The sequence below is a fragment of the Pseudomonas sp. RA_35y_Pfl2_P32 genome, assembly GCF_963970735.1.
In the GTDB taxonomy this organism is placed as follows: Bacteria; Pseudomonadota; Gammaproteobacteria; order Pseudomonadales; family Pseudomonadaceae; genus Aquipseudomonas.
This window is the reverse complement of the sequence record NZ_CAXAQF010000018.1, coordinates 1-111114: the sequence shown is the minus strand read 5'-3', so window position 1 is coordinate 111114 and position 111114 is coordinate 1. Positions and strand designations below refer to the sequence as shown.

General features: G+C 60.1%; 105 protein-coding genes, 6 tRNA genes, 3 pseudogenes and 1 riboswitch. Of the genes and pseudogenes, 69 read left to right on the top strand and 45 right to left on the bottom strand.

Going from position 1 to position 111114, the window contains the following annotated elements; genetic code table 11:
- Positions 1-30: 30 nt before the first annotated feature.
- Positions 31-2877 carry an RNA polymerase-associated protein RapA gene (rapA, locus tag AACY45_RS19110; protein ID WP_339546892.1) on the bottom strand — a complete coding sequence of 949 codons (2847 nt, stop codon included), beginning with the start codon at positions 2875-2877 and terminating at the stop codon, positions 31-33.
- A 206-nt stretch (positions 2878-3083) separates the two neighbouring features.
- Between rapA and AACY45_RS19105 the strand changes: the two genes are divergently transcribed.
- The 3 genes from AACY45_RS19105 to ccoM all read left to right on the top strand — a co-directional run bounded on the left by AACY45_RS19105 (position 3084) and on the right by ccoM (position 3989).
- On the top strand, positions 3084-3425 hold the full coding sequence (locus tag AACY45_RS19105) for an aspartate-semialdehyde dehydrogenase (protein ID WP_339546891.1): 342 nt from the start codon (positions 3084-3086) through the stop codon (positions 3423-3425).
- A 141-nt stretch (positions 3426-3566) separates the two neighbouring features.
- On the top strand, positions 3567-3728 hold the full coding sequence (locus AACY45_RS19100; RefSeq protein WP_007906621.1) for a hypothetical protein: 162 nt from the start codon (positions 3567-3569) through the stop codon (positions 3726-3728).
- 144 nt (positions 3729-3872) lie between these two features.
- Positions 3873-3989, top strand: a complete 117-nt coding sequence (gene ccoM, locus AACY45_RS19095) for a cytochrome c oxidase subunit CcoM (protein ID WP_305886485.1) — start codon at positions 3873-3875, stop codon at positions 3987-3989.
- 310 nt (positions 3990-4299) lie between these two features.
- Here ccoM and AACY45_RS19090 read toward each other — a convergent pair whose 3' ends face one another.
- Both AACY45_RS19090 and AACY45_RS19085 read right to left on the bottom strand, forming a co-directional pair.
- A complete protein-coding gene (locus tag AACY45_RS19090) occupies positions 4300-5775 on the bottom strand; it encodes an inorganic phosphate transporter (protein WP_339546889.1) in 1476 nt (491 codons plus the stop codon).
- Between the two features lie 368 nt (positions 5776-6143).
- Positions 6144-6344 (bottom strand): hypothetical protein, encoded by a 201-nt coding sequence (locus AACY45_RS19085; protein WP_095167007.1) that lies wholly within the window; start codon positions 6342-6344, stop codon positions 6144-6146.
- A gap of 703 nt (positions 6345-7047) precedes the next feature.
- Here AACY45_RS19085 and pcaR point away from each other — a divergent pair.
- The 5 genes from pcaR (at position 7048) to pcaD (ending at position 11809) form a co-directional block, all read left to right on the top strand.
- Entirely contained in the window at positions 7048-7890 is an 843-nt protein-coding gene (pcaR, locus tag AACY45_RS19080) for a pca regulon transcriptional regulator PcaR (protein WP_339546888.1), read from the top strand.
- A 198-nt stretch (positions 7891-8088) separates the two neighbouring features.
- A complete protein-coding gene (locus AACY45_RS19075; RefSeq protein ID WP_339546887.1) occupies positions 8089-8946 on the top strand; it encodes a CoA transferase subunit A in 858 nt (285 codons plus the stop codon).
- Complete coding sequence (locus tag AACY45_RS19070) at positions 8943-9725, top strand: CoA-transferase subunit beta (RefSeq protein ID WP_339546926.1); 783 nt, start codon at positions 8943-8945, stop codon at positions 9723-9725. The genes AACY45_RS19075 and AACY45_RS19070 overlap by 4 nt, the downstream gene beginning before the upstream one ends.
- On the top strand, positions 9722-10927 hold the full coding sequence (pcaF, locus tag AACY45_RS19065; protein ID WP_339546886.1) for a 3-oxoadipyl-CoA thiolase: 1206 nt from the start codon (positions 9722-9724) through the stop codon (positions 10925-10927). The genes AACY45_RS19070 and pcaF overlap by 4 nt, the downstream gene beginning before the upstream one ends.
- Before the next feature lie 90 nt (positions 10928-11017).
- Complete coding sequence (pcaD, locus tag AACY45_RS19060) at positions 11018-11809, top strand: 3-oxoadipate enol-lactonase (protein WP_339546885.1); 792 nt, start codon at positions 11018-11020, stop codon at positions 11807-11809.
- Positions 11810-11831: 22 nt separating this feature from the next.
- Here the strand turns inward: pcaD and AACY45_RS19055 are convergent, their stop codons facing one another.
- Positions 11832-12731, bottom strand: a complete 900-nt coding sequence (locus tag AACY45_RS19055) for a polysaccharide deacetylase family protein (protein WP_339546884.1) — start codon at positions 12729-12731, stop codon at positions 11832-11834.
- Between the two features lie 306 nt (positions 12732-13037).
- Here AACY45_RS19055 and AACY45_RS19050 point away from each other — a divergent pair, with 306 nt between their 5' ends.
- Complete coding sequence (locus AACY45_RS19050; RefSeq protein WP_339546883.1) at positions 13038-14414, top strand: cystathionine beta-synthase; 1377 nt, start codon at positions 13038-13040, stop codon at positions 14412-14414.
- Positions 14411-15589 carry a trans-sulfuration enzyme family protein gene (locus AACY45_RS19045; protein ID WP_339546882.1) on the top strand — a complete coding sequence of 393 codons (1179 nt, stop codon included), beginning with the start codon at positions 14411-14413 and terminating at the stop codon, positions 15587-15589. The genes AACY45_RS19050 and AACY45_RS19045 overlap by 4 nt, the downstream gene beginning before the upstream one ends.
- Before the next feature lie 96 nt (positions 15590-15685).
- Here the strand turns inward: AACY45_RS19045 and AACY45_RS19040 are convergent, their stop codons facing one another.
- From AACY45_RS19040 to emhA, 3 genes are read right to left on the bottom strand one after another with little or no spacing between them, the layout of a single operon-like run.
- Positions 15686-17146 carry an AdeC/AdeK/OprM family multidrug efflux complex outer membrane factor gene (locus tag AACY45_RS19040; protein WP_339546881.1) on the bottom strand — a complete coding sequence of 487 codons (1461 nt, stop codon included), beginning with the start codon at positions 17144-17146 and terminating at the stop codon, positions 15686-15688.
- A complete protein-coding gene (emhB, locus tag AACY45_RS19035; RefSeq protein ID WP_339546880.1) occupies positions 17143-20307 on the bottom strand; it encodes an efflux RND transporter permease subunit EmhB in 3165 nt (1054 codons plus the stop codon). Before emhB ends, AACY45_RS19040 begins: the two co-directional genes overlap by 4 nt.
- Positions 20308-20310: 3 nt before the next feature.
- The gene (emhA, locus tag AACY45_RS19030) at positions 20311-21468 is read right to left on the bottom strand and encodes an efflux RND transporter periplasmic adaptor subunit EmhA (protein ID WP_339546879.1); all 1158 of its coding nucleotides are present in this window, start codon (positions 21466-21468) and stop codon (positions 20311-20313) included.
- Positions 21469-21736: 268 nt separating this feature from the next.
- On the opposite strand from emhA, the gene emhR reads away from it, so the two are divergent.
- Both emhR and AACY45_RS19020 read left to right on the top strand, forming a co-directional pair.
- Entirely contained in the window at positions 21737-22387 is a 651-nt protein-coding gene (gene emhR, locus AACY45_RS19025; protein WP_339546878.1) for an efflux system transcriptional repressor EmhR, read from the top strand.
- Between the two features lie 143 nt (positions 22388-22530).
- Positions 22531-23415 carry a DMT family transporter gene (locus AACY45_RS19020; RefSeq protein ID WP_339546877.1) on the top strand — a complete coding sequence of 295 codons (885 nt, stop codon included), beginning with the start codon at positions 22531-22533 and terminating at the stop codon, positions 23413-23415.
- Positions 23416-23476: 61 nt separating this feature from the next.
- Here AACY45_RS19020 and AACY45_RS19015 read toward each other — a convergent pair whose 3' ends face one another.
- Genes AACY45_RS19015 through AACY45_RS19005 form a run of 3 tightly spaced genes read right to left on the bottom strand, consistent with a single transcriptional unit; the run spans position 23477 to position 26043 of the window.
- On the bottom strand, positions 23477-24526 hold the full coding sequence (locus AACY45_RS19015; protein ID WP_339546876.1) for an alkene reductase: 1050 nt from the start codon (positions 24524-24526) through the stop codon (positions 23477-23479).
- Between the two features lie 21 nt (positions 24527-24547).
- Positions 24548-25714 carry an MFS transporter gene (locus tag AACY45_RS19010; RefSeq protein ID WP_339546875.1) on the bottom strand — a complete coding sequence of 389 codons (1167 nt, stop codon included), beginning with the start codon at positions 25712-25714 and terminating at the stop codon, positions 24548-24550.
- Positions 25715-25737: 23 nt separating this feature from the next.
- Complete coding sequence (locus tag AACY45_RS19005) at positions 25738-26043, bottom strand: ArsR/SmtB family transcription factor (protein WP_095167043.1); 306 nt, start codon at positions 26041-26043, stop codon at positions 25738-25740.
- A 154-nt stretch (positions 26044-26197) separates the two neighbouring features.
- Between AACY45_RS19005 and AACY45_RS19000 the strand changes: the two genes are divergently transcribed.
- Positions 26198-26779, top strand: a complete 582-nt coding sequence (locus tag AACY45_RS19000) for an acyl carrier protein phosphodiesterase (RefSeq protein ID WP_339546874.1) — start codon at positions 26198-26200, stop codon at positions 26777-26779.
- Positions 26780-26791: 12 nt separating this feature from the next.
- On the opposite strand, the gene AACY45_RS18995 is transcribed toward AACY45_RS19000, so the two are convergent.
- Both AACY45_RS18995 and olsB read right to left on the bottom strand, forming a co-directional pair.
- Positions 26792-27586, bottom strand: coding sequence for a lysophospholipid acyltransferase family protein (locus AACY45_RS18995; protein WP_339546873.1), 795 nt, complete (start codon positions 27584-27586; stop codon positions 26792-26794).
- A complete protein-coding gene (gene olsB / locus AACY45_RS18990; protein ID WP_339546872.1) occupies positions 27586-28341 on the bottom strand; it encodes an L-ornithine N(alpha)-acyltransferase in 756 nt (251 codons plus the stop codon). The genes AACY45_RS18995 and olsB overlap by 1 nt, the downstream gene beginning before the upstream one ends.
- A gap of 140 nt (positions 28342-28481) precedes the next feature.
- Here olsB and AACY45_RS18985 point away from each other — a divergent pair, with 140 nt between their 5' ends.
- The 5 genes from AACY45_RS18985 (at position 28482) to AACY45_RS18965 (ending at position 32654) form a co-directional block, all read left to right on the top strand.
- A complete protein-coding gene (locus tag AACY45_RS18985; RefSeq protein WP_339546871.1) occupies positions 28482-29363 on the top strand; it encodes an acyl-CoA dehydrogenase in 882 nt (293 codons plus the stop codon).
- Between the two features lie 54 nt (positions 29364-29417).
- Positions 29418-30512, top strand: a complete 1095-nt coding sequence (locus tag AACY45_RS18980) for a serine hydrolase domain-containing protein (RefSeq protein ID WP_339546870.1) — start codon at positions 29418-29420, stop codon at positions 30510-30512.
- On the top strand, positions 30509-30835 hold the full coding sequence (locus tag AACY45_RS18975; RefSeq protein WP_339546869.1) for an amidase: 327 nt from the start codon (positions 30509-30511) through the stop codon (positions 30833-30835). Before AACY45_RS18980 ends, AACY45_RS18975 begins: the two co-directional genes overlap by 4 nt.
- 69 nt (positions 30836-30904) lie before the next feature.
- Positions 30905-31495: a YceI family protein gene (locus AACY45_RS18970; RefSeq protein ID WP_339546868.1), complete on the top strand. Its 591-nt coding sequence runs from the start codon at positions 30905-30907 to the stop codon at positions 31493-31495.
- Between the two features lies 1 nt (position 31496).
- Positions 31497-32654: a phospholipase D-like domain-containing protein gene (locus tag AACY45_RS18965; RefSeq protein ID WP_339546867.1), complete on the top strand. Its 1158-nt coding sequence runs from the start codon at positions 31497-31499 to the stop codon at positions 32652-32654.
- Positions 32655-32727: 73 nt separating this feature from the next.
- Here AACY45_RS18965 and bglX read toward each other — a convergent pair whose 3' ends face one another.
- Positions 32728-35019, bottom strand: a complete 2292-nt coding sequence (gene bglX / locus AACY45_RS18960; protein WP_339546866.1) for a beta-glucosidase BglX — start codon at positions 35017-35019, stop codon at positions 32728-32730.
- Positions 35020-35250: 231 nt separating this feature from the next.
- Here bglX and AACY45_RS18955 point away from each other — a divergent pair, with 231 nt between their 5' ends.
- The 4 genes from AACY45_RS18955 to AACY45_RS18940 all read left to right on the top strand — a co-directional run bounded on the left by AACY45_RS18955 (position 35251) and on the right by AACY45_RS18940 (position 38574).
- On the top strand, positions 35251-35859 hold the full coding sequence (locus AACY45_RS18955; RefSeq protein ID WP_339546865.1) for a LemA family protein: 609 nt from the start codon (positions 35251-35253) through the stop codon (positions 35857-35859).
- 21 nt (positions 35860-35880) lie between these two features.
- Positions 35881-36606 (top strand): TPM domain-containing protein, encoded by a 726-nt coding sequence (locus AACY45_RS18950; RefSeq protein ID WP_339546864.1) that lies wholly within the window; start codon positions 35881-35883, stop codon positions 36604-36606.
- 28 nt (positions 36607-36634) lie between these two features.
- Positions 36635-37252, top strand: coding sequence for a TPM domain-containing protein (locus AACY45_RS18945; protein WP_339546863.1), 618 nt, complete (start codon positions 36635-36637; stop codon positions 37250-37252).
- 107 nt (positions 37253-37359) lie between these two features.
- A complete protein-coding gene (locus AACY45_RS18940; RefSeq protein ID WP_339546862.1) occupies positions 37360-38574 on the top strand; it encodes a class I SAM-dependent methyltransferase in 1215 nt (404 codons plus the stop codon).
- 62 nt (positions 38575-38636) lie between these two features.
- On the opposite strand, the gene AACY45_RS18935 is transcribed toward AACY45_RS18940, so the two are convergent.
- Positions 38637-39536, bottom strand: coding sequence for a DMT family transporter (locus AACY45_RS18935; RefSeq protein ID WP_339546861.1), 900 nt, complete (start codon positions 39534-39536; stop codon positions 38637-38639).
- Positions 39537-39732: 196 nt separating this feature from the next.
- Here AACY45_RS18935 and AACY45_RS18930 point away from each other — a divergent pair, with 196 nt between their 5' ends.
- The 3 genes from AACY45_RS18930 to AACY45_RS18920 are packed head-to-tail and all read left to right on the top strand — an operon-like array spanning position 39733 to position 41036.
- Complete coding sequence (locus AACY45_RS18930; RefSeq protein WP_166592869.1) at positions 39733-40314, top strand: DJ-1/PfpI family protein; 582 nt, start codon at positions 39733-39735, stop codon at positions 40312-40314.
- 14 nt (positions 40315-40328) lie between these two features.
- Positions 40329-40634, top strand: coding sequence for a ribbon-helix-helix domain-containing protein (locus AACY45_RS18925; protein WP_339546860.1), 306 nt, complete (start codon positions 40329-40331; stop codon positions 40632-40634).
- A gap of 57 nt (positions 40635-40691) precedes the next feature.
- The gene (locus tag AACY45_RS18920; protein ID WP_095167075.1) at positions 40692-41036 is read left to right on the top strand and encodes a YegP family protein; all 345 of its coding nucleotides are present in this window, start codon (positions 40692-40694) and stop codon (positions 41034-41036) included.
- A gap of 149 nt (positions 41037-41185) precedes the next feature.
- Here AACY45_RS18920 and AACY45_RS18915 read toward each other — a convergent pair whose 3' ends face one another.
- Entirely contained in the window at positions 41186-42205 is a 1020-nt protein-coding gene (locus tag AACY45_RS18915; protein ID WP_339546859.1) for a DUF4917 family protein, read from the bottom strand.
- A 154-nt stretch (positions 42206-42359) separates the two neighbouring features.
- On the opposite strand from AACY45_RS18915, the gene yiaY reads away from it, so the two are divergent.
- A complete protein-coding gene (gene yiaY, locus AACY45_RS18910) occupies positions 42360-43508 on the top strand; it encodes an L-threonine dehydrogenase (RefSeq protein ID WP_339546858.1) in 1149 nt (382 codons plus the stop codon).
- A 12-nt stretch (positions 43509-43520) separates the two neighbouring features.
- On the opposite strand, the gene AACY45_RS18905 is transcribed toward yiaY, so the two are convergent.
- Positions 43521-44009, bottom strand: a complete 489-nt coding sequence (locus AACY45_RS18905) for a DMT family transporter (protein ID WP_339546857.1) — start codon at positions 44007-44009, stop codon at positions 43521-43523.
- 78 nt (positions 44010-44087) lie between these two features.
- Between AACY45_RS18905 and AACY45_RS18900 the strand changes: the two genes are divergently transcribed.
- The 5 genes from AACY45_RS18900 (at position 44088) to AACY45_RS18880 (ending at position 48607) form a co-directional block, all read left to right on the top strand.
- Positions 44088-44999 (top strand): LysR substrate-binding domain-containing protein, encoded by a 912-nt coding sequence (locus AACY45_RS18900; protein ID WP_339546856.1) that lies wholly within the window; start codon positions 44088-44090, stop codon positions 44997-44999.
- Between the two features lie 34 nt (positions 45000-45033).
- Positions 45034-45774 carry a hypothetical protein gene (locus tag AACY45_RS18895; RefSeq protein ID WP_339546855.1) on the top strand — a complete coding sequence of 247 codons (741 nt, stop codon included), beginning with the start codon at positions 45034-45036 and terminating at the stop codon, positions 45772-45774.
- A 117-nt stretch (positions 45775-45891) separates the two neighbouring features.
- Positions 45892-46530 carry a LysE family translocator gene (locus AACY45_RS18890; protein ID WP_339546854.1) on the top strand — a complete coding sequence of 213 codons (639 nt, stop codon included), beginning with the start codon at positions 45892-45894 and terminating at the stop codon, positions 46528-46530.
- Between the two features lie 109 nt (positions 46531-46639).
- The gene (locus AACY45_RS18885) at positions 46640-47983 is read left to right on the top strand and encodes a sensor domain-containing protein (RefSeq protein WP_339546853.1); all 1344 of its coding nucleotides are present in this window, start codon (positions 46640-46642) and stop codon (positions 47981-47983) included.
- A gap of 120 nt (positions 47984-48103) precedes the next feature.
- Entirely contained in the window at positions 48104-48607 is a 504-nt protein-coding gene (locus AACY45_RS18880) for a DUF4142 domain-containing protein (RefSeq protein WP_339546852.1), read from the top strand.
- Between the two features lie 6 nt (positions 48608-48613).
- On the opposite strand, the gene AACY45_RS18875 is transcribed toward AACY45_RS18880, so the two are convergent.
- A complete protein-coding gene (locus tag AACY45_RS18875) occupies positions 48614-49024 on the bottom strand; it encodes a low affinity iron permease family protein (protein ID WP_339546851.1) in 411 nt (136 codons plus the stop codon).
- Between the two features lie 196 nt (positions 49025-49220).
- Between AACY45_RS18875 and AACY45_RS18870 the strand changes: the two genes are divergently transcribed.
- Complete coding sequence (locus AACY45_RS18870) at positions 49221-50306, top strand: type I restriction endonuclease (RefSeq protein ID WP_339546850.1); 1086 nt, start codon at positions 49221-49223, stop codon at positions 50304-50306.
- 174 nt (positions 50307-50480) lie between these two features.
- Here AACY45_RS18870 and AACY45_RS18865 read toward each other — a convergent pair whose 3' ends face one another.
- Positions 50481-51209 carry a class I SAM-dependent methyltransferase gene (locus AACY45_RS18865; protein ID WP_339546849.1) on the bottom strand — a complete coding sequence of 243 codons (729 nt, stop codon included), beginning with the start codon at positions 51207-51209 and terminating at the stop codon, positions 50481-50483.
- Positions 51210-51366: 157 nt separating this feature from the next.
- Between AACY45_RS18865 and tam the strand changes: the two genes are divergently transcribed.
- The gene (tam, locus tag AACY45_RS18860; protein WP_339546848.1) at positions 51367-52137 is read left to right on the top strand and encodes a trans-aconitate 2-methyltransferase; all 771 of its coding nucleotides are present in this window, start codon (positions 51367-51369) and stop codon (positions 52135-52137) included.
- Between the two features lie 4 nt (positions 52138-52141).
- Here tam and AACY45_RS18855 read toward each other — a convergent pair.
- From AACY45_RS18855 to AACY45_RS18830, 6 genes and pseudogenes are all read right to left on the bottom strand, one after another.
- Positions 52142-52273 (bottom strand): annotated as a pseudogene (locus tag AACY45_RS18855) (type II toxin-antitoxin system HicB family antitoxin); the annotation flags it as partial.
- Positions 52274-52378: 105 nt separating this feature from the next.
- Positions 52379-52452 (bottom strand) — tRNA-Gly (locus AACY45_RS18850).
- A gap of 202 nt (positions 52453-52654) precedes the next feature.
- Positions 52655-53539 (bottom strand): alpha/beta fold hydrolase, encoded by an 885-nt coding sequence (locus AACY45_RS18845; protein ID WP_339546847.1) that lies wholly within the window; start codon positions 53537-53539, stop codon positions 52655-52657.
- A 311-nt stretch (positions 53540-53850) separates the two neighbouring features.
- Positions 53851-54543: a pseudouridine synthase gene (locus AACY45_RS18840; protein ID WP_339546846.1), complete on the bottom strand. Its 693-nt coding sequence runs from the start codon at positions 54541-54543 to the stop codon at positions 53851-53853.
- 32 nt (positions 54544-54575) lie between these two features.
- The gene (locus tag AACY45_RS18835) at positions 54576-54794 is read right to left on the bottom strand and encodes a cysteine-rich CWC family protein (RefSeq protein WP_339546845.1); all 219 of its coding nucleotides are present in this window, start codon (positions 54792-54794) and stop codon (positions 54576-54578) included.
- Positions 54787-54921 (bottom strand): annotated as a pseudogene (locus AACY45_RS18830) (diguanylate cyclase domain-containing protein); the annotation flags it as partial. The pseudogene AACY45_RS18830 and the gene AACY45_RS18835, both read right to left, overlap by 8 nt.
- A gap of 192 nt (positions 54922-55113) precedes the next feature.
- On the opposite strand from AACY45_RS18830, the gene AACY45_RS18825 reads away from it, so the two are divergent.
- Positions 55114-55563, top strand: a complete 450-nt coding sequence (locus AACY45_RS18825; protein WP_339546844.1) for a hypothetical protein — start codon at positions 55114-55116, stop codon at positions 55561-55563.
- 52 nt (positions 55564-55615) lie between these two features.
- On the opposite strand, the gene AACY45_RS18820 is transcribed toward AACY45_RS18825, so the two are convergent.
- Positions 55616-56728 (bottom strand): enoyl-CoA hydratase/isomerase family protein, encoded by a 1113-nt coding sequence (locus AACY45_RS18820; RefSeq protein WP_339546843.1) that lies wholly within the window; start codon positions 56726-56728, stop codon positions 55616-55618.
- A gap of 132 nt (positions 56729-56860) precedes the next feature.
- Here AACY45_RS18820 and ung point away from each other — a divergent pair, with 132 nt between their 5' ends.
- Positions 56861-57556: a uracil-DNA glycosylase gene (gene ung / locus AACY45_RS18815; RefSeq protein ID WP_339546842.1), complete on the top strand. Its 696-nt coding sequence runs from the start codon at positions 56861-56863 to the stop codon at positions 57554-57556.
- A gap of 144 nt (positions 57557-57700) precedes the next feature.
- A complete protein-coding gene (locus tag AACY45_RS18810) occupies positions 57701-58171 on the top strand; it encodes a hypothetical protein (RefSeq protein ID WP_339546841.1) in 471 nt (156 codons plus the stop codon).
- A gap of 38 nt (positions 58172-58209) precedes the next feature.
- Here AACY45_RS18810 and AACY45_RS18805 read toward each other — a convergent pair whose 3' ends face one another.
- Genes AACY45_RS18805 through AACY45_RS29305 form a run of 5 tightly spaced genes read right to left on the bottom strand, consistent with a single transcriptional unit; the run spans position 58210 to position 62564 of the window.
- Positions 58210-59256 (bottom strand): AbrB family transcriptional regulator, encoded by a 1047-nt coding sequence (locus tag AACY45_RS18805; RefSeq protein ID WP_339546840.1) that lies wholly within the window; start codon positions 59254-59256, stop codon positions 58210-58212.
- Complete coding sequence (locus AACY45_RS18800) at positions 59249-60763, bottom strand: tripartite tricarboxylate transporter permease (RefSeq protein WP_339546839.1); 1515 nt, start codon at positions 60761-60763, stop codon at positions 59249-59251. Before AACY45_RS18800 ends, AACY45_RS18805 begins: the two co-directional genes overlap by 8 nt.
- Position 60764: 1 nt before the next feature.
- On the bottom strand, positions 60765-61223 hold the full coding sequence (locus AACY45_RS18795; RefSeq protein ID WP_339546838.1) for a tripartite tricarboxylate transporter TctB family protein: 459 nt from the start codon (positions 61221-61223) through the stop codon (positions 60765-60767).
- Positions 61224-61280: 57 nt separating this feature from the next.
- Positions 61281-62270 (bottom strand): Bug family tripartite tricarboxylate transporter substrate binding protein, encoded by a 990-nt coding sequence (locus tag AACY45_RS18790; protein ID WP_339546837.1) that lies wholly within the window; start codon positions 62268-62270, stop codon positions 61281-61283.
- A 54-nt stretch (positions 62271-62324) separates the two neighbouring features.
- On the bottom strand, positions 62325-62564 hold the full coding sequence (locus AACY45_RS29305) for a hypothetical protein (RefSeq protein WP_445261203.1): 240 nt from the start codon (positions 62562-62564) through the stop codon (positions 62325-62327).
- A gap of 234 nt (positions 62565-62798) precedes the next feature.
- Here AACY45_RS29305 and AACY45_RS18780 point away from each other — a divergent pair, with 234 nt between their 5' ends.
- Both AACY45_RS18780 and AACY45_RS18775 read left to right on the top strand, forming a co-directional pair.
- Positions 62799-63470 (top strand): response regulator, encoded by a 672-nt coding sequence (locus AACY45_RS18780; protein ID WP_339546836.1) that lies wholly within the window; start codon positions 62799-62801, stop codon positions 63468-63470.
- Entirely contained in the window at positions 63463-64848 is a 1386-nt protein-coding gene (locus AACY45_RS18775) for a sensor histidine kinase (RefSeq protein ID WP_339546835.1), read from the top strand. Before AACY45_RS18780 ends, AACY45_RS18775 begins: the two co-directional genes overlap by 8 nt.
- Positions 64849-64896: 48 nt before the next feature.
- Here AACY45_RS18775 and AACY45_RS18770 read toward each other — a convergent pair whose 3' ends face one another.
- The gene (locus tag AACY45_RS18770) at positions 64897-65220 is read right to left on the bottom strand and encodes a hypothetical protein (protein ID WP_339546834.1); all 324 of its coding nucleotides are present in this window, start codon (positions 65218-65220) and stop codon (positions 64897-64899) included.
- Between the two features lie 245 nt (positions 65221-65465).
- The gene (locus tag AACY45_RS18765) at positions 65466-65729 is read right to left on the bottom strand and encodes a DUF2790 domain-containing protein (protein ID WP_339546833.1); all 264 of its coding nucleotides are present in this window, start codon (positions 65727-65729) and stop codon (positions 65466-65468) included.
- A gap of 374 nt (positions 65730-66103) precedes the next feature.
- Between AACY45_RS18765 and acs the strand changes: the two genes are divergently transcribed.
- The 14 genes from acs (at position 66104) to astE (ending at position 82225) form a co-directional block, all read left to right on the top strand.
- The gene (acs, locus tag AACY45_RS18760) at positions 66104-68059 is read left to right on the top strand and encodes an acetate--CoA ligase (protein WP_339546832.1); all 1956 of its coding nucleotides are present in this window, start codon (positions 66104-66106) and stop codon (positions 68057-68059) included.
- A 568-nt stretch (positions 68060-68627) separates the two neighbouring features.
- Positions 68628-69401, top strand: a complete 774-nt coding sequence (locus AACY45_RS18755) for an ABC transporter substrate-binding protein (RefSeq protein ID WP_339546831.1) — start codon at positions 68628-68630, stop codon at positions 69399-69401.
- 91 nt (positions 69402-69492) lie between these two features.
- A complete protein-coding gene (locus AACY45_RS18750; RefSeq protein ID WP_339546830.1) occupies positions 69493-70182 on the top strand; it encodes an ABC transporter permease in 690 nt (229 codons plus the stop codon).
- The gene (locus AACY45_RS18745; protein ID WP_339546829.1) at positions 70179-70877 is read left to right on the top strand and encodes an ABC transporter permease; all 699 of its coding nucleotides are present in this window, start codon (positions 70179-70181) and stop codon (positions 70875-70877) included. The genes AACY45_RS18750 and AACY45_RS18745 overlap by 4 nt, the downstream gene beginning before the upstream one ends.
- A gap of 1 nt (position 70878) precedes the next feature.
- Positions 70879-71991, top strand: coding sequence for a M14 family metallopeptidase (locus tag AACY45_RS18740; protein WP_339546828.1), 1113 nt, complete (start codon positions 70879-70881; stop codon positions 71989-71991).
- Between the two features lie 23 nt (positions 71992-72014).
- On the top strand, positions 72015-72779 hold the full coding sequence (locus AACY45_RS18735; protein ID WP_339546827.1) for an ABC transporter ATP-binding protein: 765 nt from the start codon (positions 72015-72017) through the stop codon (positions 72777-72779).
- A 112-nt stretch (positions 72780-72891) separates the two neighbouring features.
- Positions 72892-73872 carry a transcriptional regulator ArgR gene (argR, locus tag AACY45_RS18730; protein WP_339546826.1) on the top strand — a complete coding sequence of 327 codons (981 nt, stop codon included), beginning with the start codon at positions 72892-72894 and terminating at the stop codon, positions 73870-73872.
- Between the two features lie 462 nt (positions 73873-74334).
- On the top strand, positions 74335-75555 hold the full coding sequence (locus tag AACY45_RS18725) for an aspartate aminotransferase family protein (protein ID WP_339546825.1): 1221 nt from the start codon (positions 74335-74337) through the stop codon (positions 75553-75555).
- 195 nt (positions 75556-75750) lie between these two features.
- Positions 75751-76770, top strand: coding sequence for an arginine/ornithine succinyltransferase subunit alpha (gene aruF, locus AACY45_RS18720; protein WP_339546824.1), 1020 nt, complete (start codon positions 75751-75753; stop codon positions 76768-76770).
- Between the two features lie 79 nt (positions 76771-76849).
- On the top strand, positions 76850-77875 hold the full coding sequence (astA, locus tag AACY45_RS18715) for an arginine N-succinyltransferase (protein ID WP_339546823.1): 1026 nt from the start codon (positions 76850-76852) through the stop codon (positions 77873-77875).
- Positions 77872-79341 (top strand): succinylglutamate-semialdehyde dehydrogenase, encoded by a 1470-nt coding sequence (gene astD / locus AACY45_RS18710; protein ID WP_339546925.1) that lies wholly within the window; start codon positions 77872-77874, stop codon positions 79339-79341. Before astA ends, astD begins: the two co-directional genes overlap by 4 nt.
- Before the next feature lie 163 nt (positions 79342-79504).
- Entirely contained in the window at positions 79505-80851 is a 1347-nt protein-coding gene (gene astB, locus AACY45_RS18705; protein ID WP_339546822.1) for an N-succinylarginine dihydrolase, read from the top strand.
- A gap of 63 nt (positions 80852-80914) precedes the next feature.
- Positions 80915-81202: a topoisomerase II gene (locus AACY45_RS18700; protein ID WP_310848238.1), complete on the top strand. Its 288-nt coding sequence runs from the start codon at positions 80915-80917 to the stop codon at positions 81200-81202.
- 12 nt (positions 81203-81214) lie between these two features.
- Positions 81215-82225: a succinylglutamate desuccinylase gene (astE, locus tag AACY45_RS18695; RefSeq protein WP_339546821.1), complete on the top strand. Its 1011-nt coding sequence runs from the start codon at positions 81215-81217 to the stop codon at positions 82223-82225.
- Positions 82226-82278: 53 nt separating this feature from the next.
- Here astE and AACY45_RS18690 read toward each other — a convergent pair whose 3' ends face one another.
- The gene (locus AACY45_RS18690) at positions 82279-82788 is read right to left on the bottom strand and encodes a 6,7-dimethyl-8-ribityllumazine synthase (protein ID WP_095171559.1); all 510 of its coding nucleotides are present in this window, start codon (positions 82786-82788) and stop codon (positions 82279-82281) included.
- A 120-nt stretch (positions 82789-82908) separates the two neighbouring features.
- A riboswitch (FMN riboswitch) is annotated at positions 82909-83080 on the bottom strand.
- 198 nt (positions 83081-83278) lie between these two features.
- Between AACY45_RS18690 and ltaE the strand changes: the two genes are divergently transcribed.
- The 8 genes from ltaE (at position 83279) to AACY45_RS18650 (ending at position 89386) form a co-directional block, all read left to right on the top strand.
- Positions 83279-84283, top strand: a complete 1005-nt coding sequence (ltaE, locus tag AACY45_RS18685; protein WP_339546819.1) for a low-specificity L-threonine aldolase — start codon at positions 83279-83281, stop codon at positions 84281-84283.
- Positions 84284-84429: 146 nt separating this feature from the next.
- Positions 84430-87048, top strand: a complete 2619-nt coding sequence (gene alaS, locus AACY45_RS18680; RefSeq protein ID WP_339546818.1) for an alanine--tRNA ligase — start codon at positions 84430-84432, stop codon at positions 87046-87048.
- Positions 87049-87138: 90 nt separating this feature from the next.
- Positions 87139-88380 (top strand): aspartate kinase, encoded by a 1242-nt coding sequence (locus tag AACY45_RS18675; protein ID WP_339546816.1) that lies wholly within the window; start codon positions 87139-87141, stop codon positions 88378-88380.
- A gap of 183 nt (positions 88381-88563) precedes the next feature.
- The gene (gene csrA / locus AACY45_RS18670; RefSeq protein ID WP_002554426.1) at positions 88564-88752 is read left to right on the top strand and encodes a carbon storage regulator CsrA; all 189 of its coding nucleotides are present in this window, start codon (positions 88564-88566) and stop codon (positions 88750-88752) included.
- Positions 88753-88814: 62 nt separating this feature from the next.
- Positions 88815-88905: transfer RNA gene (locus AACY45_RS18665), tRNA-Ser, on the top strand.
- Between the two features lie 107 nt (positions 88906-89012).
- Positions 89013-89089, top strand: a tRNA-Arg gene (locus AACY45_RS18660).
- 72 nt (positions 89090-89161) lie between these two features.
- Positions 89162-89238: transfer RNA gene (locus tag AACY45_RS18655), tRNA-Arg, on the top strand.
- 71 nt (positions 89239-89309) lie between these two features.
- A tRNA-Arg gene (locus AACY45_RS18650) sits at positions 89310-89386 on the top strand.
- 19 nt (positions 89387-89405) lie between these two features.
- On the opposite strand, the gene AACY45_RS18645 is transcribed toward AACY45_RS18650, so the two are convergent.
- Positions 89406-89687 (bottom strand): hypothetical protein, encoded by a 282-nt coding sequence (locus AACY45_RS18645; protein WP_339546815.1) that lies wholly within the window; start codon positions 89685-89687, stop codon positions 89406-89408.
- A 385-nt stretch (positions 89688-90072) separates the two neighbouring features.
- On the opposite strand from AACY45_RS18645, the gene mgtE reads away from it, so the two are divergent.
- Complete coding sequence (gene mgtE / locus AACY45_RS18640) at positions 90073-91515, top strand: magnesium transporter (protein ID WP_339546814.1); 1443 nt, start codon at positions 90073-90075, stop codon at positions 91513-91515.
- A 162-nt stretch (positions 91516-91677) separates the two neighbouring features.
- Here the strand turns inward: mgtE and AACY45_RS18635 are convergent, their stop codons facing one another.
- Positions 91678-92004: an Arc family DNA-binding protein gene (locus tag AACY45_RS18635; protein ID WP_095171568.1), complete on the bottom strand. Its 327-nt coding sequence runs from the start codon at positions 92002-92004 to the stop codon at positions 91678-91680.
- 384 nt (positions 92005-92388) lie between these two features.
- Here AACY45_RS18635 and phnN point away from each other — a divergent pair, with 384 nt between their 5' ends.
- The 3 genes from phnN (at position 92389) to AACY45_RS18620 (ending at position 94602) form a co-directional block, all read left to right on the top strand.
- Entirely contained in the window at positions 92389-92973 is a 585-nt protein-coding gene (gene phnN, locus AACY45_RS18630) for a phosphonate metabolism protein/1,5-bisphosphokinase (PRPP-forming) PhnN (RefSeq protein WP_339546812.1), read from the top strand.
- A gap of 109 nt (positions 92974-93082) precedes the next feature.
- Positions 93083-93159, top strand: a tRNA-Arg gene (locus tag AACY45_RS18625).
- Positions 93160-93294: 135 nt separating this feature from the next.
- Positions 93295-94602: a hypothetical protein gene (locus AACY45_RS18620; protein WP_339546811.1), complete on the top strand. Its 1308-nt coding sequence runs from the start codon at positions 93295-93297 to the stop codon at positions 94600-94602.
- Here the strand turns inward: AACY45_RS18620 and AACY45_RS18615 are convergent.
- Positions 94599-95078 carry a recombinase family protein gene (locus tag AACY45_RS18615; RefSeq protein WP_339546924.1) on the bottom strand — a complete coding sequence of 160 codons (480 nt, stop codon included), beginning with the start codon at positions 95076-95078 and terminating at the stop codon, positions 94599-94601. The genes AACY45_RS18620 and AACY45_RS18615 overlap by 4 nt on opposite strands.
- Before the next feature lie 1707 nt (positions 95079-96785).
- Here AACY45_RS18615 and AACY45_RS18610 point away from each other — a divergent pair.
- Together AACY45_RS18610 and AACY45_RS18605 are read left to right on the top strand one after the other, a co-directional pair.
- Complete coding sequence (locus tag AACY45_RS18610; protein WP_339546810.1) at positions 96786-97631, top strand: Hachiman antiphage defense system protein HamA; 846 nt, start codon at positions 96786-96788, stop codon at positions 97629-97631.
- A complete protein-coding gene (locus AACY45_RS18605) occupies positions 97597-100731 on the top strand; it encodes a DEAD/DEAH box helicase (protein WP_339546809.1) in 3135 nt (1044 codons plus the stop codon). The genes AACY45_RS18610 and AACY45_RS18605 overlap by 35 nt, the downstream gene beginning before the upstream one ends.
- A 61-nt stretch (positions 100732-100792) precedes the next feature.
- On the opposite strand, the gene AACY45_RS18600 is transcribed toward AACY45_RS18605, so the two are convergent.
- A complete protein-coding gene (locus tag AACY45_RS18600) occupies positions 100793-101719 on the bottom strand; it encodes a DUF4238 domain-containing protein (protein ID WP_339546808.1) in 927 nt (308 codons plus the stop codon).
- A 564-nt stretch (positions 101720-102283) separates the two neighbouring features.
- Between AACY45_RS18600 and AACY45_RS18595 the strand changes: the two genes are divergently transcribed.
- Together AACY45_RS18595 and yidD are read left to right on the top strand one after the other, a co-directional pair.
- Positions 102284-102526 carry a hypothetical protein gene (locus tag AACY45_RS18595; RefSeq protein WP_010457973.1) on the top strand — a complete coding sequence of 81 codons (243 nt, stop codon included), beginning with the start codon at positions 102284-102286 and terminating at the stop codon, positions 102524-102526.
- Positions 102451-102729, top strand: a complete 279-nt coding sequence (yidD, locus tag AACY45_RS18590) for a membrane protein insertion efficiency factor YidD (protein ID WP_339546807.1) — start codon at positions 102451-102453, stop codon at positions 102727-102729. Before AACY45_RS18595 ends, yidD begins: the two co-directional genes overlap by 76 nt.
- Before the next feature lie 136 nt (positions 102730-102865).
- Here the strand turns inward: yidD and AACY45_RS18585 are convergent, their stop codons facing one another.
- The 6 genes from AACY45_RS18585 to AACY45_RS18560 all read right to left on the bottom strand — a co-directional run bounded on the left by AACY45_RS18585 (position 102866) and on the right by AACY45_RS18560 (position 108081).
- Positions 102866-103051 (bottom strand): hypothetical protein, encoded by a 186-nt coding sequence (locus AACY45_RS18585; RefSeq protein ID WP_339546806.1) that lies wholly within the window; start codon positions 103049-103051, stop codon positions 102866-102868.
- 65 nt (positions 103052-103116) lie between these two features.
- On the bottom strand, positions 103117-103959 hold the full coding sequence (locus AACY45_RS18580) for a chromosome segregation protein SMC (protein WP_339546805.1): 843 nt from the start codon (positions 103957-103959) through the stop codon (positions 103117-103119).
- A gap of 91 nt (positions 103960-104050) precedes the next feature.
- Positions 104051-106945 (bottom strand): DUF927 domain-containing protein, encoded by a 2895-nt coding sequence (locus AACY45_RS18575; RefSeq protein ID WP_339546804.1) that lies wholly within the window; start codon positions 106943-106945, stop codon positions 104051-104053.
- A complete protein-coding gene (locus AACY45_RS18570; RefSeq protein WP_339546803.1) occupies positions 106942-107214 on the bottom strand; it encodes a DUF3077 domain-containing protein in 273 nt (90 codons plus the stop codon). The genes AACY45_RS18575 and AACY45_RS18570 overlap by 4 nt, the downstream gene beginning before the upstream one ends.
- Complete coding sequence (locus tag AACY45_RS18565) at positions 107211-107495, bottom strand: hypothetical protein (RefSeq protein WP_339546802.1); 285 nt, start codon at positions 107493-107495, stop codon at positions 107211-107213. Before AACY45_RS18565 ends, AACY45_RS18570 begins: the two co-directional genes overlap by 4 nt.
- A gap of 385 nt (positions 107496-107880) precedes the next feature.
- Positions 107881-108081 (bottom strand): helix-turn-helix domain-containing protein, encoded by a 201-nt coding sequence (locus tag AACY45_RS18560; RefSeq protein WP_122683291.1) that lies wholly within the window; start codon positions 108079-108081, stop codon positions 107881-107883.
- Between the two features lie 116 nt (positions 108082-108197).
- Between AACY45_RS18560 and AACY45_RS18555 the strand changes: the two genes are divergently transcribed.
- Positions 108198-108737 carry a hypothetical protein gene (locus AACY45_RS18555; protein ID WP_339546801.1) on the top strand — a complete coding sequence of 180 codons (540 nt, stop codon included), beginning with the start codon at positions 108198-108200 and terminating at the stop codon, positions 108735-108737.
- On the opposite strand, the gene AACY45_RS18550 is transcribed toward AACY45_RS18555, so the two are convergent.
- Positions 108730-109941 carry a site-specific integrase gene (locus AACY45_RS18550; protein ID WP_339546800.1) on the bottom strand — a complete coding sequence of 404 codons (1212 nt, stop codon included), beginning with the start codon at positions 109939-109941 and terminating at the stop codon, positions 108730-108732. The two genes, AACY45_RS18555 and AACY45_RS18550, sit on opposite strands and share 8 nt — an antisense overlap.
- 292 nt (positions 109942-110233) lie before the next feature.
- Positions 110234-110767: pseudogene (locus AACY45_RS18545) on the bottom strand (AAA family ATPase); the annotation flags it as partial.
- Positions 110768-111114 lie beyond the last annotated feature (347 nt).

Genomic DNA, 111114 nt, shown 5'->3' with positions numbered 1-111114 from the left:
GGCCTTTTCGATGACGACAGGACGCTGGGCTTAACCGGCTACCAACACCCGGATCGCTTCCAGGCGCAGCGCCGCTTTGTCGAGCATGGCCAGGCCTTGCTCGCGCTGATGGCGCAGGGCAACCAACTCGCTGTCACGCACCGTCGGGTTGACGGCTTGCAAGGCGGTCAGGCGTGCCAGTTCTTCATCGGTATCGGCTGCCAGGCGGCGTTGCGCTTCGGCTACCCGTTCGGCGTGGCGCGGGGTGATCTTCTCTTCGCCGGCGTTGATGCGCGGTGTGAGTTGATCACGCTGGGCCTGGATGAACTTGTTGGCGCTGGCGCGGGGCACGCTTTCGAGCTGATCGTTGAGGGTTTCGAACGACACCCGGCTCGACAGGTCATTGCCATTGGCGTCCAGCAGGCAGCGCAGGGCGGCCGGTGGCAGGTAACGGCCCAGTTGCAGCGAGCGTGGGGCGACCACTTCGCTGACGTAGAGCAGTTCCAGCAATACAGTGCCGGGCTTGAGCGCTTTGTTCTTGATCAGCGCGACGGCGGTGTTGCCCATCGAGCCGGACAGCACCAGGTCCATGCCACCCTGGACCATCGGGTGCTCCCAGGTGATGAACTGCATGTCTTCACGAGACAGCGCCTGGTTGCGGTCGTAGGTGATGGTCACGCCTTCGTCGTCGCCCAGCGGGAAGCTGGCGTCGAGCATTTTTTCGCTTGGCTTGAGGATCAGGGCGTTTTCCGAATGGTCTTCGCTGTCGATGCCGAAGGCGTCGAACAGGGTTTCCATGTAGATCGGCAAGGCGAACTGATCGTCCTGCTCAAGGATCGCTTCCACCAGGGCATCGCCTTCGCCAGCACCGCCGGAGTTGAGTTCCAGCAGGCGGTCGCGGCCGCTGTGCAGCTCGGCTTCCAGGGCTTCGCGGGTGCCGCGGGCTTCGTCGATCAGCGCTTGCCACTCGCCGTCGTCGGCTTCTTCCAGCAACGGCAGCAGGCGCGGGCCGAACTGGTGCTGCAGGGCGTTGCCGGTCGGGCAGGTGTTGAGGAATGCGTTCAGCGCCTCGTGGTACCACTGGAACAGACGCTCTTGCGGGCTGGTTTCCAGGTACGGCACGTGCAGCTCGATGACATGCTTCTGGCCGATCCGGTCCAGACGGCCGATCCGCTGTTCCAGCAGGTCCGGGTGCGATGGCAGGTCGAACAGCACCAGGTGATGGGAGAACTGGAAGTTGCGACCTTCACTGCCGATTTCCGAGCAGATCAGTACCTGGGCGCCGAACTCTTCATCGGCAAAGTAGGCGGCTGCGCGGTCACGCTCGAGGATGTTCATGCCTTCATGGAACACCGTGGCCGGGATGCCGGAGCGCACGCGCAGGGCGTCTTCCAGGTCCATCGCGGTTTCGGCGTGGGCACAGATCACTAGGACCTTGGTGCGTTTGAGCATCTTCAGCTGGTCGATCAGCCACTCCACGCGTGGGTCGAACTTCCACCAGCGCTGGTCTTCATCGGCGTCCGGCAGGGCCTGGAAGCTGACTTCCGGGTACAGCTCGGCGTGATCGCCCAGCGGCAGCTCGAGGTATTCGTCCGGGCACGGCAGCGGGTAGGGGTGCAGCTTGCGCTCCGGGAAACCTTGCACCGCGGCGCGGGTGTTGCGGAACAGCACGCGGCCAGTGCCGTGGCGATCCAGCAATTCGCGGACCAGGCGGGCGCTGGCTTCGATGTCGCCATCATTGACCGCGGTCAGCAGGGCTTCGCCCTCGTCACCGAGGAAACCCTGGATGGTCTTGTGGGCGGCCGGGGACAAATGTCCCTGGTCCATCAGTTCCTGAACGGCTTCGGCCACCGGGCGATAGTTCTCGCTCTCGGCGCGGAAGGCCTTGAGGTCATGGAAACGGTTCGGATCAAGCAGGCGCAGACGGGCGAAGTGGCTGTCCTGGCCCAGTTGTTCCGGGGTGGCGGTCAGCAGCAGGACGCCGGGAATGGTCTCGGCGAGTTGCTCGACCAGCGAGTACTCGGGGCTGACCTGGTCTTCGTGCCACACCAGGTGGTGAGCTTCGTCGACCACCAGCAGGTCCCAGCCGGCGGCGAACAGGGCGTCCTGGGCTTTCTCGTCGTCGACCAGCCACTCCAGGGCCACCAGCGCGAGCTGGGTGTCTTCGAACGGGTTGCTGGCATCGCTTTCGATAAAGCGCTCTTCGTCGAACAACGCGACCTGCAGGTTGAAACGCCGGCGCATTTCCACCAGCCATTGGTGCTGGAGGTTTTCCGGCACCAGGATCAGCACGCGGTTGGCGCGACCGGAGAGCAGTTGGCGATGGATCACCAGGCCGGCTTCAATGGTTTTACCCAGGCCCACTTCGTCCGCCAGCAGAACCCGTGGCGCGATACGGTCGGCCACTTCGCGGGCAATGTGCAACTGGTGAGCGATAGGTTGTGCGCGCACGCCACCCAGGCCCCAGAGCGAGGACTGCAATTGACGGCTGGTGTGCTCCAGCGTGTGGTAACGCAGCGAGAACCAGGCCAGCGGGTCGATCTGCCCGGCGAACAGACGGTCGCTGGCCAGGCGGAACTGGATGAAGTTCGACAGCTGGGTTTCCGGCAGGGTGACCGGCTCGTTCTGCGCGTTGAGCCCGTGGTAGACCAGCAGGCCGTCGACGTCGTCGACTTCGCGCACGGTCATTTTCCAGCCTTCGAAGTGCGTAATGGTGTCGCCCGGCGAAAACCTCACGCGGGTGAGGGGCGCATTCCGTAGCGCATACTGGCGGGTGTCGCCAGTGGCCGGGTAGAGCACGGTCAGCAAGCGACCGTCCTGTGCCAGAACGGTGCCTAAACCTAGCTCTGCTTCGCTGTCACTAATCCAGCGTTGCCCCGGTTGATACTGCTGCGCCATGCTGCCTGACTCCCGCCTTGAAAAAGCCGACTATCTTAACGGATCGCTGCCTTCAGAGCCAAAGGACTCTCATAAAAACTACTAGTCTTACGGTAGCGCATCGAGCCGATTGGCGATTGTGAGTGCCAACTGGCTCACAAGTTTACGACCGATGGCTCAAGTCGCTGGTCAAACAGCCGACAGCCTGCCGACAGGAGACCCTTACCATGCTGCCACCCATGCTCCCCTTGAGTGCCGTGCCGATCACCTCCCAGCAGGACCCGGTACGGCCGCGCCCGGACATCATGCCAGTGGCGCCGGTGCAACCGAGCTCCAGTGAAAGCACGATTGACCTGCAACAGCGCGATCCCGAGGAGGCGGCGATGGGGCTGCGCGAACAACAGCGGCGCCAACTGGCCCGTGATAAACGCCGCCGCGAAGCCGACGACAATCCGCAAGAGCCGCTGGCGGTACCAGGCGACGAATTGAATGCCGATAACACGGTGCCCGTGGTGGCGGTGATGGACGATCAACCGCGCCAGGGCCTGTGGGTCGATATCGAGGTTTGAACGGCGAGCCGCCTTTGTTGCGTTGCCAGGTGACTGGTCTTCGTTGGCCGGAGGCCGCATTATTGGTCAACCCTGAGCGGGGCAGGGTGACGTAGGTCGCTGTGCCGCGCCTGTATTGAACTGGAAGACGTAAGCCACGCCATGAGCCAAGACGACAAGCTGATCGATCTCAACACCGAGCGCGCCAAGCGTGTGCATGACCTCAATGAAAAGCGTCTGAACGAAGTGCGCCAGGCATTCGAGCAGGCCATGCCGCTGGGCAAGGCGAAGAAAAAGCCGAAGAACAAACCGAAAAAGCGTTGAACCTCCCTGTATCTGTTGACGCAGATCAGTTATTCCCCCGCCTTTACGCCCTGTCTTGGGCGACATTGATCCCGGTCAATTTTCTCCTGTGCCCGATTGGTTAACTTAGCTCTATCGCAACGAGGCAAGCACAGGAGGCTGGTCATGTTTTTCGACAATGTGGTGATCGCCGGAGTGCTGACCGTCAGCCTCATGGTTCTGTTTTTCGTTGGGTTTGGATTTTTTATCTGGAAAGACTCACATAAGCGCAAAAAGCCTTAGGTCTTTCTGGGAGCACGAGCACGCAAGGCATTTTGGGCAACTTCGGTTGCCCTTTTTTTTTGCCTGGGGAATGGGCTGTTGACCTGTAGGAGCTGCCGAAGGCTGCGACCTTCTGATCCTGGCTTTTTTGGGGGGGCATCCGTTGCTGCGGTAACGGCGGCTTTGCTGCGCTGCACCATCCTGACGATGGGGCGGGTGGATCACGATCAAAAGCTGCAGGCGAGCAAACGCTGATGGTTTGAGCGGCTGAGATTTCCAATAAAAAAGGCGCGACCTCCAGGAGGGCGCGCCTTTTTTGTGCCGCTGTGAATCAGCTACCCAGGGCCTTCGAGGCCAGCCAGAACAGGCCGGCGGACAGGGCCACTGTGGCTGGCAGGGTCAGGACCCAGGCCAGCAGGATGGTCTTCACGGTACCGCCTTGCAGGCCGCTTTTGTTGGCGACCATGGTGCCGGCGACACCCGACGACAGGACGTGGGTGGTCGATACCGGCAGGCTGAAGATGTTCGCCATGCCGATCATGCACGCAGCGGTGATCTGGGCCGACATGCCCTGTGCGTAGGTCATGCCTTGTTTGCCGATCTTCTCACCGATGGTCAGAACCACGCGCTTCCAGCCAACCATGGTGCCCAGGCCGAGTGCCAGGGCGACTGCCAGAATCACCCAGAATGGCGCGTATTCAGTGGTGGCGGTCAGGTCTTTGCGCAACTTGTCGAGGTCGGCCTTTTCACGGGCGTCCAGGCCAGGCAACTTGCCGACTTTCTTCGCGGTGTCATCCAGGCAGAGCAGGTAGCGACGTACTTCAATGCGGCTTTCGTGCGGCAGCGAGTGGTAGTCGGCTACACCCTTGAGGGTGCCCAGCAGCGCGCTGATGGTCGGTTCGGTCTGTTGCGGGTTGCAACGGAATTTCTCCGGCAGGTCTTCCTTCACGCTTTTGCCCAGGGCCAGGAACTCGCCCAGGGTGGCCTCGTTACGCTGATAGAACTGGCTCAGGTGCAGGGTCGCATCGCGAGTCCGCTCGATCTGGTAGGTGGTGCTGTTCAGGTCGAGGACGAACTGCGCCGGCACGATACCGATCAACACCAGCATGATCAGGCCGATGCCTTTCTGGCCATCGTTGGAGCCGTGCACGAAGCTCACCGCCATTGCCGAAATCACCAGGACCAGGCGGTTCCAGAACGGCGGGTGCTTCTTGTCATCGATCTTGCGACGCTGGTCCGGGGTCTTGTGCATCTTGGACAGCGGGCGCCACCATTTGAGGCCAAGCAATATCAGGGCGGCCACGGCAAAACCGGCCATGGGCGAGAGCACCAGCGAGGCACCGATATCGATAGCCTTCTGCCAGTTCACCCCGTCAACCAGTGGAATGTCGTTGATCAGGGCGTTTGCCAGGCCGACACCGAGGATCGAGCCGATCAGGGTGTGGGAGCTGGAGGCCGGGATACCGAAGTACCAGGTGCCCAGGTTCCAGGTGATGGCCGCCGCGAGCAGCGAGAACACCATTGCCAGCCCGTGACCGGTGTTCACATTGATCAACAGTTCTACGGGCAGCAAATGGACAATGGCATACGCCACGCCCACGCCGCCCAGCAACACGCCAAGGAAGTTGAATACACCGGAGAAGAACACCGCCAGGTGGGGCGGCATGGCCTTGGTGTAGATAACAGTGGCTACCGCGTTAGCGGTGTCATGAAAGCCGTTGATGAACTCGAAGGCGAGGACAAAGGCCAGGGCGAGCAAGAGGCTCACAAGCACCCAAGCATCCAGTCCGCTGAATAAATCGATCATGAAGGTTTTCTGACCCGGTCATAAGGGGGCGCGATTATGCCAGAAAAGATGGTTAATCGATGCATCAGGTGCTCATCGGCAACACGATTCATTCAATTAGTTTGTAACAAGACCCTAAGCCGCAGCTTGGGCGTAGGGTTTTTAACCCCTTGATTTTATTGGGTGTCGTGCCGGAAATAGGGCTTTTCGTCCCTTCGGCAAATGGGGAGTAGCGCTGTATGAAACTTCTGAAATGATGGTCAGATTTGCAGCTAATGACCTCATCCGAGGGGCAAGGAGGGCACGCACCTGCCTTCAGCAGGCGCAGTCACAGCGCAACCTGCCCCTGGGTTCAAGGGCAGGTTCTGGGAACCACTCAAGCGTTGGCGCTAGGGCTCTTCGGCCTTGAGGTCTTTTTCCATCTTCTGTAGCTCTTGGCTAAACGCCTGGTCCTGGACGCTGGCGCGTTTACGCCATGGTTTGCGTTCTGGTTCGGGCTGAGCGGCGTAGGTGGTGACTTCACCACCGTACACGTCCTTGTAACGTTGTTCCTGGCGCTCAAGTTCGGCGCGCAGTTCGTCTTTCGTCACAGTGTTACCTAATCAAGTTGAAATAAACTCTGGTGAAACGCGCTGCATGGAAGCTGTTGATCACAGGCGTCGTCATGCAAGTAGCCAAAACTACTTGAATCATGAGCGCACTGCGCTGACAGCACCTTTGTTGCAGGCGGCCACAGCACCAGAGAAGAATCACTGAGGTAGCATCAGTCTTCTGGTTTCCTGCAAGCGCATGGGCCGGGCATTCGAGATGCGCGTCTAGCGCTTGCCAACAGGCAGCGGGGCCAACGCCTTGCGTTGCCTGGGTGATGGGATCCGTTGTCGAGGAAAAACGGGTGGCATCACTGTGGCCATTATAGCGTTCAATCGAGCGCTGCCTATCGCCAACAAGTTAAATGTTCCTGGCCCCAGTAAAAATGTTTTGTTACCTGGGTTGATTTTCAACCCTTACAACAGACGTAGTTTTCTGGCGTCATTCATACAGCTCAAGTGTGTAGGTGGGGGCACTCACGCGCTTATCCAGGGACAAGTATGAAAGTCTGATAAGAACACCCGCTCTAAAGTCAGCCTCTCTTATTGGGTGCAGCCCGCAGTGGACAAGGCTTTTGGCGATACGCGCAGAGATTGCGATTATCGGCAGGCGGTTCGATAATCGCCCAAAGTTGCCTGCCCATGGCTTGTACACGTGCTCGGGAGCAGCCTGTAATAGCCGACGAACCTTGGGGACCGACCTGAAATGAACGATCAATTGCGCAATGCCTTCACTTCAGCCGCGCCGCCGATTGTCGCTTCGCCCGCCAAGCGGATCCAGGCGCTTACCGGTGACCCGGATTTCATGACGTCCCTGGCCCGTGGCCTGGCCGTGGTGCAAGCCTTTCAGGAGCGCAAGCGCCACCTGACCATTGCCCAGATCAGCCATCGCACCGAAATTCCCCGGGCTGCGGTGCGCCGCTGCCTGCACACCCTGATCAAGCTCGGCTACGCCACCACCGATGGGCGAACCTACTCGCTGTTGCCCAAGGTGCTGACCCTGGGCCATGCCTACCTGTCGTCGACCCCCTTGGCGGTCTCGGCCCAGCCTTACCTGGACCGTATGAGCGAGCAATTGCACGAGGCCTGCAACATGGCCACGCTCGAAGGCAATGACATTCTCTACATCGCCCGCTCGGCGACCACCCAGCGCCTGATCTCGGTCGACCTGTCGGTCGGTGGGCGCCTGCCGGCCTATTGCACGTCCATGGGGCGCATCCTGCTGGCGGCGCTGGATGACGCTTCGTTGCGTGAATACCTCGAACACGCCGACCTGCAGGCCAAGACCAGCCGCACCCTGCACACCCCCGAAGCGTTGCTCGAGTGCCTGCAGGAAGTCCGCCAGCAAGGCTGGTGCATTGTCGACCAGGAACTGGAGCAGGGCCTGCGTTCGATCGCCGTGCCGGTGTACGACGCCTCGGGCCAGGTGTTGGCGGCACTGAACGTCAGCACCCATGCCGGGCGCGTCGGTCGCAACGAGCTGGAGCAGCGGTTTCTCCCGGGCCTGCTGAGTGCCAGCCGTGAACTGAGCGCCCAGCTGTTCGCCTGAGCTGTTGGATAAACCCATCCCGACACGACGTGTCCTGGACGGATCGATAGGCTGACAACAATCTGTTCGATAAACGAACACTTAGTCGATTATCGGATTGTTTGAGGTTTTTTCGCGGCTTACTCTTCAGTCAATCCGGCGCCGCACATCGCGCCTCGTCCTCCACGTCGGTTTACTGAAGCTCGGGAGTCCACCCCCATGGCAGAAATCCTTTCGCTGCACGATGCAGTGAAGCAATTCGTCACTGATGGCGACACGATCGCCCTCGAAGGCTTCACTCACCTGATTCCAACCGCAGCGGGTCATGAAATCATTCGTCAAGGCAAGAAAGACCTGACCCTGGTACGCATGACCCCCGACCTGGTCTACGACCAGTTGATCGGTGCCGGTTGCGCACGCAAGCTGATTTTCTCCTGGGGCGGTAACCCTGGCGTGGGTTCGCTGCACCGTCTGCGCGATGCCGTTGAGAAGCAATGGCCCCACCCGCTGGAAATCGAAGAACACAGCCACGCTGACCTGGCCAATGCCTACGTCGCGGGCGCCTCTGGCCTGCCGTTTGCGGTACTACGTGCCTACGCCGGTTCCGACCTGCCCAAGGTCAACCCGCTGATCAAGACCGTGACGTGCCCCTTCACCGGTGAAGTGCTGGCGGCGGTGCCGTCGGTGCGTCCGGATGTGACGGTGATCCATGCGCAAAAGGCCGACCGCAAGGGCAACGTGTTGCTCTGGGGCATCCTTGGCGTGCAAAAGGAAGCGGCACTGGCGGCCAAGCGTTGCATCGTCACCGTCGAAGAAATTGTCGACGACCTCAAGGCGCCGATGAATGCCTGCGTCCTGCCGACCTGGGCCCTGAGTGCGGTCTGTCATGTGCCGGGCGGTGCGCATCCGTCCTACGCCCACGGTTACACCGAGCGCGACAACCGCTTCTACCAAGCCTGGGACCCGATTGCCCGCGACCGTGAAACCTTCACCGCGTGGATCAACGAGTACATCCACGGCAGCGCTGACTTCAGTGAATTCCAGGCCAAGCTGGCGCGTGCTTCGGAGGCCCAATAATGACCTACTCCACCCATGAAATGATGACCGTGGCCGCTGCCCGCCGCCTGAAGAACGGTTCGGTGTGCTTCGTCGGCATCGGTTTACCCTCCAAAGCCGCCAACCTGGCGCGCCTGACGTCCTCGCCGGACGTGGTGCTGATTTACGAATCGGGCCCGATTGGCGCCAAGCCCAGCGTGCTGCCGCTGTCCATCGGTGACGGCGAGCTGGCGCAAACCGCTGACACCGTGGTGCCTACCGGTGAGATTTTCCGTTACTGGCTGCAAGGAGGGCGCATTGATGTCGGCTTCCTCGGCGCGGCGCAGGTCGACCGTTTCGGCAACATCAACACCACGGTGGTCGGTGACTACCATCAGCCCAAGGTGCGCCTGCCGGGCGCCGGCGGCGCACCGGAGATCGCCGGTTCGGCGAAAAGCGTGCTGATCATTCTCAAGCAGTCGGCCCGTTCGTTCGTCGACAAGCTGGACTTCATTACCTCGGTCGGTCATGGCGAAGGCGGCGACTCGCGCCAGCGTCTCGGCCTGCCAGGGGCGGGGCCGGTGGGCATCATCACTGACCTGTGCATCATGGAGCCGGAAGCCGGCACCCATGAGTTCGTGGTCACGGCGCTGCACCCGGGGGTGACCCGCGAGCAAGTGGTAGCGGCCACCGGTTGGGCCATCCGTTTTGCCGAGCAGGTACAGCAGACCGCCGAGCCGACAGCCGTCGAGCTGGCAGCCCTGCGTGATCTGGAAGCACGGACCGCGGCCGCCCACGGCCAGGCACCGGGAGAAGCATGATGCGTGAGGTGTATATCTGCGACGCGATTCGCACCCCCATCGGCCGTTTTGGTGGCGGTTTGTCCAGCGTGCGTGCCGACGACCTGGCCGCGGTGCCGATCAAGGCCTTGATCGAGCGTAACCCGGGCGTTGACTGGAGCGCGGTGGACGAGGTGTTCCTCGGCTGCGCCAACCAGGCCGGTGAAGACAACCGTAACGTCGCGCGCATGGCCTTGTTGCTGGCGGGATTAGCGCCGAGCATTCCCGGGGTGACCCTCAACCGTCTCTGTGCTTCGGGCATGGATGCCATTGGCACCGCCTTCCGGGCGATTGCCAGCGGCGAAATGGAGCTGGCGATTGCGGGCGGCGTCGAGTCGATGTCCCGCGCGCCCTTTGTCATGGGCAAGGCCGACGCGGCGTTCGCGCGCGGCATGAAGCTGGAAGACACCACCATTGGCTGGCGCTTTATCAACCCCTTGATGAAAGCCCAGTACGGCGTGGACGCGATGCCACAGACCGCCGACCACGTGGCGGACGACTACGGGGTGTCGCGCGCGGATCAGGACGCCTTTGCCCTGCGCAGTCAGCAACGAACTGCGGCGGCCCAGGCGGCAGGCTACTTCGCCGAAGAAATCATCCCAGTGCGTATTGCCCACAAGAAAGGCGAAAGCCTGGTAGAGCAGGACGAGCATCCCCGGGCCGACACCACCCTGGAAACCCTGGGCAAGCTCAAGCCGGTCAATGGCCCGGATAAAACCGTCACCGCCGGCAACGCGTCGGGCGTCAACGATGGTGCGGCGGCGTTGATCCTGGCGTCCGCCGAGGCGGTGAAAAAACACTGCCTGACCGCGCGGGCCACAGTGCTGGGCATGGCCAGTGCCGGTGTGGCCCCTCGGGTCATGGGCATCGGCCCGGTGCCGGCGGTGCGCAAGTTGATCGAGCGCCTTGGCGTGGCGATCAGTGATTTCGATGTGATCGAACTCAATGAAGCCTTTGCCAGCCAGGGCCTGGCGGTCCTGCGTGAGCTGGGCCTGGCCGATGACGCGGCGCAGGTCAACCCCAACGGCGGCGCTATTGCCCTGGGGCATCCGTTGGGCATGAGCGGGGCGCGATTGGTGCTGACGGCCCTGCATCAACTGGAAAAAACCGGCGGCAAAAAAGCCTTGGCGACCATGTGTGTAGGGGTGGGGCAAGGCCTGGCGCTGGCGATCGAACGGGTCTGAGGACACGGCCTATCTGCACGACGTGGTGTGCGCCTGAACCCGGCGTGCGCTGACCGAATACCTGGCCCTGGCGGTCTCAAGGAGAAATCTGTGGCATTTATACAATTGGCTGACGGCGAACTGCACTACCAACTCGACGGACCCGAACACGCCCCGGTGCTGGTGCTGTCCAACTCATTGGGCACTGACCTGCACATGTGGGATGGGCAGTTACCGGTATTTGCCGAGCATTTTCGGGTATTACGTTTTGACACCCGTGGCCATGGTCGTTCGCTGGTGACGCCGGGCCCCTACAGCATCGAGCAACTGGGCCGGGACGTGCTGGCCCTGCTGGACGCCTTGCATGTTGAGCGCGCGCATTTCTGCGGCCTGTCCATGGGCGGCTTGATCGGTCAGTGGCTGGCGATCAATGCCGGCGAGCACCTGCTGTCACTGGTGCTGTGCAATACCGCGGCGAAGATTGGCGAGCCGGCCATCTGGAACCCACGCATCGAGATGGTCCTGCGCGACGGTGCGGCGGCGATGGTTGCCCTGCGCGATGCCTCCATCGCCCGCTGGTTCACCGCCGATTTCGCCGCGGCCAATCCGACGGCGACCAAGCGGATCACCGACATGCTGGCTGCGACGTCGCCACAAGGTTACGCGGCCAATTGCGCGGCGGTACGGGATGCCGATTTCCGCGAGCAACTGGCGGCAATCCAGGTGCCGACACTGGTGATTGCCGGCACTGAAGATGCGGTTACGCCGCCGGCCGGTGGACACTTCATCGAGCAGCGGGTGCCAGGTGCGCACTATGCCGAGTTCTATGGCGCGCACCTGTCCAACGTGCAGGCCGGCGATGCGTTCAGCAACGGCGTGCTGAACTTCCTGCGGGCCAACTGAGGCGCTGGAACCTGCGGCAGACTCAGTGCTTGTCGCGGCCCCAGATCCAGTTCCACGCCCCGGGCAATCGCGCGGGCTCATGGGCATCGCGCAGGGTGCGGGCCATGGCCGCGCGCTGCAAGGCGGCCGAATCTTCGTAGAACGGCTTGGCTGCCAGGGGCACGTGGGTTTGTTCGGCACTGTCGAGCAGGATCTGCAGGTACTCGGCCATGTGCCGGGCGGTGTAGCGGTTGAGGTCGTGAAAGGTCACCACCACCGGAATCACCCCATCGACGACCGGCAACTCACCCTTGGCAATCCGCTCGCGGGTCTCTGACAGTTGCTTGAGCAGGTTGGCCCGGCGGCGAGGGCTGGCGGTGATGCCCCACACTTTGCCGTCATTGGCGCTCAAGTCCGTCAGCAGAATGTGCAGGCCATGCCGTTGATAGGCGGCGAAAGTGCGCGCGTCGTAGCTCCAGAATGGTGGGCGCACGAGGGTCGGTGCGCTGCCTGTGATCGCCTGGATGTCGGCGGTGCCCCAGGTCAGTGACTGTTCGAGTGCTGGCGGATCAAGGGATCGATGGTTGCTGTGCCACGGCGTGGCGGTATGGAAGCCCAGGATGTGGCCGGCCGCGTGTTCACGCAGCATGGTTTTGCGCCCTCGTTCACTGCCACCGGCCCGTGGTGCGCGGGTCTGAACGAAGAACACCGCCTTGATGCCCGGCTGAATCGAGTTGTTGGCCAGTACCTCCAGCACGGCCCGGCTCGGGTTGGCCCAGCCGGAGGCGCTGGGGCCATCGTCGAAGGTCAGCAGAAAACGGATGGGCGCAGACGCTGCCAAGCGTTGCTCGGTCTGGGGTGTCAGGGCGATCGGCGGGCCGATGCAGCCGCTGAGGCCAAGGGCCAGCGTCAGCACAGCGGCAAAGGTGAAGAACATTTTCATGGGGGCGAGGTGGCCGGTACGGGGTAGGAGGGGAGCACGCGGTGGGCGCGTTACGTTCAATGTCCTTGGGCTGTCTCCCTGAGTGTGCCACCGCTTCCAAGGGTTCAGCAGGTCGGGCCATTGTAGCGCATCAATCTGGGTTGAAAGGGGGCGGGGCACGCGCGTGAAGTGCCGGTCGGCTGCGCAGGCTTGCGAGGGCAGGGATCCGGGCCTATGGTCCTTGCGAGGCAGGTCCGGCGCATGAGGGGCCAGGCCTGGTCGTAGCTGTTGTCCATCCAGTGCGGATTTGCGCAACGAGGTGAAGACATGCCCAGCAACTCCCGTCCCGCGGTACTTGAACTGATTGGCAATACCCCCCTGGTGCAGGTCAGCCGCTTCGATACCGGCCCTTGCACCCTGTTCCTCAAGCTTGAGTCGCAGAACCCCGGTGGTTCGATCAAGGACCGCATCGGCCTGGCGATGATCGACGCCGCCGAGCGCGATGGTCGCCTGCGCCCGGGTGGCACCATCGTTGAGGCCACGGCCGGCAATACCGGGCTGGGCCTGGCCCTGGTTGGTCGCGCCAAGGGTTATCGGGTGGTGCTGGTGGTGCCGGACAAGATGTCCACCGAAAAGGTGCTGCACCTCAAGGCCATGGGGGCCGAGGTGCACATCACCCGCTCCGATGTCGGCAAGGGGCATCCCGAGTACTATCAGGACGTCGCTGCACGGCTGGCGCAGGAGATCCCCGAGGCGTTTTTTGCCGACCAATTCAATAACCCGGCTAACCCGCTGGCCCATGAGTGCAGCACCGCACCGGAGATCTGGGCACAGACCCAGCATGACCTGGACGCCATAGTCGTGGGCGTTGGCTCGGCCGGTACTCTGACCGGACTGACCCGTTTTTTCCGCCGCGTACAGCCGGACCTGGCCATGGTGCTGGCCGATCCCGTCGGTTCGGTGATGGCCGAGTACAGCCGCAGCGGCACCCTGGGCACCCCCGGTTCGTGGGCGGTAGAGGGCATCGGCGAGGATTTCATTCCGTCGATCGCCGACCTGTCCAGCGTGCGCCAGGCCTACTCGATCAGCGATGAAGAAAGCTTTGACCATGCCCGCCAGTTGCTGCGCGCCGAAGGCATTCTCGGCGGCTCGTCCACCGGCACGCTGCTGGCGGCGGCCTTGCGCTACTGTCGCGAGCAGACCGAGCCCAAGCGGGTGGTCAGCTTTGTCTGCGACACCGGCACCCGCTACCTGTCCAAGGTCTACAACGACCAGTGGATGACCGATCAGGGCTTGTTGCAGCGCAAGCGCTACGGCGACCTGCGGGACCTGATCGCCCGCCGTTTCGAGGATGGCCGGGTGATCAGCGTCGGCCCCGACGACACGCTGCTGACGGCCTTCCAGCGCATGCGCCTGGCGGATGTGTCGCAGTTGCCGGTGCTGGTCGACGGCCAGCGCCTGGTGGGCGTGCTGGATGAGTCCGATGTGTTGTTGGGGGTGCACCAGGACGCGGCGCACTTGCGCATGTCGGTGGCCTCGGCCATGACCACCCAGTTGCATACCCTGCCAGCCGCTGCCAGCCTGGCCGAGTTGCAGGCCGAGCTCGACCGCGGGCTGGTGGCGATCATCGCCGACGCGTCAGGCTTCCACGGCCTGATTACCCGCGTCGACCTGCTCAATCATCTACGGAGATCCCTTGCATGAGTCATCAGGATAAAACCGCCGCGCCCCAGGATTTCGCTACCCGGGTGATCCATGCCGGGCAAGTGCCGGACCCGACCACCGGGGCGCTGATGCCGCCGATCTACGCCAACTCTACGTATTTGCAGCAGAGTCCCGGCGTGCACAAGGGGTTCGACTACGGCCGTTCGCACAATCCCACCCGGTTTGCCCTGGAGCGCTGCGTAGCGGACCTGGAGGGTGGCACCCAGGCGTTCGCCTTCGCCTCAGGGTTGGCGACTATTTCCACGGTGCTTGAGTTGCTGGATGCCGGTGCGCACATTGTCTCTGGCAACGACCTGTACGGCGGCACCTTCCGCCTGTTCGACAAGGTGCGCCAGCGCAGCGCCGGGCATCGTTTCAGCTTCGTCGACCTGACCGACCTGGCAGCCTTTGAAGCGGCGTTGCAGGACGACACGCGGATGGTCATGGTCGAGACACCGAGCAATCCCTTGCTGCGCCTGAGCGACCTCAGTGCCATCGCGCGTATCTGCCGTGCGCGGGGGATTATCTGCGTCGCCGATAACACCTTTGCCAGCCCGTGGACGCAGCGGCCGCTGGAGCTGGGGTTCGATATCGTGCTGCACTCCACCACCAAATACTTGAACGGTCATTCCGATGTGATCGGCGGCATTGCAGTGGTCGGGCGCAACGCTGAGCTGGCCGAGCGCCTGGGTTTCCTGCAAAACGCGGTGGGCGCGATTGCCGGGCCGTTCGACGCCTTCCTGACCCTGCGCGGGGTCAAGACCCTGGCCTTGCGCATGGAGCGTCACTGCAGCAACGCGCTGGACCTGGCGCAATGGCTGGAGCGCCAGCCGCAGGTGGCGCGGGTCTATTATCCCGGGCTGCCGTCCCACCCCCAGCACGAACTGGCGCAGCGCCAGATGCGCGGCTTCGGCGGGATGATTGCCCTGGACTTGAACAGTGACCTGGCCGGCGCCCGGCGGTTTCTCGAGGCGGTGCAGATCTTCGCCCTGGCCGAGAGCCTGGGCGGAGTGGAAAGCCTGATCGAGCATCCGGCGATCATGACCCACGCCACCATTCCGCCGGCCACCCGGGCAGAACTGGGGATTGGCGACGGGCTGGTGCGGTTGTCGGTTGGGGTGGAAGGGGTGGAAGACCTGCGCGCCGACCTGGCCCAGGCGCTGGCACGGATGTGAGGCGATCTGTGCAACAGGCATAAAAAATCCGCAATCCTTGAAGGGATTGCGGATTTTCGCGAGGCCCAGGGATCAGCCTGGCGCGCATCGGGCTGATCAGAACATCTTCAGCTTCGGTGCGACTTCTGGCAGGGGCTCATTCTTCGCGGTCTGGGCATTCCAGCCGCCACCCAGGGCCTTGTACAGGTTCACTTCACTGACCAGTTGCGACAGGCGATCGGTGATCAGCGATTGTTGCGCGCTGAACAACTGACGCTGGGCATCGAGGAAGGTCAGGTTGCTGTCGACACCAATGCGGTAGCGACGCTCGGCCAGGCGGTAGTAATCCTGGTTGGCCTGGACGAAGTCACGCTGGGCCTGCAACTGCTGGTTGAAGGTCTGGCGTGCGGCGAGGCCGTCGGAGACTTCCTGGAAGGCGGTCTGGATCGACTTCTCGTACTGCGCAACGGTGATGTCTTTCTGGATTTTCGAGTAATCCAGGCTGGCACTCAGGGCGCCGGCGTTGAAGATCGGCAGGTTGATCTGGGGCTGGAACAACCAGGTCCCCGAACCGCCGTTGAACAGGCCGGACAGGTCCGGGCTCAGCGTGCCGGCATTGGCCGTCAGGCTGATGCTCGGGAAGAACGCAGCCCGCGCCGCGCCGATGTTGGCGTTGGCAGCCTTGAGGTTGTGCTCGGCGGCCAGGATGTCCGGACGTCGTTGCAGCAGGTCCGAAGGCAGGCCGGCCGGTACTTCGCTGAGCAGGTCGTCGGCCAAGGGCTTGGCCGCGGTCAGGTTGGCCGGCACGCCGGTACCCAGCAGCAGCGCCAGGCTGTTCTCGTCCTGGGCGACCTGGCGGGTGTACCTGGCCAGTTGCACCTTGGCGTTTTCCACCGAGGTGCGCGACTGGCTCAGGTCCAGCGCCGAGGCCACGCCGACTTCGTTGCTGCGCGCGGTGAGGCGGTAGCTTTCTTCGAAGGTGGCGAGGGTGTCCTGCGTCAGCTTCAGCAGTTCCTTGTCAGCCTGCCAGGTCAGGTAGGCGTTGGCCACGTTGGCCACCAGGCTGAGCTGAGTGCTGCGCCGGGCTTCTTCAGTGGCGAAGTAGGTCTGCAGCGCTTGCTCGTTCAGGCTACGAATGCGCCCGAACAGGTCCAGTTCATAAGCGCTGACACCCAGGGTCGCCGAGTAGGAGCTGCTGATCCCGGCTTCACCGGTTTGCGAGGCGTCCGCCGGCAGGCGTTGGCGGCTGCCGCTGCCATTGGCCGAAACAGCGGGGAACAGGTCGGCGCGGGAAATGCGGTACTGGGCCGCATAGGCGTCGATGTTCAGCGCCGCGACGCGCAGGTCGCGGTTGTTTTCCAGCGCGGTCTGAATCAGCTGCTGCAGGGCAGGGTCATGGAAAAACTGCTTCCAGCCTTGCTCGGCAGCGGCCTGGTTCGGCGCCTGGGCCGGCGAGTAAGCCGGCCCTTGCGGGTACTGCCCGGCCACAGGGGCCTCGGGCTGCTGATAATCGGGTATCAGTGAGCAGCCACCGAGCACGAACGCGGCGACGGCTAGGGAGAGTAGCGACTTGCTCATTGGCCAGCCTCTTTAGGAGTTTCGGTGGCGTCATCCGGCTTGGCGGTCTTGCGCTGGCCCATGGATGACACGGTGACAAAGAACAGGGGTACCCAGAACACGGCCAGGACGGTAGCGGTGATCATACCGCCGATCACCCCGGTACCGATGGCGTGCTGGCTGCCCGAACCGGCGCCAGTGGAAATCGCCAGTGGCACTACACCCAGGACGAACGCGAGCGAGGTCATGATGATCGGTCGCAGACGCATCCGGCAGGCTTCGATGGCAGCGTCACGCAGGGTGCGTCCCTGTTCATGCAGTTCCTTGGCGAATTCGACAATCAGAATGGCGTTTTTCGCCGCCAGACCGATGGTCGTCAACAGGCCTACCTGGAAGTACACGTCGTTGGACAGGCCGCGCAGGCTGGTGGCGAGCAGGGCGCCGATGATCCCCAGCGGCACCACCAACATCACCGCGATCGGAATCGACCAGCTTTCGTACAACGCCGCAAGACACAGGAACACCATCAGCAACGACAGGGCGTACAGGGCTGGCGCCTGGGAACCCGACAGGCGTTCCTCGTAGGACAGACCGGTCCAGGAGATACCTACCCCGGCTGGCAGCTTCTTGGCCAGGGCTTCGACTTCAGCCATGGCTTCACCGGTGGAATAGCCCGGGGCCGGAGCACCGAGGATTTCCATGGCTTCGACGCCGTTGTAACGCGCCAGTTTCGGCGAGCCGTAGATCCAGGTGCCCTTGGCGAAGGTCGAGAACGGCACCATGGTCCCCTGGCTGTTGCGCACGTACCACTTCTTCAGGTCTTCAGGGGTCATCCGCGAACCCGGCACGCCCTGAATGTAGACCTTCTTCACCCGACCACGGTCGATGAAGTCGTTGACGTAGCTACTGCCCAGGGCAATCGACAGGGTGTTGTTGATGTCCGTCAGCGTCACGCCCAGGGCGCTGGCTTTCTCATCGTCGATTTCCAACTGGAACTGCGGTTCGTCGTTCAGGCCGTTAGGACGCACCTGGGACAGCACCTTGCTCTGTGCGGCCATGCCGAGGAACTGGTTGCGCGCTTGCATCAGTTTCTCGTGACCGATACCGGCGCGGTCCTGCAGGAACACGTCGAAACCGGTGGCGTTACCCAACTCCAGTACCGCAGGCGGGGCGAAGGCGAACACCATGGCATCACGGAACGTGAAGAAGTGCTGCTGGGCCCGTTCCGCGACCTTGAACACGCTGTTGTCGGCGTTACGCTCATCCCACGGTTTGAGCATGATGAACGCCATACCCGAGCTTTGGCCACGGCCGGCAAAGTTGAAGCCGTTGACCGTGAACACTGAGGCAACCGCATCACCTTCACCGCCGTCCTTGCCGGAACGCAGGAGGTATTCGCGCATTTCATCGACCACCACCTGGGTGCGCTGGGCACTGGAACCGGCTGGGGTCTGGACCTGGGCGAACAGAACGCCCTGGTCTTCTTCCGGCAGGAACGCGGTCGGGATGCGGGTGAACAGCCAGATCATGCCGACGATGATGATCAGGTAGGCCAGCAGGTACGGAGCCTTGTGCGTGAGGATGTTGCCCACGCCACGCTCGTAGCTGCGTACGCCGCGATCGAAGTTGCGGTTGAACCAGCCAAAGAATCCACGCTTGGGCGTGCCGTGCTCCCCCTTGGGAATGGCCTTGAGCATGGTGGCGCAGAGGGCCGGGGTAAAGATCAGGGCGACCAGCACCGAGAGGGCCATGGCCGAGACGATGGTGATCGAGAACTGCTTGTAGATCACCCCGGTGGAGCCGCTGAAGAACGCCATCGGCAGCAGTACTGCCGACAGTACCAGGGCAATGCCCACCAGTGCGCCCTGGATCTGGCCCATGGACTTCTTGGTGGCTTCCTTGGGCGACAGGCCTTCTTCGCTCATCACCCGTTCGACGTTTTCCACCACGACGATGGCGTCGTCCACCAGCAAGCCGATGGCCAGGACCATGCCGAACATGGTCAGGGTGTTGATGCTGAAACCGAACGCCGCGAGGATGCCGAAGGTACCCAGCAGTACCACGGGCACGGTCATGGTGGTGATGACAGTGGCGCGGAAGTTTTGCAGGAACAGGAACATTACCAGGAACACCAGCACGATCGCTTCGACCAGGGTGTGTACTACGCCCTTGATCGATTCGGTCACCACCGGGGTGGTGTCGTACGGGAAGACCACTTCCATGCCTTCAGGGAAGAACGGCTTGAGGCTTTCGATGGTGTTGCGCAGGGCTTTGGCAGTATCCAGCGCGTTGGCGCCGGTGGCCAGTTTCACCGCAAGGCCGGAGGCCGGTGCGCCGTTGAACTGGGCGTTGATACTGTAGTTCTCACCGCCCAGGGCAACATCGGCGACATCCTTGAGGCGAACCTGGGAGCCGTCCTTGTTGACCTTGAGCAGGATTTCCTTGAACTGCTCGGCAGTCTGCAGGCGGGTCTTGCCGATGATCGTGGCGTTCAGTTGGGTGCCGGGCAGGGCCGGCAAACCACCGAGCTGACCGGACGAGACCTGGACGTTTTGTGCCGCAACGGCGGCCTTGACGTCCACCGGGGTCAGGTTGAAGTTGTTCAACTTGGCCGGGTCCAGCCAGATACGCATGGCGTACTGGGCACCGAACACCTGGAAGTCGCCGACGCCGGCGGTCCGGGATATCGGGTCCTGCATGTTGGACACGATGTAGTTGGACAGGTCGTCCTTGGTCATGCTGCCGTCACGCGACACCACACCGATCACCAGCAGGAAGTTCTTCACTGCCTTGGTGACGCGGATCCCCTGTTGCTGCACTTCTTGCGGCAGCAGCGGGGTGGCCAGGTTCAGTTTGTTCTGCACCTGGACCTGGGCGGTGTCGGAGTTGGTGCCTTGCTCGAAGGTCGCGGTGATGGTCATGGTGCCGTCGGAGTTACTTTCCGAGGACACATAACGCAGGTTGTCGATACCGTTGAGCTGCTGCTCGATCACCTGGACCACGGTGTCCTGCACGGTCTGTGCAGAAGCACCTGGGTAGGTCACAGAGATGGCGATCGCCGGTGGCGCGATGCTCGGGTATTGGTTGATTGGCAGCTTGAGGATCGAGAGAGCCCCGACCAACATGATCACCAGGGCAATTACCCAGGCGAAAATCGGACGGTCGATAAAAAATTTCGACATGGTTTACTCCCCTTTGCCGCCTGCAGCTTTGTCTGTTGCCTGGGCAGGGGCCGGGTTTTTCGCGGCTACGTTGGTCGCTTCGCTGACTTTGACTTCAACGCCGGGCTTGACGTACTGCAGGCCTTCGGTGATCAGGCGATCGCCTGCCTTGAGGCCATCTTCGATCAGCCATTGGCTGCCCACGGTGCGGCTGGCCTTGAGCTGGCGCAGTTCGACCTTGTTGTCGGGGCCCACTACCAGCGCGGTCGGCGACCCTTTGAGGTCACGGGTCACGCCTTGTTGCGGCGCCAGGATGGCGGCGGCGTTGACCCCGGCTTGCAACTGGGCGTGGACGAACATGCCTGGCAGCAGGGTGTGATCAGGGTTGGGGAATACGGCGCGCAAGGTCACGGAGCCGGTGGCTTCATCGACCGAGACTTCGGAGAACTCCAGCTTGCCCTGGCGTTTGTACTCACTGCCGTCCTCGAGGGTCAGCTTGACCATCGCGGCGTTTTCACCGGCTTTCTGCAGGCGACCGCTTTCCAGCTCGCGGCGCAATTCCAGCAGTTCCACCGAGGACTGGGTCACGTCGACGTAGATCGGGTCCAGTTGCTGGATTACAGCCATGGCATCGGCCTGGCCATTGCTCACCAACGCACCTTCGGTGACGTTGGAGCGACCGATACGACCGGTCAGCGGTGCCAGCACCTTGGTGTAGCGCAGGTTGATCTGGGCAGTCTGCAGTGAGGCTTCCGATTGCAGGCGGTTGGCCAGGGCGGTGTCGTACTCCTGGCGGCTGACGGCTTGTTCGGTGACCAGTTGCTTGTAGCGATCGGAAATCGACTTGGTCGATTGCAGATTGGCTTCGGCGCTTTTCAAGGTGGCCTGGTAGACCGAAGGATCGATCTGGTAGAGCTGCTGGCCTTCCTTGACCTCAGCGCCTTCTTTGAACAGGCGCTTGAGGATGATGCCGTTGACCTGTGGGCGAACTTCCGCGATGCGGTAGGCCGTGGTGCGGCCTGGCAGTTCGGAGGTCAGGGTAAAGGCTTGGGTTTGCAGGGTAACGACGCCGACCTGAGGGGCTTGTGCAGCAGGAGCCGCCTCTTCCTTTTTACATCCGCTGAGCAGCGATGCCAGGGCGACGGCAGTGACCAGAGCGGTAACAGCTGGCTTGAATTGCATGAAGATCCTCGGGTCAGGCGCGCACAATGCGCACTAGAAAAGTGGAAAGGTGAAAAAATCGCGGTGAGTGGATAAGTAGCTTGCTAAGGAATATACTTACGTTCATGGTTGTTTGTAAATACCCTTGACCGCGTAGCCACCCGGTTACCAGAGCTGTTTCAAGGTGTGAATTGTAGGCCGGGGACCAGGCCCGTAAGAGGTGATCCCCACATTTGTTCAGAAGATGTTCAGGCATCGCTGAAGCATTCCTGATTGAGGTTTTACTGCCATGGTTCGTCGCACGAAAGAGGAAGCGCAAGAAACCCGCAACCAGATACTCGAAGCCGCCGAGAAAGCCTTTTACGAGCGGGGTGTCGCACGCACCACGCTGGCGGACATCGCCACTTTGGCCGGGGTGACCCGGGGCGCCATCTATTGGCACTTCAGCAATAAGGCCGACCTGGTGCAGGCCATGCTCGACAGTCTGCGCGAGCCGCTGGATGAGATGGCGCGAGCGAGCGAAAGTGCAGACGAAGAAGATCCGCTGGGCTGCATGCGCAAGCTGTTGGTTCATTTGTTTCATCAAGTTGCCTTGGACCCGAAGACCCGCCGCATCAATGAGATTCTGTTTCACAAGTGTGAGTTCACAGATGAAATGTGTGATCTGCGCCAACAACGTCGCACGGTCAGTCTGGATTGCAACATGCGTATCGCGCTGGCATTGCGTAATGCAGTGAATCGTGGACAGTTGCCGCAAAACCTCGATACCGAGCGTGCGGCGGTGAGCATTCATGCCTACATCGATGGCATGCTTTATCAATGGCTGCTGGCCCCCGAGAGCTTTGAGCTGCACCTGGAAGCCGAGCGCTGGGTCGACACCGGGCTGGAAATGCTGCGCTTGAGTCCCAGCCTGCGACTGCCGGACAACATGCGTAATTGAGTCTGTCTGTGTCAACACTTAAGGTGAACATCATCCCCACTGCATTCGCCTTTTGGCGATGGGGTGCTTTTATATACGGACACTCGCCTGCTTGATAGATAGCGGGCTATGTATTTTGTAGGAAAATTGTGTCGAGTGTGTGAATGAGTGTGAACCACCCGCTGTTCAAGACTGCCGAACAACCGGTCAAGGGCATTCTCCTGATTTGCTTGGCCGTGCTGTTGTTTGCCAGCCATGACACTCTGTCCAAGTACCTCTCCGGTTTTTATCCGATAGTCATGGTGGTGTGGGCGCGTTACGTGGTGCACACCCTGTTGATGCTGGTGGTGTTTGTCCCGCGTAGTGGTTTTTCCGCGGTGGTGCGCACCAAGCGTCCCGGGCTGCAGTTTCTGCGGGCAATGTGCCTGATCGGCACCAGCCTGTTTTTCACCACCGGGTTGCGCTATATCCCGTTGGCCGAAGCCACTGCCGTGAACTTTCTCGCGCCGCTGTTGGTGACCGCGCTGTCGGTACCGCTGCTGGGCGAACACGTGACCCGCCGCCAGTGGCTGGCGGTGCTCGGCGGTTTTGTCGGGGTGCTGATCGTGATCCGCCCGGGCGGGGCGCTGTTTACCCCGACCATCGTATTGCCGCTGTGCTCGGCACTGTGTTTCGGCTTTTACCAGTTGTTGACCCGCAAGCTCACCGGCATCGACAGCCCGACCACCAGTAACTTTCTCACCGGTATCATCAACAGCCTGATCATGAGCGCGTTGCTGGTATTTTTCTGGAGCACCCCGACCTGGCCCCACGCCGTGCTCATGATTGGCCTGGGCACCTGCGGCATGCTGGGGCACATGCTGCTGACCCAGGCCTTCCGGCATGCGGCGCCGGCGATGCTGGCGCCGTTCAGCTATGGGCAGATCCTGTTTGCCGGGATGTACGGCTACCTGATTTTCGACCATACCCCGGACAGCTACGCCATCGTCGGGATCGCAGTCATTTGCCTGAGTGGCCTGGCGGTAGCCTTCGGCCCGCGCAAACGTTGAGCAAACCCCAAACTGCAAACGCCCCGGCTCGTGCCAGGGCGTTTGCAGTTTGGGTGACGGCTTAGAGCGTCGGGTAGTCGATGTAGCCGACCGGTCCCTTGGCGTAGAACAGCTCCGGACGTGCTTCGTTGAGCGGTGCATCGGCTTTCAGGCGGGCAGGCAGGTCCGGGTTGGCAATGAACGGCACGCCGAATGCCACGGCATCGGCCTTGCCGCTGGCCAGCCAGGCGTTGGCGCTGTCCTTGGTGAAACGCTCGTTGACGATGTACGGGCCACCGAAGGCGGCCTTGAGCTGTGGCCCGAGGCTGTCGCCGGCTTCTTTTTCCCGCGAGCAGATGAACGCGATACCGCGCTTGCCCAGTTCACGTGCTACGTAGGTGAAGGTTTCGGCCAGGTTGTCGTCGCCCATGTCATGCAGGTCGGCACGGGGTGACAGGTGCACACCCACGCGGCCAGGGCCCCAGACTTCAATCGCGGCGTCGGTCACTTCCAGCAGCAGGCGCGCGCGGTTTTCCAGGGAACCACCGTAGTGGTCCGTGCGCTGGTTGGTGCTGCTTTGCAGGAACTGGTCGAGCAGATAGCCGTTGGCACCGTGGATCTCGACACCGTCGAAGCCTGCGGCCTTGGCGTTCTCGGCACCCACCCGGTAAGCGTCGACGACGTCGGCGATCTCGGCGATTTCCAGGGCGCGTGGGGTCGGGAAGTCGGCGAGGGGGCGAACCAGGCTGACGTGGCCTTTGGGCTGCAGGGCGCTTGGCGCGACCGGTGTTTCACCGTTGAGGTAGGTGGGGTGGGAAATCCGGCCCACGTGCCACAGTTGCAGGAAAATCTTGCCGCCGGCGCCGTGGATGGCCTTGGTCACGTTGCTCCAGCCACGCACCTGATCGTTGGACCAGATGCCCGGGGTGTCCGGGTAGCCCACGCCCATGGGTGTGACCGAAGTGGCTTCGCTGAGGATCAGCCCGGCGGAGGCGCGTTGTACGTAGTACTCGGCCATCAGGGCGTTGGGCACTCGGCCTTCGTCGGCGCGGCAGCGGGTCAGGGGGGCCATGATGATGCGGTTGGCCAACTCGAGGTCGCCCAGTTTGATCGGATCGAAAATAGTCGTCATGTAATAGCGCTCGTAGGCAGATCAGTTGGTCGCGGGAGCCAGTTCGGCGTCGCCGCCCTGGCGGAAGGTAATCAGGGTCACCAGCAGGGCGAGTACCGCCAGTGCCGCGGCTGCGAGGGGCACGCGGGTCACGCCGAAACCGTGGGCGATCACGCTGCCGCCGACCCAGGCGCCGAGAGCGTTGCCGATGTTGAAGGCACCGATGTTCAGGGTCGACACCAGGTTCGGTGCGGCCTTGCCGTAGGTCACCACGTTGACTTGCAGCGCCGGCACCGCGGCAAAACACGCGGTGGCCCAGAGGAACAGGGTGATTTCGGTGGGAATCAACGCAACGCTGGTCCAGGTCAGCACAGTGGAGATCACGGCCATCGAGATGAATACGCCGATCAGCGTGGCGGCCATGCCTTTGTCAGCCAGCTTACCGCCGATGATGTTGCCGACCGTCAGGCCCAGGCCGATCAGCATCAGGGTCCAGGTCACGCCGCGGGGCGAGACACCGGTGACTTCGCCCAGCAGCGGCGCGACATAGGTGAACAACGTGAACACCGACGCGGCGAACAGCGCGGTCATACTCAGGGACAGCCAGATCCCGGCGCCCTTGAGGGCTCGCAATTCGGCGCGCATGTCGAGTTTTTCTTCATCGCGCTTGGCCGGCAGGAAGCGGATCAGGCCGATCAGGGCGACCACGCCGATCACGGTCACCGCCCAGAAGGTCGAACGCCAGCCGGCTTGTTGACCGAGCGCGGTGCCCAGCGGGACGCCGAGCACGTTGGCCAGGGTCAGGCCGGTGAACATCAGGGCCACGGCCGAAGCGCGCTTGTTGGCCGGCACCAGGCCTGCCGCCACCACCGAGCCAATGCCGAAAAACGCCCCGTGGCAGAGGGCAGTGACCACCCGGGCAAACATCAGTACGTTGTAGTCGGTGGCCAGGGCGCAGAGCAGGTTGCCGACGATGAAAATCCCCATCAACGCTACCAGCGCAGCCTTGCGCGGCAGTTTGGCGGTGGCCAGGGCCATGAACGGCGCACCAATGGCCACACCCAGGGCGTAACCGGTCACCAGCCAGCCGGCGCCGGGAATCGACACACCGAGGTCGGCCGCCACATCGGGCAACAGGCCCATGATGACGAACTCGGTGGTGCCGATAGCGAAGGCGCTCAAGGCCAGGATGAGGAGCGAGAGGGGCATGGGTAGAGTCCTTGTCGAGCTCCTCAGAGCTCTTTGCCTAAGGTGTCGAGGAACGCCTGGATGGTTTCCTCATTTCGTTTGTAGAAATGCCATTGGCCGACTTTCTGGCTGCGGATCAGGCCGGCCCGGTGCAGGGTCGCCAGGTGCGCGGAGACGGTGGACTGCGACAGGCCGCAGCGTTGATCGATTTGCCCGCAGCAAACGCCGAAGTCGGTGCTGTGTTCCTGATCGGGGAACTGGGTTGCGGGGTCTTTCAGCCAGTTGAGGATGTCTCGTCGTACGGGGTGTGCCAGGGCTTTTATTATTTCGTCGAGGTCGATGGTGGACATGGCAGTGCTCGAATTGGGTAAAACGTTATATCGCGATGAGGCGAACTTTAAATCGGTACTTCGCGATATATCAATATGATTTTGATCTGAGGTCAGCTTAAATCGGTATATCGAGTTATAACGATATATGAGGCGCGGTGCTAAGCTACGCGCTATGAACTATCTCGCACATCTTCACCTCGGTGGCCAGCGTCCTGGTCAATGGCTCGGCAGTTTGTACGGCGATTTTGTCAAAGGCCGGCTGCAAGGGCAGTTTCCTGCGGAGATCGAGGACGCCATCACCCTGCATCGACAAATCGATGTGTTTACCGACCGCCATGGCTTGGTGGACGTCGCGTTGTCGCGTTTCAGCCTGACCCGACGGCGGTATGCCGGGATCGTGCTCGACGTGTTTTTCGACCATTGCCTAGCACGGGATTGGGCGCTCTATGCCGATTCGTCGCTGCCGACCTTCACTGCGGACGTGTACCGGGTGCTCGCCGCCGAACCGCAGTTGCCGGGGCGCCTGGCGCAGATCGCGCCCTCTATGGCGGCGGATGACTGGTTGGGCTCGTACCGCGAGTTTGCGGTGCTCGACCCGGTGCTGCGGGGGATCTCGCGGCGCCTGTCACGTCCCGAAGAACTGGCCGCCGCGATGCAGGAGCTGGAACGCTTGTATGAGCCGCTGAGCGAGGACTTTCGGTTGTTCTATCCAGAACTGCAGCAGTTTGCGGCGCAGCACCTGCGTACCCCTTGAGGCTTTTGGGGCTCAGGCCGCGATCAACTCACCCGCAGGTCTTGGTCGTGCCGGTTGTGCCACTTCACCAAACAAGGCGTTGTGCACCGCTTGCTGGGCGGCAAACGCCAGGGCGGCGCGTTCCTGGCCGTGACAGGTTATGGGCTTGAGCAGGTGGATGTGTACGTCGCCCTGATCATGGGCGAACAGGCGCATCAGGTGCGACAGCAGGTCGTCATCGCCGATGAAGGGGGCCAGGGGGTCGAGCTGCCCGTCGCGCAGGTAACGGATCGCCACCGGTTGCAGGGCGACATCGGCGTCGATGGCGGCCGAGAGCAGGCGGCCGTGGAAGGTGCGCAGCGAGCGACCATCGGTGGTGGTGCCTTCGGGGAACATCAGCAGCGGATGTTGCTGTTGCAGGTGGCGGCTCATCTGCTTGCGAATCAACTGGCTGTCGCCCGCGCCGCGCCGGATGAACAGGCTGCCGGCCTTGGCAGCGAGCCAGCCGGCGACCGGCCAGGTGCGCACTTCGGCCTTGGACAGGAAAGACAGCGGGGTAAGCATGCCCAGCAGGGGAATGTCGGTCCAGGATACGTGGTTACTGACCCAGAGCATCGGTTGGTGCGGCAATTGCCCGTGCACCGTCACGCGAAAGGGCAGGGCGCGGCTCAAGCGCTTCATGAAAAACCGCGACCAGCGTTGGCGCCGCAGCATCGAGTTGGCCACCCCCAAGCGCTCGAACAGGCCGAATACACAGGCCATGCTCAAGCCGAGCGCCACCACCATCAACACCCTGGCCACCCGCGCGTACACCCGCAAGCGGCTCATTACACGGCCGCCTTGAAGTGCTTGGCGTACCGTGGGCACAGCTCATCGCGCTTGAGCAGGATGAACACATCGGCGACCTGGAAGTCTTCGTCCCAGCACGGCTCGCCACAGATCTTCGCGCCCAGGCGCATGTAGGCCTTGAGCAAGGGCGGCATTTCGGCAATCACGTTGGACGGGATGTCGAGGCTGGGCAGCGGCTTTTTCGGTTCGGCGCGCAGGTGCTCGGTGCACAGGTAGCGCTCGCGCAGGCGCTGCATGATCGCGTGGGCCTGGATCCCGCCGTCCTGCATCGGAATGCTCGCGCAGCCCATCAGGTAACTGTAGCCACCCTGGTTCAGGACTTCGGCCAGTTCTCCCCACAGCACGGCGATGGTGCCGCCGTTGCGGTATGCCGGGTCGACGCAGGTGCGGCCGATTTCCAGGATCGGTCCTTGCAGGTGCACCAGGCCATGCAGGCTGAATTCCTCTTCACTGTAGAAACGCCCCAGGCTGCTCGCCGCCGTGTGGTCGAGCAGGCGGGTAGTCGCCACCAGGTGTCCGGTGTTCAGGTCCCGCACGCCGATGTGGCTGCAGTGAACATCGTAGTCATCCATGTCCAGACCCACTTCCGCGCCTTTGAGCTTGGCGTTGAACTCACCGCTAAAGACATTGAAGCGCAGGGCCTGGGCTTGCTGCAGGGCCTCGGCACCGATCAGGCGTTCGGCTTGCAGGCGGCGTTCAGTGCCGGTGTCGCGGATGCAGGCGATCTGGGTCATGGCGAATCTCCGTACGGGCTGCTCACCCGTCGTGGGTTGCAGTCGATCGACTTTGTTGTGCAAAGTCAGGCTATGTAGCCCCGGTGTCATCGCCATGAAGCTTTGGTGATGCTTGTATGACAGCCCTTGAGGAGCCGTATATGCCTTGGCAAGCCCTGTTGAACTGCCGCACACGATTGCCCGCAAACCCCGACCTGGCCGAGGGTTACGCCCGACTGCTGGAAACCTTGGGGGCGGTGACGCCGTTCGAATTGGCCGTGCGCGGCGCACGTTTGATGGCCACACCCGGCTGGGCATTTCTGGTGGGTTACCAGGCTGCCTTGCGCATGTTGTGGCCCAGCGCCCCCCTGAGCCTCGGGGCGTTGTGTGCGACCGAACAGCGCAGCCTGCGCCCGGCGGACATGCAAACCCGCCTGAGTGATCTGCGCCTGAGCGGGCGCAAGGATTTCGTCACCGCCGGCGACGCGGCGGACTGGCTGCTGATTGCCGCTCGCAGCGAAGAGCCGGGCCAGTCCCCGCGCTTGAGCCTGGCGGTGGTGTATCCCGGTGAACCGGGAGTGCGCCTGGAGAAACTGCCCGCCATCCCCTTGATGCCGGACATCAGCCACGGCCGGCTGTTGCTTGATGGCGCCTTGTGCGAACGGCTGGCCGGCGATGGCTGGGATGCCTACGTCAAACCCTTCCGCACCCTGGAAGACCTGTATGTGCTCAGCGCCCTGTGCGCCTGGCTCTATGGCGTCGGCCAGGACAGCGACTGGCCGCAGGCCCTGCAACTGAAGTTGCTGGCGCTGCTGGCCGGGTGCGCCGAGGTCAGCCGGCAACCGCCCAACAGCAGCGCCGGGCATGTCCTGCTCGGTGGCCTGTTCGCCCAGTTCGACGGCTTGCAGGGCGCGCTGGATGAAGCCTTTGCCGATGGCCCGCCACAGTGGGCGAGCGCGTGGACGCGCGATCGTGCGGTGCTCGACCTGGCAGCGGGCGCACGGGCCAAGCGCTTGGCCAAGGCGTTGGCGGGGCCCTTGTAGAATTGTCACCTATCTGGACTAGGCTCAGCAGGTTCTTCCTGCCGAGCCCCTACCATGTTCAAAGGCGTGTCCCTGCTGTTGATGGTGTTGTGCAGTTGCACGGTGACTGCACAGAACTGGCCCGCCGAGCAATGGGCGCCAGGTCCACCCGGTAGTGCTCCGGCGCTGGCAGCGCTGGAGGACTACGCCTTTGCCGACCGAGACGAGGTCACCCGCGCGGGCATCCGCACCGATGCCTTGCTGGTGATCCGCGACGGCCAACTGGTCTATGAGCGTTACGCCGGCGGCACGACGGCCGACACCCCGCACCTGACTTGGTCGGTCAGCAAAAGCCTGATGGCCGCCGTGCTGGGCGTGGCCTATGGCGAAGGCCGGTTCACCTTGCAGGACCCGGTGGCGACGTTCTTACCTGCCTTGATGCCCCATCCGCGGATCAGCTTCGCCGATCTGCTGCACTGGGCGTCAGGGCTGGACTGGCAGGAAGACTATGAATACGCCCCCTTGAACTCATCGGTGGTGGCCATGCTGTACACCCGCGGGCACACCGATATGGCGGGCTTCACCGCCGCGCATCCGGCATTCGGCGCACCCGGGCAGCACTTTCGTTATTCCAGTGGCGACAGCAACCTGCTGTCTGCGGCGCTGAAAAACATCCTGGGTGCCCAGCGTTACGCTGACTATCCCTGGACCGCACTGTTCGAACCCCTGGGCATTCGCAGCGCGGTGTGGGAGCGCGACGCCACGGGCACCTTTGTCGCCTCCTCCTACGCCTACATGACCGCCCGTGACCTGGCACGCATCGGTCTGCTGATGCAGCGCCAGGGCCGTTGGGGCGAGCGCCAGTTGTTGCCAGCCGAGTGGGTCGCCTTCAACCTCCAGCCCTTCGCCCACTACCAGGCCAATCAGGATGCTGCCGTACCGGGCGGCCATTGGTGGCTCAATCGCGCGGTGGAGGGGGCGCCGCGGCCCTGGCCCGACGTGCCACCCGACAGCTTCGCCGCCTTGGGCCATTGGGGGCAGGCGCTGTACGTGCTGCCCGCAGAGAACCTGGTGATCGTGCGGTATGCCGATGATCGTGATGGCAGTTACCGCCACAACGAATTGCTCAAGCGGGTCCAGGCCGCCTTCCCAGCGCAGGTATGGCCATGACCCGGAATCTTGTGCGGCGCCGGCCGCTGCTCAGCCTGCTGCTGGTGCTGATAGTGCTGTTACTGGGTTGGGGCTGGCAGCAGCGGGTGGCCTTATCGGCGTTCCCCGACATCCTCAGCGCCTACACCGCCAAGGAGTACTGCTCCTGTCGTTATGTGGCCGGTCAGTCGGCGCCGTATTGCCAGGGGTACGTCAAGCAGTACCTGCCCATCAGCGGTTTTGTCGATGACCTCGAGCACAAGCAGGTCACGGCCAGCGGCCTGGGACGCACGCACACCGCCCGTTGGCTGGGTGTGCGCGAGGGCTGTCGGCTGTTTCCTTGATCTTCTAGGTTTGCAATCGGCACCGGGCCAGTTAAGGTTCGTTCAGGTTTATCGGCCCCACGAGTGTCTATGTTCAACCGCTCCCTCTATAAAGCAGTCGCGTTCTCGCTGCTGGCCGGCTGCGCCGCGTCGGCCCAGGCCAATTGGTACCTGGACGGCGAGTCCTCACGCCTGTCGTTTATCTCCACCAAGAACACCCATGGCTCCGAGGTCCAGCGCTTTTTGGTGCTGCACGGCAAGGTCGATCCCAAGGGCCTGGCGCAAGTCGAAGTCGAGCTGGACTCGATCAACAGTGGCATCCCGCTGCGTGATGAGCGCATGCGCAAGGAGCTGTTCGAGATCGAGTCGTTTCCCGACGCGTTGATCACCACCCAGATCGACCTGCGGCCGATCAACGACCTGGCCCCCGGGGCGCAGCTGGAATTGCGCCTGCCATTGACCGTCAGCCTGCACGGCAAACAGCATCGCTACGACGCCGAGCTGCTGGCGACCCGCCTCGATGATCGGCGCTTCCAGGTGGTGACCCTGGAGCCGGTGGTGATCAGCGCCGCGGATTTCGACCTGGTGCCCGGGCTGGAACGGCTGCGCAAGCTGGCCGACCTGGCGGCCATCAGTCTGTCGGTACCGGTGGGCGCGGTACTGATTTTCACGGCGCGCTGACATGGCCGGCGCGGTGTTCCCGTGGCGTGACGGCAACCGCTTTGAATTGCTGATCGACGGCCCGCAGTTCTTCCCGCGCATGTTGCAGGCGATTGCCAATGCCCGGGACCAGGTCGAACTGGAACTCTACCTGGTGGAGGCGGGTGCCTGCGCCGAGGCCATGGTGCAAGCACTGGTGCAGGCCGCCGAGCGCGGCGTGCGGGTGCGCTGCCTGTTCGATGACTATGGCAGCCTGGCCTTCACCCTGGGCTTGCGCCGTCGCCTGAGCGAGGCCGGCGTCGAGCTGCGCCTGTACAACCGCCTGAGCTGGCGCCGCTGGGTGCGCAACCTGTACCGCGACCACCGCAAGCTACTGTTGGTCGACCAGGCGCTGGCGGTGGTCGGTGGCACCGGGGTCACGGATGAGTTCTGGACGCCGGGCCACGACAGCAGCGAATGGCATGAGGTGATGGTGGAAATCAGCGGCCCGCTGGTGCACGACTGGCAGGCGCTGTTCGATCGCCAATGGCTTGCCAACCGCCACCGTCGCGCCTGGAAGCCGGCCTCGGACTTCGGTCTGCCGCGCCTGCCCCGGGTGCCGCCGATGGGAGAAGGGATGGGCCGGGTGGCCTACGCCGACGCCGGCCAGCACCGCGACATTCTGCAATCGCTGTTCCGTGCCCTCAACAGCGGCCAGCGGCGGATCTGGCTGGCGACTCCGTATTTCTTGCCGACCTGGAAAATCCGCCGCTCCTTGCGCAAGGCCGCCGCCCGGGGCATCGATGTGCGCCTGCTGCTGACCGGACCACGCACCGATCACCCTTCGGTGCGGTATGCCGGGCATCGTTATTACCCGCGGTTGCTCAAGGCAGGGGTAAAAATCTTCGAGTACCAGCCGTGTTTCCTGCACCTGAAAATGGTTCTGGTGGATGACTGGGTGAGCATTGGCTCCTGCAATTTCGATCACTGGAACCTGCGCTTCAATCTGGAAGCCAACCTTGAGGCCCTCGACACTGGCCTGACCCAGGCGGTAGCGGCGAGTTTCGAGCGGGACTTCACCCTGAGCCAACAGGTCAGTCTGGAGGAATGGCAACGCCGGCCATTGTGGCGTCGGATCAAGCAGCGGATGTGGGGATGGGTGGATCGGGTGGTGGTGAACCTGCTGGATCGGCGGGGCTGAAGCCCAGCCTTGCCAACACCCAGAACCCCTGTGGGAGCAGACCGGCTCCCACAGGGTGATGTTGCCTTTGCGGTCAGAGCAATTCGAAGCTCTGCTGCGTCACCGCCTCTGAATCCAGGCCGATCTGCACGTTGAACTTGCCAGGTTCGGCTGCGTACTTGAGCTGGGTGTTGTAGAACTTCAGGTCGTCCTCTTCGATGCTGAAATGCACGACTTTCTGTTCGCCGGCCTTGAGCAGCACTTTCTGGAAGTCCTTGAGCTCCTTGATCGGGCGGATCATCGACCCGGTCTCGTCCTGGATGTACAACTGCACCACGGTTTCGCCGTCACGCTTGCCGGTGTTCTTGATCGTCACACTGGCGTCGATCTTGCCGGTCTTGTTCAGCGTGGTCGACGACAGCGCCATCTCCGACAGGCTGAACTGGGTGTAGCTCAGGCCATAACCGAACGGGTAGAGCGGGCCGGTGGTGTCATCGAAGTACTGCGAGGTGTAGTTGCCCGGCTTGCCCGGCGTGAACGGACGGCCGATGGTCAGGTGGTTGTAGTAGGTCGGAATCTGCCCCACCGAACGCGGGAAGCTGATTGGCAGCTTGCCGGACGGGTTGTAGTCGCCGAACAGTACATCGGCGATGGCATTGCCGCCTTCGGTGCCACTGAACCAGGTTTCAAGGATGGCGTCGGCTTGTTCGTTCTCCTCGAGAATGGTCAGCGGCCGGCCGTTCATCAGCACCAGCACCAAGGGTTTGCCGGTGGCCTTGAGCGCCTTGATCAGCTCGCGCTGGTTGGCGGGAAGGTTGAGGTCGGTGCGGCTCGAGGATTCGTGGGACATGCCCCGGGACTCGCCCACGGCGGCCACAATCACATCGGCCTGCTGCGCGGCTTTCACCGCTTCATCGATCAGCACCTGCGCCGAACGTGGGTCATCGACCACTTCCGGGGCATCGAAGTTGAGGAAGTTCAGGTAGTCGACGACTTTCTTGTCCGAGGTGATGTTGGCGCCTCGGGCATAACGCAGGGTGGCCTGGTTGCCGAGGGTGCGGGTCATGCCGTCGAACAGCGTCACCGATTGCGCCGGACGCCCGGCGGCGGCCCAACTGCCCATCATGTCGATCGGCGCCTTGGCCAGCGGTCCGACCAGGACAATGTTCGCGGTTTTCTTCAGCGGCAGGGTTTCGTTGTGGTTCTTCAGCAACACCAGGCTGCGGCGCGCCACGTCCCGGGCTTCGGCACGGTGCAGGCGGCTGTCGGCATAGGTGTCGACCGGGTCATCCTCGGCCTTGCCGATGCGCAGGTACGGGTCCCGGAACAGGCCCATGTCGTACTTGGCGCCCAGCACTTCACGCACGGCATTGTCGATGTCGCTCTGCTCGATCTCGCCGGACTTCAGCAAGCCTGGCAGTTCCTTGCCGTATAGGGTGTCGTTCATGCTCATGGCGATGCCGGCCTTGATCGCCAGCTTCGCCGCTTCGCGACCGTCGCGGGCCACGCCGTGCTTGATCAACTCGAAAATCGCGCCGTGGTCACTCACCGCCAGGCCCTTGAAGCCCCACTCCTTGCGCAGCAGGTCCTGCATCAGCCACAGGTTGGCCGTGGCTGGAATGCCGTTGATCGAGTTCAGTGCCACCATCACCCCGCCTGCGCCGGCGTCGATGGCCGCGCGGTACGGTGGCAGGTAGTCCTGGTACATCTTCACCGGACTCATGTCGACGGTGTTGTAGTCACGCCCGCCTTCGACCGCGCCGTACAGGGCGAAGTGCTTGACGCTGGCCATGATGTTGTCGGCGCCGATCAGGCCGGTGCCCTGGTAGGCCTTGACCATCACCTGGGCAATGCGTGACACCAGGTAGGTGTCTTCGCCGAACCCTTCGGAGGTGCGGCCCCAGCGAGGATCGCGGGAGATATCGACCATTGGCGCGAAGGTGATGTCGAGGCTGTCGGCGGCGGCTTCCTTGGCGGCAATGCGCGCGCTCAGGCCAATGGCGTCCATGTCCCAGCTCGAGGCCAGGGCCAGGGGAATCGGGAAAATCGTGCGGTGGCCGTGGATCACGTCATAGGCGAAGAACATCGGGATCTTCAGCCGGCTGCGCATGGCCGCGTCCTGCATCGGCCGGTTTTCCGGGCGAGTGATGGAGTTGAACGTGCCTCCGATGTTACCGGCGGCGATTTCCTTGCGGATCATCTCGCGGGGCATTTCCGGGCCGATGCTGATCAGGCGCAACTGGCCGATCTTTTCGTCCAGGGTCATCTGCTTCATCAGGTTGCTGACGAACGCGTCCTTGTTCTCAATGGGGGCAGGCGTGGTATCGGCCATTACCGAGTGACTGACCAGGCCGATGGCCAGGCTCAGCAAACACAGCTTCTTCATGAATAGTTTTCTCAAACGCTAAAACGACGGTCAGCGATACGCATCGGGTCAGCCAAAATTTAGGGAGCGACTATTGTTGTGTGGGTAAATGCAGCACACTTCGGAACTCTTTGTTCGCGCTGGGCATCTTTTAGCCGATTGGCGAGATGCAATCCAGTGGCGGGGGCAGATTAAGTCCCCAGAGGTTCAATTGAAGGCTGCCGGTCTATTTCCATCAGGAGCATCACTGACATGAATGTACAACAACGCTATCGTTCGGCCTGGCAAGTCACGGTTGTGATGCTGCTGACCTCGGTTCTGGCCGGCTGCGGCATCAACACCATTCCTACCCTCGACGAGCAGGTCAAGGCGGCCTGGTCGCAAGTGCAGAACCAGTACCAGCGGCGCGCCGACCTGATTCCCAACCTGGTGGAAACGGTCAAGGGCTATGCCAAGCATGAACAGGACACCCTGACCGCCGTGATCGAAGCGCGAGCCAAGGCCACCTCGATCCAGGTGGACGCCAGCACCCTGGACAATCCGGAAAAACTCAAACAGTTCCAACAGGCCCAAGATGGCTTGAGCGGTGCGCTCAGCCGTTTGATGGTGGTGTCCGAACGGTATCCGGACCTCAAAGCCAACCAAAACTTCCTGGCCTTGCAATCCCAGCTGGAAGGCACGGAAAACCGCATCAGCGTGGCCCGTCGTGACTTTATCGCGGCCGTGCAGGCCTACAACACCGAGATCCGCACCTTCCCCGGTCGCCTGTGGCATAGCGTGATGTACAGCGACCTGCCGATCCGCGAGACCTTCGAGGCCACCAGCCCCGACGCCGACAAAGCACCGCAAGTGAAGTTCTGATTACGCTTCAATGAGGTGTCGATGCGTGTATTACGGATAGGCCTGGCGCTGTGGCTCCTGGCATGTGTGACCACCGTCCAGGCGGCGCTGACGTTTCCCGCGCTGACTGGCCGGGTGGTAGACGCCGCCCAGATGATCGACCCGGCTGTACGCGAACAACTGACTCAACAGTTGCAGGCGCTGGAGCAGACCCGCGGCGACCAGATCGTGGTGGTCACCGTACCCGACCTGCAAGGCCTGCCCATCGAGGACTACGGTTATCAATTGGGCCGCCACTGGGGGATCGGCCAGAAGGGCAAGGACAACGGCGCATTGCTGATCGTCGCCCGGGATGAGCGCAAATTGCGCATCGAAGTCGGCTATGGCCTGGAAGGCGTGCTGACCGACGCGCAGTCCTGGGTGATCATCAACCAGGTGATCGCGCCGGCATTCAAGAGCGGCAACTACAGCAAAGGCATCAGCGACGGTGTCGCGGCGATGCTGCAGGTGGTGGGCGGCGACCCGCTGGCTGTACCGGCCCATGTGGCGGACGCCAATTTTGCCAAGGAAAATCCGGCGTTCTCCATCGGCTTCTTCGTGCTGCTGCTGATCGTGTTGTGGTTGTGCAATCGCATGGGGTTACCAGTGGGCGCGATTCTTCTCGCCATTCTCAGCAGCAGTGGACGTGGCGGCGGGGGAGGCGGTGGCGGTGGCTTCAGAGGTGGCGGTGGTGGTTTCGGCGGTGGCGGGGCCTCGGGCGGCTGGTAATGACAATAACTCAAGAGCATCTGCAACCATGGCATTACTGAGCGAACACGAACAACGCCAGGTCGCCGAAGCGATCGCCAAGGTCGAACAACAGACCGACGCGGAGCTGGTGACCGTGCTGGCGGCCCGGGCCGACGACTACGCCTACATCCCTTTGCTGTGGGCCAGCCTGTTGGCACTGGTGGTGCCGGGGATCATTCATTACCTGTTCGGCTGGATGAGCATGTACACCTTGCTGCTGGCGCAGTGGGCGACCTTCATTGTGTTCTGCCTACTGTTTCGTCTGCCGAAGATCACCACCCGGCTGATTCCGCGTTCCGTGCGGCACTGGCGAGCGTCGAACCTGGCGCGCCGGCAGTTCCTGGAGCAGAACCTGCACCACACCGTGGGCAGTACCGGCATCCTGATTTTTGTCTGCGAGGCCGAGCGCTACGTGGAAATCCTGGTGGACGAGGGTATTTCCAGCCGCCTGGACAACAGCCGTTGGGACGCCATCGTCGCGGCTTTCACCCAGCAGGTGAAACAGGGCCAGACCTTGCAGGGATTCGTGACCTGCATCGAGGCCTGTGGCGAGCTGCTCAAGGTGCATGTGCCGGTGACCCATGCGCGCAATGAGCTGCCGAACCGCCTGGTGGTGCTGGGCTGATTGTTGGGTGCGGGGCACCGTTGGGTAAATTACTGCGTGTCCCGACGGGCCATCCCCCCTAAAATACCCGCCATTTCCTGATTCGCACCCCCCGAGGCGCTTTTTCCATGTCCGTCACCGCAACTCCCGCCAGCCTCACGCCTGATCATCACGGGCAATTCATCGAGCTGTTGAGCAGCAGCCTGGCGCAGAACGCCTTCATCAAGCTGGTGCTGGCCAAGTACGTCGGCGACGAAGCGGACCTGCAGCGCATCATCATCAAGCAACTGACGGTCAAGGAGCAGCCGTGCCTGTCCTTCGTCTACCGCTACAAGACTCGCGACATCACCAAGAACTTCTCCCTGGCCGATGGCGTAGCGGCGATTGCCGAACTGTTGCCGGTGTCGTTCAAGAACGCGCACCTGCTGTCGCTGACCGATGAGGCGCAACTTGAATACAGCAAGAAGGGCAAGAGCTCGCTGTTCAAGAGCAAACCCCAGCAACTGCGCGAAGTGCCATCGGCCGAACATAACCGCGAGAAAAACCGCTTCCTGGACCTCAGCCGACCGTTCCTCGCCGACCTTGGGGTGACCAATAAGCAGCACGAGCTGATCCCGGCGATGTCGCGCAAGTGGAAGCAGATCAACAAGTTCATCGAGGTCTTCAGCCATGCCCTGACCTCCTCGCCACTGGCGCTGGACAAACCGGTGCGCGTGGCGGACTTCGGCTCGGGCAAGGGCTACCTGACCTTTGCCATTCACGATTACCTGCGCAACACCCTCAAGGCCGAGGGCGAAGTGACCGGGGTCGAGCTGCGCGAGGAAATGGTCAACCTGTGCAATGCCGCGGCGGCCAAGCTGCAGCACCCGGGGCTGGTGTTCAAGTGCGGCGACGTGCGCAGCGTGGCGCCGAGCAAGCTGGACGTGATGATTGCCCTGCATGCCTGCGACATTGCCACCGACTACGCGATCCACACGGGCATCCGTTCCGGAGCGTCGATCATCATGTGCTCGCCGTGCTGCCACAAACAGATCCGCCTGCAGATCCAGAGCCCGGCGCTGCTCAAACCGATGCTGCAATACGGCCTGCACCTGGGCCAGCAGGCAGAAATGGTCACCGACAGCTTGCGTGCGTTGTTCCTCGAAGCCTGCGGTTACGAGACCAAGGTGTTCGAGTTCATCTCACTGGACCACACCAACAAAAACAAGATGATCCTCGCGGTCAAGCGCGCCGAGCCGGTGGACCCGGCCCCGCTGCTGCAAAAGATCGAGGAACTCAAGGCGTTCTACCACATCAGCGAACATTGCCTGGAAACCTTGCTGCGGGCTGATGGCTACCTGTGACCCCGTGATTCTGTGGGGGAGAGCCGCGATGGCGGACTGACATTCAACATCGATGTTGATTGTTACGGCCCCTTCGCGAGCAAGCTCGCTCCTACATTGATCGCGGTCTTGCGGCCCAGCATCACCGTGACGATCACTCCGGCGGCAAACAGCCAGGTAATGGGTTCGATGTGCTCACCGAAGAACAGCGCTGAAAACGCGATGGTGAAGAAGATCTGCAGCAACTGGATTTGACTGACTCGGGCAATCCCCCCCATGGCCAACCCGGCGTACCAGGCAAAAAAGCCCAGGAACTGCGAGAACAGCGAGACGTAGCCAAAGGCCCACCAGGTCCTGGCGCTGACCGCACCTTGATGCTGCAGGGCCAGGTACAGCACCGGGCCGATCAACAGCGGTGTCGACAGCACCAGGGCCCAGCAGATCACCTGCCAGCCCCCCATCTCCTTGGCCAGCCGCCCGCCCTCGGCGTACCCCAGGCCGCCCACGGCAATGGCGCCGAGCATCAGCAAGTCACCCGCCTGAATGCTGCCTGCGCCGCTGATCAGCGCGTAGCCCAACACCAGCGCACTGCCCAGCGCAGCGCAGGCCCAGAAAGCTTTTGAGGGGCGCTCATGGGACAGCCACGCGGCGTACAGCGCCACGCACAGCGGTTGCAAGCCATTGACCAGCGCCCCATGGGACGCCGGCAAGGTTTGCATGGCCCAGGCCGAGAGCACCGGAAAACCGAGTATCACCCCGGCAATCACCAGAGTCAGGCCCTTGATCTGCTTCCAGGTCGGCCACTTTTCTCGACGCCAGAGCAGCAGCGCCGCGGCCGGAATGGCGGCGAACAGGGCGCGCCCCAGACTGTTGAGCAAGGGGTGCAGCTCTTGCACCACGATCCGGGTGAAGGGCAGGGTCAGGCTGAAGATGATGACGCCCAGCAGGCCCAGGGCCATGCCGGTGTTTTCGCGCGAGGACATAACGGCAACCAGAGTCGAAGGTGGCGGGAAGTGTCTTCATCTAGCCACAAAGCCGGGCGATTGCGCTGGAACAGCTAGGCACGGACTTATCCGTACAGTTGCAGGCACCGTAGTAGCGGGGTGTTACCCAGCCTCTGGGATTAGGACTACCTTAAACACTCTTTCTGCCCACGTTGTACCCAGAGGAGTCCTCCCCATGGCTGCAAAAAAGATTCTGATGCTGGTTGGCGATTACGTCGAAGACTACGAAGTGATGGTGCCGTTCCAGGCGCTGCTGATGGTCGGTCACACGGTGCATGCGGTGTGCCCGGACAAGACTGCCGGGCAGACCGTGCGTACGGCGATTCATGACTTCGAAGGCGACCAGACCTACAGCGAAAAGCCCGGTCACCTGTTTGCCCTGAACTTCGACTTTGCCCAGGTCGAGGCCGCCGATTACGACGCCCTGCTGGTACCGGGCGGGCGTGCGCCGGAGTACCTGCGCCTGAATGAGAAAGTCCTGCAACTGGTGCGCGCCTTCGACCAGGCCGGCAAGCCGATTGCCGCGGTCTGTCATGGCGCGCAGTTGCTGGCGGCGGCGGGCATCCTGGAAGGGCGTGAATGCAGCGCTTACCCGGCCTGTGCCCCGGAAGTGCGCCTGGCCGGTGGCACGTTCATCGATATCCCCGTGACCCAAGGCCACGTTCAGGGCAATCTGGCCACGGCGCCGGCCTGGCCGGCCCACCCAAGCTGGCTGGCCGGTTTCCTCGGCCTGCTGGGCACGACCATCACCTTGTAAATAGAGGCCTGTCCATGTGCGAGCTGTACGTCAAAGCCGATCCGATTTTGTACGAGTCACGCTCGCGCTCGCTGCGTATCTGTGGGGTGGTGACCACGCTGCGCCTGGAGAACCAGTTCTGGGACATCCTCAGCGAAATCGCCGAGGTCGACGGCATGACCACCAACCAGTTGGTCGCCAAGCTCTATGAAGAGGTGATGGATTACCGCGGCGAAGTGGTGAACTTCGCCTCGTTCCTGCGGGTCAGTTGCACCCGTTACCTGAGCCAGCGGCGCAGCGGCTCGCCGGAGTTGTCGGTGGTGCGCGCGGTGGTGAAGTAGGGCGGCGTGGTCTTTACTCTGAAGCGCGCAATCTTTTAATCGCCAAGGAGCACCAGCATGTCCGGATGGTACGAGTTGAGTAAAAGCAGCAATGGTCAGTTCCGCTTTGTGCTGAAAGCGGCCAATGCTGAAACCATTCTCACCAGCGAGCTGTACACCACCCGGGCGGCCGCCGAGGGTGGCATTGCTTCGGTCCAGAGCAATAGCCCGCTGGATGAGCGCTACGAGAAAAAGTCCACTAAGGACGGGCATCCTTACTTCAACCTCAAGGCTGCCAACCATCAGGTCATCGGCAGCAGCGAGGCCTATTCCTCGGAGGCCGCGCGGGACAAGGGCATTGCCAGCGTCAAGACCAACGGCCCGACCACGGTCATCAAGGACAAGACCCTGCCGGTGCTGTGAAACCCTCTGGAGCAGCAGCCGGACGGCGTTCTGCTTGCGCGTGATGGAGGTCAACGACAACGCGTCTCGTCTGGCCGAAACCGGCACCCCGTCGCGGGCAAGCCAGCGCCTGCCAATGTGGGAGCGGGCTTGCTCGCGATGCTTTCAGCCTAGACCTCGACCGGCACTGAAAGGCTCGGACTGCCCAAGGCGTGGGTCTTGGAATCAAAAAAGCGCAGTGCCACCCCGGTGTCTGCAAACAGCTTCCCGTAGTGACGCTTCTGGCTCTGGATAAACGCCGCGCTGCGCGGATAAATCGAGATCGCCAGGGTTTTTGGTTTCGCCTGGCACAAGGCGTGGACCAGGTGCGCATCCTGCTTGCCGAGGCTGTGGCCAAAGATGCACAAGGCGTCGTGCTGCTGCAGCAACTGGTCGTAGCAGAACGACAGGTAATCCGAGCTGCGGATGGTCTTGAGCTTGTCTTCGCTGCTGCCTTCGTTGACGAACAGCGGCACGTCATCCAGGGTTTTGAGCGTGTTGTTGATGGCAAAGCAGCCCAGCAATGTGCCTTCGGTGGAGGTCAGCTTGCGGGCGGTGCCATCCTGGTTGCGCACCAGGTGCAGGCCACCGTGCAGGTACAGCAGGCGGGTTTTGTCAGTGGCGCTGGCGCTCAGTTCGAAGCGCGGCTCGCTGCCCTGGAACAGATCGTCGATGGCCGCGCCCTGGTGCTGGATCGCCCAGTAATTGAGCAGGTCGTAGTTACTGGTGAAGACCGTCCGATAGCGGCCCAGCTCTTGGCTGATGCTCACCAGGCTCGAGGCTTGCACCAGGCGCCAGGGGATATGCACCGCGTGCACGGTGTTGATCAGCGCTTCCTTGATCGCGTAGTAGCGATTGCGCGGTGCCGCCGAGCTGACCGCCAGGGCCTTGTTGACCCGGCTGGTGGTTTTCAGGGCGCTGAGCACCTGCTCGAAACTGCGGGTGTGCAGGGCGTCGAACACGCTGAGCTCGGACTGGCTCAGGGGTTTTTCTTCGACGCTGCAGGCGTTTTCGAACAGCGAGTCGTAGCCGAAGTCGTCCCACACCGCGCGGCTGGCGCCGTTTCCCACCAGCAGGGCGCTGAACGGGGTGGTTGCACGCAACGCGTTCCAGTCTTCTAAGTGGGGATCAACATCCTGGAAATCGCTCATTGCGTCAGTCATCTCAAGCAGGTGGGGGACAGGGCGCAGACTTTATCACGACCGGCTGTTGAGCCAGATCAAGATGCACGGGGCGCGATGGGTTGATCCTTGGGGTATCCGCCGACGCCAAAGCTCGGTTCGGCCCACTTGCAGAGGACTCGCCATGACCAGCACATTCTTCATTCCTGCCGTCAACATCATGGGCATCGGCTGTCTTGACGAAGCCATGGACGCCATTGGCAAGTACGGATTTTCCAAGGCGTTGATTGTCACCGACAGCGGCTTGGCCAAGGCCGGCGTGGCGGCGTTGATCGCGGAAAAGCTGGCGCTGCAGGACATCGAGTCGGTGATTTTCGACGGGGCCAAGCCCAACCCCAGCATCGCCAACGTGCAAGCCGGCCTGGCGATGCTGCAGCGCAGCGAGTGTGACTTCGTGGTGTCCCTGGGCGGTGGCTCGCCCCATGACTGCGCCAAGGGCATCGCCCTGTGCGCCACCAATGGCGGGCAGATTGGTGACTACGAAGGTGTCGACCAGTCACCCAAGCCGCAACTGCCGCTGATTGCGATCAACACCACGGCCGGTACTGCCAGCGAGATGACCCGTTTCTGCATCATCACCGACGAAGCGCGGCACGTGAAAATGGCCATCGTCGACCGCAACGTCACGCCGCTGTTGTCGGTCAACGATCCGGCGTTGATGGTGGCCATGCCCAAGTCGCTGACCGCCGCCACCGGCATGGACGCCCTGACCCACGCGATCGAGGCCTACGTCTCCACCGCCGCCAACCCGATCACCGACGCTTGCGCCCTGAAAGCCATCGAGCTGATCAGCCTCAACCTGCGCGTGGCGGTGCGGGACGGCAATGACTTGCTGGCCCGGGAAAACATGGCCTATGCGCAATTCCTGGCAGGTATGGCGTTCAACAACGCGTCCCTGGGGTTCGTGCATGCCATGGCGCACCAATTGGGTGGTTTCTACGACTTGCCCCACGGCGTGTGCAATGCGGTGCTGCTGCCCCATGTGCAAAGTTTCAACGCCACAGTCTGCGCCGAACGCCTGACCGTAGTGGCGCAGGCGCTGGGCGTGGACACCCAGGGCTGCAGCCCGGAGGAGGGCGCCCAGGCGGCGATCGTGGCAATCCGCACACTGGCCAGGGACGTGGACATCCCCACCGGTTTGCGTGACCTCGGGGCCAAGCTGCAAGACATCCCGATCCTCGCCGCCAACGCCCTCAAGGATGCCTGTGGCCTGACCAACCCGCGGGCGGCGGATCAGCGGCAGATCGAGGAAATCTTCCGTAGCGCGTTCTGATTCCGAGGGGCCTTAGCCGGAGGTCACCAGGGAGCGGCCCGGGGAGGCGCTGAACTGAATCAACGCCACCCCGGCTATCAGCAGCACGGCACCCAGCAGGCGCGGCAACGTCAGATGCCGCTCCACCAGCCCGAACAGCCCGAAGTGATCAAGCACCAACGATGCCACTACTTGCCCAGCCAGGGCCAGGGCGATAAAGCCTGATGCGCCGAGTTTGGGCAGCAGCATCAGGGCCAGGGCGATAAAACATACGCCAAAGGCGCCCCCGGCCCACACCCACAACGGCGCCTTGCTGATAAACCCCAGCGATGGCAGCGGCAGGCGCAGGCTGATCATCACCGGCAGCAATATCAGCACACTCACCAGCAGCGAGGCGAGGGTGGCCCACAACGGGTGCCCCAGGCCGCGGCTGAGGTTGGTGTTGATTGCGCTCTGAAAGGGCACCACGGCGCCGGCGACCACAGCCAGCACCGACAAACCGGCCCACTGCACGGTACTCATAAGCATCTCTCCAAGAGGTTTTACTGGACTCTAGGTGATTCGTCGCGCAGATTGAAATTCCGATTAATCATCAAGAACATGCATCAGATGAATGATCTGCGCCGTATCGATTTGAACCTGCTGGTGACCCTCGACGCCTTGCTCAGCGAGCAGCACGTGACCCGTGCGGCAGAACGTCTGCACCTCAGCCAACCGGCTGTCAGCCATGCCCTGGCGCGCCTGCGCGAGATGCTCGGCGATCCGCTGCTGGTGCGCGCCGGGGCCGGCCTGGTAGCCACTCCGCGCGCGCTGGAGCTGATGGCGCCCCTCAGGGAGGCACTGGCCAGCGTCCAGGCCTTGCTGGCACCCAATACCTTCGACCCAGCCTCGGCCAAACGCCGGTTCCGCCTGGCGATGTCCGACTACGGCGCGGCCATCGTCCTGCCCGGCTTGATCGCGCGCTTGCGCCAGAAGGCGCCGGGGATCGACCTGCAGATCAGCCACGCCAGCCGCGAAGGCATGCTGGATGGCGTGCTCAACGGCGACATCGACCTGGCGGCCGGAGTCTTTCCCGAACTGCCCCATGAGCTGCGCTGCACGCCGCTGTTTGAAGAGCAGTTCGTGTGCCTGGTGGACGCCCGGCGCTTGCCGGCCAGTGGCGTGCTGGATTTGCCGACCTACCTGGCCCGGCCCCACGTGTTGCTGGAGATGCGCGGCAGTGGCACCCCGGAGATCGAGCGGGCGCTGACCGCCATCGGCCAGCGTCGCCACGTGGCGGTCAGCCTGCCGCACTGGAGCGTGGCCCCGCAGTTGATCGTCGGGACCGATTTGATTCTCACCGTGGCCGCCCGTGGCTTGCAGGGTGTCGATCAACCGCACTCAAGGGTCGTGCCACCGCCATTTCCGATCCCCTCGTTCAGCTTCGTCCTGGCCTGGCATGTGCGTCGGGGCGGTGACCAGGCGTTGAACTGGTTGAATCGGCAGATCGCTCAGGCGATAGTGCACGGCTGAGTTTTTTCACTTCAATGGACACAAGGAACAGGGAATGACCTTGAAATACCGCTGGCTGGGCTGTGTGGCAATGAGTGGCGCGCTGGGTGCGACCCAAGCTTATGGCGAGTGCTCGCTGCCGCCATTGCCCGAGGGCGTGCCGGGGTACTCGGTGTGCAAGGACTGGCCAGCCTACGATGGCCAGACGATTACCGCGCTGTCGCAGATCGAGCCCGACCCGACCTTGAGCGATGCCCCCGATGGCACCGGCATGTACGACCTGAAACTGGCGGTGGTCTCCAACATCGATGGCAAACCCCTGGCCCGTTACGCCCAGGCCTCGGTGTACAGCTCCGACGCCGTGCGCTTCGATGGCCTGAGCATCGACACCGCCCGCTACAAACTCACCTCCGACCTGCGTGCATTCGGTGTGCGTGCCGGCTTCACCGGGTCATCGCGAGCCAATCCGTTCGAACAAGCCGTGCTGTCGCTGTACGTGCGCGAAGGCAACACCTTGCGCCCGGTCCTCGAGCAATTGGTGATCGAGTCCAGCAATGGCGAATGGGATACCCGCTGCGCCGGCGAATTCAGCCGCACCAAACGCACCCTGGACCTGGCCAAGACCAGCAGCCACGGCTTCGCTGACCTGATCGTCAGATCGGTGACCACCGGCACGCAGAACAGCGTGGACAATGATGATTGCCAGTCCAAGGACATCGTGGGCCATACGGTGTCGACGACGTTGCGTTATGACGGGCGCCAGTATGTGCTGCCCAAAGAGCTGCAGGGCCTGTAAGCCGGGCCAAGGGCAGGTAAGACCGGCGGCCATGCTGCTCTGCATATTTAGGGTTTCAGCCATGGCAAAACCTTGTGATACAAAAGCCCGCTGCAGCCCGACATGGAGCTTTACCGCATGACTTCATCTTTGTTACTCGCCGTCCTGGCTTCCGGCTTTATCTACGGCATCACCCCGGGACCGGGTGTGCTCGCGGTGTTTGGCATCGGGGCGGCCCGAGGGCGGCGGGCCGGGGCGGGGTTTCTGTGTGGCCACCTGCTGGGCGATGTGGTCTGGTGCAGTACCGCGTTGATTGCCATTGTCGGTGCGCGGGAAATTGGCAGCAGTGCCTTTGATGTGCTCGGCGTGCTGAGCGGCCTGTACCTGTTTTGGCTGGGCATGCGGGCAATCCGCAGCCGTCGCAGCAATGGCGATGCGCCCCAGGGCGCGGCGCGGCAACCGTTCTGGCACGGGATCATGTTTGGCCTGACCAACCCCAAGGCTTATCCGGTGGCGGTGGCGACCTTTACCGCCCTGTTGTCCAGCCGCGCCGAGCTGCTGCAGTGGTCGATGTTGCCATGGCTGATCTTTTTGAGTTTCCTTGGTGGCGTTTTGGCATACGCTATTCTGATTGGCATTGTGGGCGCTCGTCGGGTGCGCACGTTGTATCAGCGTCATGAGCTGGCAATTACCCGGATTTGCGGGGTAATGTTCATCGGTTTCGCCATCAACGCCTTGCTGCACGCGGTGCCGGGGTTGCTGGCCAACAAGAGTTAAAGCTGTTTGCAGGGCTGCGGCAGCGGCTTGAGGCTATCGCGGTTCAGCGCGTAGGCCACGTCCATGGATGTCTACTCACGGCTGCATTTTTGGACAGTATCCATCCACGATGAGCACCGCAAACTCCGCGCCATTGGCCAGCTACATCGATCTGCTGCTCGACGTTGTCTGTGCCGTCGACAGTCAGGGGCGCTTCGTGTTTGTCAGTGCGTCCTGCGAACAGGTGTTCGGCTACACCCCGGATGAGCTGATCGGCCAGCCGATGATCGAGATGGTGCACCCCGCCGATCGCGAGCGGACCCTGGACGCCGCCCGGGAGATCATGCGCGGCAAACCCAACCCGAATTTCGAGAACCGTTACCTGCGCAAGGACGGCCAGGTGGTGCATATCCTCTGGTCGGCGCGCTGGTCCGAGGTCGACCAACTGCGCATCGCCGTAGCCCGCGACATCACCGAACGCAAACAGGCCGAATCCCGTCAGGCTGCGCTCTACGCGATTTCCGAAGCGGCCCATGCCGCCGAGGACCTGCTGGCTTTGTTCAAGCGCATTCACCAACTGATCGGCGAGTGGTTGCCGGCGCTGAACTTCTCGGTGGCGCTTTACGACGAGCACTGCGAGCAACTGAACTTCCCGTACCACGTCGACGATCACGAGCGGGATCCCGAGTTCAGCGTGACCGGACGGCTGTGCGCCGAAGTGGTCCGCAGCGGGCAGCCGGTGCTGTTGACCCCCGACCAGCCGTTTGCCTTGCCGGGGCTTGCCGGGCTGATCAACGATCAGGATTCACCCTGCTGGTTGGGCGTGCCGCTCAACGCACAAAGGGGCACGATCGGTGCGCTGATCGTCAAGAGCATGCCCGGCGGCGAGCGCTACACCGAGCGCGACAAGGAGTTGCTGCAATACGTCTGCGCCCAAGTGGCGGCAGCAATCGAGCGCCGGCAATTGCACAGTCGCCTGCAGTACATGGCACAGCATGATTACCTGACCCGCCTGCCCAATCGCGAATTGTTGCGTGAGCGCCTGAGCGCCGCCTTGTTCAAGGCCCGCCGGGACAACGGGCGCATGGCCCTGTTGTACGTTGACCTGGACCATTTCAAGCAGGTCAACGATACCTACGGCCATGGCATCGGCGACATGCTGCTGCAAGCCGTGGCCAATCGGCTGCAGGGCTGCGTGCGCGAGAGCGACACCGTCGCGCGGATGGGCGGTGATGAGTTCGTGGTGTTGCTCGACAGTGTCCAGGCCGCCGAAGACGCCGCACGCGTGGCACTGAAAATCCGCCAGGTGCTGGGCCAGCCCATCCGTCTGGACAGTCACAGCCTGAACATTTTGCCGAGCATTGGCGTGGCCTTGTACCCCGAGCACGGTCTTGAGGAAAAACAGCTGTTCAAGCACGCCGATGAAGCCATGTATGCCGCCAAACGCCTGAGTGGGCGCCTGGACCGGGCGTGAACCGGGCGCACCGCTCGTCGTGGCTTGGGCAGGTTTTCTAAACCTTTGTGCGTTTTGGCCTTCGAATGACAGGCGGGACCTACCGCTGCATTCATTTGTCTGTTCAAGGAGGGCGCGACCATGAAACCTGTGGCCAGCCGATTATCGACCATCAGTTTTGCCGTGTTGCTGAGCCTTGGCGCCAGCAGCGCTCTTGCCCAGTCGCCGGCCGACTTCATCAACGATGCCAGCGCCAAAGGCATGGCGGACATCGAAGCCAGCCGCCTGGCGCACCAGAAGACCGAGTCCAAGGCGGTCAAGGACTACACCATCGTGGTGATCAATGACCGCACCACGGCCAACCAGCACCTGGCGAAAATCGCCAAGAAACTCGACCTGCCCATCGCCCCTCGGGACGAGGTGATGAACAAGGCCAAGACCCTGACGCCCCCCATCACGGACGGTGAGTCCTTTGACTCGGCCTATGCTGCCAGCCAGGTAAAAACCACCGAGCAGGCCATCGAACAACTGCAACAGGAGGCCCGGACCACTGATGTGCCCGAGCTCAAGGCATTCGCCGAAGAGACCCTGCCCAAGCTCGAACAGCACCTGCAAATGGCCAGGGCCCTGCAAGCGAGCCGTTGACCGGCTTCAGCATTGATTCAAGTCCTGCTGCTGCCCGTCGGCAGCAGGCATGCCCTGCAGCAAAACCGACTCACCTTCACCGAGGCTGCGGTACTGCTTTCTCAGGGCTTCGAGCTGCTTGAGGTCGAGCGATTCAAGGCCAAGCATGACGTTTTGCGCATCCTTGGTCACCCGCAGCAACTCGTCGATCTTCAGGTGCAGGATGTCGGTGTCACGGTTCTGCGTGTTCTGGATCAGGAACACCATCAGGAAGGTGATGATGGTGGTCGAGGTGTTGACGATCAATTGCCAGGTATCGTTGAAATGAAACAGCGGCCCGGTCAGCGCCCAGACAACAATCAGCACAATGGCCAACAGGAACGTGCGCGGACTACCGGCCCACAACGCCAGCTTCTGTGACACCTTCGCGAATTTCATTGCCGTGTTCCTTTTAGGGATGAACCTGATGTTCAGACCGCGAAGGTGGGCTGGATTTGCTTTTGCCGTCTTTGGTTCAATCCCTGCCAGGATCGCCTGCGGCGCTCTTTCTTTGTGCCGGTTTGTGACTAGTATCAATGGCAGTCAATTTGCCAGCATGTACAAACACGGATCTGAAACGGGGAAGAGGTCACTCATGGAATTTATCGAAAAGCTTTCAAGTCTCTCGGCCAAAGTCCGGTTGCAAGGTGCGACCATTCAAACAGAAGAAGCCACCAAAAATGCCTTTGTCATGCCCTTTATCAGCACTGTCCTGGGGTACGACGTTTTTGATCCGTCTGAGGTAATCCCGGAATTTGTTTGTGATGTTGGAACAAAGAAGGGGGAAAAAATCGATTATGCGATCATGAAAGACGGTGAGGTCCAGATCCTCATCGAATGCAAGAAAATTGGCGAGCCTCTGCACATCAATCATGCATCGCAACTGTTTCGCTATTTTCATGTCACGAGTGCGCGAATTTCTATCCTTACTAACGGCCAGGTCTATAAGTTTTTTACCGACTTGGACGCTCCCAACAAAATGGACGAAAAGCCCTTTCTGGAACTCGACCTGCTGGACATTGACGAGTATTCAGTTCCAGAACTGACGAAGCTGACCAAGTCGGCGTTTGATGTCGATTCGATCATCAATGCGGCGGGTGAGTTGAAGTACGTCAGTCAGATCAAAAAAGTCATTGCCGCGCAGGTCAGCAAACCCGACGACGATTTCGTCAAAGTGTTCGCCTCCCGGGTGTATGACGGTGTGATCACGCAAAAAGTCCGGGAACAGTTCCAGGAGTTGACCAGAAAAGCCGTTGTGCAGTTTCTCAATGATCAGATCAATGATCGACTCAAGTCTGCAATGAGTGGCGCCATTCAGCCCAGCCTGGCGTCCCTGCCACCGGCAGGCTCCAGTCCTGATGTTACGGATGATCGCGACGAGTCTGATGACAAGGTGTTGACCACACTGGAAGAGCTCGAGGGGTATCACATTGTCCGTGCGGTGGTGAGATCTGTCGTTGATGCCAAACGTATTGTGCAACGTGATACTCAGAGCTACTTCGGCATTCTGCTGGACGACAATAACCGTAAGCCCATCTGCCGCCTGCACTTCAATCGCTCACAGAAGTACATAGGAATCTTCGACGAAGAGAAAAACGAAACGCGGCATCCGATCAACTCAGTCGATGACATTTACGAGTATTCAGATCGCCTGAAAAAGACAGTGGGGTACTACGAGTAACTTCTGCCCTGAAGGTTGAGCCCTGAGCCCTGAGCGCTTTGGGCTTAGCCTTCAGTTAAAAAGCGTCAGTGTTGGCCAGTGGACCGGTGTCGGGGGTAATGCCAGCCACCTAATGTAGGCGCGAGCTTGCTCGCGATGGACGTCAGGGCAACGATTTTATCCAGAAAACACGCGTCAACGCTCCACTGCCACCAGCAACATCATTGGCCGCTCCCGTTCCTCGGCGAGTGCCGGCTGCGCCTCCACCTGTGCCGCCGTGGGTCCCCATTCATTGACGTGGGTTATCCGAAAACCGACGGCGATCAACTGGTTCAACAAGGTTCCCAAGGTGCGGTGCTGTTTGATCACACCGTCGGCCAGCCAGTGGGTCACCCGTTCGCCTTCGTGTTGATAACTGTCCAGCGGCCAACGCTTGTGGCCTTGGGCGTCGATGATCCAGCCAGGGTTGCGCGGGGCCATGAAGATCGGGTGCTCGATGGAGAATACAAAACGCCCGCCGGGCCGCAGCGCGGCATACAGGTGGTTGAACAGGCCGGGCAGGTCCTTGATGTAGTGCAGGGCCAGTGAGCTGTAGGCCAGGTCGAAACTATGGGTAGGAAGATTGAGGTGTTCGAGGTCGGCATGGCGGTAGGTGACATTGCCGGCATGGGGAGTGGCCCGGGCGCGTCCGAGCATTTTTTGCGAGACGTCCAGCCCCAGCACCTGTTGTGCGCCTTGCTCGCTGGCCCAGCGGCAGAACCAACCGTAGCCGCAGCCGAGATCGACCACTTGCAGGTTCGACAGGGGAGGCAGCAGGGCTTGCAGGGCGGGCCATTCCGGTGCGGCGTCGAGGCCGCCGATGGAGCGCTCTAATTGGCTGTAACCCTGGAAAAAACCAGGGTCGTCGTAGATGTTTTGCGTCATGGGCAGGGTTCCTCTATCAACCTGGGCCGGGGGCAGATGTTTCAACCCGTGACCGCGTCTTGACGCAGTCCTCAGGCTCGTCGCTTACTGGCGCCCCACGAGCGAAACGCACAGTCTAGCGTGGCGCTCATATCCTGAACGGTTACAGGAGTATGTGATGAGCTGGTCTGCCCAACAGTATGTGGCGTTCGAAGACGAGCGCACCCGCCCGGCGCGCGACTTGCTGGCTGCGATCCCCAAGGTTGATGCACGTTCGGTGATCGACATCGGCTGCGGCCCGGGCAACTCCACCGAGTTGCTGGTACAGCGTTTTACCAACGCCGCGGTACGCGGTATCGACAGCTCCGCCGACATGATCGACGCCGCCCGCAAACGCCTGCCGGGCGTACGTTTCGACACCAGCGATATTGCCACCTGGAACGAACCCGGTCCGTTCGACGTGATCTTCGCCAACGCGGTGCTGCAGTGGTTGCCCGAGCATGCCACGCTGCTGCCCGGGCTGGTCGGCAAACTCACGGTGGGTGGCAGCCTGGCGATCCAGATGCCGGACAATCTCGAACAACCGCCCCATCGCATGATGCGCGAAGTCGCGGCCAATGGCCCTTGGGCGGACAAGCTGGCCCCGGTCGCCGCGCAGCGCACGACCCTGGACGACGCCAACAGCTATTACCAGATGCTCTGTCCCTGCAGCGCGCGGGTGGATGTGTGGCGCACCACCTACCATCACCCGCTGGAAGGCGGCCCGGCGGCGGTGGTCGAGTGGTTCAAGGGCAGCGGCCTGCGGCCCTTTCTGGAGCTGCTGAACGAGGTGGAGAAGGCCCAGTACCTGGCGCAGTACCTGGAAGCTATCGAACCCTACTTCCCGGTACTGGCTGACGGCTCCGTGCTATTGCCGTTCCCGCGGCTGTTCATCGTCGCCACCCGCTGAGGGATCAAGCCTGCTGCAACACCTTCAATGCCGCCGAGGCCAGAAAGCCGGAGCGGCTTTTTTCTTGCGGGTGGTGCAGCACGTATTCGTCGATGCGGGTCAGCAGATAGGCGGGCAGGGTGATGTTGAGTTTCTTGAGCGGTGCCCCATGGAATCGCAGGCATAAAAAAACCGGTCACTGTGGACCGGTTTTTTTGTCGTCCCCCGTCAGAAAGTTACCTGACGCAAGACTGAAATGAAGTGGAGCGGGTGAAGGGAATCGAACCCTCGTTATCAGCTTGGGAAGCTGGAGTAATGCCATTATACGACACCCGCTCGGAACGGCTGACTTTGTACCAGATGTGGCGACGGATTTGAAGTTTTTCTTTGCTGGATCTGCATTTACGCAGTTTTTTGCGGGCAGGGCGAAGCATTGTCGGCGGCGACTGGACGCAGGGTGCGGTCTGTCGCGGGCAAGCCTTGCTCCTACAGGTAGGGGATTACCTAAGGTGGCGAGGCTGCTCGCGAGGACGCTGTTTCAAATGGCCAGTGCATGGTGGTCCTGGGTGAAGTGGGAACGCGTCCGGCCTTCGTGGGGCGCCGGTTTCAGGAAACCCAGCAGTGCCTGGCGGCTGTCTCGGCAGGCAGCTTTGTGCTCCATGTCGAGAAAGTGCCCGGTGGCCTCGATGGTGCTGAAGGTGCTGTGTTGCACATGGTTGCCAAACAACCGGGCATCGCTGGCGGCGGTGTACTCGTCCCATTCACCGTTCATGAACAGTACGGGCACATCGATTTGCCTGGCGGCCTTGAGGTAGCACAGGCGGTCACTGTTGAGCACGTGGCTGATGTGAAAGTGCATCTGCCCGTATTCATGTTCAGCCAGGGTGCTGACGTGGCGGTAGTTGAAGCGCTTGAACAACGACGGCAAGTGCTTGCCGATGGTGTCGTTGACCAGGTGGCCGACGCGGTCGCGATCGAGGTTGCCGAGGTAGTCGACACCTCGCTCCAGGTAGTCGCGCATCGGTTCGTTGATCACCGGCGAGAACGAGCTGATCACCGCCTTTTCAATCCGCCGCGGGCGATGCGCGAGGGCAATCATCGTGGCGGCACCGCCCCACGAAAATGACATCACGTGCTCGGCGGCGAAATGGTCGATCAGCTCCAGGAGGATCTGCCCCTCCACTTCCTTGGTGAGCATTTTCTCATGCTGATTGTGGGCTTTTGACCGGCCCGCGTAGGGTTGGTCGTAGAGCACCACGTTGAACTGTGGATGGAGGTTTTTCACGGTCTGTGCAAACGACGCAGTGGTGGCCATCGAGCCGTTGACCAAAATAATGGTCTTCTCTGCGGCATCTGCGCGATAGAACTCCGTGTAGACCCGATACTGACCTTGTATGTCCAGCACAGCGATTTCTGGCCTCATGTCGTAAGACTCCTGGCAAGCGTGTAGGCGCGCAACTGAGTGTGCACGGGCTTTATGACAGGTAGGCATACGCCTGGAAGGTGAGGGCCCATGTCGATCCGTTAATGTCTGGTCGACGGGTGTTGTTATAGGCGGGCAGTCTGTCGGGGGAGGTGGAGACGGGAGGCGCTCGACCGACAAAAAGTTTCTTAGAGGTATGGTATGACTTGGCGGTCACATTTTGGCCGACGGTTTGATTCAAGCAGGGTGCCGGCTATCGCGCAAGTGCCGTTGGCGAATTGTTCGACAATGTCTGCCCGGCGGTCGCGCAATCAGATCAGGGCGATCTCGGCAGCGCTCAGTGGGCGGTATTCGCCCGGTTTCAAACGGCTGTCCAGCGTCAACGGGCCCATCTGTTCGCGATGCAGGCGCATGACCTTGTTGTCGAAGTGGCCGAACATCCGCTTCACCTGGTGGTAGCGGCCCTCGATGATGGCCAGGCGCGCCGCCCGGGGAGCCAGCAACTGCAGGTCGGCGGGCTGGGTGGTGAGGTCTTCGAAGGCGAAGTACAGGCCCCGGGCAAAGGTTTCGGCGTACTCGGGCGTAATCAATTGCTCGGTTTCGACGTAGTAGATCTTCGCCAGCTTGGTCTGTGGTTGGGTCAGGCGGCGTGACCAACTGCCGTCGTTGGTGATCAGCATCAAACCCGTAGTGTTGAAATCCAGACGGCCGGCGATGTGCAGGTCAAGCTTGTCGGGTTCGTGGATCAGGTCGAGGACGGTCGGGTGCTCGGGGTCGCGGGTGGCACTGACGCAACCTTCGGGCTTGTGCAGCATGAAGTAGCGCGCGGGCTTGCCGGCTTGCAGCACCTCGTCGTCGCATTCGACGCGGCTGAACTCGCGCACCTCGGTGTACGGGTCGCTGACGATCTGCCCGTCGACCTTGATCCGCCGCTCGACCAGCAGCAGGCGCACCTGTTGGCGGTTGAAACGCGGCAAGTTGCTGAGGAAACGGTCAACGCGCATGGGAGTCGGCAGCTCGGCAAAGGGCGCGCATCTTACGCGACAGGCGCGCCGGCTGCCTGCAATTGTGCCTCGACCTGGGCGCAGCCGGGGCACAGGCACGACAGGTCGCGCAGTTCGGCGGGCAAGGCCGCCAGCACCGCCGGGTCGATGGTCACCGTGTAGCACCAGCAACGGTGTTGGGCGGTGCGCGGGTCGGCGAGGCTGCAAGCGTTGCTGGCGCCGCAGGCCGGGCAGAGGTCGGGTTTATGCATAGCTGGCGTGAGGCATCTGGGTACAGGTCCGGTTGCGGCCATGTTGTTTGGCTCGGTACATCGCCTGGTCGGCGCGTGACAGCAGGTCGTGCAAGGTGTCATCCGCCTGCAGGGTGGTCAAGCCGAGGACTCACGAACGTAGCAAAAACAGGGCATGTACCGCGGTCGACGGCAGGCCAGTCGACGGATGACATGTATCAAGCTGTTGCCGATGCGCACCAGATTGCCAATTCGCTGTCAGATATCACGTCAGGCAGATTATTTGGCTGATGCCCGCCCGCGTCGCTGGTGTGGCTCTTTAGCGGTCCAGGAGGCCGCCATGTATCGCCGACTTGTTCTGATTACTTCGATGAGTTTGAGTCTTGCCGCGTGCGTTCCTTATTACGACGGAGGTTCGAGCTACTACCGTTCAGACATCTATTCTTCGCCGGCGCCGGTCTACTACGGGGGTGGTTCATATTATTCCTACCCGCGCAGTTATTACTCGCAGTCGTCGCGGTATTACCCCTCGGCACGTTATTACCAGGCGGCCCCGCGTTACTACCAACCGTCACCCCGTTACTACCAGGCGCCGCCCCGGGCCTACCGCCCAGCCCCCAGCCATGGCTGGGACGGTCATCGTAACCAGGGGTGGGGCAACCACTATGGCCAGAGCAACCAGCGCTGGGAGCAACAGGGTGGGCGGGGCGGGCGCGACCATGCTGACCGGCGTGGTGATCGGCATGGCGAGCACAATGGACGTGGTGAGCGAGGCGGGCGCAACCGCTAGATCAGGCAACCGGCAAGCGGCGCATCCCGCGCCGCTTTTTCATGCCCAGGATTCAGTAGTCCGACAGGTCCGCCAGCGGGTGCCGGCCTTCCCACACCTTGTGAAAGTGCGCCTCGACCACGGCCTGGGGGATTGCGTTGACGTCCGGCCAGTGCCAGCGCGGCTTGTGGTCCTTGTCGATCAGGCGCGCCCTGACGCCCTCGCTGAACTCCGGATGGCGGCAGCAATTGAGGCTCAGGGTGTATTCCATCTGAAAGACTTCGGCCAATGACAGGTGGCGGGCGCGCTGGATCTGCTCCCAGACCAGGTGAGCGGTCAACGGGCAGCCGTCGTGCAGGTTTTTTGCGGCGCGGGCCAGCAGCAGGTCGGGGTGTTCACGCAACAGGCTGATGGCGCGCCAGGCACACCGCACATCGCTGACGTCCAGCAGTTCATCGATCTGCTGGCGGCGTGGCAGCCATTGCGCCTCGGGCATCTGCCCGATGGCCTCTTGCTGCAAGGCCTTGAACAGGCTGTTGAGCTGCATCGCGGTCTGCTCCTGCCAATTGAGCTGCAGCAGGCCTTCGATCAATTGCTCCTGCTGGTCATCGAGCAGGAAGCGGTCAGCCAGGTCCAGGTCGAGGGCATCGCGGGCATTCATCTGGGCACCGGTCAAACCGAGGAACAGCCCCAGCTTGCCCGGCAGGCGCGAGAGAAACCAACTGGCGCCGACATCCGGGTACAGGCCGATGCTGATCTCGGGCATGGCCAGGCGGCTGCTGGGGGTGACGATGCGGGTGCTCGCGCCTTGCAGCAAGCCCATGCCACCCCCGAGCACGTAGCCATGGCCCCAGCAGATCAGCGGCTTGGGGTAGGTGTGCAGGCGGAAGTCGAGGCGGTACTCCGCTGCAAAGAATTGTGCGGCCAGGGGCGGTACTTCGCCGGGGTGGGCGTGACAGGCCTGGGCCAGGCTGCGCACTTCGCCACCGGCGCAAAACGCCTTGGCGCCGTTGCCGCGCAGCAGAACGCAGACCACCTGCGGCTCTTTGGCCCAACTGTCCAATTGCTCGGTCAGGGCCCGGATCATTGGCAGGGACAGGGCATTGAGGGTGTTGTCGGCATCCAGGCTGGCGATGCCGATGCGTGCGCCATCTGTGCCAGTGAGTTCTTCGAAGTGCAGATTCATCGTGACCTCGATTGCGGATTCAAGGGTTCATTATGAGCGTTGTGCAGGAAAGTGCCGGATCTGCGTCAGATCAATTGACAAGCGTGATGGGCTTTCCTAGGGTTCGCCCCATTGTTTTTGCCGGATGTAACCATGACTGCTGACGACCGTATCAAACTCGAACCGAGCTGGAAGGAGGCGCTGCGTGCCGAATTCGACCAGCCCTACATGGCAGAGTTGCGCACCTTCCTGCAACAGGAGCGTGCGGCAGGCAAGGAGATCTACCCACCCGGCCCGATGATTTTCAACGCGCTCAACTCTACGCCGCTGGACAAGGTCAAGGTGGTGATCCTCGGCCAGGACCCCTACCACGGCCCGGGCCAGGCCCATGGCCTGTGTTTCTCGGTGCAGCCGGGCGTGCCGGCACCGCCGTCGCTGGTCAACATCTATAAGGAGTTGAAGCGCGACCTGAACATCGACATCCCCAGTCACGGCTGCCTGCAAAGCTGGGCCGACCAGGGCGTGCTGATGATCAACACCACCATGACCGTGGAGCGGGCCAATGCCAACGCCCATGCGGGCAAGGGCTGGCAGTTCTTCACCGACCGGATCATCGAAGTGGTGAGCGAGCATCAACCCCATCTGGTGTTTCTGCTGTGGGGCGCCCACGCGCAGAGCAAACAGAAACTGATCGACGCCACCAAGCATTTGGTGCTGACCTCGGTGCACCCCTCGCCGCTGTCGGCCTACCGCGGTTTCCTCGGTTGCGGGCACTTCAGCCGTACCAACAAGTACCTGGAGCAGAACGGCGAAACGCCGATCGAATGGCGGTTGCCGCCCGGCCTCTAACGCCGTCACCGTTAGTACACCGCTGGTCGGATATCAGCGGGTACCTGTTACTTCTGACAGTAGACGTAACAGGACACCGCCTGTTCAATTGATCCCTGAGGGCTTGCCGCTCTTTCCAGGGGTATCCTTGAACAGGAGTTGATCATGAATACGCAGAAACTGAGTGAAATGGACTTTGCATTGGACGAGGGGCGTTTTTTCGCGAAATCAACGCGTTGGCCTCCTTCCGATCCTAAAAGCACTATCGATACAACAGAAGTTTTTGCAATGCGAGATGATGTAGTCGGTAACTATCAGGTGGGTGGCCGGGTTTGGGTAGAAGATTACTTTTTCTCGGTCATTTTTGATGTTCCGCTGGATGCGCAAAGTGCCGAGTATGACGTTGGACCTCAAGGGATAACGGCTCGGTACAATGTTCTCCACGATAATGGGGAGCATGAGTTGTACCGAGCGATCAGTGGCACAATTCAGCTGGTTGTCGACCCTGCATACACTCAGTTTTCGGCCAAGGAGTTCCGCTTTGTTGGTCGTTGGGGAAGCACTGAAACTGCTGAAATTTATTTGGGGAATTTCAGTATCTTGAAGTTGGCGAAGAAGTCAGTGTCGAATCGCTGAACGACGGTCAGGTTTACCGTAGGAGCGGGCGTCAGCTCCTACGTGCTCGGGTCATCCGGCTGCCGGTCCCAGTGCCTGAACAAGGGTTCGGCCAGAAACAGTACGAACAGCAAGCGCATCACCTGCATGGCGGTCACCAGTGGCACCGACAGTTGCAGGGTTTCGGCGGTCAGGCTCATTTCGGCGATGCCGCCGGGCATCATGCCCAGGGTCAACGAGCGCAGGTCCAGGTGGGTCAGGGCGCTCAAGCCCAGCGCGGCCAGGGTGGCGATCAGCATGGTCAGTGCCGTGCCGATCAGGGTGCGGCCCATGAAGGAGGGCGCGCGGCGGAAGAACTGCCGGTTGAAGTGACAGCCCAGGCCACTGCCGATCAGCCATTGCCCGACCTGGCTGCCGCCATCGGGCAGGCCGATGTGCAGGTCCAGGCTGATACTCACGGCGGCACTCACCAGCAACGGCCCGAACAGCCAGGGATTGGGTTGGTGCAAGCGTTGCCAGAGCCAGGCACACAGCGCGCCCGCCGGGAACAGCAGGGCCAGCCAGCGCCAGTCGACGCTGGCCGGATGCAAGACCGGCACGCCTTCGCCCAGCAGGTACTTGAACGCCGCCGGCACACACAGCACCACCACCAGCACCCGCAGGCTTTGCCCGGCCGCCACTCGGCTGAGCACGGCGCCGTTACGGGCGCCGAGGTTGACCATTTCACCGGATCCGCCCGGCATGCTGGAGAAAAATGCGGTGGCGCGATCTTCGCCGGTGCGCCGCAGCAGCCAGACCCCGACCACGGCCGAAAGGCTGGTCACCAGCGCGCCGAAGAAGATCAGCCCGAAGTGGCTCATGACCTGTTCCATCACTACGGGGCTGAAGTGCAGGCCAATGCCGATACCGACGATCCACTGGCCGCACTTGCGTCCGCCCGGGATCTCGGCCAGTTGCCAGGGTGTCAGGCAACGCACCAGGATGATCGCCAGCAACGAGCCGACCATCCATGGCAGCGGCCAGCCGACCTGACTGGCGAGGTAACCGCCCAACAGACCGACCAGCGGTGTTCCCCACCAGGTTTTCCAGGACCGACGATCAGACATCGGCCAGCGCGCGACGGGCCACGGAGCGCTTGCGCCAAATGCGCAGGAGTGGGAACAGCAACATCAACGCGGTCAGCACCCAGATCCCGAAGGTGATCGGGCTCGACCACAGGATGTCCAGCGCGCCATTGGAGATTGAGAGCGCGCGTCGCAGGTTCTGCTCCATCAGGCCGCCGAGGATGAAGCCCAGCAGTACCGGCGACAATGGGAAGTCCAGCTTGCGCAGGATGTAGCCGAAGATGCCGATGCCGATCATCAGGAACAGGTCGAAGGTGGTGGCGTGCACGGCGTACACACCAATCGCGGTGATGATGGCGATCACCGGCACCAGTGCCCAGTTCGGTACGGCAAGAATGCGGGTGAACAGGCGGATCATCGGGATATTGAGGATCACCAGCATGATGTTGGCGATAAACAACGAGGCGATCAGGCCCCAGACGATGTCCGGTTGCTGTTGGAACAGCAGCGGGCCCGGGGTGATGTTGTACAGCGACAAGGCGCCGATCATCACCGCCGTGGTACCCGACCCCGGAACGCCCAGCGTCAGCATGGGGACCAGGGCGCCGCAGGCAGACGCGCCAATCGCGGTTTCCGGGGCGGCCAGGCCGCGCATGTCGCCTTGACCGAACTTGCCGCTGTCGCCCGCCAGGCGTTTTTCCGTCATGTAGGCAACAGCCGATGCCAGTGTTGCCCCGGCGCCCGGCAAGACCCCCATGATGAACCCCAGCAGGCCGCAACGAATGTTCACCATAAACACCGACGCGGCTTCCTTGACGTTGAACATCATGCGTCCGGTGGCTTTCACCGCTTCTTGGCCGCGGTGGGTTTTTTCCAGCAGCAGGAGGATCTCGCTGATGGAAAACAGGCCCAACACCAGTACGACAAACTGGATGCCGTCGGTCAGGTGGATGTTGTCGCCGGTGAAACGGTACACGCCGCTGTTGGCATCGATCCCGACCGCCGACAGAAACAGACCGATCAAGGCCGCGACGAAGGTCTTCAGGGGTTTGTCACCGGCCATGCCGCCGAGGCAGACGATGGCGAACACCATCAGCACGAAATATTCCGCCGGGCCAAAGGCAATCGCCCACTTGGCCAGAAGCGGGGCGAACAGCACCATAGCGCAGGTGGCGATAAACGCCCCGATGAACGAACTCCAGGCCGACAGCGACAAGGCGACACCTGCCAGGCCTTTGCGGGCCATCGGGTAACCGTCCAGGGTGGTCATGACGGTGGACGCTTCGCCCGGGATGTTGAGCAGGATCGAGCTGATGCGGCCGCCATATTCGCAACCCAGGTACACCGCAGCCAGCAGAATCAGGGCTGACTCCGGTGGCAGGCCGAGGGCGAAGGCGATGGGGATCAACAGCGCCACACCGTTGATCGGCCCCAGTCCCGGCAACAGGCCGACCACGGTGCCGATCAAGGTGCCGCACAGTGCGGTCACCAGGTTGTACGGGCTCAGCGCGACGCCGAAACCCTGGCTCAAATAACCAAACGTATCCATATCAGTTCTCCAGGACGTCGAGCAAGCCGAGGGGCAGCGGTACGTCCATGGCTTTATCGAACAGCAGATAAAGGCCGACGCTCATCAAGCTGATGATCACTGCCGAGGGTAGCCAGCGGCCGCCATACAGGCGCGCCATCGGCACCCCGATCAGGATGCTGCTGAGGATGAAACCCAAGGGTTCGAAAGTGCCAGCAAACAGCAGTAGCAGCGCCACGCAGATGGCGATCTTGACCAGCGTCTGGCGGTCCAGCGGCGGTTCTTCTTCACTGTGCTGGGTCGGCTGTGGACGAAACAGCATGTAGGTCAACGCCAGGCCCATCAGCCCGAGTATCAGCAGCGGGTACGCCCGTGGTCCGACGGGTTCGTAGGAAAACGAGGCCTGATAGGGCCAGGCCATCAACGCCAGGCCGGCACAGGCCAGCAACAGCACCGAAGCAAAAATGCGTTGTAACAGCATGACAAACTCCTGGGCCACGCCCCGGCCAGTGCCAGGGGGGCCGTGAGAACGAGGCGATTACTGGATCAGGCCGAACTCTTTGGCCAGCAGCTTGTAGTCCGCTACCTGTTTCTTCACATAGGTGTCCAACTCGACCCCGGTCATGGCGAACGGGAACAGTTCGCGCTGGTCACGCAGCTTGGCGAACTCTTCGGAAGCCAGCAGTTTGTCGAAGGCGTTTTTCCACCAGGCGTATTCGGCATCGCTGACCTTTGGTCCAACGTAGAAGCCGCGTACCACTGGCCAGACGATGTCGTAGCCTTGTTCCTTGGCGGTGGGGATGTCTTTCATTTCCGGCTCGTCCAGACGCTCGTTGGCGAACACGGCGAGCAAGCGCATGTCACCGCTCAGGATGTGCGGCATGGAGTCGGAGATGTCGGTGCTGCCCACCTGGATGTGGCCGCCGAGCAGGGCCGTGGCAATTTCGCCACCGCCTTCGAGGGCCACGTACCGCAGGTCACGGGGGTTGATCCCGGCAGCCTTGGCGATCAGGGCGGTTTGCATCCAGTCCTGGCTGCCCACGGTGCCACCAGAACCTATCACTACCTTGCTTGGGTCTTTCTTCAGCGCCTGCACCAGGTCGTCGAGGTTCTTGTAGGGCGAATCGTTCTTCACGGCGATGGCGCCATAACTGGTGCCGACCGCCGCCAACCAGCGCACGGCATTTTCATCAAAACGCCCGAACTTGCCCTGGGCCAGGTTCAACAACGAACCGCTGGACCAGGCCACCAGGGTCCCGGCATCGGCGGGGCGCTGGGCGACGACTGCGTTGTACGCCACGGCGCCGACACCACCGGGCATGTAGGTCACGCGCATCGGCTTGGACAGCAGTTTTTCGTTGACCAGCGCGCTTTGCACCAGTTTGCAGGTCAGGTCGAAACCACCGCCTGGCGACGCCGGGGCAATGCATTCCGGACGCTTGGGTTCAGTGTTGTCGGCGGCGAGCAGGGGGGCGGTCACCAGCAGGCAACTGGCGGCGAGAGCAAGGTTACGCAGGGAAAAAGTCATCGGTCGTCTCCACAGGAGTTGTTATTGAAGTGGCACGGTTGCGGCTTGAATCCATTACCCGAGGGCAACGCGGTCGCTCACCAGCACCCGCACTTCATCAGCGTCGCGGGCCGAATAGTTCGAACGATAGGTGGCATTGCGCAGGCGCAGGGCGAAGTCGTAGTCGTAACGGGCTTTGCGGGTTTCCCGGGTCGCGCTGCTGTCTTCGAAGCAGGCGGCATGGCTGGCAAGGGCGGTGGTACCAAGGCGGGAAAAACGAACAGGCAGGTCAGCCTGAGGCTGTGTAGACAGCATCGTGAAGCACTCCATTTATTGTTCTTATTGGGGCGAAAACGCATCGGGGCGTTTTTCGTTCACTACTCTCAAGGTCACGGCAGTCGAAACGGTCCGTGGCTGGACTCTAGCGGGCCAACCTTTCGCTAACCTTTCAGAATACTTTCACCGGTTGCGGGCTTCACAGCGGCGGATGCGGCTGTAAACTCCGCGCCGAAGAATGGCGTCGACCATCCCTACCTGAGGTAAAGATCCATGCGCGTGCTTCTCGTCGAAGACCATCTGCAGCTGGCCGAAAGTGTCGCCCAGGCGCTCAAGAGCACAGGGCTGACCGTGGATGTGCTGCACGACGGGGTGGCGGCCGACCTGGCGTTGAGCAGCGAGGACTACGCGGTGGCGATCCTCGATGTGGGCCTGCCGCGCATGGACGGTTTTGAAGTGCTGGCGCGCTTGCGCAGCCGTGGCAAAAACCTCCCGGTGCTGATGCTGACCGCCCGCAGCGACGTCAAGGACCGGGTCCACGGGCTTAACCTTGGCGCCGACGATTACCTGGCCAAACCCTTCGAATTGACCGAGCTTGAAGCGCGGGTCAAGGCCCTGCTGCGCCGCAGCGTGTTGGGTGGCGAACGCCAGCAGCGTTGCGGGGGGCTGGTGTATGACCTCGACACCCGGCGCTTCAGCCTCGGTGACGAACTGCTGACCCTGACCTCCCGCGAGCAGGCCGTGCTCGAGGCGCTGATTGCCCGTCCTGGCCGGGTGATGAGCAAGGAGCAACTGGCCTCCCAGGTGTTCGGCCTCGACGAGGAAGCCAGCCCCGACGCCATCGAAATCTACGTGCACCGCCTGCGCAAGAAACTCGATGGGCACTCAGTGGCCATCGTCACGTTCAGGGGGTTGGGCTACCTGTTGGAAAACCGTGATGCATAAGCCCAGAAGTCTGCGCTGGGGGCTGCTGGGCAACCTCGCGCTGTTGCTGGTGGTGCTGATGATTGCCAGCGGCCTGAGCGCCTACTGGAATGGCCGGGAAGCGGCCGACACCGCGTATGACCGGACCTTGCTGGCCTCGGCGCGGACCATCGCCGCCGGGCTGTCCCAGCGTGACGGCAGCCTCAGCGCCGATGTGCCGTATGTGGCGCTGGACACCTTCGCCTACGACAGCGCCGGGCGCATCTACTACCAGGTCAACGACATCCACCAGAAGCTGATTTCCGGTTACGAAAACCTCCCGGGCCCGCCCCCCGGCACCCCGCGCACCGACGACTATCCGGCGCTGGCGCGCTTCTACAACGCCACTTACCAGGGCCAGAACGTGCGGGTGGTCAGCCTGCTCAAGGCGGTGAGCGAACCGAACATGAACGGCATGGCGGAAATTCGCGTGGCGGAAACCGACGAGGCGCGGGTGCGCATGGCCCGTAGCCTGATGGCCGATACGTTGCTGCGCCTGGGGATGCTCGCCGGGGGCGCCTTGCTCCTGGTGTGGTTTGCCGTGAGTGCCGCCTTGCGACCGCTGGAACGCTTGCGCACCGCGGTGGAAGAACGCCAGCCGGATGACTTGCGGCCGCTGCCGTTGGTCCAGGTGCAACGCGAATTGTGGCCCCTGGTGCGCGCCCTCAACCATTTCACCGAGCGCTTGCGTGGACAGTTCGAGCGCCAGGCGCAGTTCATTGCCGACGCCGCCCATGAGTTGCGCACCCCGTTGGCAGCGCTCAAGGCGCGCCTTGAACTGGGTTTGCGCGCCACTGAACCGCAGACCTGGCGCAGCACCCTGGAAAGCGCCGCCCAAGGTACCGATCGCCTGACGCACCTGGCCAATCAGTTGCTCTCCCTGGCCCGCGTCGAGAATGGCGCGCGGGCGATAGCCGAGGGCGGGGCGCAGTTGCTCGACCTGAGCCAACTGGCGCGCGAACTCGGCATGGCCATGGCGCCTCTGGCCCATGCCCGGGGTGTCGCCTTGGCATTGGAAGCTGACGAGCCGGTGTGGTTGCGCGGTGAGCCGACACTGCTCAACGAGTTGCTGAGCAACCTGGTGGACAACGCCTTGGCCCACACGCCAGCAGGTGGCAACGTGATCCTGCGCGTCAGCGCGCCGGCGGTGCTGGAGGTTGAAGATGACGGGCCGGGGATTCCGCTGGAGGAGCGTGACCGGGTGTTCGAGCGTTTCTACCGCCGTAACCAACAGGTCGCAGGGTCTGGCCTGGGGTTGGCGATTGTCGGGGAAATCTGCCGCGCGCACCTGGCCCACATCACCCTGCACGACGGTGCACAGGCGGGGCTGAAGGTCCGGGTCAGTTTTATCGCGGGCTAAAAACAACTAAGCCCGGCCGAGGCCGGGCTGTGAGCAGAGATTCAGCGCTTAGCTGAGGTTGGCCGAACCGGTGCGATCGAAGCCATCAGCGGCGAGGGTGGCGGAACCGGTGCGGTCGAAGCCATCAGCGGCGAGGGTGGCGGAACCGGTGCGATCGAAGCCATCGGCGGCGAGGGTGGCGGAACCGGTGCGGTCGAAGCCATCGGCGGCGAGGGTGGCGGAACCGGTGCGATCGAAGCCATCAGCAGCGAGGGTGGCGGAACCGGTGCGATCAAAACCATCGGCAGCAATCGTGCGGTCATAACCGTCGGCGGCGAAGGTGTTGGCGGCCAGTACGGAGAGGGTCAGGGCGAGGATCAGTTGAGTTTTCATGAGGGTGACTCCGAGGTGTTGAGGATGTTGTGTGGGGTTGAAGCTGATACTACTCGGATGAATTTGATTAAAAAGCGCAAATAAACGCTCAAATAAATCGAATAATTAGATGTGTTTATCCTCAGGCCTGGCCAATCAGTACAGGCCTATAGAGGGTGGAACCGCTGGCTCCAGATCGGGTGCTCGCCGCAAGAACGATTTCCTGCGGCCGGTGTTCGAAAAGTAGTGTGAAGTGCGAGGGTGAGTCAGCCGTTAGAGCAACCATTGCCCATGACGCTGTAACGCAGAATATGCCGTTGACCGTTCGAGTCTTCATATTCCATGCGTGCTGGCACAACTTCACAAACACTCGGGATTTCGCTCATGGAGATAACTTTGGCGATATCCAGGTGTGTGGAGTAAGTGTATTCCTCTACCGCGACGGTATTGCCTGCAACATCAGTCGGGGCCTCGTCTGCCATGGCGGTAACGCACAGACTGCTGAGGGCCAGAACCAATAAAGCTTTCATTTGAAATTTACCTTTCTGAGGTCGAGAGGGGTCACGCAGCCGTTGTAGGGCTGCGTGTACATCTGGATTTAAATACTGTGAATTAACTGCCTTCGTGGGGGCTGCAACTGGGTTAATCACATTGCCGGGTTGGCGAGGCAGATTTTAGGCGTGGGGGGCAGATTCATATAGACGCGCTTTTGATAAACACTGTTGACAGATCTTGTAACAATCCCCGGAACAGGCGGTTGTCTGGGACGTTCGTGCTGCAATGCGCCGGGGAGTCTGGACGATTTGTAGGGGCTTGTTACTACCATCGTCGAATGGTTCTATAGGCCCGCCTCGGGCTACAACGGGGTCATACAAAAACAACTATTTCACCGAGGTAAAGAAAGATGAGTGCGGCTTCTCTGTATCCCGTTCGTCCCGAGGTTCTGGCCAATACCCTGACTGACGAGGCGACCTACAAGGCCATGTACCAGCAGTCGGTCGTCAACCCGGACGGCTTCTGGCGCGAACAAGCCAAGCGCCTCGACTGGATCAAGCCTTTCACCACGGTGAAGCAGACCTCCTTCGACGACCACCATGTCGACATCAAATGGTTCGCCGACGGCACCCTGAACGTTTCCTACAACTGCCTCGACCGGCACCTGGCCGAGCGCGGCGACCAGATCGCGATCATCTGGGAAGGCGATGACCCTGCCGAAAGCCGCAACATCACCTACCGCGAGCTGCACGAACAAGTCTGCAAGTTTGCCAACGCCTTGCGTGGCCAGGATGTGCACCGCGGCGACGTGGTGACTATCTATATGCCGATGATCCCCGAAGCCGTGGTCGCCATGCTGGCCTGTACCCGGATCGGCGCTATTCACTCGGTGGTGTTCGGCGGTTTCTCGCCGGAAGCCCTGGCTGGCCGGATCATCGATTGCAAATCCAAGGTGGTGATCACCGCGGACGAAGGCCTGCGCGCCGGCAAGAAAATTTCCCTCAAGGCCAACGTCGACGACGCCCTGACCAACCCGGAAACCAGCAGCATCCAGAAAGTCATCGTGTGCAAGCGCACCGGTGGCGACATCAAGTGGAACCCGCATCGGGACATCTGGTACGAAGACCTGATGAAAGTCGCGGGCACCGTTTGCGCGCCGAAAGAAATGGGCGCTGAAGAAGCGTTGTTCATCCTCTACACCTCCGGTTCCACCGGCAAGCCAAAAGGCGTGCAACACACCACCGGCGGCTACCTGCTGTACGCGGCGCTGACCCATGAGCGGGTGTTCGACTACCGTCCGGGGGAAATCTACTGGTGCACCGCCGACGTCGGCTGGGTCACTGGCCACACCTACATCGTCTACGGCCCGCTGGCCAATGGCGCGACCACCCTGCTGTTCGAAGGTGTGCCGAACTACCCGGACGTCACCCGGGTGGCGAAGATCGTCGACAAGCACAAGGTCAACATCCTTTACACCGCACCGACCGCGATCCGCGCCATGATGGCGTCGGGCACGGCGGCCTGTGAAGGCGCCGATGGCAGCAGCCTGCGCCTGCTGGGTTCGGTGGGTGAGCCGATCAACCCGGAAGCGTGGGACTGGTACTACAAGAACGTCGGACACTCCCGTTGTCCGATCGTCGATACCTGGTGGCAGACCGAAACCGGCGCCACCCTGATGAGCCCGCTGCCGGGGGCTCACGCCCTCAAGCCGGGTTCTGCGGCGCGTCCGTTCTTCGGCGTGGTGCCAGCGTTGGTGGACAACCTGGGCAACATCATCGAGGGCGCCGCCGAAGGCAACTTGGTGATCCTCGATTCGTGGCCAGGTCAGGCCCGTACCCTGTACGGCGACCATGACCGGTTTGTCGACACTTACTTCAAGACGTTCCGCGGCATGTACTTCACCGGCGACGGCGCTCGTCGCGATGAAGACGGCTACTGGTGGATCACCGGCCGGGTGGATGACGTACTCAACGTCTCCGGGCACCGCATGGGTACCGCCGAGATCGAGAGCGCGATGGTTGCTCACCCGAAAGTCGCCGAGGCCGCCGTGGTCGGTGTGCCGCACGACATCAAGGGGCAGGGCATTTATGTCTACGTCACCCTCAACGGGGGTGAAGAGCCGAACGAAGCGCTGCGCCTGGAGCTGAAGAACTGGGTGCGCAAGGAAATCGGTCCGATCGCCTCGCCGGATGTCATCCAGTGGGCGCCGGGGCTGCCGAAAACCCGCTCGGGGAAAATCATGCGCCGCATCCTGCGCAAGATCGCCACGGCCGAGTACGACGGCCTGGGTGACATCTCGACCCTGGCCGACCCGGGTGTGGTGCAGCACCTGATCGACACCCACAAGACCATGAACGCCGCGTAAGCGCGCTTCTTGAGTCACCCAAGCCCCGCCGGCATTGCGCCGAGCGGGGCTTTTTCGTAGTGCTCGAGCGACCAGCGCCTGTGCAAGTAGCGGGCGAATAAATATCGACCTGCCTGTGGGACGTTTCCGAGCGTTACCCCGGCGCTGAAATGTGTAACCGCTGGCTGAATTTCGGGGCGATGGGAAACGTAAGGCCCCGTTTTAGGGCCTTTAAGGCGGGTATGAAAAATATGATATTACGCTGCGCTTGCCGGATTAGAAGGGTTTGCCAATAATAGGCCCGCAATTTGCAGCATAGATCGGTTCAATGTCTTTTGCTCTTGCATAAACGCCAAGGGCTGTCAATGTGCTCGAACCTATTTCTCGGTGCTTCTGTAATTTGTTGTCGCATTGAAGAAATATCGACTTCGGGCCTGTCGTTAGAATGCCGATCACTCGCTCGTCGTTGTCCGCGTTGAAATCAACGTGCGTCGACCAGGACGCAGCAACGCTTTTCACGTTTAACCCATTCGCATATTGGGCTGATGCTCACTCTGCCGTTTTCGCCCTATACCGATGGAGTCCTAAGATGAAGAAACTCGTGCTTCTTGGCGCCCTGGCACTGTCCGTGCTGTCCCTGCCAACGTTCGCCGATGAAAAGCCTCTGAAAATTGGTATCGAGGCGGCTTACCCTCCGTTCGCTTCCAAGGCGCCGGACGGCAGCATCGTTGGTTTCGACTACGACATCGGCAACGCCTTGTGCGAAGAGATGAAGGTCAAGTGCGTGTGGGTCGAGCAAGAGTTCGACGGTCTGATCCCGGCACTCAAGGTGCGTAAGATCGACGCCATCCTGTCGTCCATGTCGATCACCGAAGATCGCAAGAAGTCCGTGGACTTCACCAGCAAGTACTACAACACCCCGGCACGCCTGGTGATGAAGGCCGGCACTCAGGTGGGCGACAACCTGGCCGAGCTCAAGGGCAAGAACATCGGTGTGCAGCGTGGTTCGATCCACGAGCGTTTCGCCCGTGAAGTCCTGGCCCCGCTGGGTGCGGAAATCAAGCCGTACGGTTCGCAGAATGAAATTTACCTGGACGTGGCTGCCGGTCGCCTCGACGGCACCGTGGCAGACGCTACCCTGTTGAATGACGGCTTCCTGAAGACCGACGCTGGCAAAGGCTTTGCGTTTGTTGGCCCGGCCTTCACCGACGTCAAGTACTTCGGCGACGGCGTGGGTATCGCCGTACGCAAGGGTGACGCGTTGAAAGACAAGATCAACACCGCGATCACTGGCATTCGCGAGAATGGCAAGTACAAGCAAATCCAGGACAAGTATTTCGACTTCGACATTTACGGCAAGTAAATCGTCGCAGCGGTAAGTCCGAAATGGCGCAAGCAACAGGATCTCTGAGGTTTGCGCCATTTTTTCATCCCAATTTTCGAGGACCTGAATCATGTTGAAAGGCTACGGGGCTGTCATCCTCGATGGCGCATGGCTGACGCTTCAGCTCGCCTTGTCGTCCATGGCCCTGGCCATTGTTCTGGGTCTGATCGGGGTCGCGTTGCGCCTGTCGCCGGTACGCTGGCTGGCCTGGCTGGGCGATCTGTATTCCACGGTAATCCGCGGGATTCCCGATCTGGTGCTGATCCTGCTGATTTTCTACGGTGGTCAGGACCTGCTCAACCGCGTGGCGCCGTTGCTCGGTTATGACGACTACATCGACCTGAACCCGCTGGCCGCCGGTATCGGCACCCTGGGTTTCATCTTCGGTGCGTACCTGTCGGAAACCTTCCGTGGTGCCTTCATGGCGATCCCCAAGGGGCAGGCCGAAGCAGGCATGGCGTACGGCATGAGCGGTTTCCAGGTGTTCTTCCGGGTCCTGGTGCCGCAGATGATTCGCCTGGCGATTCCTGGCTTCACCAACAACTGGCTGGTATTGACCAAGGCCACCGCGCTGATTTCGGTGGTGGGTCTGCAAGACATGATGTTCAAGGCCAAGCAGGCGGCAGATGCCACCCGCGAGCCTTTCACCTTCTTCCTCGCGGTGGCGGCAATGTACCTGGTGATCACCAGCGTCTCGTTGCTGGCATTGCGTCACCTTGAGAAGCGCTACTCGGTAGGCGTAAGGGCGGCTGATCTATGATCTTCGACTACAACGTCATCTGGGAGGCACTGCCGCTGTACCTCGGCGGCCTGCTGACCACTTTGAAACTGCTCGGGCTGTCGCTGTTCTTCGGCCTGCTGTGCGCCTTGCCCCTGGGCTTGATGCGGGTGTCCAAGCAGCCGGTCATCAACATGACCGCCTGGCTCTACACCTACGTGATCCGCGGCACACCGATGCTGGTGCAGCTGTTCCTGATCTACTACGGGCTGGCCCAGTTCGAAGCCGTGCGCGCGAGCATCTTCTGGCCGTGGCTGTCGAGCGCGACCTTCTGTGCGTGCCTGGCCTTCGCCATCAACACCAGTGCCTACACCGCCGAAATCATCGCCGGCAGCCTGCGGGCCACGCCCAATGGCGAGATCGAAGCGGCCAAGGCCATGGGCATGTCGCGCTTCAAGATGTACAAGCGCATCCTGCTGCCGTCGGCCTTGCGCCGGGCGCTGCCGCAGTACAGCAACGAAGTGATTATGATGCTGCAGACCACCAGCCTGGCGTCCATCGTGACCCTGATCGATATCACCGGTGCCGCGCGTACCGTGAACGCCCAGTATTACCTGCCGTTCGAGGCCTACATCACCGCCGGCGTGTTCTACCTGTGCCTGACGTTCATCCTGGTGCGCCTGTTCAAGATGGCCGAGCGCCGCTGGCTGGGCTACCTGGCCCCGCGGAAGCACTGATATGGAACGTATCGACCATCAGTTGCCGTGGAGCCACTTGGGCAGCGAGCGCCATATTTCGGTGTTCCGCTTCGGCGCCGGCGAGCGCAAGGCCTATATCCAGGCCAGCCTGCACGCCGACGAGTTGCCGGGGATGCGAACGGCCTGGGAGCTGAAAAAGCGCTTGGGCGAACTCGAGGCCCAGGGCGCCCTCAACGGGGTGATCGAACTGGTGCCGGTGGCTAACCCCCTGGGCCTTGGGCAGCTGTTGCAAGGCAATCATCAAGGTCGCTTCGAGGCGGGCAGCGGCAAGAACTTCAATCGCGATTTCGTCGAGCTGAGTGGGCCGGTGGCCGCGCAGCTCGAAGGTCGCCTGGGCGATGACCCTCACGCCAATGTCCAGTTGATCCGCCAGGCCATGGGTGATGCGCTGGCCGCACTGCCTGCGCCCAGCAGCCAGTTGCAGGGCATGCAGCGGATCTTGCTGAGCCATGCCTGCACCGCCGACGTGGTGCTGGACCTGCATTGTGACGCCGAAGCTGCGCTGCACATGTATGCCTTGCCGCAGCACTGGCCGCAGTGGCGCTCGCTGGCCGCACACTTGAATGTGCGGGTCGGGTTGTTGGCGGAAGACTCCGGCGGCAGCTCGTTTGATGAAGCCTGCTCGTTGCCATGGCTGCGGTTGGCCCGGCAGTTCCCCCAGGCGCAGATTCCCTTGGCGTGCCTGGCGACCACCCTCGAGCTGGGCGGTCAGGCGGACACCGGGCGTGCCCAGGCCGAGCGTCACGCCGAGGGTATCCTGGCGTTCCTCGCCGAGCAGGGCCTGATCAAGGGCCAATGGCCGGCCCCGGTGCACGAAGCCTGCGAAGGCCTGCCGTTCGAAGGCACCGAGTTGCTGTTTGCGCCCCACCCGGGCGTGGTCAGCTTCTTGCGTGAGCCGGGCGAGTGGGTCGAGGCCGGTGACGAGATTTTTGAAGTGATTGATCCTTTGGCTGATCGGGTCAGCACCGTGTGTGCTGGTACGGCCGGCGTGCTGTTTGCCGTGGAACGGCTGCGGTATGCCCAACCCGGTTTCTGGCTGGCCAAGGTGGCGGGGCGCGAAGCGCTGCGTCACGGGCGCTTGCTCAACGACTGACTGTTTTTGTGAGAACCGACAGCATGTACAAACTTGAAGTCCAAGACCTGCATAAACGCTATGGCAGTCACGAAGTGCTCAAGGGCGTGTCCCTGAAGGCAGCGGCAGGCGATGTGATCAGCATCATCGGCTCCAGTGGCTCCGGCAAAAGTACCTTCCTGCGCTGCATCAACCTGCTGGAGCAGCCGCATGCCGGCAAGATCCTGCTCAACAACGAAGAGTTGAAGCTGGTGGCCGGCAAGGACGGCGCGATGAAGGCGGCCGATCCCAAGCAACTGCAACGCATGCGTTCGCGCCTGTCGATGGTGTTCCAGCATTTCAACCTGTGGTCGCACATGACGGCGCTGGAAAACATCATGGAAGCACCGGTGCACGTGCTGGGCATGTCCAAGGCCGAGGCGCGGGAAAAGGCCGAGCTGTACCTGGCCAAGGTCGGCGTGTCCCATCGCAAGGACGCCTACCCAGGGCACATGTCCGGTGGCGAGCAGCAGCGCGTGGCGATCGCCCGGGCACTGGCGATGGAGCCTGAGGTGATGCTGTTCGACGAACCGACTTCGGCCCTCGACCCGGAGTTGGTGGGCGATGTGCTCAAGGTCATGCAGGCCTTGGCCCAGGAAGGCCGGACCATGGTGGTGGTGACCCACGAAATGGGCTTTGCCCGGGAAGTGTCGAACCAGTTGGTGTTCCTGCACAAAGGGGTGGTCGAGGAAAGTGGCAACCCGCGCGAAGTGCTGGTCAATCCGCAGTCCGAGCGCCTGCAGCAATTCCTCTCCGGCAGCCTGAAGTAATCGCTGCCGTAACGCACCAAATTAGGTCATGCTGCGCACCGCGCGCCAGATGGTCTAATTTGGATGCTGCCGCCTTCGGCTTTAACATGTTTTTGTTTTCGGATTGCCCGCCATGACTGCCCATCGAATTGGTTTCCTGATTTGGCCCAGCACTAAAGCCTTGACGCTGGCGCTGGCCGAGGAGGCCTTGCGTGTTGCTCAGCGCGTGCATCCGGAAGTGGTTTACGAACTGGTGTTCCTGCAGGCCGAACCCCCGAGCGAAGGGGGCTGGCAATTGCCCGGCGAGGCCTGGAGCGGCAAGCTGGAAAATTTCCAGAAGTTGTTCCTGGTCGCCGATGAGCCGCCCAGCGCGCTGGCGCCGGCCCTGAGCAGTGCGCTCAAGCAGTTGGTGCGCGCCGGGTGCGTGATTGGCGGTCTGTCGGCCGGTGTCTATCCGCTGGCGCAACTGGGCTTGCTCGACGGTTACCGCGCCGCGGTGCACTGGCGTTGGCAGGACGATTTTGCCGAGCGCTTCCCCAAGGTAATTGCCACCAGTCATCTGTTCGATTGGGACCGTGATCGCTTGACCGCGTGTGGCGGGATGTCGGTGCTCGACCTGTTACTGGCGGTTTTGGCGCGTGATCACGGGGCGGAACTGGCCGGTGCGGTGTCGGAAGAGTTGGTGGTCGAGCGGATTCGTGAGGGCGGCGAGCGTCAGCGCATTCCCTTGCAGAATCGCCTCGGCTCCAGTCATCCAAAGCTCACGCAAGCAGTGTTGCTGATGGAAGCCAACATCGAAGAGCCGCTGACCACCGACGAAATCGCCCAGCATGTGTGCGTGTCCCGTCGGCAGCTGGAGCGGATCTTCAAGCAGTACCTCAATCGTGTGCCGAGCCAGTACTACCTCGAGCTGCGCCTGAACAAGGCACGACAGATGTTGATGCAGACCAGCAAGTCGATCATCCAGATCGGCCTGTCCTGTGGTTTCTCCTCGGGCCCTCACTTCTCCAGTGCCTACCGCAACTTCTTCGGCGCCACGCCGCGCGAAGACCGTAACCAGCGACGCAGCAGCAGCCCGTTCGAGCTGTCGTCGGTGCCTTCGGAGCGCGGCTAAGGCGTCTCGGTCAGCCGTCGGTCGCGGCCCTGGGCGCGCCCACCAGATCCCTGATAGTTGCCTACATCCTTCAGAACTTACGCCTTGGCGGTGACGCAAAGGGGGGGGCGAGTCGTGGAGGGTGGGGCAAGGGCTTATCCAGTGTTCGGATGCATGGCGTGAGCCCTGTGGCTTTGATAGGTATCCCGCCAATCCCGAATAGCCGCTGCAAGGCATCGCGTAATGAACAGCGGGCTCAAAAAACCACCGAAGCAGATTCAGTCATGCCTGCCGCAAACCTGCGCAGGCAGTTTAAACTGCGCCTTTGCGACGCTATTTGTCGCATTGCCGTAAACCCGGTCAAAAGCGGGTTTTGCGCTATAAGAAGTTGTCGCTTGGCGGCAAGGCCAAGCCGGAAACTGTCCTTACAATCCCCTCATCGCTCGCCAGTTTCAGGCGGGTGTTTCTCATCAGGAGACTCCGATGTCCGTTGAGCACGCTGCGGTACAACGCGCCGATTTTGACCAGGTAATGGTTCCCAACTATGCGCCTGCCGCTTTCATTCCTGTGCGTGGTGAAGGTTCCCGCGTTTGGGACCAGTCCGGTCGCGAGCTGATCGACTTCGCCGGCGGGATTGCCGTCAACGTATTGGGTCACGCCCACCCGGCGCTGGTCGGTGCCTTGACCGAGCAAGCGAACAAGCTGTGGCACGTGTCCAACGTGTTCACCAATGAGCCGGCCCTGCGCCTGGCCCATAAGCTGATCGACGCGACCTTTGCCGAGCGCGTGTTCTTCTGCAACTCCGGCGCTGAAGCCAACGAGGCCGCGCTCAAGCTGGCCCGTCGGGTCGCCCATGATCGTTTCGGTTCCGAGAAGTACGAGATCATCGCCGCGCTCAACAGCTTCCACGGCCGTACCCTGTTCACCGTCAACGTCGGTGGCCAGTCCAAGTACTCCGACGGTTTTGGTCCGAAGATCACGGGCATCAGCCACGTGCCTTACAACGACCTGGCCGCGCTGAAAGCCGCCATTTCCGACAAGACCTGCGCAGTTGTGCTGGAGCCGATCCAGGGCGAAGGCGGGGTGTTGCCGGCCGAGCTGGCGTACCTGCAAGGGGCCCGTGAACTGTGCAACGCACACAACGCCCTGCTGGTGTTCGACGAAGTGCAAACCGGTATGGGCCGCAGCGGTAAGCTGTTCGCCTACCAGCACTACGGCGTGACGCCGGACATCCTGACCAGTGCCAAGAGCCTGGGCGGTGGTTTCCCGATCGCTGCCATGCTGACCACCGAAGACCTGGCCAAGCACCTGGTCGTCGGCACCCACGGCACCACTTACGGCGGCAACCCGCTGGCCTGTGCGGTGGCTGAAGCGGTAATCGACGTGATCAACACCCCTGAAGTGCTGAATGGAGTCAATGCCAAGCACGACAAGTTCAAGGCGCGCCTGGAGCAGATCGGTGAGAAGTACGGTTTGTTCACTCAGGTCCGTGGATTGGGTCTGCTGATCGGTTGCGTGTTGAGCGATGCCTGGAAAGGCAAGGCCAAGGACATCTTCAACGCCGCTGAAAAAGAAGGCCTGATGATCCTGCAAGCCGGCCCGGACGTGATTCGTTTTGCCCCGAGCCTGGTGGTTGAAGACGCTGATATCGATGCCGGTCTGGACCGCTTCGAACGCGCAGCCGCCAAACTGACACAAGCCTGATAGACCCTTCGGCGCCTGACCATTGAGGCGTCGAACCCAATTTTTATGCCGGACCCGCTTTTCTGTAGGAGCGAGCTTGCTCGCGATGGTGTGTCAGTCGACACCGTGGTGTCTGACACACCATCGCGAGCAGGCTCGCTCCTACAAGGGGCCGGCTTATTTTCCTCAAAGAGTTTTAGAAAAAGGAGTGACACCATGCTGGTGATGCGCCCTGCGCAAATGGCTGATCTGGGCGAGGTACAGCGTCTGGCTGCGGACAGCCCGATTGGTGTCACTTCCCTGCCGGATGACGTTGAACGCCTGAGCGACAAGATCGCCGCGAGCGAAGCCTCGTTCGCCGCCGAAGTCAGCTTCAACGGTGAAGAGAGCTATTTCTTCGTGCTCGAAGACAGCACCACCGGCAAGCTGGTGGGCTGCTCGGCCATCGTTGCCTCGGCCGGTTATTCGGAACCGTTCTACAGCTTTCGTAATGAAACCTTCGTGCACGCCTCCCGCGAGCTGAAGATTCACAACAAGATCCACGTGCTCTCCCAGTGCCATGACCTGACCGGCAACAGCCTGCTGACCAGCTTCTACGTGCTGCCGGAGTTGGTGGGGTCGGCCTGGTCGGAACTCAACTCCCGCGGACGCCTGCTGTTCGTGGCCAGCCACCCGGAGCGGTTCGCCGATTCGGTGGTGACCGAGATCGTTGGCTACAGCGATGAACAGGGCGACTCACCGTTCTGGGACGCCATCGGTCGCAACTTCTTCGACCTCAACTACGCCGCTGCCGAGCGCCTGTGCGGGCTCAAGAGCCGCACGTTCCTGGCCGAGTTGATGCCGCATTATCCGATCTACGTGCCCTTGCTGCCGGACTCCGCACAAGAGGCAATGGGCCAGGTGCACCCGCGGGCGCAGATCACCTTCGACATCCTGATGCGCGAAGGCTTCGAGACCGATCATTACATCGACATCTTCGACGGTGGCCCGACCCTGCATGCACGTGTCTCGGGGATCCGCTCGATCGCCCAGAGCCGAGTGGTGCCGGTGAAGATCGGCGAGCCGGTCAAGGGCGCTGGCCGGCAGTACCTGGTGGCCAATGCCCAGTTGCAGGATTACCGCGCGGTCATGCTCGAGCTCGACTACGCGCCGGGCAAACCGGTGGTCCTGGATCTGGACGCCGCCGAGGCCCTGGGCGTCGGCGAGGGTGCCAGCGTGCGCCTGGTGGCGGTTTAACGCTTGAACGCCTGAAAAGGGCTTAAGAGCAGCGAGTTTTGCGGGTGGCCGTTACCGACCGTCCGTTTGAGGAGATAGCATGATCGTTCGTCCCGTACGCAGCAGCGATTTACCCGCCCTGATCGAGCTGGCCCGCAGCACTGGCACCGGCCTGACCACCTTGCCGGCCAACGAAGAGCGCCTGTCGCACCGGGTTGGCTGGGCCGAAAAGACCTTCCGCGGCGAAGCGGGGCGCGGCGACGCCGATTACCTGTTCGTGCTCGAGGATGACGACGGCCGCGTGGTGGGGATTTCCGCCATTGCTGGCGCCGTGGGTCTGCGTGAGCCCTGGTACAACTTCCGGGTTGGCCTGACGGTCAGCGCTTCGCAAGAGCTGAACATCTACCGCGAGATCCCGACGCTGTTCCTGGCCAACGACCTGACCGGCAACTCTGAGCTGTGCTCGTTGTTCCTGCATGCCGATTACCGCACCGGCCTCAACGGCCGCATGCTGGCCAAGGCGCGGATGTTGTTCATCGCCGAGTTCCCGCAACTGTTTGGCAACAAGATCATCGCCGAGATGCGGGGTGTCTCCGACGTGGCTGGCCGTTCGCCTTTCTGGGAAAGCCTGGGCCGGCACTTCTTCAAGATGGAGTTCAGCCAGGCCGATTACCTGACTGGTGTGGGCAACAAGGCGTTCATTGCCGAGTTGATGCCCAAGTTTCCGCTCTACACCTGCTTCCTTTCCGAAGACGCGCGCAATGTCATCGGCCAGGTCCACCCGGACACCGAACCGGCGCTGGCCATGCTCAAGAGCGAGGGCTTCAGCTACCAGGGTTACGTCGATATTTTCGACGCCGGCCCGGCAGTGGAATGCGAAACCGGCAAGATCCGCGCGGTGCGTGACAGCCAGGCGCTGGTGCTGGCCATCGGCACCCCGGGGGATGACGCCACGCCGTTCCTGATTCACAACCGCAAGCGCGAAGACTGCCGCATCACTGCCGCGCCCGCCCGTTTTGCGGCCGGTACCCTGGTGGTCGATCCACTGACCGCCAAACGTCTTCAACTCAACGCCGGCGATCAAGTGCGCGCCGTGCCGTTGTCTGCTGCTCGGGAGTCGAAATAATGAATTCGCTATACATCGCAGGTGAGTGGCTGGCGGGGCAGGGCGAGGCCTTTGAATCGCTGAACCCGGTGACCCAGCACGTGCTGTGGTCGGGCCAGGGCGCCACCATTGCCCAGGTTGAAAGCGCCGTGCAGGCTGCGCGCCAGGCGTTTCCAGCCTGGGCCCGGCGCACGTTGGAAGAACGCATCAGTGTATTGGAGGCCTTTGCCGCCAGCCTGAAGTCCCACGCCGACGAGCTGGCGCACTGCATCGGTGAAGAAACCGGCAAACCACTGTGGGAAGCGGCGACTGAAGTGACCAGCATGGTCAACAAGATCGCCATCTCGGTGCAGAGCTACCGCGAACGTACCGGTGAGAAGAGCGGCCCGCTGGGCGACGCCACCGCTGTACTGCGGCACAAGCCCCATGGTGTGGTCGCAGTCTTCGGGCCTTACAACTTTCCTGGCCACTTGCCCAATGGGCACATTGTGCCTGCCTTGTTGGCCGGTAACAGCGTGCTGTTCAAGCCGAGTGAACTGACGCCGAAAGTCGCCGAATTGACGGTCCGTTGCTGGATCGAAGCCGGCCTGCCGGCAGGTGTGTTGAACCTGCTGCAAGGCGCCCGTGAAACCGGGATCGCGCTGGCCGCCAACCCGGGGATCGACGGTCTGTTCTTCACCGGTTCCAGCCGCACCGGCAACCACCTGCATGCACAGTTCTCCGGGCGTCCGGACAAGATTCTCGCGCTGGAAATGGGCGGCAACAACCCGCTGGTGGTCGATCAGGTCGCCGACCTCGACGCGGCGGTCTACACCATTATTCAGTCGGCCTTCATTTCTGCCGGCCAGCGCTGCACCTGCGCGCGGCGCCTGCTGGTGCCGCAAGGCGCCTGGGGCGACACACTGCTGGCACGCCTGGTGGCGGTCAGCGCGACCATCGATGTCGGCGCGTTCGATCAACAACCGGCACCGTTCATGGGCTCGGTGGTTTCCCTGGCTGCGGCCAAAGCCTTGATGGACGCTCAGGAACACTTGCTGGCCAATGGCGCGGTGAGCTTGCTGGAAATGACCCAGCCACAGGCCAACGCGGCGTTGCTGACGCCGGGCATCCTGGATGTGAGCGCCGTGGCGGAGCGCCCTGACGAAGAACTGTTCGGGCCGCTGCTGCAGGTGATTCGCTACACCGATTTCGAGGCGGCTATCAGCGAGGCCAACAACACCCAATACGGTCTGGCGGCTGGTTTGCTGTCGGACTCCGAGGCGCGCTACCAGCAGTTCTGGCTGCAGAGCCGGGCCGGTATCGTTAACTGGAACAAACAACTGACAGGTGCTGCGAGCAGCGCGCCATTTGGTGGCGTCGGCGCTTCGGGTAACCACCGTGCCAGCGCTTACTACGCCGCGGATTACTGCGCGTACCCGGTGGCCTCGCTGGAAACACCGAACCTGACCATGCCTGCCGCCCTGACACCCGGCGTGAAGATGGCGTGATGCCTATCGCTGGCAAGCCAGCTCCCACACGGCCTGCGTTGAACACAACAACGTGTGATCACTGCTGAACCTGTGGGAGCGGGCTTGCCCGCGATGGCCGCACCGCGGCCTAAAAGAATTGTTACCTGAGCCTATAACAACAGATTCTCGTGGAGCCTCGCTGATGAAATCCTATGAAGTCAATTTCGACGGTCTAGTGGGGCCGACCCATAACTACGGCGGTCTGTCCTTCGGCAACGTTGCGTCCCAGAGCAACAGCCAGCAGTCTTCCAATCCCAAGGAAGCGGCGCTGCAAGGCCTGGCGAAAATGAAGGCGCTGATGGACATGGGCTTTGTCCAGGGGGTATTGGCGCCGCAGGAACGTCCGGATGTCGGCGCATTGCGCAGCCTGGGCTTTGGTGGCACCGATGCCCAAGTGATCGAGCAGGCCGCCAAAGAGGCGATGCCCTTGCTGGTCGCCAGTTGCTCGGCGTCGAGCATGTGGGTGGCCAACGCCGCGACGGTCAGCCCGAGTGCCGACACTGCCGATGGCCGTGTGCACTTCACTGCCGCCAACCTCAACTGCAAATATCACCGCAGCATCGAGCACCCGACCACCAGTCGCGTGCTGGGGGCGATGTTCGCCGACCAGAAGCACTTCGCCCATCACGCGGCCCTGCCGGCCGTGGCGCAGTTCGGTGACGAAGGCGCGGCCAACCACACCCGTTTCTGCCGTGACTACGGCGAAGCCGGGGTCGAGTTCTTCGTGTTCGGCCGCAGCGCGTTCGATCCCCGTTACCCCGCGCCCCAGAAGTACCCGGCACGCCAGACCCTGGAAGCCTCGCAAGCGGTCGCACGCTTGCACGGCCTGAGTGATGGCGGTGTGGTCTATGCTCAGCAGAACCCGGCGGTGATCGACCAGGGCGTGTTCCACAACGACGTGATTGCGGTGGGTAACGGCGAGGCGCTGTTCTATCACGAGGACGCGTTCCTGGACACCGAGCAGATGCTGGCTGAACTGTCGGCCAAGCTCGCCAAGCGTGGCGGTCAGTTCAAGGCGATCTGCGTACCGCGTGCGCAAGTCTCGGTCGAGGACGCCGTGCGTTCCTACCTGTTCAACAGCCAGCTGTTGTCGCAGGCGGACGGTTCGATGTTGTTGATCGTGCCGCAAGAGTGCCAGAACAACGAGCGCGTCTGGCAGTACCTGCAGACCCTGATCAGTTCCGGTGGGCTGATCCGTGAGGTGAAAGTCTTCGACCTCAAGCAGAGCATGCAGAACGGCGGTGGCCCGGCTTGCCTGCGCTTGCGCGTGGCGTTGAATGAAACCGAGCTGGCGGCCGTCAACCCAGGGGTTATCATGACCGCGCCGTTGTATGGCACGCTGACCCAGTGGGTCGAAAAGCACTACCGTGACCGCATGACCGAAAACGATCTGGCGGACCCACAATTGTTGCTTGAGTGCCGGGCGGCACTGGATGAACTGACGCAAATCCTTAAACTGGGCGCGGTTTATCCATTCCAGATCAATTGAAAGCCCGCGTCCGGCTCCTGATGAGTCGGGCGCGCTGCTTTATCTCCAGATGAGAGCGAAAAAATGAGCGATACCCTGCAGCTGATCCTTGAAGACACCGACGGCACTCAACTGGAAACCTCCTGCACCCGCGTGGCGGTGATCTGGCAGGGCAAGGAACTGTGGATCCAGCACGATGGCCGCGGCCAACTGCTGATCGGCGTTGACGTCGAAGAAGGCGATGCGGAATACGCCAACCTGCTGCTGCGCCCATTGGCGACTAATCTGGTAAGCCTGCAACTGGAAATGGAACCGGCTGACGTCGGCGACGAAGACCACGTGCATGGCCCGGATTGCAATCACGACCATTAAGGAAATCGTTCTATGCTCGCCCTCGGCAAACTGCTTGAACTGACCCTCGCCGGCCGTGAACCGGCGGAGAAGACTCAACTGACTGTCGAAGGCGTGCGGATGCGCTGGCTGAGTGAAGGTGCGCTGGAGGTCCGGCCACCGCAAGCTCGCGACAATGGCCTGGACTTGCTGTTGTCCGCCGGCATCCACGGCAACGAAACGGCGCCGATCGAATTGCTCGATCGCCTGTTGCACGACATTGCTCGCGGTGAGTTGAAGCCGTGCGCACGCATTCTGTTCCTGTTCGGCAACCCCGAGGCCATGCGCCGCGGCGAGCGTTTTGTCGAGCAGGACGTCAATCGGCTGTTCAACGGCCGACATGAACTAAGCAGTGGCTGCGAGGCGCTGCGTGCTTGTGAGCTGGAGCGCCTGGCGGCCAGTTTTTTCAGCCTGCCGGATCGCGAGCGCCTGCACTACGACCTGCACACCGCCATCCGTGGTTCGAAGATCGAACAGTTTGCCCTGTACCCCTGGAAAGAAGGCCGCCAGCACTCGCGTCGCGAATTGGTCCGGCTGCGGGCGGCAGGCATGGAGGCGGTGCTGTTGCAGAACAAGCCGTCGATCGTGTTCAGTTCCTACACTTACGACAAGCTGGGCGCTGAAGCCTTCACCCTGGAACTGGGCAAGGCCCGGCCATTCGGACAGAACGAGGGGGTTAATGTTTCGCGCCTGGAAACCCGCCTGAAGCAGATCATCGAAGGCAGCGAGCCACCATTGGCAGACGCGGGCCTGGACGGCCTGCAGTTGTTCAGCGTGGCGCGGGAAATCATCAAGCACAGCGACAGCTTCACGCTGAACCTGCCGGTGGATATCGAGAACTTCTCACCGCTGGACGTGGGTTATGTGCTGGCTGAGGACATCGCGCAGACGCGCTGGATCATCGAGGAGGAGGGTGCCCGAATCATCTTCCCCAACCCCAAGGTGAAGAATGGCTTGCGGGCCGGCATTCTGGTCGTGCCCACCACGGGTGAAAACCTGGCCTGATTCAACCTCTGAAGCCTGTGGGAGCAAGCCTGCCCCCACAGGTTTTGCCTGGCTTAAACGGCTACTGCGCGAGGCTCGTTACGGCGCAGCGCGCGGATCTTGTGCAGGGTATCGGCGCAGGTCTTCGCCGCTTCCTGGCCCTTGTGCACAAAGTGCTCGAAGAAGAACTTCTGGTGTTCTTCGCCGGCATGGAAGTGATGGGGCGTCAGGGAGACCGAGAACACCGGCACTTCGGTTTCGAGCTGGACCTGCATCAGGCCACTGACAACCGCTTGGGCGACGAACTCGTGACGGTAGATGCCGCCATCGACCACCAAGGCGGCCGCGACGATGCCGGCATAACGCCCGGACTTGGCCAGCAGCTTGGCGTGCAGCGGGATTTCAAAGGCGCCGCCGACTTCAAAAAAGTCGATCTCCGATTCCTGGTAACCCTGGGCAATCATCTCGCTGACGAAGCCTTTACGGCTCTGGTCAACAATATCCTTGTGCCAGCAGGCCTGGATAAACGCTACGCGCTCGCCCTGATGGTTTTTGCTTTTGCTGTCGATTGCGGTGGGTTGCATCTGTTCTGACTCCTGTTTGTGTGAAAAACAGGGCGTTATGAATCGAATGGGATTTAAGGGTACGCACCGGATACACGTGCATTGACTGCACGTCGCCCGTGGACGGCCCTTTGGCGCCAATCCCGTTCTCTCTTCATCCGGACTATGACCGTCGGCCCCGGGATCACACCGGGTCTGCTGACCTTGCCATCATTCGCAGCCAGGGGCTGCGGCGACACCAAGCGCTCGCGGGCTATGCGCATTGCGCGCAATTACCGCCGGTGGGGAGTTGCACCCCGCCCTGAGAACGTTTTGCTGCCAGATTGTCTGGCGGCGCAGCGTTTTTAACACATATTTCCCACTTGTGCATTGCTGCTATCTGATGATTGTCATCGACTTTTTCGCCTGGCACCTACAGCCTTTTCCAGGTGCAAGGGTTGATAAATACCCGGCATGCCCGCAGTAATTCATTCCTGAAAGGGATTTTCCCCCGTCTACCGAGGCCTGATTCATGAGTGTTATCGATCTTCGCAGCGACACCGTCACCCAACCTACTGCAGGGATGCTCGACGCAATGGCCGGGGCGGCCACTGGTGACGACGTCTATGGCGAGGATCCCACGGTCAATCGACTCGAGGCCGAGTTGGCCGGGCGCCTGGGATTTGCCGCCGCGCTGTTCGTGCCGACAGGCACCATGAGCAACCTGCTGGGCTTGATGGCCCACTGCGAGCGCGGTGAGGAGTACATCGTCGGCCAGCAGGCGCACACCTACAAATACGAAGGCGGTGGCGCCGCGGTGCTGGGTTCGATCCAGCCCCAGCCGCTGGAGGTCCAGGCCGACGGTACGCTGGACTTGGCGCAGGTAGCGGCGGCGATCAAGCCGGACGACTTCCACTTTGCCCGCACTCGCTTGCTGGCCTTGGAAAACACTATGCAAGGCAAGGTGCTGCCGCTGAAGTACCTGGCGCAGGCGCGACGCTTTACCCGGGAGCATGGCTTGCAATTGCATCTGGACGGTGCGCGGTTGTACAACGCGGCGGTCAAGCTGGGGGTGGATGCGCGGGAGATCACCCAGCACTTCGACTCGGTGTCGGTGTGCCTGTCCAAAGGTCTGGGCGCGCCAGTGGGCTCGGTGCTGTGTGGTTCATCTGAATTGATCGCCAAGGCGCGGCGCCTGCGCAAGATGGTCGGCGGCGGTATGCGCCAGGCGGGCATCCTGGCGGCGGCCGGTCTGTATGCGCTGGATCACCATGTGCAGCGCCTGGCGCAAGACCATGCCAACGCCGATTATCTGGCGCAGGGCCTGCGCGCGGCTGGCTTTGCTGTCGAACCGGTGCATAGCAATATGGTTTACCTGCAAATCGGCGATAAAGCCGACGCAATCAAGGCTTTTGCCGGGGAGCGGGGGATTAAACTCAGCGCCGCCGCCCGTTTGCGCATGGTCACCCACATGGATGTCAGCCGGGACCAGATCGACCAGGTCGTCGCGACATTCGTCGAGTTTTCCGGTAAATGACCTTGCAGGCCGTCCAATTGACGGTTTCTAACGTATAAACACGCTGTACCGCGCGCGCAGGGCCGATATAATGCGGCCCTTTGCCGTCGCTTCGTCCGTTGACGAATCGCACAGGCCTTTGGCCGCAGCCTCCGTGGAAGAACCTAATGAAAAGCGCAGAAATCCGTGAAGCCTTCCTTCGCTTCTTCGAAGAGCAAGGCCACACCCGTGTAGCCTCCAGCTCTTTGATTCCGGGCAACGACCCAACCCTGCTGTTCACTAACGCGGGGATGAACCAGTTCAAGGACTGCTTCCTGGGCCAGGAAAAGCGCGCGTATACCCGCGCCACCAGCAGCCAGAAGTGCGTACGCGCCGGCGGCAAGAACAGCGACCTGGAAAACGTCGGTTATACCGCTCGTCACCACACTTTCTTCGAGATGCTGGGTAACTTCAGCTTCGGCGACTATTTCAAGCACGACGCGATTACCTTCGCCTGGACCTTCCTGACCGGTGTCCTGAAGCTGCCCAAGGAAAAACTCTGGGTGACCGTCTACGCCTCCGATGATGAAGCGTATGACATCTGGACCCAGCAGATCGGTGTGCCGGTCGAGCGCATGATCCGCATCGGCGACAACAAGGGCGCGCCTTACGCCTCCGACAACTTCTGGACCATGGGTGATACCGGTCCGTGCGGCCCATGCACCGAGATTTTCTACGATCACGGCGACCACATCTGGGGCGGCCCACCGGGTTCGCCGGAAGAAGACGGCGACCGTTATATCGAGATCTGGAACAACGTGTTCATGCAGTTCAACCGCACCGCCGATGGCGTGTTGCATCCGTTGCCAGCGCCGTCGGTGGATACCGGCATGGGCCTGGAGCGGATCAGTGCGGTGATGCAGCACGTCAACTCCAACTATGACATCGACCTGTTCAAGAACCTGCTCAAGGCATCGGCGCAAGCCATCGGCTGCGAAAATGGCGATCAGTCTTCGCTCAAGGTCGTTTCCGACCACATCCGTTCCTGCGGTTTCCTGATCGCCGACGGCGTGCTGCCGTCCAACGAAGGCCGTGGTTACGTGCTGCGCCGGATCATTCGTCGCGCCTGCCGTCACGGCAACAAGCTGGGCGCCACCGGCAGCTTCTTCTACAAGATCGTCGCGGCCCTGGTGGCCGAGATGGGTGAAGCCTTCCCGGAACTCAAGCAGCAGCAGGCCAACATTGAGCGCGTCCTTAAGGCCGAGGAAGAGCAGTTCTCCAAGACCCTGGAGCATGGCCTGAAGATTCTCGAGCAGGACCTGGCCGAGCTTAAAGGCACCGTGGTGCCGGGCGACGTGGTGTTCAAGCTGTATGACACCTACGGCTTCCCGATGGACCTGACCGCCGACATCGCCCGCGAGCGCGAGCTGACCATCGACGAGGCCGGTTTCGAGCGTGAGATGGAAGCCCAGCGCGTGCGTGCACGTTCGGCCAGTTCGTTCGGCCTGGACTACAACACCCTGGTCAAGGTCGACGTGGCCACCGAGTTCACCGGCTACACCGATACCTGCGGTTCGGCAAAAATCGTTGCCTTGTACAAGAACGGCCAGTCGGTCGACGTATTGAGCGAAGGCGACGAGGGCGTGATCGTCCTCAACCAGACCCCGTTCTACGCCGAGTCCGGTGGCCAGGTCGGCGACTGCGGTTACCTGCAGGCCGGCACTGCACGTTTCGACGTGCGCGACACTACCAAGACCGGCGGTGCCTTCCTGCACCACGGCGTGCTGGCCTCAGGTAGTCTGATCGTCGGTGCACCCGTTGAAGCCCACGTCGATGCCGAGGTGCGTCACGCCACTGCGTTGAACCACTCGGCGACCCACTTGCTGCACGCGGCCTTGCGCCAGGTGCTGGGCGAGCACGTCCAGCAGAAGGGTTCGTTGGTCGACAGTCAGCGCCTGCGCTTTGACTTCAGCCACTTCGAGGCCATCAAGCCTGAGCAGATCAAGGCGCTGGAAGAAATCGTCAACGCCCAGATTCGCCAGAACTCGGCGGTAGAGACCGAAGAAACCGACATCGACACCGCCAAGCAAAAAGGCGCCATGGCGCTGTTCGGCGAGAAGTACGGCGACAGTGTGCGTGTACTGAGCATGGGGGGCGATTTCTCCGTCGAGCTGTGCGGCGGTATCCACGCCAACCGTACGGGCGACATCGGCCTGCTGAAGATCATCAGCGAAGGGGGTGTGGCTTCGGGCGTACGGCGTATCGAGGCAGTGACTGGCGCAGCGGCGCTGGCCTACCTGAACGCTGCAGAAGAGCAACTCAAGGAAGCGGCCAACCTGGTCAAGGGCAGCCGCGACAACCTGATCGACAAGCTGTCGGCTGTGCTTGAGCGCAACCGTCTGCTGGAAAAGCAACTCGAGCAGTTGCAAGCCAAGGCCGCCAGTGCGGCGGGTGACGACCTGTCGGCTCAGGCCCAGGACGTCAAGGGCGTGAAGGTGCTGGCCGTGCGTCTCGACGGTCAGGATGGCAAGGCGCTGCTGGCGCTGGTCGATCAGTTGAAGAACAAACTCGGCCGCGCAGTGATCCTGCTCGGCAGTGTCCATGAGGAAAAGGTCGTACTGGTTGCCGGTGTGACCAAAGACCTGACTGGCCAACTCAAAGCCGGTGATTTGATGAAGCAAGCCGCTGCGGCAGTGGGCGGGAAGGGCGGTGGTCGTCCGGACATGGCGCAGGGCGGTGGTACTGACGCTGGCGCACTGGACGCGGCCCTGGCTCTGACCGTACCGTTTGTCGAACAGGGTATTTAAGGCTGTATGCCGGACCTCTCGTCTAGTGGTGGGTCCGGCTGCTGTTTGAGTGACTAATGGGCGCCCTTCATGGGCAGAGGCGGCTTTGAAATGGCTTTGATCGTACAGAAATTTGGAGGCACCTCGGTCGGCACTGTCGAGAGAATCGAGCAGGTCGCTGACAAGGTTAAGAAATTCCGCGATGCCGGCGATGACCTGGTGGTCGTGCTGTCTGCAATGAGCGGCGAAACCAACCGTCTGATCGATCTGGCCAAGCAAATCAGTGGCGATGAGCAACCGGTTCCGCGTGAGCTGGATGTGATTGTCTCCACTGGCGAGCAGGTGACGATTGCCTTGCTGACCATGGCGCTGATCAAGCGCGGCGTGCCAGCGGTGTCGTACACCGGCAACCAGGTGCGGATCCTGACGGACAGCGCGCACAATAAAGCGCGTATCTTGCAGATCGATGACCAGAAGATTCGTGGTGACCTGAAGGCTGGCCGCGTGGTTGTGGTGGCTGGTTTCCAGGGCGTCGACGAGCACGGCAACATCACCACCCTGGGGCGTGGCGGTTCCGATACCACCGGCGTGGCGCTGGCTGCGGCCCTGAAGGCCGATGAGTGCCAGATCTACACCGACGTGGACGGGGTGTACACCACCGACCCGCGCGTGGTGTCCGTGGCTCAGCGCCTGGATAAGATCACCTTCGAAGAGATGCTGGAAATGGCCAGCCTCGGCTCCAAGGTGTTGCAGATCCGCGCGGTCGAGTTCGCCGGCAAGTACAACGTCCCGCTGCGCGTACTGCACAGCTTCAAGGAGGGTCCAGGCACCCTCATTACTATTGATGAAGAGGAAACCATGGAACAGCCGATCATTTCCGGCATCGCTTTCAATCGCGATGAAGCCAAGCTGACCATCCGTGGCGTGCCAGACACCCCGGGCGTGGCATTCAAGATTCTCGGCCCGATCAGTGCCGGCAACATCGAAGTCGACATGATTGTGCAGAACGTTGCGCACGATAACACCACCGACTTCACCTTCACTGTGCACCGCAACGACTACCAGGCGGCACAGACCGTGCTGGAAAACACCGCTCGCGAGATCGGTGCCCGTGAAGTGGTGGGTGACACCAAGATCGCCAAGGTCTCGATCGTTGGCGTTGGCATGCGTTCTCACGCAGGTGTTGCCAGCCGCATGTTCGAAGCCCTGGCCAAGGAAACCATCAATATCCAGATGATCTCCACGTCGGAGATCAAGGTGTCGGTGGTGATCGAAGAGAAGTACCTGGAACTGGCTGTGCGCGCACTGCACACGGCGTTCGAACTGGACGCACCGGCTCGCCAAGGCGAGTGATGTGGTCCCGAGGGGCGCGGTCTGACCGCGCCCTTTATTTTTTGAGTGGCGTGGGCAAGGCTGTTCTTTTGCAGACGCTGGTCAATACTTAAGCGTGTAGAGTTGCGATCGTTCCGGTCGCTGCTCGAGCGCTTTTTTTTTGCAGACTGTTGTCCCTGAACTGAAATGCGTGAGGAGAAAGGTATGCTGATTCTGACTCGTCGGTGTGCAGAAAGCCTGATTATTGGTGATGGCGAAATCACCGTAACGGTGCTCGGCGTCAAAGGAAATCAGGTGCGTATAGGCGTTAACGCACCCAAGGAGGTAGCTGTACACCGTGAGGAAATCTACCTGCGTATAAAGAAAGAGAAGGACGAAGAACCAAGCCATTAATTTTTATCGCTTTTTATGTTTGCAAACGGGGAAAAGGTTGGTTAAGATACGCCCCGTGTTGCGGAGAGCTGGCCGAGTGGCCGAAGGCGCTCCCCTGCTAAGGGAGTACACCTCAAAAGGGTGTCGGGGGTTCGAATCCCCCGTTCTCCGCCATTATTTGTGTAGAGCGTTGTAATCAGGCTTTTTCGGTAAGTTGTTGAAATTACTAGAAAAAGTGCTTGGAAAAAAGATTCGACGAACTATAATGCGCGGCAACAAATGCACTCGTAGCTCAGCTGGATAGAGTACTCGGCTACGAACCGAGCGGTCACAGGTTCGAATCCTGTCGAGTGCACCAATTAAAGGTTGTTTGAAGTTATTCAAGCAACCTTGTTTCAATCAGTTGTGATCTGGTTTAAAAGCACACATTGCACTCGTAGCTCAGCTGGATAGAGTACTCGGCTACGAACCGAGCGGTCACAGGTTCGAATCCTGTCGAGTGCACCATTTAAGGGTTGTTTGCAGTCATGCAGGTAACCTGGCTTCAACCAGTTGTGATCTGGTCTAAAAGTACAATTGCACTCGTAGCTCAGCTGGATAGAGTACTCGGCTACGAACCGAGCGGTCACAGGTTCGAATCCTGTCGAGTGCACCAAACACCAAAAAGCCTGCGTCTAACGCGGGCTTTTTGCTGTCTGGGATTTGGCTTTTTGCCGAGCCCATCCTTGCTCTCCAAATTTACTCTGCGCGCTTTGCACGTCCTTTACCTTGAGCGTCATGTCGGGCGCTTGTAAGTGTTCGGCTTCGGGCAGGACTGCCGTTTCGAGATGTACCTCGGTGTTGCTGCCGGGCAGGTAGGTACGGACCTCCTGCAGGCTCAGGCGCTCTCCCGCCTTGCAGGCCATGCTGGTGAAGGTGATGCGGCCGTCGGCGGCTTCGCAGCGCTGCACGGTCATCACTTGCGCGCCGGCCGCCGGGCAGAGCAGGGCGGTCAGTAAAAAGCAGCGTATCCGCGGTGGCATTCAGCACCCTCCCTGGTGATCCATTCCAAGGTTAGTCGGGCATTTTGCGATGACCTTGTGTTTTCTTTTCGGGATAAGTCGTCGCACTCTCATGGATCAGGATGGTGCTCAGGTTTGTCTTGCAAGCGCTTGTTTCAGCCATGATTTTTTAACGTTTAAAACCGTCAGGCGGTGTATCATTGCGCCCGTCAGCCCCGCCGGGGCTTGTGGAATACCTCCATGGACTTACCCAGTAGTTACTCAGTACCCCGTTTTTCCAATCATGAATTGACTGATTGATCCTTCCGGCGTGCCCCGCTGCTGGGAGTGGAGTTCGCCTATGACCGAAGTAGAAGTAAAAAAGACTCAAGAAAGCTTGCAGGACCGCCTTGCTCAAGTCATTGAGCTGCTGCAGCGCCAGCGGGTGGTCGAAGATCTGACTCACCGTCAGGAAGGTCCTCATCATGACCGGGTCGAGAACCTGGTCCACCGGCAGAACCTCGTCGAGTTGCAACGCAAGCTCGATGACCTGCACTCCGCCGACGTTGCCTACATTCTTGAAGCATTGCCACTGGACGATCGCCTGACGGTCTGGCAGTTGGTCAAGGCCGAGCGTGACGGCGACATCCTGCTTGAAGTGTCCGACTCCGTCCGTGAAACCCTGATCGCCGACATGGACGATCACGAGCTCCTGGCTGCCGCCAAGGAGATGGACGCCGACGAACTCGCTGACCTGGCCCCTGAGCTGCCGCGAGACGTCGTCCATGAGCTGATGGAGACCCTTGATGGCCAGCAGCGTGAGCGTGTGCGCTCCGCGTTGTCCTATGACGAGGAGCAAGTCGGTGCGTTGATGGACTTCGAGATGGTGACGATCCGTGAGGACGTCAGTCTCGAGGTGGTCCTGCGCTACCTGCGTCGCCTCAAGGAGTTGCCGGGACATACCGACAAATTGTTCGTGGTCGACTACGACGGTGTGCTCAAGGGCGTCTTGCCGATCAAGCGTCTGTTGGTCAACGATCCGGACAAACAGGTCTCGGAAGTCATGGCTAGCGATCCGGTAAGCTTTCACCCGGACGAAGATGCCTATGACGCGGCCCAGGCGTTCGAGCGTTATGACTTGATCTCGGCCCCGGTGGTCGACAAGAACGACAAACTCATCGGCCGCCTGACCATCGACGAGATGGTCGACCTGATTCGTGAGGAGAGCGAGAGCGAAGTCCTCAACATGGCGGGTCTGCGTGAAGAGGAGGATATTTTCGCTTCGGTGTGGAAGTCCCTGCGTAACCGTTGGGCGTGGTTGGCCATCAACCTGATTACTGCTTTTGTTGCTTCGCGGGTAATCGGTCTGTTCGAAGGGTCTATCGAGAAGCTGGTAGCCCTGGCGGCGCTGATGCCGATTGTTGCCGGTATTGGTGGCAACTCCGGTAACCAGACTATCACCATGATTGTGCGCGCCATGGCGCTGGACCAGGTCAGTACTGGTAATACCTCGCGCCTGATGCGCAAGGAGTTGGCGGTTGGCCTGATCAATGGTCTGGTCTGGGGTGGGGTGATTGGCGTAGTGGCCTACCTGTTGTACGGCAGTTGGTCGCTCGGTGTCGTGATGACGGCCGCCATGACCCTGAACTTGCTGTTGGCGGCGCTGATGGGGGTGCTGATTCCGATGACCCTGGCGCGCGTTGGGCGTGATCCGGCAATGGGCGCCAGCGTGATGATCACGGCTGTGACGGATAGCGGTGGTTTCTTCATCTTCCTTGGCCTTGCAACCATCTTCCTGCTCTAAGTCTTTGCTGCGCGACCCGGCCCAAGGGCCGCGTCGCGCACTGTCCATTAATCAAACTGGCTGAAGATCGATGATCTCTATTCGAATCATCGCGAAGTTGCCTGGGCGGATCTCAGGCAAAAAAAAGCCAGCGCGAGGCTGGCTTGAGCTTTCGGGATGTCTTCAGGATGGGTTTGCGGCCATCTCGGCATCATGGGCAATCAGCGACACCAGAGCGTTCTGCTGGCGGTGGGAGAGCTGGCGGAAGCGCTGCAGCAATTCACGTTCATGTAGTGACAGCTCGGGGCTGTCCAGGCGCATGCTCAACTCTTCGCCCAGCGCACCTTCCTGAATAAGACTCTGTTCCAGGCGCGCGATGATTTCTGAGTTCATGCTGCGGTGATGGTTGCGTGCCACCTCGGCAATGCGTTCACGCATTCCGTCTGGCAGGCGTACGACGAACTTGTCAGCCGTACGGCTGGAATAAATTGCCTGTTTCAATGGGCGCATATATTTAACCGGTTAGTTCAGGGGAGCGGTTCTCGGAATTGGCCGCAGGATGTCTTTAGGACAAGCAAGCTAGCCAAATGTTCAACCTGAATTGATAAGAGGTCCGCATCATGCCTCAAAAATGCCGGATCCTTGGCGTCAATTCTGTGACAAATATTGAGCCTGAGGCAGGCGTTATGCCAGCACCAATTATCAGAAATGCGGACTGGTTTGAAAACTTAAATCCGCTCCGGGTGCCTGGTCTCGCCCTTTTGCCCGACGGGCAGGGGCTACGCGTCCTTTTGTGCGAGTCGTGTAGGCTTGTGCACCGCTCCTCTTTGTATTCAGAGTAGTGGCAAATGGCCGATTTACTAGGGGTGAATGCACCATGAGGGGATATTGCGGGTGAGTGGCAGACTGGTTTATCTCATGGGGCCGTCCGGCTCTGGCAAGGACAGCCTGATCGATGCGGCCCGCGATGCTCTGGCGCAACTCGACTGTGTGGTGGCACGGCGAGTGATCACCCGCTCGGCAGAGTCAGTGGGGGAGGCTGCCCTGGGGCTCACACCGCAGGCATTTGCCGAACTGGCGCGTGAGGGCGGGTTTGCCCTGAGTTGGCATGCCAACGGGTTGGATTACGGAATTCCGGTGCAGATCGATCGGTGGCTGGCGGAAGGTCGGCATGTGCTGGTCAACGGTTCCAGAGCTCATTTGCCTATAGCGAGGCAGCGGTATCCACAGTTGTTGCCCATTCTGTTGACGGTGGACACCGAGGTCCTGCGTGAGCGTCTTGAGCGTAGAGGGCGTGAAAGTCGTGAAGAGATAGAGTCCAGGCTGGCGCGTAATGCCTTGTTTACCCGCGGTACGGTGGAGGATGGGTCCGGCGTCATTTTCCTGCTGGATAATTCTGCTCAGTTATCAACAACCTTGGCTCGCTTGCTGGTGCTGCTTGTGAGTGAAGGTATCGTGGAAAAACCCCGTTCAGCGTGAGCGGGTCGTTGCCTACACTCAATAAGCCCTACAGACGACATGACAAACGCGGGGCTGCCCGTTAACATGCTCGCCGTCCATCGTGCCGTAGTGTCTGCGGGCGGTCTGTGTCTCAGTAGCTCAATTGGATAGAGCATCCCCCTCCTAAGGGGAAGGTTGGCAGTTCGAACCTGCCCTGGGACGCCATATAATTCAATGCTTTCAGCCATTCTCCTCACAACTTAGTTTTTCCGTGACAGCATGGTGGCAGCAAAAAGCCAAAAAATATGCCCCGTTAGGTATCTCCGAACGGGGCTTTTTCGTTCTGCTCAGGGAGGAACTATGCATCAGGTTTTTGAGGAATTAACCGGCGAGCTTGAAGCGATAATCGACAAGCTAGGCGCAGTTATTACAAGCTCCGAACCGCTAGGGCTGGCGCAGTCTAACTGGTCATTCCCTCTGGTCAGCGTATCTGAGCTCCAACAGCAGGCTCGCGCCATTATCCAGGCGATTGACGAGCGTGCACCCGAAGAGGTTGGAGACAGCTACCCGCTTCTGAGTCATTACGTTATCAGGCTGCAACACCTGGCAACGGACACCATCCCTCAAATGCATGGAAATGCCGGAGTCGCTACCTGGGCTTACTCCAGAACGCTCGATGGCTTATGGAAGGCGCTGGAGCGTGATTTTGCCCCCATGCCGAGTGAGGAAATTGAGCGCTCAATTCAGGACTCGACGCGCCGCGCCCGATCCATGGAATCCAAGCTGGCCGAGCTAAAAGAGCGGTCGACACTTCTGGATCAAATGGTCTCGCGAATTGAAGCTGCTCACTCCGCCGCGGAAGAATTACCGACCGATCTTCATTCATTGAAGGAAGCGCGGGCTCAAATCGAAGCGCTTATGCGTAATGCTACTCTCGATCGTGATCATGTATCAGAGGCTAGAAACGCAGCTGAGTCAGCAAAGGATGAACTCGCGAAATTGTCCGAAAGTGCCCGAGATGTTTTGGCGCGCTGCGAGACAGCTTACGCTTCAGCAACTAGTACTGGCCTGGCAGCAGCATTTTCAGAACGGTCTAAGGCGCTAAATAACTCGGTAGGGTTGTGGGTAGCAGGGCTCGTAGCCGCATTGGTTGCCGGAAGCATCTTCAGCTTTAACCGGATGGATAGAATCGCAGATTTACTTTCTCTCCCAGGCGACCACAGCTTGATACTGTCCGTCAATTTGGTTCTGGCAGGGCTCTCGGTGAGTGGGGCGGTGTGGTTCGCATGGCTTTCGACAAAGCAGATTGGTCAACGTTTCCGGCTATCAGAGGATTATGCGTTCAAAGCTTCCATCTCTCGCGCTTATGAGGGATACCGCCGAGAAGCGGCACGGATAGATAAAGACCTTGAGAAGCAATTGCTCAGTTCTGCATTGTCCCGGCTGGATGAGCAGCCGCTTCGACTGGTCGAAAGTAATAGCTTTGGTAGTCCTTGGCATGAGCTCCTCGCTTCGGAGCTTGTCAAAGATGCCGTAAAAACTGTACCTGGGTTCGTTGAAAAGGTTACTTCAATGGCGTCTTCCGCTCTTCAAGGAAAGAAAGCCGCAGCCACGCCTTCTGTTGCAGCAAATGATGCTCCCTCTGAGCAAGCTGAAGCGAAGGTTTAGATATCTCTGATTCTCAAGACTGTGGTCGTCGAGCAGTTCGCGTGTCTGGCCGTAGCTCGTATACCCAGGCCGGCGTCTAGCAATTCCTTGACCCGCTTGTGCAGCTTTTCATCCACCGGGCGGCCTAGGTACTTGCCGGCCGGCTTGGCCTTTTCTATTCCCTGGTGGCTGGTCGGCAGGTCGAGCGCGACGATGCGCAGGCCCTTGGAGTCGATCGCGGCCTTGAGCTTTTGCCAATCCTCCGCAGGGAGCCGGGATAGGCGGTCTATCGACTCCACCAGCAACACGTCGCCCTTGCGTGCATCCTTGAGCAGGCGCAGCAGCTCAGGCCGGTCTGCGGTGGCGCCGCTGGCGTTCTCCAGATACACGCTCGCAATGACCTTGTTGTGATCGCTGGCGAATTGCTCGAGCGAGGTACGGGCGCGGCCGGCGTATTGTTCTTCGGTGGAAGCTCGGAGGTATGCGCGGATGAATATGATGGGTGCCTTCATCGGTTAGGGCGTTCTACTAATGCTGTTGCACTATGGGTGTTACTTATCAAGCGAAAAGCACGGAAGGGCAAAATAAGCCTGTATCTGGATAGGCATGCTCAGGCGTAACACCTTTCAATCCTGTAACACTTCCTTTCGACAGCACCGTACGAACGTGTAGCGCATGAAAAGTCCTTTAAGTTCATTAGGTTAGAGATGTTTGTAACACCCGCAACACCTGTAACACGGCTTTGGAAGTGCGTCCCCTTGCCCCGCTATAGGAAGTCCTCCAGCGAGAGAGAGCGATCCTTTTGGTTGGCAGCATCGAATGCCTCGCTGTGTGGTTAGCACTCCTATGTCGCCACCCGGTTATGCTTGGGTGTAACACCTATCAATCCCGTAACACTCCCTTTTGACAACACTGTGCGAACGTGTAACGCATGAAAAATCCTTTAATTTCAAATTTTTAGGATTATTCGTAACACCCGAAACACCCGTAACACGGCTTTGAAGGTGCGCCCCCTTGCCTAGCTGTGGGTACTCATCCAGCGAGTGAGAGCGTCCTTGTTGGTTGACAGCATCCGATGCCTCACCGTGTGGCAGCTAGTTCGGATATCACTACCCGGCTACATGAATACTGAACCGCCAAGTGGTTGGACGTATGTGATGGGCCTACATCGGGCAATGATCAGACGTGATTTGCTGTAAAGGCAATGCATTAAGTGGCCTGTAGCGATGCTGCATCAAAATGGTACGCCCAAATTCGCCGGGGACCCTGGGGGCATTCTAGGGATACGGGGTAGGAAACCCGCGGGATTTTGTTAGTGACAGGCACCCCACCTTACTGAAATTTCAACGTTGAAATTGAAAGAATCCTGACGAAAAAGGGGCATCGTTACCGTGTTGGTAAAGATGCCCCTTTGTGTTGCTGATAACGCACGCATGGGGTTCGTCAACCGTGTCAATTCGTCAACCTGTCAACCAACCTCAAGAATCCAGCCGCTAACACGAACACGCGGGTTCCTTGCCCCGTACCCATCCGAAATGCCCAGGGTCCCCAGCGAGCTGCCAAGTGATTGGGCAAATGCACAGATGAACAGCCGCTCACCAGGTTCACCTGTTCACTGAGCTGTGCACTTTTCCGCTAATACGATCACGCGAGTTTCCGACCCCGTACCCACCGAACATCCCCCAAGGTCCCAGGCGATGTCGGTTGCCCCGGTCGCTGCATCTCCCCCTGTTCGTTGTTGGTCGACGGCACCTCTCAAGCGTTCTGCCGTTCGGTGACACAGTGTTCGAAGTCTGCATTAGTCGATACCAAGCCAGTATTGCATTCGCTGGCGGCGCTATCACTGATGGGGTGTGGGGGTCGAAAGACGTGTTACAGGTGTTGCGGGTGTTACGATCTACGTTAACTAATTGAATTTATTGTATTTTATTTGTGTCACACACCATTCATCCTTCACGTGCATTGGGTGTTACAAGCCAAATAGGTGTTACAGCAGCGTTTAAAGAATTGGGTAAACCGTAGGCCGTAATCGGCCAATAGTGGGCGTTCGCAAGCGACAGCTAACGGCCAGAAGCGGACGCCGCTATTTGACTTATCTCGGGCTGTGGGACCATCAGCTCTTGATTGAGGAACCACCCTCGTCTAGCCTCCAAAGATTGTGGTGGTTCGTGCACAGCTTTAGCTCTGTTCCGTGGACACATCACATGCAAATCTTGAGCATGCACATAGGATGTGAAATGACGTTAGAGGCCACCCATCTTTCCTGGCTCAAACAAGTCGGTACATTAACATCTGCGTGTGGCAAGCCGATCCCGACTTTCAAACTAGAATATGACGCCTTAAGCCACGAAATAATGTCGGCATGGGCAAAGCATTTCAGGAACCATTATTGTCAGGATGACGAGCTTCAGTTTCTGAAGAATCCTTTAAAAACAAAATCCGAATACTTGCTAACCGAAAAATTTCCTCATGTTTCGATTGCTCCTGGTCCGAGCATAAGAGCAGGTGATTTTGCGGAGATTTTGGTAGCTGATTATCTCCAATTTATACGAAACTATCAGGTCCCTAGAACTCGGTATGATCGCAAGGCGATTGCTAATGAATCAACCAAAGGGTCTGACGTTATTGCCTTCAAAAAATCACCAGATATTATTAGTGACAACGACGAAATGCTTATCTTTGAAGTAAAAGCTAAAGCAAGTGAGTCGGCGAGGGCTAATGTCCTTCAAGACGCAATCGATCATTCTATAAAGGATGAAATTCGAATTGCAGAGTCGTTGAGCGCCATGAGGCAAAAACTTTATGATCGAAGGGACTCGGATGGCCTGCAAATCGTAGATCGATTTCAAAGAGAGCCAGATCACCCGTGCAAGCGGAGGTATGGCGCCGCAGCGGTTTATACAGAATCCTCAATGCACGAATCCGTGGTGTCTACTTCAGCCACCATTAACCATCCAAGCGCAGACAAACTCGAACTTCTACTTATAAGTGGCAGCCAGCTGATGACGCTTATACATGAGCTTTATCGGAGAGCAGCAGATGAAGCTTGAGGTCAGAGCTCGAATTATCCTCGACGTAACCCGCGCTAAAGCGAAGCAGTACGAGTTTGGCATCGAGGAACAGTTTCACATTGACCTGCCTCAGGACCCGAAACGACTTTTAGTATTTACTGTGGGTATTCTTGGTGAACTGGCAGCTTCGGAGTCTAGGGAAAATGACGACCGATACGAATACAGAGAGATTTTAAAAGAGCAATTGATATTAGCTGGTCAATATTTTGAGTCTATGAGCACCGCCAGGTTGACACCTGAGATAGACGAATATTTGAAAATTCTAAGCTCCGCGTCATATTATCTTGCTGACATGCCTGGAAGCTCGTTGGTTTTGGCTCGCTCCATACCTGATTCGCTGGGGCATCTAACAGACAGTAAGTTAGAGCTGTTTCTAGTATGGCTTTTAAGATCGGATTTGAGTAAAAATTTCACCTTAAGCCCGATCAGTCAATATAACGAACAGATACAAAGCACTGCGTTAGCCTTCCGAGCCTTTATAAACATGGAGGCCGACGCATGGGATGTAGAAGAGGAACTGTCCGTTTTTCGAGATCTAATCTACTCCAGTGGCACAGATCGCGAAATATTAATTGCAGATACCATCACTGCATTAGTCAAGCGGAAGATGCATAACTCGTCACTAGTTTGTCTTCCGAAATATACTGGACTTAGCGTGGATCAATGGAGGTCTGCTCTTTCCAACGACCGCTTCATGAAAGAATTTTGGCCTGGCCAAAGGCTCGTGGGCGAGCTAGGTGTTTTGAAGGGGGTGTCTGCTGTGATGCAGATGCCTACCAGCGCCGGCAAAACTAAGTCAGCTGAGCTTATTATTCGCAGTGCATTTCTTTCCGGGAGGGCAAAGCTTGCGGTTGTAGTCGCGCCATTTAGAGCATTATGCCGTGAAATCACCTATGGCTTTTTACAGAGCTTCGAACACGACTCAATCAACGTCAATGAGCTTCGAGACATCACAAACGTTGATGAGGAAGAACAGGAGTTTCTGAAGTTTCTGTTAGGAGAAGCCTACAGGGGGAAATACGACCACACCATAATCGTTTCTACGCCTGAGAAGCTGGTTTACTTGTTGCGCCACGAACCAGCTCTAGCAGAAAAAATCAACTTGCTCGTCTTCGATGAGGGGCATCAATTTGATAGCGGGAAACGTGGGGTAACCTACGAACTTCTCATCGCTTCGCTTAAAGATGCAGTACCGAAGGATGCTCAGAAAGTCTTGATTTCTGCTGTGATGTCCAACGCAAAGACTATTGGCGAGTGGCTTAATGGCGAAGCAGGTGAATACATCCAAGGTAGTAATTGGTTGCCTTCTATTAAAAGTGTTGCATTCCTCAGCTGGATTACCGAAATGGGCCAGTTAAGCTATCTAGGGAGAGATAATAAATTCGACAGCGGATTGTACGTTCCGCAGATAATTCAGCAGGTAAACCTTGGGCGCAGAGACGGAGAAAAAGACGACTTTATATTCCCCCTCAGAGATAAAACTTCTACAATCTCCTGCTACTTAGGACTAAAACTTTGCCATCAAGGTCCCGTCGCTATATTTTGCGGTGATAAAAGGTCAATAACGACCCTCTGCACAACAATTGTGGACATTTATGATCGTGGATTTTCTACTCCAAAACCAAGCGACATATCGGATCATGAAGAGCTGTCAAAAATTGCTTTTTTATCCAATCTACACTTCTCAGAAAGTCATATTTTTTCTCAAGCCATCCCGCTAGGCGTATTACCTCATAGCTCAGCCGTCCCAAACGGCCTGCGAATCTCGGTCGAATGGGCGATGGACAGAAAGGTTGCACACTTAGTGGTCTGCACGTCCACTCTGGCGCAAGGGGTGAACCTTCCAATTAAGTATTTGCTTGTATCAAGCACCATGCAAGCAGGGCGGCGGATTTCTACGAGAGAATTTCAAAATCTTATTGGTAGAGCCGGGCGGTCTGGTTATCACACAGAAGGAAGTATAATTTTCACTGACCCTAAGATTTATGATAAGCGCCATTCGTGGCAGGGGCGACCTAAGTGGATTAGAACTTTAAAGTTATTGGACTTCAATAATTCGGAAGCATGTATAAGTAGCCTGAGTGAAATCATAGTGCCGTTTAAGTTCGAGCACGCAACTGATGATCTTTTAAATTTCATTCAACAACCTGCTGTTCGTCGATCTCAGTGGGTGCAGTGGGGGGTCATTAATAATATTGAGGTTACTGATCTTCTGGCTGAGATGGATTATAAGGAGCAAACGCTGAATGCAATTGAGAGCTACTTTCTCTCGTTGTTAAAGGATGACAACTCTTTACTCCAGCTCGAAGCTTTTTTAAGCTTGGCTGAAGATACTCTTGCATATTATTTGGCGGAAGAAACCGAAAGAGCGCGGTTGTTGGAGATTTTCTCGATTATTCATAGACGCCTTCAATCTCTCCCCCCAGAAAAATTTTCGTATTATGGAAGAACTCTACTAGGCCTAGATCAGCTTATTTTTATCGAGCATTGGATTGATGACAATCTATGGGAGTTGGAGTTTTGTGAATCGCCAATAGAGCTGCTAGACAGTTGCTGGCCACTACTCTGCAAATTTGCAAACACAAAAATAGTCTCCAATATTCGCCCCGATGACAAGAGTGTTGAGATAGCGAAATTATGGTGCAAGGGGGGAAGTTATCACGAAATTTTTACGTATGCAAAAACCAATAACATTAAAATCCAAGCTAAATCGAGACTTTATAGTATCACTCAAGAGCACATAGTTGACTTCTGCACAGCGCTTTCTTATGACGGAATGCTGATAATAGGTAGCCTCGCAGATATAATTGAGGGTAGGTCTCTGAACGATACGATCCTAGCCAATGCACGTTCACTTCAAAATCAGCTCAAGCTTGGTCTTTCAGATGAGTTTCACATGTGGTTGTACGGCCAAGGCTATGCTGATAGAGAGGTGTCAAAGTTTATTGCTAATGGTCTTGAAAAAGTAATGGTTGGGAAAAATATCATCGATTATAAAGTTCTCAAAAGCAACCCAGAAACTCTTGCTCAAGCTTTATTGCAGTTACCAACAGTGTTCTCAGAGATCAAAGTTCGCTAGTGTTTGGCTACTAATTTAATTTCTTTCAATTTTACTCAAGCTTAGTAGCGTAGCGACCAACTCACCTAGACATTTCATGAGTGTATGGAGTTAAATCACTACAAGATTGTGCGTAAATTTGACTGTGCGCTGATTTTGCTATTGCTGTATTAAACATATGTACTTGCTCAGCATTTTGCTCAAATGTATCGCCGCTCTTATATTGCTCTTTACTTGAAATTATCATGGCTATCTTAGGCGAGAACGGATAGTAAAACTCAACTTCCGTTACCGGCGTCGACCAACCTGCGCTGGCTGCATAGGTGTTAATTATAGGCTGATCTCCGGCTATAAAATTAGTCTCGGTGTTATTAATAAGCAATGCTGGCTTGAATTCCTCTCTTCTTGCGAAGGTCGACCACGCCATATTTGTTGCGTATATGTGTCTAAATACGCCAAATGTTCTTTCTATCATGCCTGGGAAAAGACTATTGGTGTTCTTTATCGCATTTTCTTTAATTCTATTTGTGCGCAGGTACTGGACGCAGATAAAGTGGGAGAAGTTCATGTATTCTTCTTCGTTACGGAAAAGACTAGTGTCTTGCCGCAGGATTTTGTCTATATGTTTTATGGCTCCAGCTTCAATTGCTGAATGGAGATCCTCTTCAATATTTATGGCTAGCTCATCAAACAACTCATCAAGGCTTGGGCGGTTTATCTCGCTCGCAGATAATTGTTTTTTTATCGTGAATAGCTTTTGAAATGCATTTATCCAGCCTGCATTCGCCTCTTTTAGCATTTTGTTTTTTGTGATTTCAATAGCCGTTTTATTTATAATTAGTATATCACTTTCAGTGAGCTCACTTATTTTATAGAAATCTCGTTTTTGTGCCACACCCATGAGGTTTGATAAAAATGTTTTCCCATCTTGATGGCACCAGATTTGATCATTGCTAGACCACGACCTAAGGTAATGCCTCCAAACATAATGTTGACGTCTTTTTTTCATTACACATGGTCTCAGATTAGTACATAACTTTTGGTTAAGGGGCGGCGGAACGCCGTCCCAGTGAGCGGAGCAAGCGACTTGAACCACTGGTTAGACGTGGTGACAACCCGTGCGCTGGATTAACAGGCAACGCTGACTGTACCGCAAGCCAAACTGCAGTGGCGAGCAACGAATTTTCGGACGTAGGCATACGCGGAATTGCCAGATGCTGAAAGGCATTTGGAGCCGCGATGGACCGGAAAAGCGCTGCGGACATGCAGCCTCTTTGTATTCCGACGCTCATTGCTTGCTGCTATGCGGAGGCTCGGCCGAGTGAATAAGTTAATGCTCCCGTGCAAATAAAACAAAATCGCCCCTGATTTCCTATACGCATCCGACCGCCTGCTTTTGGCCGAAAGCTGCCTTACACGATTGGCAGCCTATGCCCGGAAGGCGCCCAGGCGAGAGCTTGCTTTTCTGGCCGATCCGGGAGCGTGCGATTCGGGTTGTTCATCCGGCTCGGAACAATATATAAAGCGAAAGCTTGTATTCAGGGGAATACAAGCATTCATAAGGTGATCACGGATGTACATCTACAAAATGGTTCAAGTACCGCCCAACATTGAAGTTCGTGCGAAGGAGCACCGGGGGAACGAGGCCGCTGTTTATCTACAAAATGTGGTCAACACTCATGCTGAGGATGGGTGGGAGTTCTATCGGATTGACACGATTGGCGTTTCAGTCAAACCGGGATGCTTCGACGCGTTAATGGGGAAGAAAAACGTGCTGAACCACTATTACGTGATTTCTTTGCGCAAGCCCCGATGATCAAGCTTTGCGCCGTCTCAGCAATTCGCTGCTATCAGCGAGTTGCTCCCTCTCGATTGCGAGATGCCTGCCGATTTGAGCCTTCCTGTTCAAACTATGCGATACAAGCCATCGGAAAGTATGGTGTTCTAAACGGCTGCCGCATGGCTGTGGGCCGCATCTGCAGGTGTCGGTACCCGAACGGCGGGAAAGATTTTCCCTGAATAAGTCGGATAGTGAGCCCCCACACCTTAACTGTTCAGCTGTGCTTGCCATGATCCTGACGGGCTGCTTTTGGCCAGAAGCTGCCTGCGGAATTTGAATGCAGCGGAAGCTTTCGCGAGCTTCCGCTTATCCTCATCACCGGTTTTTCAGCTTTTGCTCGATTAGCCCCATTTCTGCCTTGATCGCAGTGATGGTGAACTTCTGCATCGCTGTGCATTTTCCGATTTTGGTATCCACGATCTTGAGTAGGGCGGTCAGGTGGGCTTTTCGCGCTTTAAGCGTTTCGGATATGGCTGAGCTGTTCTGTATTGGATCGTTCAAGATGTTCATCCTAGTGATATTTCTAAACAGCCCACACGCGCAGGCTGTTTCAGGGAGATCAATCGTTACATTGCCAGTACGTCTTGCACGCTGTGCTGACGCGAACGATCCGACAATTGCTGCCACTTCCAACTACCGAAGTTTTCACCCTGCTCAGGGATTTCCAGCTTAAACAGCGCAACCGGGTCCCGGTCTATAAACCGGCGTGCAGCCCAGAGTTTACCGCCCGCGTCGAGCAGCGCTTGAGCCGCCTCATTCCACTTTTCTTCCAGCGCCATGTGCGCAACTTGTAGGGCCTTGCTCTCGATGTTTTTATGTTTCTCCTGGGCTTCGGTGATGTGTTGGTCGACCGTGACCAACTCCTGCTCCAGCGCCGTGATGATTAGTTGTTGGCGACGATGGTGTTCAGACGCCGCAGAGAGGTTTTTGGCCGCTTTCTGAGCATCGGTGTTGGCGGCTTTCTCGCCTTCCGTATCACCCCAGGCGACAGCTTGCGCATAGGCTGTTGCCGCTACTGTCTCGGCCTGTCGAGCTTTTGCCATCTCCTCCTGCGCTTGCTGTCGGATCTGTTCCAAGCGCGTACTGAGGCTCTGGCGTTTTTCGTTGAGCTCTTGCTCGTCCGCCTTCCAGTTCGCCATGGATTCAATATACCCCGCCATCAGGCTTTCACGATTGAGCAGTGTTTCGCGCCGATGGAGCTTCTGATTCAGCATGTGGATCTGAAGATCAAGCGAACTGATTTGTCTATTTCGGTCGTTGATTTCATCCCGCACTTCCCGCTGTCGGCCTTGCTCAATGATTTCGGGACTTTCAAGCGCCGCCTCGAAGGGAGGCAACTCGTTTCGGATGCCCTCCATTTCGGCTGTCAATTTTTCGCGGCGGTCTTTCATTACTTGGATATCGTTCATGTGCTTTGTCCTGTGCAATTCGATTGTGGGTGGGCTGAGCGGCTGGCGAGGCCCGGAATGAGCCGGCGCTACCTCGATCAGTAGGAGGTCGTTAGGCTGCCTGGACCTCGTTCTCATCCGTTCCCAAGATAGTTTTCACCACGTAGCAGCGCTGGGGACCTAGCCCCGGCAAACGAATTAAGCTGTACGGCTTTCCATTGGTGGCCGGTTGCAACACTCCGCGGTGCAACAGCTCTTTGTTCACGGCGCTGATGTTCATGCCCTTGAAGATTTCGGAGCTCCACGCCTCGGGCAGGACGTAGTAGGTGTTGGTGGTGTGCATGGTGTCGCCCATACCGTGCTCCAGCGTTTTGCGAAAGCCCAGTCGGTCGATAGTGCGCGGGCCATGCTCGTCGATCTTTGCGGCAGCCGACTCCCAGCGAGTGAAGCGACTTTCGCCGAAGCGCTCAATGATCTGGCGCAACCGCGCCAGAATCGCGTCCCCTTCGAAGTTTCCAGCACCGCCGCGCTCATTCAGCCAGGCGCTGAGGCACACCCGGCCGGCGGCGGTGGCCGTGCCATCAGGCCAGCCGGTAATCCCCATTGCTGTGGCCAGCTCTCCGGCTGCGGCAGCCAGGCCGAAACGAGTAGCGGCGCGGTGTGCTTGACCGCTGGCCGAGGCAGGCAGCGCTTTGGCGACGAACCTCTCCAAGGTGTGGCGCAGGATGGCCGACCAACCATGCCGCTTGGCGGGGTCGCAGAGGGCCGATAGGAAGGCGGTGAGCGGTGTGCCGTAGTACTTCGCCACCCGCGCTTTGAGGGCATCGGAGAGGGTCGCCGCATCATCAAAACCGTTCAATACGTCGAACATGCCCAGGCCTTTGCTGGCATCCGCTGGCACTGCGAGCATGCGTACCTCCATGCCGGCCTTTAGCTCCTTGTTCGCTTCGGCCATGTGCTGCGCCAAGGTCTTCTCACCGGTCGAGAGAAACAGCAAGCGCCACTCCTGCACCTGTCGGCCTGCTTGTCCTCGATCATTAGCGCGCGCCTTCCCGGTGCCGTTGCCGAGCATGTATACCGTTTCACCAATGATGCGCGGGTCGCACATGCCGATTTCATCCAGCACCAATAGCCCGTCGGAGTGCGCGGCGGCGATGGACTCCAAGGCGTTATCTGTCGAGCGCCAGGAACGCACCAGACGCGGACCGCCATAGATCGAGGCAGCCACTTGCAGGTGGGTGGTCTTGCCGCCCGAGCTGTCTCCATACAGGTGAAAGCCGCCCGACTCATGGCCCAGCATGTGCAGCAGCGGTCCGGCAAACGCCACGCTGGCCACAAACGCCAGGCGGTGGTTGCCGATGCACAAGGCGCCGATCTGCTCTTGCCACTGCTCCAGGGTGCCGGCTTCGCTGATGGGTGGCAGTTGTGCGCCGGCCTCATAGAAGTGCAGGTGTTCAGGGTGCGAGCCGACCTGCTGTTCGGGCAGTAGGAAGGCGCTGTCGTGCCAACCCAAGCGTGTGACCAGTCGTGCCCGCTGGGCGCTGTCGAAGCCGCCGAGATAGCTCTGCAGGTCGTTGCGGGCATTGCGTCCGGAGCGACTGCCAGCCAGCCGCAAGCCCATATCCACCAGCGGGCCGAGCACGTCCTTGCCGAAGTCGCCGGTCATGGTTCGTGCCGGAATGTTCCAACGCTTTTTCGCTCCGTCCGGATCGTCGAACTCGACCAGCAGTCCCCAGTTGTGACCCTGTGCGTCGCGGGTACGGGCCAGGATTTCCAGCGACGAGCACACCGGCCGTGCTTCACCATCGTCACCGGAATAAAACACACCTTCTGGCGTCAGACGGAAGCCGCCGGGCAACAGATCGTTTTTGGGTTTCGCAGCACGCTTGGTCGTCGGCTTGACCTTGGCTTCGGGTAGTTCGGCCGGTGCTTTCTCCGACTCAACACCGAACAGTTCACCGCTGCGCTCCAGCTCGGCGAAATGACCTGCCGTCCAACCCTTCGCTTGGGCATCGGCCGCGTCGGCGCCGTCATCCCATTGGCCGCCTTTGGCATAGGTCGGATGGTCATTCTTGAGGGTGGGCTTGCGTTGGAACACGTCGAGGGCAATCACGCGCACCGACGCGGCGCCGATCTGTTGCAGTTGTTCGGCGACGGCATTCATGCAGCTTTTGCCGCTCGCGTCGTTGTCTGGCCACAACACCACGGACCGATCTTTGAGCGGAGACAAATCGGCCTTGTGCCAGGAATTCGAACCGTTCGGCCAGCACGTGGCCACGTAGTTGGGCAGCAGCTCCGCCGCCGCGTCGGCTGCCTTTTCGCCTTCGCACAGAACCACCGGAGCTTCTGCCCGTTGTGCTAGTTCATCCAGGCGTAACAGAGGGCGTGGTTCGGGCAGCCCCTGCCAGCGCCATTGCTGCGTTTGACCATCCGTGCGTTGGCACCAGGTCAAGGGTGCAAACACCTTGCGCGGTTTGCCGTCCTCATCCGGACCCAGGTCGAAGCGATAGAGCGCCATGATCGGTTGGCCTTGAGCGTTACGATAAATCCAGGCGTTGGATGGAGCGCCGTGTTGTCGATGTTTCGTCGGGCATCTGCTCATGGCCTCGGCCGGGATCGGTTGCACGGCGATCCACTCGGGCGCCTTGGCTTTGCTGGAGGCCGGTTTCGACTGCGCGGTACCCGGTGAGACCTTGAGCAGATCTGCCAGCTTGTTGCAGGCTTCGACGTCGCTGCCGCCATCCAGATAGCGCACCAGATCTATCAGGTCGCCGCCTTTGTCACCGGTGGCAAAATCCGCCCAGGTGCCTTTGCTCAAGTTGACCTTGAGGGAGCCGGCGCGCTTGTCGCGGCGGGTCGGATTGGGAGCGGTGTATTCCTTGCCGCCGTCCACGCGCTTACCGCTGGGTAACCAGTGTGCAAGGACGCGTTCGATGTCGTTGAGAGAAGCCGCTTTCACGTTAGCGAAGCTGGGTCGTTTCGTGGCGTTGTTCGTGCGCTGGCTCATGCATCGGCCCTCGGTAGGAACAGGGCATCGTTCACATCGTCGATCAGGGCCTTTGCCATTTCGCCGAGGTAGAACGCAGGCCAACTGAAGCGTTCGCCCTGATCGCTCATGGCGGCATCGAGGGTGAGTTGATTGGCGTAGTGCTGAAGCAGCGATATCGTTTCCAGCGCGTCCTCAACTGGAATGCCGGCATTCACCCGGAACAGCTTTTGCCCGGTGTTATTGACGCGTGAGAACGCGGCGCGGCCGAGAGTGGTGGCTGGCGTCATAGCACACCGCCTTTCTGGTCCACAGGAACAGAGGTGGTATCGCCGTGCAATGTGAGGGTTTTGATCAGGCCCAAGGTGCCGCGTACGTCCCAAATAACCGCCGCCAGTACGTGATTGGCGAGGCGTGGTTTGTCGCTGTCGAAGTGGTCCTCGAGCAGGGTCAGCACCGAGTCGGCGCGAGCAATTGCGCAGGTAATGGCGTCGATCGGCACACCGGCTTCGGCGCCTTTGTCCACGCAGAGCAGATCTTCGGGAAGGGTGAAGCTCAGGGCGTTGTTCATTGAACCTCCCCTGTGATTCTAAAGTCCTCATTTTTGTTTTTCTGAGCGCTGTAGCCTGCCCATTCAGCGGAGTACATATCTTGCTTAGTGCAGGTAGTACGCGGTACTTCCACTCTATAGGCACCATGAAAGCGGAGCGCCTCAAGGTCAATCAAACGTGTCGTTTTCGGCAAGCTGCGGCTGCCGAGGACTGCGCCCTTATGGTCTACCAAATGGATGGTGATATGCTTAGGCGGTTGCATTGCGGTCTGCCCAGATTTGCTATGTGACAGTCGGGTCAGTGGTACGAACACTGACTCGACACTTCTTTCTGCTAAAGCCAGTCCTAGAGTCAGTCTTCTAGGGAGCATCCCAGCCAATATTGCTCCCTCGACCGCTACCGCGTTCACCGGGCGCCTTCCTTTGCTGCGCGTTCAATCCAAGCCTTGAGCTCAGTCATCAAAATCAGACGACGCCGTCCGAGTTTGAAAGCCTTAAGGTCGCCAGAAGCGATGAGCTCATAAACTCCTGATCTTGAATAGCCAACCACGCGGGCAGCGTCTTCCACGCTAACTGCAAGAGGTGCGATGTGTTCGGGGTTGTTCATTAGCTTGTCCTTGATCGGTGGGGCGGACTGTACGATACTGGTCCGGACGTAAACATCCTATTTGTAAGTAACATTATCTGCAAGCAAAAAGTTTGTAGACATCGAGAGGCGAGTAAATGGCAAATCGTTCGAAGAAGGTTGTTCTATCGGCGAGGGTCGACCCCTACCTTAAAGCTGCGCTTGAACTGCTGGCGGCATCTAGCAACGAGAAAATCGTGAAGATCCTAGAGTCATGCCTTGAGAATGGGATGAACGACCGAACCATCACGAACCCGTTTAAAACTCCGCAAAAGGATCTGGGAAAAATCAGTTTCATGGTCGCATTCACTGCGATCTGGTCGGAGAATGAAACTCTCTACAAACTACGCGCAGGAACGCTCGGGCCTGATTTCGCCGGAGAGGAGTTAGCGATGGTCGCTATGTTTATCAATGGCGATAAGTATTTCGATGGGGAGTTCGATGTTTTCGGGGATTTGAACGGTTCGACAGAGAAGTTTGGGTTCAAGCCGCGAATGCAGCCTCGGGTGAACCTTGCCTTGGTAGAGAAGGAGTGGCCAATTGTTGAGGAATATGTGAGGTTTCTGGCAAACAACAAGCCGCTTCAGCCGGGCTATGCCGATTACAAAAGTATGCGGGCTCAATCTCTGGCTAAATGAGTTCAACCGCCGCGGCTTTTGTTTCCGGCGCCAAGTGGGCATAGCGAAGTGTCATCTTGATATCGGCGTGCCCCAGCAGATCCCGTACCGTGTTGAGCGGTACGCCGGCCATTACCAGGCGTGACGCGAAGTCGTGACGCATATCGTGCCAGCGGAAGCCCTCGATCTTGGCGCGCTCCAGCAGATTGAGCCAGGCACTTTTAACATCCTCCAGGCGGCCACCGGCCTGACTCGGGAAAACGTATCGAGACTTTCCTACCTGCTTTTTCCAATTATCCAGCACGCCGAAGGTTTCCTTGTTCATCGGGATATGCCGCGTGTCGCTCGTTTTGGTGGTGGAGCCGGCAACGGTGATCGTCTTAGTGGGGAAGTTCACCTCTGACCATTTCAGGTCGAACAGCTCGCCGCGCCTCATTCCGGTATTCAGCGACACCAGCACCATGGGCTTCAGGTGATCGGTGAAGGGTAATTCCAGCAAGCTCGGCATCAATTCTTTGTCGCGGTCTGCCCGCCACTTGTTCGCAGTCTCACGCTCGGCCCGCGCTTCGTCTTGGCGCGCGTCCAGCGCTTCGCGCAGGCGCTTGGTCTCATCGGCATCCAGATAGCGGACTAGCCCCATGGAGTCGACCTTGAGCTGTTTCAGCTTGGTCAGCGGATGCGCGGAGATGTACTCCCATTCAACGGCCCGGCTGAACACGCCGCTGATCGAGCCCATTTTGCGGTTGACCGTTGATGGCTTATTGCCTGACAGCATCCATCCAGTGCGGATCTGCTCAAGATCGCGACCAGTGATAGAGTCGAGACGCTGAGACATGATCGCCTCGAAGTTGTTGTCGAGCGTGTGCAGGGTTTTCTCATGCCCTTTGTGGTGCGTTTTGAACCAAGGCATATAAGTGTCGTCGATGAACTGGCGCAAGGAGGGCAGGGCGGCACCTTTCCGCCCCTGAGCGATGGCCAACGGCTCGCCATGGGCGTGCGCATCGGCAAGATACTGGGCGGCTTCGGTGCGCGCCTGATCGAGCGTCACCACTCCGACGCGGCCGAGGGTGGCATTCTTGTTGCGGCCCCAGGTGACCATGTACGATTTATGCCCACTCGGCAGCACGCGGATGAATAAGCCGGGCTGTACAGTATCATGCACGCGGTAAGCCTTCGGCTCAGTGGCCAAGCTGTTGATGAGTTTCTGGGTGATCTTCGTTTTCAAGCAATACAGCTCCGTGACAGCACCGTGGCAGCAAAAAGAACTATACGGCGCCGTTTTTACGGACGCAACCGGACGAGAAGCCCAGTAATTGCTGGGCTGTATCAAGCCTGCCAGGTTGTAAATTGACCCTCCTAAGGGGAAGGTTGGCAGTTCGAACCTGCCCTGGGACACCACTCACATTGAATGTCGTCAGTTGATATCGATTGTCTCCAGTGCTCCCTCGTCTATGGGGCGAGGTAATCATGCCGCTGAAATGAAAAAGCCCCGCCAGGCCCTGCCTGGCGGGGCTTTTTCATTTCAGCGGTAGTCGTGCCTGGCTGAGGTGCAGGTGGCGGATGATGTGGGATGCAGCGTCTTCTGGTGAGAGCTGGGCTGTATCTATGTAGAAGGGGGGCGGATTCCACGGCTCATAGTCATGCGCCAGTACCGACGCCCAGGTCGGTGGTGTGTGCCCGGGGATATCGGCCGTGCGGGTTTCGACGCGCCGATGGTGTTCATCTTGATCGGAGCAGATCACCTCTACATCCAGTAGTGCGGAGTCGGCGTCGGTTGCGACTTTGCACCAGGCGTTGCGGCTTGCCGATACCGGATTGACGCAGTCGACTATGACGTTGTGGCCAAGACGCAAATTACTTAGGGCAAGCTCGTTGGCAACCAGGTAGCCGCTGGTCCCTACATCCTGCGCAAGGACTGCTGCGTTGCGGATGGCTTGTTCGATCGTATCGATCCGCAGATAGACGGCCTCCAGCTTGCTGGCCAGGATAGTGGCAATCGTGGTTTTTCCGGTGCCGGGTAGGCCGCTGAATACGATAAGCATGGGCTGTCCTGCGTGGGGAGAGGGGAGGTATCTTCTCTATATAGAGAAGGTTTTGAAAGATGGGGCGGCCTGGTAGCTGGTTTCTGTGGTTTTGCGGCCTGTTTCTGGGGTTTTGATAGAAAAACCAAATTAGCAGTTGACGGCAGATTCTGAATGTCTATAATTCGCCCCACTTCCGGCGCAGTCGAAACGGAAAACTCCTTGCAAAACAATGGGTTAAGCAGTTTTCGGCAGCAGGTTGCTTCAGTTCATCGAAGCACGAAAGGAGTTGAAAAAGAGGTGTTGACAGCAGCGTGTAACGCTGTAGAATTCGCCTCCAGCTACCGAGTGATCGGAAGCGCAAGTGGTTGAAGTTG

Bases quoted from the DNA above. Each gene is read 5' to 3' on its own strand.
- rapA (WP_339546892.1), bottom strand. From the start codon at position 2,877: ATGGCGCAGCAGTATCAACCGGGGCAACGCTGGATTAGTGACAGCGAA.
- AACY45_RS19105 (WP_339546891.1), top strand. From the start codon at position 3,084: ATGCTGCCACCCATGCTCCCCTTGAGTGCCGTGCCGATCACCTCCCAG.
- AACY45_RS19100 (WP_007906621.1), top strand. From the start codon at position 3,567: ATGAGCCAAGACGACAAGCTGATCGATCTCAACACCGAGCGCGCCAAG.
- ccoM (WP_305886485.1), top strand. From the start codon at position 3,873: ATGTTTTTCGACAATGTGGTGATCGCCGGAGTGCTGACCGTCAGCCTC.
- AACY45_RS19090 (WP_339546889.1), bottom strand. From the start codon at position 5,775: ATGATCGATTTATTCAGCGGACTGGATGCTTGGGTGCTTGTGAGCCTC.
- pcaR (WP_339546888.1), top strand. From the start codon at position 7,048: ATGAACGATCAATTGCGCAATGCCTTCACTTCAGCCGCGCCGCCGATT.
- AACY45_RS19075 (WP_339546887.1), top strand. From the start codon at position 8,089: ATGGCAGAAATCCTTTCGCTGCACGATGCAGTGAAGCAATTCGTCACT.
- pcaF (WP_339546886.1), top strand. From the start codon at position 9,722: ATGATGCGTGAGGTGTATATCTGCGACGCGATTCGCACCCCCATCGGC.
- AACY45_RS19055 (WP_339546884.1), bottom strand. From the start codon at position 12,731: ATGAAAATGTTCTTCACCTTTGCCGCTGTGCTGACGCTGGCCCTTGGC.
- AACY45_RS19050 (WP_339546883.1), top strand. From the start codon at position 13,038: ATGCCCAGCAACTCCCGTCCCGCGGTACTTGAACTGATTGGCAATACC.
- AACY45_RS19045 (WP_339546882.1), top strand. From the start codon at position 14,411: ATGAGTCATCAGGATAAAACCGCCGCGCCCCAGGATTTCGCTACCCGG.
- AACY45_RS19040 (WP_339546881.1), bottom strand. From the start codon at position 17,146: ATGAGCAAGTCGCTACTCTCCCTAGCCGTCGCCGCGTTCGTGCTCGGT.
- emhB (WP_339546880.1), bottom strand. From the start codon at position 20,307: ATGTCGAAATTTTTTATCGACCGTCCGATTTTCGCCTGGGTAATTGCC.
- emhA (WP_339546879.1), bottom strand. From the start codon at position 21,468: ATGCAATTCAAGCCAGCTGTTACCGCTCTGGTCACTGCCGTCGCCCTG.
- emhR (WP_339546878.1), top strand. From the start codon at position 21,737: ATGGTTCGTCGCACGAAAGAGGAAGCGCAAGAAACCCGCAACCAGATA.
- AACY45_RS19020 (WP_339546877.1), top strand. From the start codon at position 22,531: ATGAGTGTGAACCACCCGCTGTTCAAGACTGCCGAACAACCGGTCAAG.
- AACY45_RS19015 (WP_339546876.1), bottom strand. From the start codon at position 24,526: ATGACGACTATTTTCGATCCGATCAAACTGGGCGACCTCGAGTTGGCC.
- AACY45_RS19010 (WP_339546875.1), bottom strand. From the start codon at position 25,714: ATGCCCCTCTCGCTCCTCATCCTGGCCTTGAGCGCCTTCGCTATCGGC.
- AACY45_RS19005 (WP_095167043.1), bottom strand. From the start codon at position 26,043: ATGTCCACCATCGACCTCGACGAAATAATAAAAGCCCTGGCACACCCC.
- AACY45_RS19000 (WP_339546874.1), top strand. From the start codon at position 26,198: ATGAACTATCTCGCACATCTTCACCTCGGTGGCCAGCGTCCTGGTCAA.
- AACY45_RS18995 (WP_339546873.1), bottom strand. From the start codon at position 27,586: ATGAGCCGCTTGCGGGTGTACGCGCGGGTGGCCAGGGTGTTGATGGTG.
- olsB (WP_339546872.1), bottom strand. From the start codon at position 28,341: ATGACCCAGATCGCCTGCATCCGCGACACCGGCACTGAACGCCGCCTG.
- AACY45_RS18985 (WP_339546871.1), top strand. From the start codon at position 28,482: ATGCCTTGGCAAGCCCTGTTGAACTGCCGCACACGATTGCCCGCAAAC.
- AACY45_RS18980 (WP_339546870.1), top strand. From the start codon at position 29,418: ATGTTCAAAGGCGTGTCCCTGCTGTTGATGGTGTTGTGCAGTTGCACG.
- AACY45_RS18975 (WP_339546869.1), top strand. From the start codon at position 30,509: ATGACCCGGAATCTTGTGCGGCGCCGGCCGCTGCTCAGCCTGCTGCTG.
- AACY45_RS18970 (WP_339546868.1), top strand. From the start codon at position 30,905: ATGTTCAACCGCTCCCTCTATAAAGCAGTCGCGTTCTCGCTGCTGGCC.
- AACY45_RS18965 (WP_339546867.1), top strand. From the start codon at position 31,497: ATGGCCGGCGCGGTGTTCCCGTGGCGTGACGGCAACCGCTTTGAATTG.
- bglX (WP_339546866.1), bottom strand. From the start codon at position 35,019: ATGAAGAAGCTGTGTTTGCTGAGCCTGGCCATCGGCCTGGTCAGTCAC.
- AACY45_RS18955 (WP_339546865.1), top strand. From the start codon at position 35,251: ATGAATGTACAACAACGCTATCGTTCGGCCTGGCAAGTCACGGTTGTG.
- AACY45_RS18950 (WP_339546864.1), top strand. From the start codon at position 35,881: ATGCGTGTATTACGGATAGGCCTGGCGCTGTGGCTCCTGGCATGTGTG.
- AACY45_RS18945 (WP_339546863.1), top strand. From the start codon at position 36,635: ATGGCATTACTGAGCGAACACGAACAACGCCAGGTCGCCGAAGCGATC.
- AACY45_RS18940 (WP_339546862.1), top strand. From the start codon at position 37,360: ATGTCCGTCACCGCAACTCCCGCCAGCCTCACGCCTGATCATCACGGG.
- AACY45_RS18935 (WP_339546861.1), bottom strand. From the start codon at position 39,536: ATGTCCTCGCGCGAAAACACCGGCATGGCCCTGGGCCTGCTGGGCGTC.
- AACY45_RS18930 (WP_166592869.1), top strand. From the start codon at position 39,733: ATGGCTGCAAAAAAGATTCTGATGCTGGTTGGCGATTACGTCGAAGAC.
- AACY45_RS18925 (WP_339546860.1), top strand. From the start codon at position 40,329: ATGTGCGAGCTGTACGTCAAAGCCGATCCGATTTTGTACGAGTCACGC.
- AACY45_RS18920 (WP_095167075.1), top strand. From the start codon at position 40,692: ATGTCCGGATGGTACGAGTTGAGTAAAAGCAGCAATGGTCAGTTCCGC.
- AACY45_RS18915 (WP_339546859.1), bottom strand. From the start codon at position 42,205: ATGAGCGATTTCCAGGATGTTGATCCCCACTTAGAAGACTGGAACGCG.
- yiaY (WP_339546858.1), top strand. From the start codon at position 42,360: ATGACCAGCACATTCTTCATTCCTGCCGTCAACATCATGGGCATCGGC.
- AACY45_RS18905 (WP_339546857.1), bottom strand. From the start codon at position 44,009: ATGAGTACCGTGCAGTGGGCCGGTTTGTCGGTGCTGGCTGTGGTCGCC.
- AACY45_RS18900 (WP_339546856.1), top strand. From the start codon at position 44,088: ATGCATCAGATGAATGATCTGCGCCGTATCGATTTGAACCTGCTGGTG.
- AACY45_RS18895 (WP_339546855.1), top strand. From the start codon at position 45,034: ATGACCTTGAAATACCGCTGGCTGGGCTGTGTGGCAATGAGTGGCGCG.
- AACY45_RS18890 (WP_339546854.1), top strand. From the start codon at position 45,892: ATGACTTCATCTTTGTTACTCGCCGTCCTGGCTTCCGGCTTTATCTAC.
- AACY45_RS18885 (WP_339546853.1), top strand. From the start codon at position 46,640: ATGAGCACCGCAAACTCCGCGCCATTGGCCAGCTACATCGATCTGCTG.
- AACY45_RS18880 (WP_339546852.1), top strand. From the start codon at position 48,104: ATGAAACCTGTGGCCAGCCGATTATCGACCATCAGTTTTGCCGTGTTG.
- AACY45_RS18875 (WP_339546851.1), bottom strand. From the start codon at position 49,024: ATGAAATTCGCGAAGGTGTCACAGAAGCTGGCGTTGTGGGCCGGTAGT.
- AACY45_RS18870 (WP_339546850.1), top strand. From the start codon at position 49,221: ATGGAATTTATCGAAAAGCTTTCAAGTCTCTCGGCCAAAGTCCGGTTG.
- AACY45_RS18865 (WP_339546849.1), bottom strand. From the start codon at position 51,209: ATGACGCAAAACATCTACGACGACCCTGGTTTTTTCCAGGGTTACAGC.
- tam (WP_339546848.1), top strand. From the start codon at position 51,367: ATGAGCTGGTCTGCCCAACAGTATGTGGCGTTCGAAGACGAGCGCACC.
- AACY45_RS18845 (WP_339546847.1), bottom strand. From the start codon at position 53,539: ATGAGGCCAGAAATCGCTGTGCTGGACATACAAGGTCAGTATCGGGTC.
- AACY45_RS18840 (WP_339546846.1), bottom strand. From the start codon at position 54,543: ATGCGCGTTGACCGTTTCCTCAGCAACTTGCCGCGTTTCAACCGCCAA.
- AACY45_RS18835 (WP_339546845.1), bottom strand. From the start codon at position 54,794: ATGCATAAACCCGACCTCTGCCCGGCCTGCGGCGCCAGCAACGCTTGC.
- AACY45_RS18825 (WP_339546844.1), top strand. From the start codon at position 55,114: ATGTATCGCCGACTTGTTCTGATTACTTCGATGAGTTTGAGTCTTGCC.
- AACY45_RS18820 (WP_339546843.1), bottom strand. From the start codon at position 56,728: ATGAATCTGCACTTCGAAGAACTCACTGGCACAGATGGCGCACGCATC.
- ung (WP_339546842.1), top strand. From the start codon at position 56,861: ATGACTGCTGACGACCGTATCAAACTCGAACCGAGCTGGAAGGAGGCG.
- AACY45_RS18810 (WP_339546841.1), top strand. From the start codon at position 57,701: ATGAATACGCAGAAACTGAGTGAAATGGACTTTGCATTGGACGAGGGG.
- AACY45_RS18805 (WP_339546840.1), bottom strand. From the start codon at position 59,256: ATGTCTGATCGTCGGTCCTGGAAAACCTGGTGGGGAACACCGCTGGTC.
- AACY45_RS18800 (WP_339546839.1), bottom strand. From the start codon at position 60,763: ATGGATACGTTTGGTTATTTGAGCCAGGGTTTCGGCGTCGCGCTGAGC.
- AACY45_RS18795 (WP_339546838.1), bottom strand. From the start codon at position 61,223: ATGCTGTTACAACGCATTTTTGCTTCGGTGCTGTTGCTGGCCTGTGCC.
- AACY45_RS18790 (WP_339546837.1), bottom strand. From the start codon at position 62,270: ATGACTTTTTCCCTGCGTAACCTTGCTCTCGCCGCCAGTTGCCTGCTG.
- AACY45_RS29305 (WP_445261203.1), bottom strand. From the start codon at position 62,564: ATGCTGTCTACACAGCCTCAGGCTGACCTGCCTGTTCGTTTTTCCCGC.
- AACY45_RS18780 (WP_339546836.1), top strand. From the start codon at position 62,799: ATGCGCGTGCTTCTCGTCGAAGACCATCTGCAGCTGGCCGAAAGTGTC.
- AACY45_RS18775 (WP_339546835.1), top strand. From the start codon at position 63,463: ATGCATAAGCCCAGAAGTCTGCGCTGGGGGCTGCTGGGCAACCTCGCG.
- AACY45_RS18770 (WP_339546834.1), bottom strand. From the start codon at position 65,220: ATGAAAACTCAACTGATCCTCGCCCTGACCCTCTCCGTACTGGCCGCC.
- AACY45_RS18765 (WP_339546833.1), bottom strand. From the start codon at position 65,729: ATGAAAGCTTTATTGGTTCTGGCCCTCAGCAGTCTGTGCGTTACCGCC.
- acs (WP_339546832.1), top strand. From the start codon at position 66,104: ATGAGTGCGGCTTCTCTGTATCCCGTTCGTCCCGAGGTTCTGGCCAAT.
- AACY45_RS18755 (WP_339546831.1), top strand. From the start codon at position 68,628: ATGAAGAAACTCGTGCTTCTTGGCGCCCTGGCACTGTCCGTGCTGTCC.
- AACY45_RS18750 (WP_339546830.1), top strand. From the start codon at position 69,493: ATGTTGAAAGGCTACGGGGCTGTCATCCTCGATGGCGCATGGCTGACG.
- AACY45_RS18745 (WP_339546829.1), top strand. From the start codon at position 70,179: ATGATCTTCGACTACAACGTCATCTGGGAGGCACTGCCGCTGTACCTC.
- AACY45_RS18740 (WP_339546828.1), top strand. From the start codon at position 70,879: ATGGAACGTATCGACCATCAGTTGCCGTGGAGCCACTTGGGCAGCGAG.
- AACY45_RS18735 (WP_339546827.1), top strand. From the start codon at position 72,015: ATGTACAAACTTGAAGTCCAAGACCTGCATAAACGCTATGGCAGTCAC.
- argR (WP_339546826.1), top strand. From the start codon at position 72,892: ATGACTGCCCATCGAATTGGTTTCCTGATTTGGCCCAGCACTAAAGCC.
- AACY45_RS18725 (WP_339546825.1), top strand. From the start codon at position 74,335: ATGTCCGTTGAGCACGCTGCGGTACAACGCGCCGATTTTGACCAGGTA.
- aruF (WP_339546824.1), top strand. From the start codon at position 75,751: ATGCTGGTGATGCGCCCTGCGCAAATGGCTGATCTGGGCGAGGTACAG.
- astA (WP_339546823.1), top strand. From the start codon at position 76,850: ATGATCGTTCGTCCCGTACGCAGCAGCGATTTACCCGCCCTGATCGAG.
- astB (WP_339546822.1), top strand. From the start codon at position 79,505: ATGAAATCCTATGAAGTCAATTTCGACGGTCTAGTGGGGCCGACCCAT.
- AACY45_RS18700 (WP_310848238.1), top strand. From the start codon at position 80,915: ATGAGCGATACCCTGCAGCTGATCCTTGAAGACACCGACGGCACTCAA.
- astE (WP_339546821.1), top strand. From the start codon at position 81,215: ATGCTCGCCCTCGGCAAACTGCTTGAACTGACCCTCGCCGGCCGTGAA.
- AACY45_RS18690 (WP_095171559.1), bottom strand. From the start codon at position 82,788: ATGCAACCCACCGCAATCGACAGCAAAAGCAAAAACCATCAGGGCGAG.
- ltaE (WP_339546819.1), top strand. From the start codon at position 83,279: ATGAGTGTTATCGATCTTCGCAGCGACACCGTCACCCAACCTACTGCA.
- alaS (WP_339546818.1), top strand. From the start codon at position 84,430: ATGAAAAGCGCAGAAATCCGTGAAGCCTTCCTTCGCTTCTTCGAAGAG.
- AACY45_RS18675 (WP_339546816.1), top strand. From the start codon at position 87,139: ATGGCTTTGATCGTACAGAAATTTGGAGGCACCTCGGTCGGCACTGTC.
- csrA (WP_002554426.1), top strand. From the start codon at position 88,564: ATGCTGATTCTGACTCGTCGGTGTGCAGAAAGCCTGATTATTGGTGAT.
- AACY45_RS18645 (WP_339546815.1), bottom strand. From the start codon at position 89,687: ATGACCGTGCAGCGCTGCGAAGCCGCCGACGGCCGCATCACCTTCACC.
- mgtE (WP_339546814.1), top strand. From the start codon at position 90,073: ATGACCGAAGTAGAAGTAAAAAAGACTCAAGAAAGCTTGCAGGACCGC.
- AACY45_RS18635 (WP_095171568.1), bottom strand. From the start codon at position 92,004: ATGCGCCCATTGAAACAGGCAATTTATTCCAGCCGTACGGCTGACAAG.
- AACY45_RS18620 (WP_339546811.1), top strand. From the start codon at position 93,295: ATGCATCAGGTTTTTGAGGAATTAACCGGCGAGCTTGAAGCGATAATC.
- AACY45_RS18610 (WP_339546810.1), top strand. From the start codon at position 96,786: ATGCAAATCTTGAGCATGCACATAGGATGTGAAATGACGTTAGAGGCC.
- AACY45_RS18605 (WP_339546809.1), top strand. From the start codon at position 97,597: ATGAGCTTTATCGGAGAGCAGCAGATGAAGCTTGAGGTCAGAGCTCGA.
- AACY45_RS18600 (WP_339546808.1), bottom strand. From the start codon at position 101,719: ATGAAAAAAAGACGTCAACATTATGTTTGGAGGCATTACCTTAGGTCG.
- AACY45_RS18595 (WP_010457973.1), top strand. From the start codon at position 102,284: ATGTACATCTACAAAATGGTTCAAGTACCGCCCAACATTGAAGTTCGT.
- yidD (WP_339546807.1), top strand. From the start codon at position 102,451: ATGCTTCGACGCGTTAATGGGGAAGAAAAACGTGCTGAACCACTATTA.
- AACY45_RS18580 (WP_339546805.1), bottom strand. From the start codon at position 103,959: ATGAACGATATCCAAGTAATGAAAGACCGCCGCGAAAAATTGACAGCC.
- AACY45_RS18575 (WP_339546804.1), bottom strand. From the start codon at position 106,945: ATGAGCCAGCGCACGAACAACGCCACGAAACGACCCAGCTTCGCTAAC.
- AACY45_RS18570 (WP_339546803.1), bottom strand. From the start codon at position 107,214: ATGACGCCAGCCACCACTCTCGGCCGCGCCGCGTTCTCACGCGTCAAT.
- AACY45_RS18565 (WP_339546802.1), bottom strand. From the start codon at position 107,495: ATGAACAACGCCCTGAGCTTCACCCTTCCCGAAGATCTGCTCTGCGTG.
- AACY45_RS18560 (WP_122683291.1), bottom strand. From the start codon at position 108,081: ATGAACAACCCCGAACACATCGCACCTCTTGCAGTTAGCGTGGAAGAC.
- AACY45_RS18555 (WP_339546801.1), top strand. From the start codon at position 108,198: ATGGCAAATCGTTCGAAGAAGGTTGTTCTATCGGCGAGGGTCGACCCC.